Below are 84677 nucleotides of genomic sequence, written 5' to 3'. Positions count from 1 at the left end.
CTTCAAGTGGATCAAGCAACACCTGCGGTTACGGCGCTTCCTCGGTCGCAGCGAGAGAGCGGTGAAGATCCAGATCCTCACCGCCCTGGTGGCCTATCTGCTGGTGGCGCTGGCCCATCGCGCCAGCACCTCGGCCACCACGCTGTGGCTCTTTCTTGCCGAGCTCCGCGCCGGCTTGTTCCAACGCCCGGTCAGCGCGGTGCCGGGACGTAGACGCGACCGGCGACGAAAGACCGTCCACCCCGGCGAACCGTGGCAACCCGGGCTGTTCGCATGAGTCCGCTCGACATGAGACTGAACGAGTCGGGGACTAGCGAATTTATTCCGGACAGCAGTGTGCTTTAGCAGGAATGACGAGCAGAAGATCGATTGATCAGACTTTCCCTAGTTGGCGTGACCCACGCCCGAGTCGCCCTGGGTCAGCGGCGGCGGGTTGCCGGCGACCGCAAGCAGGGATTGGGCGTAGCCGTCCTCGATGCTGATGGTGGAGACCTCGTCCCAGGCGAAGTACGAGGCTTCGCGCAGCCATTCGGCGTCCGGGCTGACTTCCTGCATGGTGAAGCCGTCCTCTTCCACGCCGACCAGCCGGCCGATGTAGCAGACCTCGGCCTCTTCCTCGCTGTCCACGTGCACGCCAATCACCGGCGACAACAGGCCGGCGGCCTGCACCACGTCACGGATCGAATCGAGCGGGAAGCTGGGCGGCATGTGCGGGATCAACTGCTTCAGCCGCAGCGCCTTTTCCATGAATTCGTGGTGCTTGTCGGGTGCTTCCAGTTCGGTGATGTCGCGGTGCCGCATCACGTACATGCCGTCGTAGGTGAGGGTATCGCCCACCACCCACAGCAACAGGAATTCGCGGCCGACGCCGCCCACGTAGCCGCAGAAGCTGCCGTGTTCCAGGTCTTCGCGCCACAACCGCACCAGCTGCTGGCTTTGCTGCGCTTCACGCAGTTGCGCCCGCTGGCCGGTGGTTTTCAGTTCGATAACAGTGCCCATGGCGCCCATTTTACCAGACCGGGCCGGCCGGCTTGTTTACAGGATGTAGCGGCTCAGATCTTCGTTCTGGACCAGCGATCCGAGACTTTTGTCTACATGTTCGGCGTCGATCAAGTATTTTTCGCCGGACTTGTCTGCTGCCTCGTAGGAAATCTTCTCCAGCAGCCGTTCCATCACCGTGTGCAGGCGGCGGGCGCCGATGTTCTCGGTGCGCTCGTTCACCTGGAACGCCACCTCGGCCAGCCGGTCGACGCCGGAGTCGGTGAATTCGACGGTGACGCCTTCGGTGCCCAGCAAGGCGACGTACTGCTTGGTCAGCGCGTTGTGCGGCTCGCGCAGGATGCGCTTGAAGTCGTCCACCGACAGTGCCGACAGCTCGACGCGAATCGGCAAGCGGCCCTGCAGCTCCGGGATCAGGTCCGACGGCTTGGCCAGCGAGAACGCGCCGGAGGCGATAAACAGCATGTGGTCGGTCTTGATCGGGCCGTATTTGGTCGACACGGTGGAGCCTTCCACCAGCGGCAGCAGGTCGCGCTGCACGCCTTCGCGGCTGACCCCGGAATGGCCGTAATCGCTGCGCTGGGCCACCTTGTCGATCTCGTCGATGAAGACGATGCCGTTCTGCTCGGCCGCTTCCACCGCCTGGGCGCGGATCTCCTCGTCATTGAGCAGCTTGCCGGCTTCTTCATCGATCAGCAGCGGGCGGGCGGCCTTGATCGCCAGCTTCCGCTGCTGCGTCTTGGCGCCGCCGATGTTCTGGAACATCTGGCGCAACTGCGCGCCCATCTCCTCCATGCCCGGCGGCGAGACGATGTCCACGCCCACGTTCATGGCGAAGTCCAGCTCGATCTCGCGCTCGTCCAGCGTGCCCTCGCGCAGCTGCTTGCGCAGCTTCTGGCGGGTGTCGCTCTCGATCGACGGCGCCGGGGTGGCATCGTGGCTCCAGTCGGTCGGCTCGCTCTGCCGGCGCGGCAGCAGCGCATCGAGAATGCGGTCCTCGGCGCGGTCTTCTGCCTGGGTGCGCACGCGCTTGATGGCCTGCTCGCGGGTCAGCTTGTAGGCGCCGTCGACGAGGTCGCGGATGATCGATTCCACGTCCTTGCCCACGTAGCCCACCTCGGTGAACTTGGTGGCTTCCACCTTCACGAACGGCGCGTTGGCCAGGCTGGCCAGGCGGCGCGCGATCTCGGTCTTGCCCACGCCGGTGGGGCCGATCATCAGGATGTTCTTCGGCGTGATCTCGTTGCGCATTTCCGGCGCCAGCTGCATGCGCCGCCAGCGGCTGCGCAGCGCCACCGCCACGGCGCGCTTGGCGTCGTGCTGGCCGATGATGTAACGGTCGAGTTCGTTGACGATTTCGCGGGGAGTCAGTTCGGACATGTTTGCGTCAGTGTGGGGAAAGCTGCAACGCCAGGATGCGGCTTTTGGTAAGAAGTGCGGCCATGGATGGCCGCCCGTTTGATCTTCGCGATCAGGAACGATCGCAAAACCTGAGGAGCGCCTACAGTTCCTCGATCGACGTGTTGTGGTTGGTATAGATGCAGATGTCGCCGGCGATCTTCAGCGAACGCTCGACGATGGCACGCGCGTCCAGCTCGGTACTCTCCATCAGCGCCAGTGCGGCGGACTGCGCGTACGGGCCGCCGGAACCGATGGCGATCAGGCCGTGCTCGGGTTCCAGCACGTCGCCGTTGCCGGAGATCAGCAGCGAGGCCTCCTTGTCGGCCACCGCCAGCATGGCCTCGAGGCGGCCGAGGCGGCGATCGGTGCGCCACTCCTTGGCCATCTCCACCGCGGCGCGGGTGAGGTTGTTGCCGTACTTGTCCAGCTTCTGCTCGAACAGTTCGAACAGGGTGAAGGCGTCGGCGGTGGCGCCGGCGAAACCGGCCAGCACGTCGGCGTTCTTGCCCAGCCGGCGGATCTTGCGCGCGTTGGCCTTCGCCACGATGTTGCCCAACGTGACCTGGCCGTCGCCGCCGATCACGACCTTGCCGTTGCGGCGCACGCTGACGATGGTGGTGGCGTGGAAGGATTCCATAAAAGCTCCAAGGTTGAACGAACCAGATGGGGTCGGCTTGCCGAGGCTTCAACACGCGGGCCGGAAGCGAGTGAAGAGGAATGAGGAGTGAGAGAAAGCAGGGTCGGCTTGCTTTTCTCTCACTCCTCACTCTTCCATTTTCACTCCTTGCTCTTGGCTCTTCGCCTGGCCCGCGGATGCGCCGCGTCATACACCTTGGCCAGGTGCTGGAAATCCAGGTGGGTGTAGATCTGGGTGGTGGCAATGTCGGCGTGGCCGAGCAGCTCCTGCACGGCGCGCAGGTCGCCGGAGGATTCCAGCATGTGGCTGGCGAAGGTGTGGCGCAGCAGGTGCGGATGCACGTGCCTGGCGAAACCGTGCTGCAGCGCCAGCGTCTTCAGGCGCGCCTGCACCGTGCGCGGGCTGATCGCCGCGCCGGCACGGCCGCGGAACACCGGGCTTTCCGGCGCGCTGCCCTCGGCGGCGCCCAGCGTCCGCAATGCGGTGACGGCGTAGCGGCCCACCGGCACCAGCCGCGTCTTGCGGCCCTTGCCGAGCACGCGGACTTCGCCCTCGTCGAGGTGGAGGTCGCCCCAACGCAGGCCGGTAAGCTCGGACAAACGCAGGCCGCTGGAATAGAACAGTTCCAGCATCGCGCGATCGCGCACGGCCAGCGCACCTTCGCCGCTGCCTTCGACCAGCGCCGCAGCCTCGTCCACGTCCAGCACCTCGGGCAGCTTGCGGCGCACCTTGGGGCCGCGCACGCCGGCGGCCGGATCGTGGCCCAGCAGGCCTTCGCGGCTGAGCTGGCGGAACAGGCTGCGACAGGAAGACAACAGCCGCTGCAGGCTTTTCGGCGCCAGTCCGGCGCGGTGTTCGGCGGCGATGAAACTGCGCAGCTGGGATGGTTGCAGCGCATCGAAGCCGGGCAGGTCCTGCGCTTCCATCCAGCGCAGCAGCTTGTCCAGGTCGCGCCGGTAACCGGCCACGGTGTGCGGCGACGCCTGGCGCTCGCCGGCCAGGCGGGCGAGCCACGCCTCGACCTGCGTGCGCGGCGCGACGGTCATCTCAGGCGCCGTCTTCGGCGCGCATCAAGGCGGCGGTGACGGTGGCGGCGATCATCTTCAGGAACAGCGTGCCCATGCCGGGCTGGAAGTGGTCGGCGTTGGCGCTGCCCAGCGCCAGCATGCCCAGCTCGCCCAGTGGCATGACCGCGGCGGAGTGGATCTCGCGGGCATGTTCGCCGAACAGCAGCTGCAATCGCTCAGGGGTGAGCCGGCCGGTGATCGGCTCGTGGTGGGCCAGGAAATCGGCGAACTCCGGCAGCGCATTGCGGCCGCCGTCGATCACGCTCAGCCAGTCCGCCGGCGGCAGATCGAGATGGTTGCCGAACAGCAGCAGGCGCACCTGTTCGACGTGGAAGTCGGCGTCGAGCCGGGTGATCACGCTGCGCGCGGCCACCGCCGGCGTATTCGCGCGCAGCATGGTGACGTTGAGCTCGTGCACGCGCTGCATCAGTTTTTCGTTGTCGGCGGCGATGGCGGTGAGTTCGGCCAGGCGGCGTTCCAGCTCGGCGTTCTTCTCGCGCAGATGGTGCAGCTGGTAGCTGGCCAGCGAGGCCACCGCCCCCTGTTCGCGCGGAATGGTGAGCTGCCGGGCCAGTTCCGGGTAATGGCTGAGGAACTGCGGATGCTGCTTCAGATAGGCAGCCACATCGCTGGCTTTCAGGGTGTCGTCGAGCAGGGGGTCGGTCATGCGCGGAATCCTTGGGCAGTGGGTGGCACCGACCCGAGTGTGCGATGGACGGGCCCGCGCTTCAATCCGCCGGGGTCGATTCCAGCCATTCGCCTTCGAACACGAAGGCCGCCGGACCGGTCATCCACAAGGTATGGCCGGGGCCGGGCCAGTCGATCTGCAAGTTGCCGCCGGGCAGTGCGACCTGCACGCTCTCGTTCACTTCATCGCGCTGGCGCAGCACGGCCATCGCGGCGCAGGCACCGGTGCCGCAGGCCTGGGTCCAGCCGGCGCCGCGTTCATGCACGCGCAGGCGCAGGCGGCTGCGGTCGAGACGCTCCACGAAGCCGGCGTTGGCGCCTTCGGCGAAACGCGGATGCCGGGTGAGTGCGGGGCCCAGCCGCGCCAACGCGGGCGCATGCAGGTCGTCCACCACCACCACCGCGTGCGGGTTGCCCATCGACACGGCGCCGATCTGCAACCGGTCGCCATCCACGTCGATGGTGTAGCGGTCGGCTTCCTGCGCGGCCTCGAAAGGTACCTGGGCGGGCGCGAAGCGCGGTTCGCCCATGTCCACTGCCACGCGGTCGGCGGCCAGCAGGCGCACCGTCACCGCACCGGAAGGGCTTTCCACCCGCAGCGTTTCGCCCAGCGCCACCGCGCCAGCGCGATGCAGCCATGCGGCCACGCAGCGCACGCCGTTGCCGCACTGGCCGGAGGGCGAGCCGTCGCCGTTCCAGATGCCGTAATAGAACGCACAGGACGGGTCGCGTGGCGGTTCCACGCTCAGCAACTGGTCGAAGCCGACGCCAGTGTGGCGGTCGGCCAGGGCGCGGATCGTGGCGGTTGGCAGGTCGAGCTGGCCATCGCGGCCGTCCAGCAGCACGAAATCGTTGCCGATGCCGTGCATCTTGGTGAAGTGCAAGGTCATGGCGGTGCGGCCGGTGGTCAGTGATCGACGGGCATTGTCGTCACGCTGGCGGCGTGCGCGGGCGCCGACGTCGAGGCCGTGGGAGCGATCACTGGCGCTGCGGCTGTCGGCGCCACCGGCTTGGGCAGGTACAACGGACCCTTGTTGCCGCAACCGGCAAGGGCGACGGCGGCAAGGCAGAACGGCAGCAGCAGGATCGATCGACGCATGGCAGGAATTTCCGCGAAATACGGCCGCAGTATAGCCAAGCGTGAGCGGATCGCCGCGCCCGAGCCGGTGGCGCCGCTATCATGGCGAAAGCCTTGCGGCTGTCATCACCTGGGATGGTCCGATGGACTGGAACGAACTGCTGCGCCTGCCCACCACCTTGCTGTGGATTCTTTCCGCGCTGGCCTTGTTGCTGGCGCTGGTGCAGCTGGTTGTCGTGCGCCAGCGCATGAACGCACGGCGGCATGCGGCCGCGAGTGGCCATGCCCTGGTGGTGCTGGTGGCCTTCGTCGTCGCCCTGCTGCTGGGCAGCCTTGGCGCCACGCTGCGCGGTTATCGCTTCCTGGGCGAAGAACTGCCGGTGGTGCAGATCGATTCACGCATCCTGTCGCCCCAGCGCTGGTCGCTGCGGCTCACCTGGCCGGATGGCAGCACGCGGCAAGTGCTGCTCGATGGCGACGACTTCCGCATCGAGGCGCTGGTGTTGAAGTGGAAGCTGCCCGCCGTGCTCGCTGGCGTGCCGCCGCTGTATCGGCTTGATCGCCTGGAAGGCCGCTACGACGATGCCGCGCAGGAAGCGCACGCGCCGCGCACCGTCACCGATTTCGACGAAGCCGGCAGCTTCGACCTGCTAGCCCTGAAGAAACAGTACCCGCGCTGGCTGCCCGAGGTGGACACGCTGTACGGCAGCGGCGCCTACCTGCCGCTGGTCGACCGCGGCCACTACAACGTGAACCTGATGCGCACCGGCGCGCTGGTGGCGCGGCCGGACGATGCCACCGCGCAGCGACTCGGCGAGCCGATGGGCCACTGAGCCGGCGGCCTTCAACGACGAGTGAGGTGTCGCATGGACGCTGCAGGCGGAAACAGCCGCTTCGGCTCGTTGTGCCAGCCGTGTCAACGGCCCCTGCCTAGTCGTACAGCTCGAGGCCTTCGTACGGCTGCTGTCTGAGCGCGGCCAGCCGGCTGCGCAAATCGCCAGCATGGATTTCCAGCTTGTGCCCGTCCGGATCCAGGAAATAGAGCGAGTCGCCTTCGCTGCGGTTTTCCTTCCACAGGACGACATTGCAGGAGCGGATGGCCTCGGCACAATCATCGAACGCCGCACGATCCACGGAAAAGGCCAGGTGGGTGTATTCGGGTTGCGGGCCGTGGCGCGTTTCCGCGTCGAGCGACAGGCAGATCCAGCCCTCGCCCGCCAGAAGATAGGCGCCGCGCGCCCATTTCGCCACCGGTCTCAATCCAATCACCGCGGTGTAAAACGAAAACGACCGCTCGAGATCGCTCACGGCCAGGGTGACGTGATTTATGCCCGTGATCATGCCGGCCTCCTCGCTCTGCTCACTTGAGCTGGTCTGTATTGGAGAAGTAGTGTTCTTTCACGCGTCGGGAATCGCCTATCCCAGCGCCTTTTCATAGCGCCAGCCGTTGCCACCATCTTCGTAGAAGCCGTCGAGGAAGCGATTGCGGCGGTAGCCCAGGCGTTCGTACAGCCGGATCGCGGCCAGGTTGTCGGTGCGCACTTCCAGCCGCAAGGCATGACAGCGGCGACGGCGTGCAGCGGCTTCGGCGGCTTCCACCAGCGAGGTACCGACGCCCTTGCCGCGCGCGTCGGGCTTGCTGGCGAGGGAATACAGCCGCGCCACCTTGCTGCCCTTGCGGAAGAACACCACGGCGGTGCCGAGGAAGTGGCGATGGTTGGCGCTGGCCACCAGCACCAGGGCGCTGTCGCTGTCGAGGTGGCGACGATACTGCGCGCGGCTGAGGCGATCGCTCGCGAACGTGGCCAGTTCCAGCGCGACCAGGTCGTCGAGGTCGGACAGTTCGGCGCGGCGAACGCGCACCGCGGCGGTGGCTGGCGGTGGGGGCATCGGTTTCCTTGGGGCGACGACGGCAACAAGCGGGAGGTGTGCGCGGCACTGTAGTCGCCGTTCGCCGCAGCGGCAATCGCGGCGTGGCGCGGAGATTTAGTCCCGCTTCAGTGCCTGCCCTTGTATGCGGCCCGAGGTGCGCACAAACTGCGCGACATTGTCGTGTCCCCGCACGGCTTCCATCGCCTTATGAGGGTGACATGACCCGTCTCGTCATTGTTGTCGAGAAAGCCTCCGACTGGGGGTCGTACTATCCATCCGTCGACGTGGTGAGCGCGATGGATTACCTGCGCGAGCCGGTGGGCGCCGACGACGAACGCACCCACGTCATCAACCTGTGCCGCAGCTACAAGTACCTGGGCACCGGTTATTACGTGTCGCTGCTGGCGGAGGCGCGCGGGCACCGGGTGATGCCGTCGGTGCGCACCATCAACGACTTGCGCCGGCGTTCGCTGTACGGCCTGGACATCGACGACCTCAACCAGAAGCTCACCCACTTCCTGCCCGCCGGCGGTCGCGACACCACCGACTTCGGCACCCTGGTGTACTTCGGCGAAACCGCCTACCCCGCGTTGCAGGACCTGGCACGTCAGGTGTTCGAGATGTTCCCCTGCCCGCTGCTGCGGATCGAGTTTGAGCGCGAGCGGGTGTGGCAGGTGGCCTCGATCAAGCCGGTCGGCCTGCACACGCTGGATGATGCCCAGGAAGACGGCTTCGCCACCGCGCTGGACAGTTTCTCGCGCAAGCTGTGGCGCAAGCCGCGCGTGCGCAAGCGCTCGCGCTACGACCTGGCGATGCTGGTGGACCCGGCCGAGCAGATGCCGCCGTCCAACCGCAAGGCGTTGAAGTCGTTCGTGGCCGCGGGGCGCGAGCTGGGCATCGAGGTCGATCCGATCGGCAAGAACGATTACCAGCGCCTGGCCGAGTACGACGGCCTGTTCATCCGCGAGACCACCGCCAGCGACAACCACACCTACCGCTTCGCCCATCGCGCGGAGAAGGAAGGCATGGTGGTGATGGACGACCCCACCTCGATCCTGCGCTGTACCAACAAGATCTTCCTCAATGACCTGATGGTCTCGCGCAAGCTGGCGGTGCCGCACACCGAAATCCTCTACCGCGACGACAGCCGCGGCATGAAAGAAGTGGTCGAGCGGCTCGGCTTCCCGCTGGTGCTGAAGATTCCCGACGGTTCGTTCTCGCGCGGCGTGGTGAAGGTGGAAGACGAGGCGGCATTGGCCGCGGCAGCCAGCAGCCTGTTCCAGCACAGTGCGCTGCTGCTGGCGCAGGAATTCGTCTACACCGAGTTCGACTGGCGCATCGGCGTGCTCAACCGCGAGGCGCTGTACGCGTGCAAGTACTACATGTCGCGCGGGCATTGGCAGATCTACAACCACGGCGCCAAGGGCACGGCCAAATCCGGCGGCTTCGAGACCATTCCGGTGCGCGATGCGCCGACGGAAGTGGTGAAGCTGGCGCTGAAGGCCACCAATGCGGTGGGCGACGGCCTCTACGGCGTGGACCTGAAGAAGGTCAATGGCAAGCCGGTGGTGATCGAGGTGAACGACAACCCGTCGATCGACGCCGGCGTGGAAGACGTCTACCTGGGCGAGGATCTGTACCGCCGCATCATGCAGGAATTCCTGCGCCGGATGGAGCGCAAGCGGCTGGGTATCGGTCGCTGACCCGGCCACCTTCCATGGCAGCCGGGTCGGCAGGCGTTCCTTCGCAAGATCGCTGCGGCGACGGGGGAGACGCCGCAGCGACGGTTCCAGGCGCGATCGTCCTGATCGCGTAATCCACTGCCAGATGGAAGGGGAAAGCAGCGCGGGACGACTCCGCGCCGCGGAAAATCAATGCCAGGCGGCCCGCAGGTGCCGACCGCGGCGGCGCGACCAGGCCGCCAACAGGTGCAACGGCAACGCCGGCTCCAGTGTCAGCAGCAAGGCCAGCGGCGCGCCCAGCAGCCACAGCAGCGGCGCCCAGCCGAGCAGTGCCGTATGCGCGGGTACCAGCGTGGTGAGCAGCAACACGCCGCCGCCGAACAGCCACAGCACGGCAATGGCGAGCAGGTGGATGCGGCGATCATGATTCGTGACGGATGAACGCATGGCGGAAGCCCCGTGGAAACGTGGAACAGAGCTTGCCGCCCGCCCATCTCAAAACCTGCGATTGCCCGAGATTGAATGTCTCTCACTGCCACACCCTCACCGCCACACTCCCCTCACCGCCACGCCTCCCTCACCGTCATTCCAGCGAAAGCTGGAATCCAGTGCCTTTGGTTTCTTCCTGACGTGGCGCCGATAAAAGTCCTGGATTCCAGCTTTCGCTGGAATGACGGCGTCGAGGCGAAACGGCGCAGCGGATGTGCGGAAGGGAGAATCCGCGACCAACCCGTACAATGGCCGTCCAGACCAGGAGCGAGTCCATGAGCCAGCCTTCCCGCTACGCCGTGTTCGGCCATCCGATCGGCCACACGCAGTCGCCGCGGATTCACCAGTTGTTCGCCGCCCAGTTCGATATCGCGCTGACCTATGAAGCCATCGATGCCGCGCCGGAAGCGTTTGCCGAGGCGGTGCAGCGCTTCTTTGTCGCCGGGAACGGCCACGGCGCCAATGTCACCCTGCCGCACAAGGGCGCGGCCTTCGCGCTGGCGGACGAGCGCAGCGAGGCGGCGATGCGCGCGGGCAGCGCCAACGTGCTCACCCGGCTGGCGGATGGTCGCCTCGCCGCGCACAACACCGATGGTGCGGGCCTGGTCCGTGATCTCACCGAGCGCCACGGTGCCGACCTGCGCGACCGCGACATGCTGCTGCTCGGCGCCGGTGGCGCGGCGCGCGGGGTGGCGTGGTCGCTGCTGGATGCCGGCGTGGCCTCGCTGACCATCGTCAACCGCACGGCAGCCACGGCCGATGCGCTGGCCGATGCGATCGGCGAACCGGCCCGGGTACGCACGCGCTACTGGCAGGACCTGGCCGACATCGGCAGCTTCGACCTGATCATCAACGCCACCTCGGCCGGCGTGCTGCACCAGTCGCTGGGCCTGCCGTTCTCGCTCGTCGGTACGCGCGCCGTCTGTTACGACCTGGCCTATGGTGCGGCGGCTGTCCCGTTTCTGGCCTGGGCGCAGGCGGCCGACGCGCACCGTTCCTTCGATGGCCTTGGCATGCTGGTGGAAACCGCGGCCGATGCGTTCGAACTGTGGCACGGCCAGCGGCCCGACACGGAGCCGGTTTACCAGGTGCTGCGCCAGCCGACGGTCTGATCACGGCCGCGTCGGCAACGATTCGAAGCAGCCACGCGCAATCGTGATGCGCATCACGGTTGCGCGCCCAATCACCGCAAATTTTCACTCGCATTTGGCCGTTTAGACGGGCTTTCCCCCGGTAAACAAAATCGCGTGCTAGCGTCGCCGATGCAGGGGGATACAGCATCACGCGAGGGGAAGTCGCATGTTGTCGAAATCATGGTGGGGAAGCCTGGCCGTGGCCGGGCTTGCGTGCTTTGCCTGCGCCGCATTCGCGACCGGTTCCAGCGAGCCGTCATCGGTCGGTTCCAGCAATGTGACTACCGCCGATCCGGCGGTGCCGCGACCGCCGGGCAAGCCGTGCGTGGTGGAGCTGTTCCAGAACGACGCCTTCACGGATTTCAGCAACCACCCCTTCAGCTACACGCCGCCGAGCGGTTGCGGCACGCATTGGTCGAAGGTGGTGCTGGAGGCGGACTTCTCGGTCAGCGCCGGGCGCCAGTTCGACCGCACTGCGTCGTTGTGGCTGGGTGGCGTGAACCTGTACTTCGGCACCACCGAGGAGCCGTCCGCCACGGTGGCGCCGAGCTGGCACGTGGAACGTGACCTGACCGATTACACCGCGCTGTTCCGCCACGCCGGCCAGGGTCAGGCGGTGCTTGGCAACATTGTCAACGACACCTATACCGGCGTGATCCACGGCAGCGCGAAACTGCTGTTCTATCCGGCCTCGATCTTCGCGCCGTCCGGCCAGGTGCCCGATGCGGTGTATCCGCTGGGCAGCGATCCGGTGGGCAGCACGGTGTCGCTGAACGACCCGACCAGCCAGTTGGCGAAGACGCTCAACCTGCCGCGCAACGTGGAGCGCGCCTATCTCGACGTGTTCGCGCAAAGCCAGAATGCCGACGAGTTCTGGTACACCTGCGTGCCAGATCAGTACGCCAGCGAAGTGCAGAGTTGCGGCGGCGGCAACTTCCGCGAAGCCGAGGTCAGCATCGACGGCCAGCCGGCCGGCGTGGCGCCGATCTATCCGTGGATCTACACCGGCGGCATCGACCCCTATCTGTGGCGACCGGTCACCGGCGTGCAGACGTTGAACTTCACGCCCTACCGCGTCGACCTGACGCCGTTCGCCGGCGAGCTCAGCGACGGTGCGCCGCATACCGTGGCGGTCAGCGTGGCCGGCGCGGCCAATTACTTCTCGGCCACGGCCAGCCTGCTGGTCTATCTCGATCCGCACGCGAAGCAGGTCACCGGCACGGTGACGCGCAATACCCTGGTCGGCCAGCCGCCCGTGCCGACCGTCGACGACACCTTGAAGACCGATACCAGCGGCAACGTCAGCGGCGACATCACCACCCGGCTCTCCCGCCACTTCGTGATCGAAGGCTATGCGAATACTTCGCACGGTCGCGTCGACACCACGGTGAAGCAGACCGTGGGCTTCGCCGATACGCAGAACTTCACCCTCAACACCACCACCTATCGCCAGCAGATCGACCAGCTCACCTCGATGGACGGCACCAGCACCAGCCGCATCGGCCGCTTCGTCACCAACGAATACAGCCAGCACCGGCGCTATCCGCTGCACCTGGACTACGACCAGCAGGTGGCGTCCGACGGCAGCGCAGGCATCACCACCACGGTGCACCAGGGCTACGAACAGAAGGTTGCGCAACGCTTCGGCGGCCTCACGCTGTATTCGGCCTCCGTGCACAACACGGTGGATACCAGTGACACGCTGAACTACGACAGCGGCGGCCACTTCACCGGCCACGGCGGCCAGCAAAGTGCGCAGACCTTCGCCTTCCACGACTCGCTGGGCGGCTGCTACCGCGGCCACGTGACATCGGCCGGCGGCGTGGTCACCGGCGACAGCAGCGGCAAGGGCTGTCCCGGCGGCGACAACCATGTCGAGTGGTTCACCCATCCGGATGGTTCGCCCGGCTACGGCCGCAGCCTGCTGGGCTGGTGAAGCGGGCCCGGCGCCGTGCGCGACGCCGGGTCATCCAGCTGACATGAAGCCTGACTACCGTGCGCGTTTGTCGATGCCGTCCATGCGGAGGCCATCGCAAGCAGCCACGACCATCAGGCAGGTGTCATGTTTCGTTTTCCCTTGTTTGCCTCGCACTGGCGCGCGTATGCGCTTGCCGGCCTGTTGCTGCTCGGCGTCGGCGTGGCGGGCGCGTCCTGGTATGCGAAGGCGGTCACGCCGACCGCGCCGGCCATGAGCCAGGGCGAAGCGATCCTGCTCAAGCTGGCCACCGGCGCGTTGAACGATCATCACCTGGTCGCTCCGGTGGGCAGCAACGCCTACGAGTTCTACTTCAGCGTACTGCAGCTTGACCCGCATAACGAGATAGCGTTGCAGGCCATGCGCGACGCGTTCAAGCCCTCGTGCGACATCGTCGAGCACACGATCGATCGCGGCGAGCTGGACGAGGCGCAGCGCGAACTGAACCTGCTGCATCTGTATGCGCCGGACAACTACACGCTGTTGCTGCTCACCGGCAAGCTGGGTGCGCAACGCGCCGTGCAAGCGCGCCAGCACGAGCTGGAAGCGGCGCGGATCCGGGCACGGCTCGCGGCGCAGGCGGGCGAGGCGCCGATGGCCGAGTAGTCATCGGCGGCACGCGGCTTGTCGCCGCCGCTGCACTGGCGAGGTCGACCTCAACCGGCGTCGAGATAATCGTTCTTGACGTGCACGTAGTGCTCGGCCGAGTAGCGCAGTTGCTCGACTTGCCGGTCGCTCAGCACGCGCACGCACTTGGCCGGGTTGCCCAGCCACAGCTCGCGTTCGCCGACGATCTTGCCGGGCGGCACCACCGCGCCGGCGCCGACGAAACCGTAGTCGTGGATCACCGCGCCATCCAGCACGCTGGCGTGCATGCCGATCAGGCAGTAGTTGCCGATGCTGCAGGCGTGCACCACCGCGGCGTGGCCGACGGTGACGCCTTCGCCGATCAGGCAGGGAAAGCCCGGCCCGTACGGCCCGGCGTGGGCGACGTGCACGATGGCGCCGTCCTGGATGTTGCTCTTCGCGCCGACGCGGATGTGGTTCACGTCGCCGCGCAACACCGCGCCGGGCCAGATCGAGACGTCGTCGCCCAGCACCACGTCACCGATCACGCTGGCGGCGGGATCGACATAGACGCGTTGGCCGAGGGTGGGCGCGATGCCCTTGTAGCTGCGCAGGTTCATCCGTGCATTTTAGGAGCGTGGGCGGCAGAAATCTTCCGGGCTGCAAAAGCGTCTGCGTGGTCCATATTCCCGTCGCTTCTTGGCCCATAGAACCACTATGGGCCGGCGAATCGTCGAAGCGCTTCATAACAGCGAAGCTGGTCAAATCTGTCCTCACGCAGCCACTTTTTCGCCTCGAAAGTTTCTACCGTCCACGCTCCTGGCGGTGAAAAGCCTTGCAGCCGCCGGAGCAGAGAAGGGAGCAAGGGCACGGTAGTGCTGGCAGGCTACGCTTCGCCCGGACCCTCACCCGGCTGCCGCCACCCTCTCCCGCAGGGAGAGGGATGTACTCGTTGATGGCTCAGCCTTGTGCTTCCAGCACCTTCACGGCCGCGCGGTAACCCGCTTCCACCGCGCGGTCCCAGTCATCCCAGTCGAGCATGCCGACGTGTTCCAGCGACGGCGTGATCAGCACGTCGGCGAGGGTGCGGCAGCGTTCGCTGATTTCCTCGCTGTTGACCATCGCCGCGCGGGTCAGGGTGGAGACCAGTCCCGGCCAGCCGCGGTCGTCGCGACGATTCATCAGCAGGCGCCACCAGGGCGGCGTGGCGGTGGCTTCCAGGCGGGTGCGCAGGCGTACGTCGGCGCGGATGCTGACGGCGGTGATGTGGGCGATGCCGTCGTCGGACATCACGTCGGTGGGCAGGTTGTCGATCAGCGCGCCGTCGACGTAGACGTCGCCATGGTGAAGCACCGGCGGCAACACGCCGGGAATCGCGCTGGAAGCGCGAAGCCACAGCCACAGCGGGCCACGTCGATGCACCACGCGATCCTCGCCGGTGAGGTCGGTGGAAACGCAGAAGAACGGCCGGGCCATGTCCTCGATGTCCACCTCGCCGAATGCCGCGCGCAGCATGCGGGTGGCGCGGCGGCCACGGGTCAGCGCCACCAGCGGCAGGGTCCAGTCCGACAGCGGGCGGCCGCGTACGAAGGCGTCGTGGTAGGTCTGCATCATCGTGTCGGTGTCCCATTGCAGGGCCACGCCCGCGCCGATGATCGAACCGATGCTGGTGCCGCCCACCACGTCGAAACGCTGGCCGGCTTCACGCAAGGCCTTCAACGCGCCGAGATGGGCCAGTCCGCGCGCGCCGCCGCCGGCCAGCACCAGCCCGCGGCCGTGGCCGCTGACCAGTCGCGCCACCCGCGCGAAGTCATCCTCGTTGCATAGATGGTGGTGGGTGAGCTCGCCGCTGAACTGGGCGCGCCAGCGTCGCGCGGCACCCGGCAATACGTGCCCGGCGGGATGCAACAGCAGCAGGTGACGCGGGCGATGGCGCGCACGCGAAGGGTGGCCCGGCGCGGCTTCCGGCCAGGGTTTCGCCGTTTCCACGGCGCGTGCGGGCAACAGCAACACGTCGGCCTGGCGCAGGCAGCGGTGGCGCCACAGCGGGTCGCCATCGGTATCCAGGTAGATCACGAAACGCGTGTCCGCTTCGCGCTGAGCGAACCAGTCGCTGCTGCGTTCGGCGCCGATGCGGGCGTCGATCACCGCGCAATGGCCGAACGGTTCCAGCGCCCGCGCTAACTTCATCGCCAGCTCGCGTGCCGGCACCTCGGCATCCACCGGCAGGATCGCGAAGGTGCGCGGCTTGTCCGGCGCTTCGACATGGTGTTCGCGCCGCATCAGGCGTTCGACTGCCAGTCGCGCCACGTCGAGCATGGCGCCCGGATGGCGTTCGACCAGCGCCTCGAAGGCGCTGCGGTTCAACCGCAACAGTTCCGAATCACGCAGAGCGCGCACGGCGAGGCGGTGCGGGTTGCCGCTGAGCAGGCTCATCTCGCCCACGCATTCGCCGGCGCAAAGCTGGTGCACCAGCGTGGTCGGCCCGTCGAACACGCCCAGGCTGCCGCTGCACAGCAGGTACAGCGCGTCGGCCGGTTCGCCCGGGCGGAACAGGGTCTGGCCGCCGGGCAGGCACATCCAGTGCAATTGCCGGGCGAGCGCGGCCTGTTGCGCATCGTCCAGATGCGCGAACAACGCGGTGCGGGTGATCAGTCCGGCAAGATGCGCTGGCAGCATGCGTCGATGGTACCCCGGTCCGTGAAGGGCGCGACAGCCACCCTCACGCCGCCGTGCTTGATTTCGTCCGGGCGCGTCGCCACGCTTCGCGCTTGAAAGGAGTTTCCATGAGCCAAGACAATCCCCTGCTTGCCGACGACACCTTGCCGGCGTTTTCCCGCATCCTGCCCGAACAGGTCGAACCGGCCGTCGACGCGATCCTCGCCGACTTCCGCGCCGGCATCGATGCCCTGACCGCGCCCGGCGCGGCGCGCGATTTCGATCACGTGATGCTGACCCAGGAACGGCTGGAACAGCGCCTGGCACGCGCATGGGCGCCGGTGTCGCACCTGCATTCGGTGGCCGACAGCGCGGCACTGCGCAAGGTCTACGGGCCGGCCGAGGAAAAGCTCACCGACCACGCCATCGAACTGGGCCAGAACCGCGATCTGTACGCCGCCGTGCAGGCACTGGCCGACGCACCGGATTTCGCCACGCTGCCGCGTCCGCGCCGCGCGCTGGTGGAACACGCGCTGCGCGACTTCAAGCTGTCCGGCGTGGCACTGGAAGAGCCCGCGCGTTCGCGCTTCCGCGAGATCGGCGTGGAGCTGAGCAAGCTTTCCACCGAATTCTCCAACGCCGTGCTCGATGCCACCGACGCCTGGCACGAACACCTCACCGATGATCGCGATCTCGACGGCGTGCCCGAATCCGGTCGCGCGGTGCTGCGCCAGTACGCCAAGGAACAGGAGCTGGACGGTTATCTGGTCACGCTGAAGCAGCCCAGCGTGCAGGCCGTGCTGACCTATGCCGACAAGCGCGACCTGCGCGAGCGCGTGTACTGGGCCTACCAGACCCGCGCCTCCGACCAGGGGCCGGACGCGGGCAAGTACGACAACTCCGCGCGCATCGAGCAGATCATGGCCTTGCGCCACGAGGCCGCGCAGTTGCTCGGCTTCGCCAACGCCGCCGAGGAATCGCTGGCGACCAAGATGGCTGGCTCGCCGACCGAGGTGATGGAATTCCTGCACGACTTGGCCCAGCGCGCCCGGCCGGTGGCGCAGCGCGAACTGGTCACCCTGCGCGAGTTCGCGCAGAAGGAACTGGGGCTGGACAACCTCGAACCGTGGGACGTCGGCTACGCCTCCGAGAAGCTGCGCCAGCGCGAATACGCGCTGGACGAGGAACAGCTCAAGCCGTACTTCCCGCTGCCGGCGGTGATCGACGGGCTGTGGGCGATTACGCACAAGCTCTACGGCATCACCCTGGCGCCGCGCGACGGCGTCGACGTGTGGCATCCGGACGTGCGCTATTTCGACGTGAAGGATGCCGACGGCAAGGTGTTTGCCGGCGCCTACGTGGATCTGTACGCGCGCAACGGCAAGCGCGGCGGTGCGTGGATGGATGTCTGCCGCGCCCGCTTCGACGATGGCGAAAATAAACAGCTTCCGGTGGCCTTCCTCACCTGCAACTTCGCGCCGCCGACCGAGGGCAAACCTGCCCTGCTCACCCACGACGACGTGCTCACCCTGTTCCACGAATTCGGTCACGGCCTGCACCACCTGCTGACCGAGATCGCGTTGCCCTCGATCGGCGGCATCGACGGCGTGGAATGGGATGCGGTGGAACTGCCCAGCCAGTTCATGGAGAACTTCGGCTGGAACCGCGAAGCGCTGGATCTGTTCGCGCGCCATTGGCAGACCGGCGAAAAACTGCCGGACGAACTGTTCCAGCGCATGCTCGCCGCGCGGCATTTCCACGCCGGCCTGTTCCTGGTGCGCCAGCTCGAATTCGCGCTGTTCGATTTCACCCTGCACCTGGGCTACGACCCGGCGCAAGGCGCGCGCACGCTGGCGGTACTGGAAGACGTGCGCAAGCAGGTTGCGGTGCTGCATCCACCGGCCTGGCAGCGTTTCCCGCACGGTTTCAGCCACATTTTTGCGGGTGGCTACGCCGCCGGCTACTACAGCTACCTGTGGGCCGAACTGCTCAGCGCGGATGCCTTCGGCGCCTTCGAAGACGCGGCGAAAGATGGCGGCAGCGTGATCGACCCGGTCACCGGTGCGCGCTTCCGTCGCGAGTTCCTCGCCGTCGGCGCCAGCCGTCCCGCACTGGAAAGCTTCGTCGCCTTCCGCGGACGCAAACCCGAACCGGACGCGTTGCTGCGCAGCTACGGACTGACGGCCTGAGAGCCTGTCCATAGGCTCCGAGTATCTCCAGTGAATCGTCATCCCAGCGAGGCGCTTTTCAACAGCCGAAGGGCGATCCGCTGGCGGGCACCGGCCACCGGCGTGATGCATGCACGGAAACGATCCATGCGCCCCATGGCACGCAATCATGCATGCGACTATCGTTGGCACAGGTATCGGGGCTGGAATGGGGCGTTCGCATGAACATGGTCACGCAGTTGACGCCGGAATGGCGCGACTGGATTCGCGAGAACCTGGCACGCGGCTGCAGCGCGCAGTCGCTGGTTGCCGACATGGTGCGCAACCGCTTCGAACCGGCCTTCGCCGGCGCGGCCGTGCATGGCATGCAAACCGGCATGGCGGCACCGACGGCGACCGAACCACGTGCGGAAGGCTATGTCTACGAGACGCCGCGCCTGCCGCCGGGCAACCGCATCATCGCCGCCGACCGCGAGGTGCAGGTGGCCTTGCGGGTGGAGCAACCGGCGCTGGCCGTGCTCGACGGTGTGCTCAGCCACGAGGAATGCGACGAGCTGATCCGCCGCGCTGCCGCCAAGCTGCAGCGCTCCACCATCGTCGACCCGGCCACCGGCAAGCACGAGACCATTGCCGACCGCAGCAGCGAAGGCACCTTCTTCGAGATCAACGCCGATGACTTCATCGCGCGGCTGGATCGGCGCATCTCCGCCTTGATGAACCTGCCGGTGGATCACGGCGAAGGCCTGCAGATCCTGCATTACGGTCCCGGCGGCGAATACAAGCCGCACTTCGATTTTTTCCCGCCGGGCGACCCCGGCAGCGCCGTGCAGATGGCCACCGGCGGCCAGCGCGTGTCGACCCTAGTGATGTACCTCAACGAGGTCGAGGATGGCGGCGCCACCATCTTCCCCGAGCTCGGCCTGTCGGTGCTGCCGAAGAAAGGTTCGGCCGTCCATTTCGAATACACCAACAGCCGCGGCCAGCTTGACCCGCGCACCCTGCACGGCGGCGCACCAGTGCTGCGCGGCGAGAAGTGGATAGTCACCAAGTGGATGCGGCAGCGACGCTACGGCGCCGTATAACGCGTTCGCCGGTCCCGGTTTACGGTGACAGGGGCAAGAGCCCTCGTGTGCGCCGGAACAAGTCACGGGGTTGTCGTCGTGATATTGCGGTGGAGACGGAATGCATGCGCACGGTGCACGGCAGTCGTTTACATTCGATCGAGGGTCGCCATGTCGAGTTCATCAAGTCGCGCTGGCATGCTGCTTGGGTGGTTGTCGATCACCACACTCGGCACCTGCGCACTCCCCGCCACGGCCGGATCTGTGCATGAGTTATCCAGGGCGCCACAAATCGTCAGTGTCACCCAAGGCGGCCAGGCAACGGCCTCGATCGTGCTGGAGACCCGTGCCGTGGCGGTCAAAGAGACCGGCCCCAAGCTGACGGTGGCCAAATTCGGTGAGGTCTACGGCTTCTCGCCAACATTCTTCGTCGTGCAGGAAAACCAGCCGACCCGAATCCGCTTTTGGAATCTGCAGCCGGACGACGCGCATGATTTCGAGTTGCTCGGTCCGCATGCGCACCAGCTCGTCGCCCTCGCGCTGCCGCCGCTCTCGGACGTATCCGCCATTTTCGACTTTCACCGGCCCGGCCTCTATACGTTCAGGTGCACCCTTCATCAGCCGGAAATGAACGGGCAGATCCTGGTAGTGGCAGCGGCGCATCGCTGATGCCACCACGTGGACGCGCCGGCGCCGCTGTTGATTGACCTCTGCAGCGTTCGGCTATGGGTTGCGGTGCCGCGGCTATAAGCTGCCTTGTGAACGCCAGCGCTTCTTGAATGTGCGCTCGCCGCGATAGATCAAATGAGCATACTGCAGGATAGCGTTAGGACTCCCTGCCGGCATTGAAGCCACGCACGTCCGCTTAGGGTCGACTCTGGCCGGTCAGCAAGGAATTTGCATCATTGATCATCACCAGCGCGGTGATCATGTCCGTCCAGCACGCGCAGCTGGTCCTCATGGCGAACGTTCTGCCACGAGCAGCAGGCGATGCATGCAAGCGGACTTCAAACTTTCGCGCCCGTGCCCGGGATGGGGCGCCGCCCGGCTTCCTTCGGGATGCCTTGGGGTTTGCCAAGCAGCTCGACCAGCCGTGACTCGCATGGGGAGAGGTCATGGCCCCGTCGTTGCGAGACCATGAACGTGAGCGGGCCAAGGTGCCAGGCGCGGCGCTCGAGTTCAATCAGCTCTCCACTGGCCAGATCCTCGCCGACGAGGTGTCGCGGCATGTGTCCCCAGCCGAGGCCGGCCTTGAGCAGATCGCGCTTGGCGCCGAGGTCGTTGACCAGCCACTGGCGCTTGCCGGCCACGCCCTGTTGGGTCTTTTCCGCGTGCGGCTGGTTGTCGGTGACGACGATCTGGACATGTCGACCGAACTCGTCCGACGGGATCGGCTTCGGTGTCGAAGCGAGCGGGTGGGATGGTGCGCATACCGTCGCCATCTCCGCCTCGCACAGCCAGTGGCGTTCGATGGCATCCGGGTTCACCGCCGGCACGTTCTCGATCGTGACGGCCAGCGCGCACTCTCTTTCGAACACCAGCCTCTCGCCGCCTTGCATGGTGGTGATGCGCAGGTTGATCGCCGCGGTGGGGAACTCCACTTGCAGCGTCCGCAAACCGTCGATCAGCTGGGCGCGCGGGAAATAGACATCAACCGCCACCGAAAGCTGGGGCGCCCCGGCTCTGGCGATCGAGCCGGCGCGGGTCTTCATTTCTTCCGTGCGTGAAATCACCGCCCGTGCGTCCGGCAACAGGCTGCGCCCGGTCGCGGTGAGCTGGGCCTTGCGGGTGTTGCGCTCGAACAATTCGACATCGAACGCGCTTTCCAGCGCCTTGATCGCGTGGCTGATGGCCGATTGCGCGCGGCTGAGTTTCCGCGCCGCACCCGAGAAACTGCCCTGGTCGCATACCGCAACGAACGCACGCAGTTGGTTGATGGTGACGTTGTCGAGCACAATTCATCCAAAGAATAGATCTTATTTAGCAGTTTTTCGTCAATTGTATTGATGTGTCAACAGCCCATCTTGGTTTCTGTCTTCAACGGAAAACCCAGGTGCATGACATGAACAGACTGCTTGGAAAGACCGCCGTCATCACCGGTGGCGCAACCGGCATCGGCCACGCCGCCGCCAGGCGCTTCATCGAGGAGGGCGCCTTCGTCTTCATCTTCGGCCGTCGCCAGGAAGCGCTTGACGCCGCGGTAGCCGAGCTCGGGCCCAACGCCCGCGCAGTGAAAGGCTCGGTTTCCGACCTGGCCGACCTGGACCGACTCTACGCGGCAGTGAAGGCCGAGCGCGGAACCCTCGATATCGTCTTCGCCAATGCCGGGACGGGAAGCCTGCTTCCGCTCGGCGAGATCACCGCCGAGCAGATGGACGAAACCTTCGAGACCAATGTGAAGGGGACGACCTTCACGGTGCAGAAGGCGTTGCCGCTGATGGGCCAGGGTGGCTCGATCATCCTCACCGGATCGAGCGCCGGCACCACCGGTGCCCCGGCCTTCAGCATCTACAGCGCCAGCAAGGCGGCCGTGCGCAACCTCGCACGGAGCTGGGCGGAAGACCTGAAGGGCACCGGCATCCGGGTGAACGTGCTGTCGCCCGGGCCGACGGCGACCGAACTGGCCAAGGCGGCGGTGGGCGAGGAAGGCATGAAGGCCTTCGCCGCGATGAACCCGCTGCAACGCATGGCCGAACCGATGGAGATCGGCGCGGCGGCGGCCTTTCTCGCCTCGTCGGACAGCAGCTTCATGACCGCCAGCGAGCTCGCCGTCGACGGCGGCCTGGCGCAAATCTGACGCGCTGCGTCCTGCGGTGCTCCATTCGATGCTTCGGAGCGCCGCCAAGGCGTGGTGCCAAACCCAAGGAAAAACCATGAGCTACGCAATTATCGGTTTCGGCAAGATCGGCCAGGCCCTGGCCAGGGCGTTTGCCCGCAACGGCATCGACGTATCCGTTGCCACCACCCGCGACCCGGCCAGCTTTGCCTCCGCCGCGGCCGCGATCGGACCCACCGTCATCCCCAGGAAACTGGCGGACGCGGTCAAGGCGGACGTCGTCTTTCTGGCCGTGCGTTTCGAGTCGCACCCGGAGGTCGCCAACGCGCTGCCGAACTGGAAGGGCAAGACGATCATCGATGCGATGAACACGTTTGCCGACCCCGTCGACGAGCTCGCCGGCCTGCCGTCCTCGGCCTTCGTGGCCAAGGCCTTCCCCGGCGCCAGGCTCGTGAAGGGCTTCAATCACCTCGCCGCCGGCGTGCTTGCCGAAGATCCGCACGTCAGCGGCGGTCGCCGGGTGGTGTTTTTGTCGAGCGATGACGCCGACGCGGCGGAGACGGTGGCGGCACTCGCCGAACAACTCGGCTTCGCGCCCGTCCAGCTCGGCAAGCTCGGCGAAGGTGGCGCGCTGGTGCAGGCGCGGGGCAACAGCTGGGGGCCGCTGATCTTCCAGGATCTGTTCAAGAAAACGCCGTGAGCGAAACAAGGCGGTCACGACCAGATCGTGATCGCCCTGCCGCCTGAATCACGGCTCCGGAAACATCAACCTCTCTGCGAGGAAACATCTCATGTCCGACAAACTCGATTTCTCGAAGGAACTCATCGGCCGCCGTGCCCTGGTCACCGGAGGCACGCGTGGCATTGGCGCGGCCATCGCGCAACGCCTGCTCGATGCCGGCGCCAAGGTTGTCATCGCGGCGCGTACACCCAACGACGACATGCCCAAGGGGGCAACGTTCGTCGCCGGCGACGCCAGCACGGGCGAAGGCGTGGAGGCGATCGCGACGAAGGCGCTCGCCGCGCTCGGCGGTCTCGACATTCTGGTGAACAACGCGGGCGGTGCAAACGCGTTTCTGGCAGGGTCGTGGACGATTCCCGACCAGGCGTGGCACGACAGCATGGCGCTCAACCTGTTCGCCGCGATCCGCCTGACGAATGCCGTGCTCCCGGCGCTGCGGGCGTCGAAGGCTGCCGCCGTCGTGAACCTTTCTTCGGCTGCAGCGACGATGCCGTTCGGCCCCTTTGCGCACTACGGCGCGGCCAAGGCGGCGCTCAATTACTACTCGCGCACGCTGGCGATGGAACTGGCGCCAAGCGGCATCCGGGTGAACGTGGTCTCGCCCGGCGTCATCGCGACGCCAGGTTCCGAAGAGTTTGCCAAGGCGACGCCGGGATTCTCCGCCGACGACTGGCTGCGGAATATTCCGCTGGGTCGGATCGGTGCCACCGAAGACATCGCCGAGGTCGTCGCACTGCTGGTGTCCGACCGCGGCAAGTTCCTGACCGGCGCGAATTACCCCGCCGATGGCGGTATGACGGCGCGCTGAGACATGTGCGCCGGTGCGCGGGGTCGACTCAGCCCTGCGCTTCGTCGGCGTCCATGTGGTAACGCGTGGCCAGTTCGATTTCCTGCTTCGAGCCGAGGAATACCGGCACGCGCTGGTGCAGTGCGGTGGGCTGCACGTCCATGATGCGCTGGCGGCCGGTGGTGGCGACGCCGCCGGCCTGCTCGACGATGAAGGCCATCGGGTTGGCTTCGTACATCAGGCGCAGCTTGCCGGTGGCGCCCTTGGCGGCGATCTTGGCGTCCATCGGGTAGAAGAACACGCCGCCGCGGGTGAGGATGCGGTGCACGTCGGCGACCATCGAGGCCACCCAGCGCATGTTGAAGTCCTTGCCGCGCGGACCGTCCTTGCCGGCCAGCAGTTCGCCGATGTAACGCTGCATCGGCGCTTCCCAGTGGCGCTGGTTGGACATGTTGATGGCGAATTCGGCGGTGGCTTCCGGAATGCGCAGGTTGCGGCGGCTCAGCACGAAGCTGCCCACTTCACGGTCCAGCGTGAATTCGTGGGTGCCGTGGCCGATGGTCAGCACCAGCACGGTGGCCGGGCCGTACACCACGTAACCGGCGGCAAGCTGGGTGGTGCCCGGCTGCAGGAAATGTTCCGCCTTCGGTTCGACCGCGTTGTCGGGGCAGCGCAGCACCGAGAAGATGGTGCCGACCGAGATGTTCACGTCGATGTTGGAGCTGCCGTCCAGCGGATCGAACAGCAGCAGGTGGTGGCCCTTCGGGTAGCCGTCCGGAATCGGCTGCGGGTCTTCCATTTCTTCCGAGGCACAGGCCGCCAGGTGGCCGCCCCAGGCGTTCGCCTCCAGCAGGATCTCGTTGGAGATCACGTCGAGCTTCTTCTGCGCCTCGCCCTGCACGTTGTCGGTGCCGGCATTGCCCAGCACGTCGCCCAGTGCGCCCTTGCCGGTGGCCACGGCGATGCGCTTGCAGGCGCGCGCCACCACCTCGATCAGCAGCGAAAGCTCGGCGTTGATGTGATTGGCGCGGCGTTCCTCGATCAGGAACTGGATCAGCGAGATGGGCTTCATGTCGAGTCCGTCGAATCCTTGGCGAAAAGAACGCCCATTGTCCCGGCTCCGGCCTTCCGGCGCCAGCCGGTAGCCCCCTGCTGACAGCACGTTGGCAGCAGGGGGTGCGCATGCTGTACCTCCATCACGGAGGGAACGACATGCGCGACACGGTCTATTTCCTGGTTTTCGACGGTTTCGCCGACTGGCAGGCCGCGCTGGCACTGTGCGAGGTTCGCCGCCCCGGCGACTGGCGGGTGCGCACGGTCGGCTTCACCCTGGCCCCGGTGGTTTCGATGGGCGGTCTTGCGGTGCAGCCCGAGCTGGCCCTGGCCGAGCTGGACCTGCAGCGCGCCGCCATGCTGATCGTGCCCGGCGGCCACCTGTGGCAGCGCGGCGAGGGCGAGTCGGCGGTGGCGGCGTTGCGCCGTCTGCATGCCGCCGGTGCACCGGTGGCCGGCATCGACAGCGGCGTGCTGGCCCTGGCCCGCGCCGGCTTGCTGGATGCTTGCCGGCACACCGGCAACTGGCCGGGCCATATCGCCAGCCGCGTTCCCGACTACAGCGGGGCCGACCAGTACGACGCCAACGTGCTGGCGGTAAGCGATGGCGGCACGATCACCGCCAGCCATCTCGGCAGCGTGGAATTCGCACGCGAGGTGATCCGCACCCTGGACCTGTACAGCCCCGCCGAACGCGAGGACTGGTACCGCCTGTTCAAACACGCACTGCCGCCCTGGGTGGCGGTTGAAGCCGCCGCCTGAGGAAACCACCATGCGTCCTGCCCTGCAACGCCTGCTGATGGCGTACCGTCCGCTGTACATGAACGGCCTGCTGCGCGACGGCCAGTTCCATCTGCCCAAAGTGCCCGATTCACCCGTGCCCGCGCCCGCACGGTCATCCGCGCCGGCGCCGCGGCGCGGCTTGCGGGTGGCGCTCGCCAACCTGCTGCACCTGGATTCCCGTCATCGGAGCCAATCATGACCAAGAAGACCTATCACGGCAGTTGCCATTGCGGCGCCGTGCGCTACGAGGCCGACATCGACCTGGCCACCGGCACCGGCCGCTGCAATTGTTCGATCTGCACCAAGACGCGCTATTGGGGCGTGATCGTGAAGCCGGATGCCTTCCGTCTGCTCGGCGGCGAGGATGTACTGTCCGACTACCAGTTCAACTCGCACAGCATGCACCATCTGTTCTGCCGGCATTGCGGCGTGCGACCGTTCGGGCGCGGTCATATCGAGGAGCTTGGCGGCGATTTCATGTCGATCAACCTGGCCTGCCTGGATGACGTGGAGCCGGGCGAACTGATCGACGCGCCGCTGCGTTTTTCCGACGGTCGCCACGACAACTGGATGAATCCGCCCGCCGAGACACGGCACCTGTAAATCTGCCGAGGGAATGTCCATGACCAGCTCACGCCCCACCTTCTTCCACGCCCTGCAAAGCCGCTCGACCGGTGCCCACGCGCTGCTTGAAGAGCTGGGTGTCGATTACGACGTGCATCTGCTCGATCTGCAGGCCGGTACCCAGCGCCAGCCCGAATACCTGGCGATCAACCCGATGGGCAAGGTGCCGGCGATCCTGCATGACGGCGCGCTGGTGGCCGAGCAGCCGGCGGTGTTCATCTATCTGGCCGACCGTTTTCCCGCCGCCGGGCTGGCACCGGCGCTGGACGATCCGTTGCGCGGCCCGTATCTGCGCTGGATGGTGTTCTACGGTTCGTGCTTCGAGCCGGCGCTGATCGACCGTTCGATGAAGCGCGATCCACCGCCGTCGCGGCAATCGCCCTACGGCAGCTGGGACGACGTGTTCAACGCCTTGTCCGGCCAGCTCGCCCAGGGCCCGTGGCTGCTCGGCGAGCGCTTCACCGCCGTCGACGTGCTGTGGGGCATCGCGCTGGGCTGGACCACCCAGTTCGGGCTGGTGCCGGCGACGCCGACGATCCGCGCCTATATCGACCGCGTGGCCGCGCGCCCCGCCGTGCAGCGTGCCGCAGCCAAGGACGCCGAATTGTTGGCTGCGAAGCAGGATTGATGCGGTGAACGGCCGGCGCGTCCCTGCCATCGGTCATGCCGCGATGCATGACCGTTGTCGCAGGCGCTGCGATCCGCTTCGCGGCATGATGCGTCAATGCGCCGAGCCGACCGCCTGTTCCTCATCATCCATGCCTTGCGCGGGCGCCGTACCGCGCTGCAGGCGCGCAACCTGGCTGCCACGCTCGGGGTCTCGCTGCGCACGGTGTATCGCGACGTGGCCGACCTGCAGTTGTCCGGCGTGCCGATCGAAGGCGAGGCCGGGGTCGGTTACGTCTTGCGCAAGGGTTCGGACATCCCGCCGCTGATGTTCACCGCCGACGAGCTCGAATCGCTGGTGGTCGGCACGCGTTTCGTGCGCGCGTTTGCCGGCGACAAGCTGGCTGCTGGCGCGCAGGCGGCCTTGCTGAAGATCGAGGCCGTGCTGCCGCCGGAATTGCGCGAACGGGCCGCGCGCACACGCATTTACGCGCCGATGTGGCGCGACGAAAAAAGCATCGAATTCGCCGCGCGCATCGATCGCCTGCACGCCGCCATCGGCGCCAGCCGCGTGCTGCGGCTGGACTATCGCGACGAAACCGGCAACGCCAGCGCGCGCGAGGTCGAGCCGCTGTGCCTGGCTTTCTGGGGCGGCAAGTGGACGCTGGGCGCGTGGTGCCGCCTGCGCGAAGGCTTCCGCAATTTCCGCCCGGACCGCATCGATACCCTGGCCGAAACCGACGAGGTGTTCGCCAACGTGGCCGGCCGCGACCTGGATGCCTACCTGCTGGCGATGCGCGGCTACTACAGCGGCATGGAGTAATCGGAGACGTCTCTGCGCAGCACGGGCCTGCCTATCGGCACGGTGCCTGCCGCGCATTCGGTGCGATCATCGACGCATTTGAAGCGTGGAGATGTGCCGATGAACCGATGGCTGGGTAGTCTGCTGCTGGCAGGCCTTGTGTATGGCGCCTGCGCGCAGGCCGGAACCACGGACGATCGCTTCCGCACGATCTACCAGCACGAGTGGGCGTGGCGCACCGGCCAGGCGGGCGCCAGCGCGAAGCCGGACAACAGCCGGCTGGACAGCGTCGACGCCACCAGCCAGCAACAGCGCCTCGACTACTGGCGCAAGGTGATGCAGCAGCTCGACGCGATCGACGTGAAGCAGCTCACCCAGGTCGACCGGGTGAATTACGCGGTATACCGCGAGCAGATCCGCAACTTCATCGCCGACCAGCAGTTCAGGCAATGGCAGATGCCGTTCAACAGCGATTCCTCGTTCTGGGGCGACCTGGGCTACGAGCTGGGCGGCGACCACCTGCGCAGCACGGTGGATTACCAGAAATACCTGCGCCGGCTTGGCGAAGTGCCGCACTACTTCCAGCAGCAGATCGCCAACATGCGGCTGGGCCTCAAGCGCGGCTTCAGCGTGCCACGCGCGGTGCTGGACGGACGGGATCGCTCCATCGCCGCGGTGGCCGAACTGAAGGACCCCACCCGGAGCAGCTTCTACCAGCCGTTCCTGCACATGCCGGCCACCATGCCGGCGGCCACGGCCGCGAAGTTGCAGGCACAGGCGAAGCAGATCATCGCCAACGGCGTGATTCCCGCCTACGCGAAACTGCTGACGTTCTTCGACGACGATTACGTGCCGCATGCGCGCACCACGCTGGCCGCCGAAGCGCTGCCGGACGGCAAGGCCTATTACCGCCAGCAGATCCGCGAATACACCACGCTCGACCTCACGCCGGACCAGATCCACGCCATCGGCCTGAAGCAGGTGGCGAAGATCCACGCGCAGATGCTCGATGTGATGAAGCAGAGCGGCTTCAAGGGCAGCTTCGCCGAGTTCCTGCACTACCTGCGCACCGATCCGAAGTTCTACGCCAAGACGCCGCAGGAACTGCTCGACAAGACCGCCTGGGTGGCCAAGGAAGTGGATGGCCAGATGTCGAAATTCTTCGGCCACCTGCCGCGCGAGCGCTTCACCATCGTGCCGGTACCGGCCGATATCGCGCCGTACTACACCTCCGGCCGCGGCGGCGCCAGCGAATACCTGGTCAACACCTACGACCTGAAGTCGCGTGCGCTATTCAACATGCCGGCGCTGACCCTGCACGAATCCTATCCGGGCCATTCGCTGCAACTGGAACTGGCCGGCGAGGACCACAGCCAGCCTGCGTTCCGCCGCAATGGCTACATCTCCGCCTACGGTGAAGGCTGGGGGCTGTATTCGGAATTCCTCGGCAACGAGATGGGCATCTACAAGACGCCGTACCAGAAGTTCGGCTTCCTCACCTACCAGATGTGGCGCGCCTGCCGGCTGGTGGTCGACACCGGCATCCATCACCTGGGCTGGACGCGCCAGCAGGCGATCGATTACCTCACCGAAAACACCGCGCTGTCGACGCTGGAAATTGCCAACGAGGTGGACCGCTACATCAGCTGGCCCGGCCAGGCCGACAGCTACGAGCTGGGCTACCTGAAGATCCGCGAGCTGCGCGCCAAGGCGGAGCAGGCACTGGGCGAGAAGTTCGACATCCGCGCCTTCCACGACACCGTGCTGTCCACCGGCTCGGTGCCGTTGCCGGTGCTGGAAGCACGCATCGACCGCTTCATCGCCGCCGGCGGCCCCGAGCCGGATTACGGCAACGACCGCAAGAAAGGCAACTAGCCTTCATGCCGTGGCCCGGCGCATGGCCGGGCCACCGATACGCGGCAAGCGCCTACTTGTAGCCGCCGATGCGGACGTTGCCCAGCAACAGCTTCGCACCGTGGTCGTACTTCATCGGCGCACTGATGAAGAAATAGCGCGAAGGATTGTTCTGGAACATGCGGCTGTCGAGGATCTTGGTGCGATCCAGCCACACGCGCTCGCGATTGCCATCCACCGCGATCGATACATGCAGGATGCGATTGGCATAACCCTGCACGTTGAAATCCGGGTTGGAATTGAAGCCGCTGGCACCGCTGTACACGCTGACGTCGCTGCCTGCGTTGAAGAACAGCAGGTCGATGGCGTTGAGCGCGCCGTCATTGACGCCGTCGGACAGGTAATCGGTCGCCCGGTCATCGCCGGCGAAGCCGAACAGCGGGTTGTTCAGGTCACTTGGCGTTTCGGCCAGCGGCAGCAGGTCGAACTCGATGGTGAAGCGATCAGGCAGGCGATGTTCGCGTGACAGCTTGAAGGTGGAGCTGCCCGACAGTTCCAGCCATTTGCCCGGGAAACCCTGCACGCTGACCACCTGGCCCGAGCCATTGGTTTTCCACGGGCGTGGCATGGCGCCAATCGCGGTGGCGGCGAAATCGTCCTGGTACAGGCTGACCGGCGCCGGGCTGAAGTCGAATCCGCCGGTGATGCGCGGCATGCCACGGCGGGCCGTGGTGGAATGACCGTTCAGGGTCGCATCGGCCTGCTCGCCAGCCTTGTCCTGGATCTTCTGCTGCACCTTCTGGGTAACCGTGTCGGTGACCGAGTGCAGCAACGAGCCGATGCTTTGCGCATGGCAGGGGCTGCTGGCCGCCAATGCCAGCAGAGGCAACGCGAATACGGTGGCAGCCAGTGTGAACTTGTGCATGGAATCCTCCTTGAATGGGATGTCGCAATCGACTGGGTGTCGCGTGCATCTTGCAACATCATCGGCGGGATCGCTGCGAACGCCCGCACATCGGGCGGACTGATGCCCGATGGGGCAAGCGGGCACGGCACGCGGGCACCGATGGCGCAGCCGGCATTGGCTAAAACTTCACCAGTAGATGTAAGATGCATGAAACTCTACACATGGAGTTTCGATGAGCGCACACAATCTGTCAGTGGCAGCCCCGGTCGGAGCTACCGGCGGCCCTGCCTTGCGGGCGTTCTTCCGCCTTGCCGGGCACTGGAAGCTGCGCATCGCCGACCAGCGCAAGCTGCTTGGCGATCCGCCCGAATCCACCTTCTACAAATGGAAGCGCCAGCAGGACGGCAGCCTGGGCCGCGACACGCTGGAACGCATCAGCTATCTGCTCGGCATCTGGAAGGATCTGCAAATCCTGTTTCCCGATCCGGCACAGGCCGATGCATGGCTGCACAAGCCGAATGCGGCGCCGCTGTTTGGTGGCCATTCCGCGCTGGAGCGCATGTTGTCGGGCAACGTGGCCGACCTGTACGTGGTACGCCAGTACCTGGATGCGCAGCGCGGATGAAGCGTCACGGCGGCGAGCCGTCGCGGCGAGCGAGACAGTCAAGCCGCACGCTTTGCTCCTCCCCCTGCAAGCAGAGGGAGGTTGGGAGGGGGTGGAGCAACCCCACGCCCGACCCTCCCCTGCTTGCAGGAGAGGGGGCATATCCTGGAGCCTCCGATGCCAATAGAACTGCCACCCGTCAAACGCATTCGCTGGAACCAGGCATATCGCATCGTGCCCAGCCGCTTTCCGCCGGTGGGCCTGTTCGACCGCATCGCCGATCCGGCCGATCTCGATGCGGTGTTCGCGATCGAGGCGATGACCAACCCGCGTTTGCGCGAGGAAGCCGGCGCGCTGGCGCTGATTCCCGAAGAGCACCGCATCAGCGGCCCCGGCAGCACGCCGGTGATGGCGGCGTTCACCCATCTCAATCCCGAAGGCAGCCGCTTTTCCGACGGTAGCTGGGGCGTGTTCTATGCCGCGCACAGCGTGGCCACGGCGGTGGAGGAAACGGTCTATCACCGCGAGCGCTTTCTGGCCGCCACCGCCGAGCCGGCCTGCGACATTCCGATGCGCTGCTACCGCACCCAGGTCGATTGCCGATTGCATGACATTCGCGGCGGCTGGAAGGCCGAGCACGACCCGGATGCCTATGCGGCCAGCGTGAAGCTGGCGCGCGTGCTGCGCGACTCGGGCTCCAACGGAATCGTCTACGACAGCGCGCGGCATCGCGGCGGCGAATGCCTGGCGGCGTTCCATCCCGACGTGGTGGCGCCGTGCGTGCAGTCGCAGCACCTGATCTATCGCTGGGACGGCCAACGTGTTTCGCAGGTGCTGGAAGTCAGCGAGATTCCGCGCGCGCGTTGAGGTTCCGGCCTTCCCCATGAAGGCCTCGCGTGGCGTATCCGGCGGAATTTCCCGAGACGGCCGCGGTGTCCCGGCGTGAACCAGCGCACATCCTGCGTGGTTGGCTGGCGGGGTGCGCCCGGGTTCCGTGTCTTGTCTGGACAGGTCCACGCGAAACGGCGTGGGGCCTGCGTGTCGGCAGCCGTCCGGGGGAACGGCCCGATGACATCGGATCGGACTTTGGCACTCGGGGAGGTTTTTCATGAAGAACATGCGTTACATCGTGTTGGCGGCGGCGCTTGCGGTTGGGCCGGCGTTCGCGCAGGTTCCGGCTGCTGCGGGCGGCGCGGATTTCGTTTTGGCCGCGGCCCAGCCGTCTTCGCCGGCCCGGGTGGCCGCCATGCGCGGCCTGCACCAGTTCGCGGCACGCTTTGCCGGTGATGCCGGGCAATTGCCGAAAGGCTTCCCGCTGGATGTGCGGGACGTGGGCCAGTTGCGCCATGCGCGGCTCGGCTGGGGATTCCAGGTGTATGACGTGAGCCGCGCGGCGCTGATGTCGGGTGCGGACATGGAGGCCGATGCGCAGCCCACCGGCATCTGGCGTTACGAAGTGGTCCTGCATGGCCGGCCGGTCGGCCTGCTGACCATGGCGCGCACGGACGCGGGCTGGTCGATGGTGTCGCTGGGCGGGGCCAGGCTGGTCGGTGACATCCAGGACGTGGTCGGTGCCTACGGCAACCAGGCCGCCACCCGGTTCCGCTACGTGCGCGTACCGCAGGCCACGGCAGATTTCATCCAGGTCAAGCACGGTGCGGCGGCAGCGCAGTACGCCCCGTTGCAGGCCGCGCGCGGCGCGCTGCGGATGCAGGCGCAGGCGGCCAGTGGATCGGGCCTGCTCGAGGGCAGCGAGCTGCGGTCGCGGCTGCGCCAGGTCCTTGCACGCAACGCCTCGAATTGATCCCCGACCTGCCAGGAGAATCACGACATGAAAACCATGCACCGTCTTGCCGCGGCGATCGGCATCGCTGCGCTTTCCTCCGTTGCCGTGGCGGGCAGCGGCTACAACTATCTTGATGTCCCCCAGGTCACCCAGGAGCACAGCAACTGGTGCTGGGCGGCTTCGTCCGTGGACGTGCTGGACTGGTACGGGGCCAACCCGAGCCAGTGCAGCGTGGTGAACTGGGCGTTCGGCCGCTCCGACGCGTGCGGCAGCAACGTGTTCGACTGGAACTCCGCCGCGAACTCGCCGAACGCGCTGTACGGCCAGGCCGGCAGCGTGCAGTCCGTTCTGCAGAACAGTGGCGTGGGCAGCACGGCCTACGCCTCGGCGCTGAGCTGGAACGCCATCGTCAACGACGTGAATGCGGGCCACCCGTTCGTGATGCGCTTCGGCTGGTACAGCGGCGGTGGCCACATCCTGGTGGGCTACGGCTACGACGACGAGCCGGGCACGCGGTACGTCGGCTACATGAACCCGTGGCCGGGCGAGGGCTTCACCTGGTCGACCTACGCGTGGACGGTGTCGGCGGCGTACGACCATACCTGGACCCACTCGTTGCGTACTTCGAACTGAGGCCGGCATCCGTGCCATTGCCCCGGCCTGCAACGGCGGGGCGATGGCACGCGGGTTGGCCGGCCGGGCGACGCATGCAGCCGGCCCGGACGCATCGTGCCGGTGCCGGGGTCAGCGCAGCCGTTCGCGCGCCGCCGCGATCTGGTTGCCACGGCAGTCCGGGCGATGGCCGACGGCTTGCAGCGACTGGCGCAGCAGCGCCCTGCCAGCGGTGACGCGGCCTTCGTCGAACAGGGCAAGGCCAAGGCCGAGACGCAGCATCGACAGGCGCCGGTAGCCGTCGGGATAGGTTTTCGTGGCGGCGTCGATCGCCGTGTCGTAGCGTCGGGCGGCTTCCGCCGGGCGTCCCTGCGCCAGAGCCAGGTCGGCCTCGTTTTCCAGCAACGTCACCTGGATGTAAGGCGTGGCCGCGGCGTTCGTGCCCAGCGCCTGCCGTGCGCGCGCCAGCGCATGCGCGGCTTCATCTGCATGGTGGCCCTGGAGCAGGGCCATGCCGAGCACGCTTTCCGTCATGGCGTACCAGGGGTGCTGCGTGCCCAGGGTTTGGGCGCGACCGTCTGCCGCCCGGCGCAACCATTGCGCGCCCTGGTCCGGGTGGCCCGCGCAGGTGATCGCCAGCCCGAGATCGTGCGTCACCGTCAGCGTGGTCGGGTGCAGCGGGCCGTAGCGATGGTCGAGCCGGGTGAGCAGGTCGCGCAGCAAGATGGTGGCCTGGTCGTAGTGGCCCAGACCGATCAGTGCGGCGGCGATGGCGATATGGGTTTCCAGGGTCAACGGGTGATCGACGCCCAGCGCGTGTTCGTCGAGCGCGCGCGCCTTGCGCGCATGGGCGAGTGCCAGCGACCAGTGACCGAGGCGGGATTCGCACAGGCCCAATCCCATGTAGGCATCGGCGCGGGTCACCGGGGCGGCATCCGCCAGTCGTGGCAGCAGGGCGACATAGCGCGCTTCGCACAGGCTGAAGTCGTCGCGCAGGAAGGCGGCGCGGGCCAGCTGCGCATCGACTTCGGCGAGCAGTTCGGCATGCGGCTGCGGGCTGGCCAGTACGTCATGGCGCAGGACGCGCAGGTGCTGGTCGGCGGCTTGCAGGCTGGCTGGATCGATGGCGACCTGCTCGCGCGCGAGCCGGCTGCGCAGCACGCGCTGGTCGTGTGCGCCGTAGGCCGCGGTGAAGTGTTCGATCGCGTGGCTGAACGCGCGACGGGCAGCCTTGAAGTGGCCCAGGTTGGCCAAGGTACGACCCAGGCTCATCTCGACCCGGCCGGCGACCTCGGGCAGGTCGTGCAGGCGCGGCTCCACCCGGTCCAGCGCATGTTCGCTGAGCGCGGCCACGCTGAGGTCGCTGGAGCCGCCTTGCAGCGGATCGGCGCCGGGCAGGAAATCCCGGTTGAGGAACGCATTCACCGCCTCGGCCACGGCTTGCGCATGCTGGGCGGTATCGCGTTCGCGGGTCAGCTTGAGCATGAAGCCGGCCACCATGGCGGCGAATGCGAGCGCCGCCAGCAAGCTGCCCACGGTACCGAACGGATGGGCACGCAACAGCAGATGCAGTCGGTGCGGCAGTCGCGGAGGTCGCGCGCTGACCGGGCGATGGCGCAGCACGCGCTGCAAGTCGTCGTGCAAGGCCGAGGCGCTGGCATAACGCCGGGCCGGCAGCGGGTCGGTCGCCTTGGCGATGATCGCGGCCAGGTCGCGCGGATACGCGGGTGCCGGCTGGCCGGGTTTCTCCGCGAGCAACACGTGGTGCAACAGCCGGCCGAGTTGCCAGATGTCCGAGGTGACTTCGGTGGCGCCGCCGGCCTGTTGTTCCGGGCTGGCAAAACCGGGGGTGCAGGCGCTGGGTGCATGCGCATCGAGCAGCCATGCCGCCACGCCGAAATCGATCAGCTTGGGACGGCCGTCGCTGTCCACCAGCACGTTGTCCGGCTTGATGTCGCGATGCAGGAGCAGCCGGCCGTGGGCGAATTGCACGGCTTCGACCACGGGCAGCAGCAGGCGCACGCGGGCGCGCCAGTCCAGCCCGGCGCTGGCGGCATGCGCGTCTACCGGCAGCCCTTCCACGTGTTCCAGCGCGAACCACAGGTGACCGTCGGCGCTATGGCCACCATCAAGCAGGCGTGCGATGTTCGGATGGCGCAGCCGGGCGTGGATCTGCCGCTCGTGGCGGAATCGGTCCGCATGGCCGGCATGCAGGCGGCTGAGCGGCAGCCACTTGATGGCGACATGTTGCTCGTAGGCACCATCGGCGCGCGCGGCCAGGTAGACGATGCCCATGCCGCCGCGGCCCAGTTCGCGCTCGATGCGGAACGCGCCCAGCATCTGGCCGCAAGCCAGTTCGGTAACGCCCAGCTGCTCGCGCAGCATGCCTTCGGCCAGTGCGCCGCCGAGCAGCCGACCCGGTTCCAGCAGCCGGTCGAGCGTGTCCGGCGTGGTCATCAGCCAGGTTGCAGACAGACGCGCAGGCGCTCGCGGGCCTGCTGCCAGCGACGTTGCACCGTGCGCAGCGGAATACCCAGCGCGGAGGCCGTCTCCATTTCGGTCAGGCCGCCGAAGATTCGACAGTCGATCACCTGGCTCAGCCGCTCGTCTTCGCGCGCGAGCCGCACCAGCGCCTCGTCCAGCATCAGGACATCGTCGGCTTCCTGGTCGGCGCTGAGCTGCTGGCGTTCCAGCGTGACGTGGATGGCGCCACCGCCGCGCTTGGCCGCCACGCGATCACGCGCGTGATTGACCAGGATCTGCCGCATCGCGCGGCTGGCCAGGGCGAGAAAGTGGTGGCTGCTGGTGATCGCGTCGGCACGGCCGCCGGCCACGCGCAGATAGCATTCGTGTACCAGCGCGGTGGCATTCAGCGTGCAGGCGCCACGTCCGCGCACGGTGCGGCGCGCAAGTCGCAGCAGGTCGTCGTAAAGCAGCACGACCACGCGCTCCCATGCGTCGGGATCTCCGTTTCGCGCACTCGCCAGCAACTGCGTCGTTTCGCCCATGTCACCGCATCCCGGTGCATCCGTTCGTCCGAGTCTAGCAATCCCCATGGAGCGGACACGTCGAGGCGCGCACATCCCCGACGGCTTTGCGGCATCGGGGCGCGCAGGGAATGCAAGGCTTGCGTGAACTTGACGACACGGCGGAAGGGCTGGCGCTCGGGCTGGCACCCCGGGCGGTCAATCGTTGCGGGTGGATCGACCCGGCATGTTCCGGGCTGCGGTGCTGGAGGCGGAATCGAAGCGCGTCTTGCTCAGGTATCCGCGTTGGTGGCCCAGCCCTCGCGGTTGCCGCGGGTGAATACGCGGTCGCCGTCCAGCACGTCGCCGGCGGCGTGCGCCGGCTGTTCGCGCAGTGACGCATAGATCGGTGCGAAGTCCGGCTTCGTCGCTTCGAACAGCTGCTCGAAGCTGTCGATCACGAAATAGGTCTGCTGATAGGTATCGATGCGGTAGCGCGTGCTCATCACGCGCTCCAGGCCGAAACCGATGCGGTTCGGCGAGGCCGAGTCGAGCGAGTAGATCGATTCGCCCTTCGAGCTGACGATGCCGGCGCCGTAGATGCGCATGCCGTCGGCGGTATTGATCAGGCCGAATTCCACCGTGTACCAGTACAGGCGGGTGAGGTTCATCAGCGCTTCGGGGCCGATGCCGAAGGCCTTCATGCCACCGCGGCCGTAGGCCTGCATGTAGTCGGCGAACACCGGGTTCAGCAGCAGCGGCACGTGGCCGAACATGTCGTGGAACAGGTCCGGCTCACTGAGGTAGTCGAGCTGGTCGGGCTTGCGGATCCACCAGCTGACCGGGAAGCGGCGGTTGGCGAGGTGGTCGAAAAACACCTCGTCCGGCAAGAGGCCTTCCACCGCGACCAGTTCCCAGCCGGTGGCCTTGGCCAGCACCTGGTTCAGGTCGGCGAATTTCGGAATGCCGCCGTCGCCCAGGCCGAAACGCTCCACGCCGTCGAGGAATTCCTGGCAGGCGCGGCCGGGCAGCAGTTCGCGCTGGCGCTTGAACAGCGTGTCCCAGACCTCGTGGTCGGTCTTGCTGTAGCTGGCCCACGGCTGCTCCACCACGCCGGTGGCGTAGACCGGCACATAACCGCGATCGGTCTGCTGGTGTTCGACTTTGCGGGGTGGGTTGTGGTCCATGGCTCGGCTCCGGGGCAGAATGGCTGGGTCATCCCGCCTGCGTCAGGGTGACCCACAAGAGCATACGACGGATAAGCCGCACAAAGGTTGTGATGTTGTGCAAACAAGCGTGATGCGCGCAATATTCGTGCTCAAACAGCCCTTGTCATCGAGGTATCGTGCATGACTACGCTGGATCGTACCGACCTGCGTCTGCTCGCCGTGCTGCAATCGGAAGGCCGCATCACCAACGCCGAACTGGCCGAACGGGTCAGCCTGTCGCCCTCGGCCTGCCTGCGCCGGCTGCAGCGGCTGGAAGCGGACAAGGTCATCATCGGCTACGCCGCGCAGATCGATCCGCAGTCCGTCGGCCTGGGCCTGCAGGCGTTCGTGCGGGTGCAGCTGGCGCGGCACGAGGGCACGGCGGTGGAGCGTTTCGTCGAACAGGTCAACGGCTGGGACGAAGTGGTGGCCTGCCATGCGCTGACCGGCGAGATGGATTACCTGCTGCATGTCTATGTGGCCGACCTGCAGGACTTCTCGCGCTTCCTGCTCGACCACCTGCTGAATGCCGCCGGCGTGGCCGATCTCAATTCCAGCTTCGTGTTGCGCACGGTGAAACGTTCGCCATCGCTGCCGCTGGCGCAGATGGAGAAACACGGCGCGGTCGCCGCTTCGCGATGAGGCGCATGCCACGCCAGCCGGATCGCGCACCAGAGGCAGACGTCGCACTGAATCTAACGCTAAACTAATCCGTTCATGAGCATTGACTCCGCCACTGTCCCTGCCCGCGATTTCCTGCGCCCGTTGCGCTACCTGTGGCGCGTGCCGCTGCTGGTGCTGCATGCGTTGCTGGCAATCGCGCTGGCGATTTTCGTGATGAGCTGGAATCGCGACCGCGTGATGCAAAACGGTCGCGAGCCGTTTTCGCATCGGCTGATCCGCTGGTGGTCGATCGGCTTGATGCGCATCTTCGGCCTGCGCTCGGTGCGCTTCGGCCAGCCGAAAGCCGATCCGGTGCTGTTCGTGGCCAATCACACCTCGTGGATCGACATCGAGCTGCTGCACAGCCAGCGTGCCGCCTGCTTCGTGGCCAAGGCCGAGATCGCGCACTGGCCGCTGGTCGGCTGGCTGGCCGCCAGCGGCGGCACCATCTTCCATCGTCGCGGCAACAACCACTCGCTGTCGGCGGTGATGCAGACGATGGTCGAGCGGCTGCAGGCGGGGCGATCGGTGGCCGTGTTTCCCGAAGGCGGCACCGGCCACCACGGCGTGCTGAAGGTGTTCCACGCGCGCATTTTCCAGGCCGGGCTGGATGCCCAGGTGCCGGTGCAGCCGGTGGCGCTGCGTTTCGCGCGACATGGCCGACGCGTCATCGATGCCGGTTTCCGCGAAGAAGAAAACTTCCTGCAGAACTTCCTGCGCCTGCTCGGCAGCGCGCCGATGGACGCGGAAGTGCATTTCCTGGAGCCGGTGCCGGCCAGTGCCGACGGGCGTCGCAAAATGGCCGAGCTGGCACGCGAGCGCATCGGCGCCGCCCTGGAAGACCGCGCCGCATGAATCTGCCGAGCGGAAAGGACTTCCGTCCGTCCTGGCCGCTGACCAGCGGCCACATCCAGACCATGCTTTCCTCCAGCGGCGTGCGTCGCATGCTGCTGCCGAAAGCGGCGCGCGAAGTGCTCGAAGGGGCCGAGACCGTGGTGGTGGATGCCGGCGACGGCGTGCGCTTGAGCGGCGCCTTCACCGCGCAGAAAGTCCACGCGCAACCGCGCGGCCTGGCCGTGCTGTTCCACGGCTGGGAAGGCAGCGTCGACAGCACCTACGTGCTGCAGACCGGCAGCCGCCTGCTGCGCGAAGGCTGGGACATCTTCCGCCTCAACTTCCGCGACCATGGCGACAGCCACTCGATGAACGAGGCGCTGTTCCATTCCTGTCGCATCGACGAAGTGGTGCATGCGCTGGGCGACATCGCGCAGCGCTGGCCGGCGCGACCGATGGCGCTGGCCGGCTTCTCGCTGGGCGGCAACTTCGCGTTGCGTGCCGCGATGCAGACCTCGCGCGCAGGCATTCCGCTGAGCTACGTGCTGGCGGTGTGCCCGATCATCGATCCGGCCGAAGGCCTGTTTTCGCTGGAGAAGGCCGCGCCCTGGTTCTACCAGGCCTATTTCATGCACAAGTGGCGGCAGTCGCTGCGCGCCAAGCAGGCGGCGTTCCCGCAGCATGTGTATTTCGAGATGTCCGAGCTGAAGCAGAACCTGCGCGGCCTGACCGAAGCGCTGGTGCTGCGGCATACCGACTTCGGCTCGCTGCAGTCCTACCTGGACGGCTATTCGGTGGCCGGCGACATCATGCAGGCAATGCAGATCCCCGCCACCATCCTCACCGCGCGCGACGATCCGGTGATCCCCGTTGCCGCGTTCGAGAAGCTCCAGCTGCCGCCCAACGTGGAACTGGACATCGCCGAGCACGGCGGCCATTGCGGCTTCATCCGCGGCCGCAACATGACCAGTTTCACCGACGACTACATCGCGGCGCGGTTCAACGCGCTGTTGCCTGCTCAGGAAGGTTGAGCGAACGCCCCGCGGCGCACTGCGCGGAACCTGTCGACCAACCGCAGACGTACCTACGCGCGCCGACACCTCGTTCGTGCCCTTCCTGAGCGGGCCGCAACCGCCTTTCACCGGCCAGGGCGTTGCCTTTGGTTGCATGACGGGTCGTGGTTGCTGCTGGATGGCCTCATTCGCCGCTGCTGATGTGCCGCCTCCCGCTTCCCCGGAATGCTGCGCTGCGGTTTGACAGTTGCAATTTAGATCGATTCAAATCGGGCAATTGCCGGGTTTCGGGCCGGCGGCACTTCATGGGGATGGCAACATGCGCAAGACGGGGCTATGGGTGGGCATGCTGCTGGGCGTGTGCTCGGGCGCGGGTCTGGCGGGTACGCCGCAGGCCGGCTTTGTGCGCTCGTTCGAGGCCGGTGAGGCGCCGCCGCAGCCGACGGCGCGTGGCACAGGTTTCGCCATCGAAACCGCCGGCGGTCCACCCGCCAGCGCCGCGCTGACGGCCAAGCCCGGTGTCGGCTTCACCGGCCTGCACTCGCTGCATTACCACGGCGATGCCGGCGGTCGGCAGGAAGCCCCCATGTTCACGGTGGATCTGCCGGTGCAGGCGGATACGCAACTGTCCTACCTGATCTTCCCGCAGCGCGTGGAAGGCGATTTGCGCAACCCGGCCACCTATGTCGCGGTGGACCTGGTGTTCGACGACGGCAGCCGGCTGTCCACGCGCGGCGCGGTCGACCAGCATCGCATCGGCGCGTCGGCGCATGCGCAAGGCGCGGGGCGCACGCTGTATCCGGACCAGTGGAATTATGTCTCGATCGATCTCGGCCACGTGGCGAAGGGGCGGCGCATCCGCCAGGTCGTGCTCGACCACGATGGCCCGGCCGCCACTTTCGACGGCTACATCGACGACATCCGCATCGGCGCCGCACCGCCCGATACGCGTCACAACCCGGCGGACTTTGTCGACACGCGCCGCGGCAGCAACGCCAGCGGCCACTACTCGCGCGGCAATACCTTCCCCGCGGTGGCGCTGCCGCACGGCTTCAACTTCTGGACGCCGGTGACCGATGCCAGCGGCGACTGGCTGTACCAGTACCAGGCGCACAACGGTCCGGACAACCGGCCACGGCTGCAGGCGTTCGCGCTGTCGCACGAGCCGAGCCCGTGGATGGGCGATCGGCAGACGCTGCAACTGATGCCGGAGGCAAACGCCGACGGCAAGCCGGTGCTCGATCGCGTGGCGCGCTCGCTCAGCTTCACGCATGCGCACGAGATTGCGCGCGCCGACGAGTATCGCGTCGCGTTCGACAACGGCATCGTCACCGAAGTCACGCCGACCGATCACGCGGCGATGTTCCGCTTCACCTTCGTCGGCCCGCGCGCGCAACTGGTGTTCGACAACATCACCGACAGGCATGGCAACGACCACACCGGCATCACCATCGACCCGGCTACGCGCAGCATCAGCGGCTGGTCCGACGTGAAGAGCGGGCTGTCCGCCGGCGCCACGCGGCTGTTCTTCTACGGCACCTTCGACCAGCCGCTGCAGGCCAGCGGCCAGCTGACCAGCGAGGGTCCGGACCACGTGGCTGCGTGGGTCGGCTTCGACACCCGCACGCACAAGGTGGTGAACCTGCGCATCGCCACTTCGTTGATCAGCGTGGACCAGGCCAAACACAACCTGGCGCTGGAGATCGCGCCGGACGACAGCTTCGCCAGCGTGCAGCAGCGCGCCTACAAGGCGTGGAACACGTTGCTCGGCATCATCCACGTCAAGGGTGCCAGCCGCGGCGAGCTGACCACGCTGTACTCCAACCTGTATCGCCTGTTCCTGTATCCGAACGAAGCCTACGAAAACACCGGCAGTGCCGCGCAGCCGCACTATCGCTACGCCAGCCCGTTTTCACCGCCGGTGGGCGCCAACACCGACACACATACCGGCGCACGCATCGTCGACGGCAAGCCCTACGTCAACAACGGCTTCTGGGACACCTACCGCACCGCCTGGCCGGCCTACGTGCTGTTCACGCCGACCCAGGCCGGCAAGATGATCGACGGCTTCGTGCAGGAATACCGCGATGGCGGCTGGATCGCGCGCTGGTCCTCGCCCGGCTATGCCGATCTGATGGTCGGCACCAGCGCCGACGTGGCGTTCGCCGATGCGTGGCTGAAAGGCGTGCACAACTTCGACGTGCGCGGGTTCTACCAGGCCGCGCTGAAGGATGCTTCGGTGGTCAGTCCGTTCAAGGGCACCGGCCGCAAGGGGCTGCAACGCTCGATCTTCAATGGCTACACCGACACCGGCGTGGACGAAGGGTTGTCGTGGTCGATGGACGGCTATATCAACGACTTCGGCATCGGCAACCTGGCCGCCGCGCTGGCCGCCACGCCGGATGCGCGCGATCCCTACCAGGCCAGCTACGCCGACGACGCGCGCTACTACCGCAACCGCGCGCTCGACTACGTCAACCTGTTCGAGCCGTCGGTGGGCTTCTTCGTCGGCCGCGATGCCGCCGGTCACTGGCGTTACAACAAGGCCGATTTCGACCCGCTGCGCTGGGGCGGTGATTACACCGAGACCGATGGCTGGAACATGGCCTTCTACGCGCCGCAGGATGGTGCCGGGCTGGCCGCGCTGTACGGCGGTCGCGCCGCGCTGGGGGCAAAGCTGGACAAGTTCTTCGCCACGCCGGGCGTGTTCCATGTCGGCAGCTACGGCAGCACGATCCACGAGATGCTGGAAGCGCGCGACGTGCGCATGGGCCAGTACGGCCACAGCAACCAGCCGTCGCATCACATCATCTACATGTACGACTACGCTGGCGAGCCGTGGAAGGCCCAGGACAAGGTTCGCGATGTGCTGTCGCGGCTGTACGTCGGCAGCCATATCGGCCAGGGCTATCTCGGCGACGAGGACAACGGCGAGATGTCCGCCTGGTACATCTTCAGCGCCGCCGGCTTCTATCCGCTGCGCATGGGCACGCCCGCCTACGTGATCGGCGCGCCCTATTTCCCGCACATGGACATCCGGCTGGAAAACGGCAAGCACATCGTGATCAATGCGCCCGCGGTCAGCGACACCAACCGCTACGTGCAAAGCCTGCGCGTCAACGGCCAGCCGTGGAACAAGCTGACCTTGCCGCATGCCTTGCTGGCGGGCGGCGCCAAGCTCGATTTCGTGATGGGCCCGAAGCCGTCGCGCTGGGGCAGTGATGTGGCCGCGTTGCCGCCGTCGCTCACCACGCACGGCAAGCCGCAGCCGTTGCGCGATCTGCTCGGCCACGGCCAGGCCACCGCCAGCAGCACACCCGCGGTCCCACAGCTGGCTGCGTTGTTCGACCACGACAGCAGCACCGAGGTCGCGCTGCCGACAGGGGCCGTCAACGTGAACTGGCATTACCCGCAGCCGCAGCAGGTGGAGATGCTCACGCTCACCTCCGGCGCCCAGGCCGCGGCACCGTCCGATTGGCAGCTGCAGGCCTCCAGCGATGGTCAGCACTGGCACACGCTGGATACACGGCACGGCGAACGCTTCGCGTGGCCGCTGCAGACGCGCGCCTTCAGCGTGAAAACGCCGGGTCGCTATGCGTATTACCGCGTGAGCTTTGCTCCGTCAGCCAATGGGGTTGCACGCGCGGTAGCGGAAATCCAACTGCTCGGCTACGCCACCGCTTCGCCATAGGGAGTTACGGATAACCGCTTTACTAGCTCGTCATTCCTGCGAAAGCAGGAGGTGCTTTTCAACAGCCGAAGGGCTGGTCACCCAGTGCCTTTGCTACTCAATGCATCAAAGGCACTGGGCCCCAGCTTGACCAGCCCTTCGGCTGTTAAGAGCCGCTGGGGTGATGCAAGTTTTGCGATGTTCCCCATGGAAGTACGCAAAGCACGCCGGATGATCGGTTCGCTGCGCGATTACGATTTTTTCCGCAATGGATCGAGCAGCGACGACAGGCCGTTGTGGTCCAGCTCCAGCATCAATGCCAGCAGCTGGCCCAGCTCGCCGCGCGGAAAGCCCTTGCGCGCGAACCATGCGAGGTAGGCGCCGGGCAGGTCGGCGATCAGACGGCCCTGGTATTTGCCGTAGGGCATGCGCACATTCACCAGTTTGCGCAGGTCTTCCGCTTCCATGGCCGCCCCTACTTCGCGAACAGTTGCGTGCGATCGGCGAACGCCTTGAACTCCAGCGCGTTGCCGCTGGGGTCGAGCAGAAACATCGTGGCCTGCTCGCCAACCTGCCCCGCAAAGCGCACATGCGGCTCGATCACGAAACGCGTGCCCGCCGCCTGCAGGCGTTCGGCCAGCGCCTGCCAGGCATCCATCTCCAGCACCAGCCCGAAGTGACGCACCGGCACATTGTCGCCATCGACGTCATGCGCGGCGGCGGCGCGCACTTCCTCGGGCGCCAAGTGCGCCACGATCTGGTGGCCATGAAAATCGAAGTCGACCCAGCTCTCGCTGGAACGGCCCTCGGGACAACCCAGCAGGTCGCCATAGAACGCGCGCGCCTGCGCCAGCGAGTTAACCGGGAAGGCGAGGTGGAATGGCGGAAGATTGGGCATGGCAGGCAGGCGCAGGGGTGGGAGTGCTGATGATGCCGCATGTGCCGGTTATTGCGGCAGCGTATCGTCCCCGCCTTGAGTCGGTCCATTTGTGGCGCGGCTTATCGGGCGAGGCGATGCCGGTCAACGAGCCAGGCGACGCCCCATGCCAATGCCCCGGCGATGCTGGCCAGGAGACAGGCCCAGATGGGAACGAAGATGAAAGCCAGCGCCGACGTGGAAGAACCCGTCGCCGTGCCATGCCAGTCCAGCCACCAGGCGAGATGAAAAAGCGTCACGAAGAGCGTCGCGACGACGGCGAAGATCGCGCAACCGATCCTGTACGCCGCCAGGCGCGCATGCCGGCCAACCCACAACAGGGCGAAGCCCGCCACCGCAGGTAGTGCATTCCAGATCGCGAACGGGGTGAGCTTGCCCTCGGCGTAAACAACGAAGGCGATGGCGAGCAGGAAGGGCAGCGCGAGAAGGGTGGTCTTCATGGCAAGGCCTCAAGCAAATGGATGCCGGCGTTGGCAGCATAGTGCCTCGACGCGTTCATCCATGCTTCGGCTCGGATATGCGGCCCTCCGGGCCGGCACGACCATCGCTGCTGGATCGGGCGGCGCATCTACGCAAGGTGATTGTGGCGGTTTATACAAAGGTCCGAGTCCGCGGCATCGACTCAACAAGACCGGTTACGGAAATGCAGCCTGACACTCGTTGGATCCGCGCAGCACTGACACGCAGCATTCAACGCCTGACAACACCATCGCCGGCAGTCGCCTGAAAGCCCAAGGCAAAAGCGTCATGCGCCTGGGGTTGACGGGAAGTCTCTTACGGAGTTGTTAGGCCCGAAAAGGGCGCTACGGCAATTTGGGCACATACCAGTTGCCAGTGCTTTGCGCCTAGTGAGCAAGCCTATTGGCTTTGCGCACCCTGGACAAGACGGCGCGTGACGCTTGAAAGCGTTGCGAACAGCAAATGCCAAAGCGGTTGATATCGCGATGGACACAGGCAGCGCGATGGCCATAAACCAAAGCACATATTTGGAGTCCGACTGCAAAAGCACAAAAAACACGACGATGATGAAAATTTGCATGACCGATGCGGGCAAGCCAGCAGACCTAAGTTTGCGGTTTGCATGGATCATTGCGATATGGATTTGTTGAGCGAACGAAGTTCTGTCCATAAGGGCCTAACGTGGCTGTAGAAAAAATGGTGCGGTCAAAGAGTGCTCGAAACACGAGCTAAAATTTGCCTGCAACAGTTCAATTCTGAGTCCATTTCGACCCGCGACTCGCTATTGGACCGCGTACACGGGCATCGTAAATACAAGTTTTCAGGTTGTAGGCTTTTTCTACAGCTTCAACGCTAGAAATAAGCCGCGTGGCGAAGCCACGCGATGCAACAACAAAAAGATGCTGTTCTGACGCCTAACGCTTGAGGTAACAGGCGCAAAGACCGCGTAGCGGGATTTGCGTCCGGTTGACCGACATAGTTAGCTGCGCACCTTTCTCAGATGCATCTTGCTCAACGTAAGCCAACGGACTATGCCTATTACAAAGTACTCTAACAGTAGCCCGGCCGCACTGCCCGAAGCAACCGCGAACCATAACTTTGCACCGCTATACGGCGTGCTGAACACCTCGGATGCGAACAGTAGTGCGATTGCCGCAAACACAATGCCAATTGATACAAGTGTAGTTTGATATTCCCACCGCCGAGGGGCGTACGAAGTATTCGTGCACTCCTGGCACTTGAAGGAGCAGCGTGGCGGACGGAAGGTCCCCGACAAGCCGCAAAGTGCAAGAAATGCGATAGGGACTCGCCGGCTGCAAAATGGGCAAAATTTGTATGGGCGCGACATATCTGTTGGCAGCTAACTTAAATTGAATGACGAAGTGCAACCTATTCCTGCAGCATAAACCCGGTCGTTGGAACTCGTCTGTCGGTTGATGACTACACGAATCAACATATTGGATCGGTGTTGCAGCCTGAACCTGCCGTCTAATCATGCAGCTTTTCGCGCCAGCGTGCCGCGCCGCCGTTTATCCGTGGTGAGAGCGAGGACGATCTCGGAGGTTCGGCGAACCTGATTAGCGACAAGGTTCAGCCGATGCCTCGCCGTTCGCCCTGAGCGTAGGCCCGTAGGGCCGGAGTCGAAGGGTGATCGCGCTGTAGGCGCTTCGACTCCGCTTGCTAACGCAAGCTACGCTCAGCGCGAACGGTCTTTTTTAGCTGAGCATCGTCGCCAATCAGGTCAGCGAATGATTTGCTGCCCCCTCTGGGCCTCCCCGGATGGCTCACTTCGCGTACAAGCCGGACTTTTCCATTGCCGTCAATCGGCTGCCACGCAGCGCCCCCGAGCCCATTCACGCAGCGCCTCGACCTGCTCGGCCATCAGCACGGACAGCGGGCGGGTGCTGCCCAGGGCGGTCAGCAAGGTGGGTTGGTCGAGCCCGCCTTCGCTGGCTGCGGCGTCGTAGAGCGCGCTGACGACGGCTTGTTCGATTTCGGCGCCGGAGAAGCCTTCACTGGCCGCGGCCAGGGCGGGCAGATCAAAGCTGGTGGGATCAAGTTTTCGTTGTTTCAGGTGCAGGGCGAAGATTTGCTGGCGCACCTCGGGGCGTGGCAGGTCGACGAAGAAGATTTCGTCGAAGCGGCCCTTGCGCAGCAGTTCGGCGGGCAGTTCGTGCACGGCGTTGGCGGTGGCGACGACGAATACCTTGCTCTTGCGTTCGGCCATCCAGGTGAGCAGGTAGCCGAGCACGCGGCGCGACACGCCGCCATCCTCGCCGCCGCCGCTGGCCAGGCCTTTTTCGATCTCGTCGATCCACAGCACGCACGGCGCCAGCAGTTCGGTGCTGGCCAGGGCTTCGCGCAGGTTTTTCTCGGTTTCGCCCTGGTACTTGTCGTACAGCGTGCCGAAATCCAGCCGCACCAGCGGCACGCCGAAGCCGCCGGCGATGGCTTTGGCGGCGAGGCTTTTGCCGCAGCCCTGCACGCCGAGCAGCAACACGCCTTTGGGCGGGTCGAGTACGGGATCGGGTGTGGCAGCCAGGAATACGGCACGGCGACGCTGCACCCATTCGCGCACGTGGCTGACGCCGGCGATGTCGGCGAAGCTGGCGGTGGCGTATTCGTAGTGCAGCAGGCCGGAGCGGTTGAGCAGGTCGAACTTCGACTGCATCAGTACCGGCAGATCGGCCTGGCCGAGCGCGCCGTCGTTGTAGATCAGCTTGCGCACGATGCGCCGCGCGTCCGGCGCGGTGAGGCCGAGCAGGTTGCGCACGATGGTGCGCGCGGCCTCGTTGTCCACTTCCAGCTTGCGGCCCTGCTCGCGCTGCCAGGCCACCGCTTCGCCGCGCATGATACCGGCCAGTTCCTTCAGGTCGGGCAGCGACAGTGGCACGCGCAGCGCGAGTGCTTCCAGTTCGTCGGGCAGTTCGATCTTGGCGCCGACCAGCACGAGAGTGTGCGCCGCCGAGCGTTCCCGTTGCACGATTTCGCGCAGCAGGCGCTGGCTCATCGCGTAGCGCAGGAACGGGTGGAAGTCGAACATCAGGTAGATACCGGCCGCTTCGGCGGCGCGGATCGCATCCAGCGTGGTGGTGGCGTCGGGCGCCACCGACTCGGTTTCGGCGGCGAAGTCGAGCCGGCGCAGGCCGTCGGTCAGCGTCCAGCGCCACAGCGGGCGCAGCGACTGCGCGATGACGTGGCGGAAGCATTCCACCACCCGCTGCTCGTCCACCGTTTCGATCACCAGCAGCGGCGTGGCCGCGCGCACCAGCGTAGTCAGATCCTCAAGCTCGCCCATGCGGCCTCCCTGTGAAGTGCGCCACGTTAGCAGAGCGGATGCTGCCGTGGCGTGGCGGTCGGTATAGGCTTGGGGCTTCTCGCTACGGAGTCGCCGCCATGCGCATTGTGTCGTGCCTGCTGTCGATGGTGATGATGTCGATGCTGTTGCCAGTACCGGCGCTGGCTTCGCCGCAGCTCGACAAGCTGGTGTTGCCGAAGGGTTTCCATATCGCGGTGTATTCGGACCAGGTGCCGAATGCGCGCGAGATTGCGCTCGGTGCGAAGGGCACCGTGTTCGTGGGCTCGATGGGCGCCGGCAAGGTCTATGCGCTGACCGACACGAACCACGACGGCCGCGCCGACAAGGTGCGCGTGATCGCCAGTGGCCTGGAAATGCCGGTGGGCGTGGCGTTCCACGATGGCGATCTGTACGTCTCAGCGGTCAGCCGCATCCTGGTGTTGCGCGACATCGAGGACCACCTCGACGACCCGCCGACGCCGCAGGTGGTCTACGACAAATTGCCCACCAAGCGTCACCACGGCTGGAAATTCATCGCCTTCGGCCCGGACAGCAAGCTCTACGTGCCGATCGGCGCACCCTGCAACATCTGCAACCCGGGCAATGGCTACGCCAAGCTGCTGCGCATGAACCCGGACGGCAGCGACGTGCAGGACGTGGCCTACGGCATCCGCAACACCGTCGGCTTCGACTGGCGCCGTGGCTCGCACCAGCTGTGGTTCACCGACAACGGTCGCGACATGCTCGGCGACAACGTGCCCAGCGACGAGTTGAACAGGGTCTCGCACCTGGGCGAAAACTTCGGCTACCCGTTCTGCCACGAAGGCGACATCCTCGACCCGGAATTCGGCAAGGGCCATTCCTGCAAAAACTACACCCCGCCGGTGCTGAAACTCGGCGCCCACGTGGCCTCGCTCGGCATGCGCTTCTACAACGGCCGGCAATTCCCGGCCAGCTATCGCGGCGCCATCATCATCGCCGAACACGGCTCGTGGAATCGCACTCAAAAATCCGGTTATCGCGTGATGACGGTGCGCCTGCATGGCGACAAGGTGGTCTCCTACGAACCCCTGATCACCGGCTTCCAGCAGGATCAGAAAGCCTGGGGCCGTCCTGTGGATGTGCAGCCGCTGCCCGATGGGAGTTTGCTGGTCAGTGATGATTTGGCGGGGGCGGTGTATCGGGTGACATACACACCCTGAGAGTGGGTGTGCTGGCGCACGAGTGTTTTGTTGGATGGCCGGATGCCACTGGTGTGTGCCGTCACCTGTGGTGACGGAGGTTTCGACCGCCTGCCGGTGGCCGAGTCACTTTCTCTCGCTTGCCCGAGAGAAAGTAACCCAAGAGAGGGGCACCCTGCGTTCGCGCCCCCCGGCTCTTCGAGCCGGCGGGTCCGCGCCCGGCTACGGGGGTTCGCCGACAGGGCCTCCTGCCCTGGCGTCGAACTGGCTGGCATCCATGCCAGCCACCCTGCGGGCCTGATCCTCCGCCGCGCGCCGCTCTCGAAGGGAATGAAAAAGCCGCACACCGCAGCGCCAAGCTCGACCACACGCGTCCGCTCTTCCTACCCCTCAGTTGACGGTGACGGCGCGGTGTGGACGCCCGTGTAACAGGAAGAGCCACGCAAGTTCCAAACACCTCGATCGCCAAGGCTTGTAGGGTCGGCGGGTCCCACAGGCCATTTCTCTGGGTTACTTCTCTTTGAGCCAGCAAAGAGAAGTGACTCGGGCGCCGGCAGGCGCTCGAAAGCCCGCCGCAGGCGAGCCCGTCATCGATCACGCTGACACAAGCGAAAGAGCCCCCCGCAGGCGAGCAACCCAACATCACGCCCCACCCACTACGATAAACAAAATCCCAAAAACGGAAGCCCCTCATGCAACTGCAAAGCGACAACTTCCAACACACCCACCCCATCCCCACCCGCAACGCCTTCGGCAAGCCAGGCAAGCCGGTCGAGCTGTCCGACAACCTCAGCCCGCACCTGTTGTGGACGGACGCCCCGAACGACACCCGTTCGTTCGTGCTCACCTGCATCGACACCGACGTGCCCAGTCGTGGCGATGACGTGAACAAGGAAGGCCGCACGGTTCCTGCCGACCTGCCCCGCGTGGAGTTCGTGCACTGGCTGATGGCGAACATTCCGCCCGAGTGCGGCGAGCTGGGCGAGGGTGCCTGCTGCGATGGCATCACCCCGCGCGGCAAGCGCGAACCCTTCGGTCCGCCCGGCAGCGTGCAGGGCAAGAACGATTACACCGGCTGGTTTGCCGGCGATGCCGAGATGGCCGGCGACTACCTGGGTTACGACGGCCCGTGCCCGCCGTGGAACGACAGCATCGTGCACCACTATCACTTCCGCATCCACGCGCTGGACGTGGCCGAGCTCGACCTGCATCCGGGTTTCGATCTGGCCGAGTTGCGCGCGGCGATGGCCGGTCATGTGCTGGCCGAAGCGGAACTGCTGGGCACCTACACGATCAATCCCGCCGCGGCGTGATCGGGCCACGCCGGGGCGGCTGGCCGCCTCCGGGAGCCTGACGGGCTTGAGCTGGCCGCGCTGCTGGGTTATCGACGCGACCCGCCGCGTGATCGCGGGCACGGTTTCTGCGATCGCGTTGCCCGTCCGATGTGGGCGGCGCGTGCAGGCCGGCGCGGACGGCCTTCACGCCCAGCGCGCATGGGTTGTGGGGAAATGGCGGCGTGGAGCGCTTGGGCGGCTCCTGCACTGTCAAGAGGAACCCACCATGCTGCACTACGCCTTGGTCTTTCTGGTGATCGCCATCATCGCCGCGTTGCTGGGCTTCACCGGCATCGCCGGCACGGCGGCATGGATTGCCAAGGTCTTGTTCGTCATTTTCCTGATTCTGGCGGCGATCGCGTTTTTCCGTCGTTCTGGCTGAATGATCGGCCGAGGCGGCACGCCGACGGTGGCGCCAACCCGCTAGAGTGATCCCCTCCCCGACTCCGGAGACAACCATGAGCAAGCAAGTCCAGACGCAGGCCGCCGAGGCCGGCAGCCGCATCGACGAAGGCGCCGCACGCGTCAAGCAGGCGACATCCGACGCGGTGGCCAGCACCAAGGATGCCGTTGATCGCGCTGCCGACCACGTCGAGGAAAGCCTGCACCACGCCACCGACAAGGCTGCCGATGCCGCCAATCGCGCCACCGACAAGGCCAGCGAGCTGGGCGAGCGCGGCCGTGCGGCCTATGACCGCAGCGTGGATCGTGCCGATGAATGGCTGGACCAGGCGCGCGACTACGTGCGCGAAAAACCGGTGCAGTCGGTGGCCATCGCGCTGGGCGCGGGCTGGCTGCTTGGCCGCATCCTGCGTCGCTGACGTGGTGAACGGCACGGGCATGGCGGATGCACGATTCCGTGGCTGAGGACGCGACGGGCACGCCGCCGCCCGGTCCCTCGGCGAGCAAGCCGTCATCGAGCGAGCCGCCCGCCGAGCCAGCACCGTCCCTGCTGGCCGAAGTTGGCCAGTTGGGGCGCGCGGTGCGCAAGTTGTTCGGTGCCCAGTTGCACTTGCTGGCCACCGAACTCGGGCTGGCGCGCAGTGCGGTATCGTGGATGCTGGTGGCGGGGCTGGCGGCCACGGTGGCCGGCGTGGGCCTGGGGCTGACCTTGCTGGGCCTGGTCGGCGTCTTGCTGGCGACATGGTTCGGTTCGTGGACCTGGGCGTTGCTGGTTCTGGCGTTGCTGCAGGCGTTGTTCCTGTTCGGCGCGATCCTGCTGTTCCGGCGCTGCATGCACTGGATGAGCCTGCCCGCCACGCGCAGCGAGTGGCGCGCGATGATGCACGAGACGCTGCGCAGGGCCGATCGGGGCGTGGGTGCCGAATCGAAGCACGAGGGGGAGACGGAACGATGAAGCTGCTCGGGGAATTGACCAAGGTGCGCACCGCGCAGGCGCAGGTGGCGGCGCACCGCGCCGAGCTGGCGACGCCGGCGGCGGCCTTGCTGGCGCGCGGGCATCGCTATCCGCTGGCCACGGTGGGCGCGGCGGCCGGCGCCGGTTTCGTGCTGGGCCAATTGAACGTGCATCCGTTGCGCGTGCCGGGCCTCGGTACGCTGCTCGGTGGCGGTTTCGCCGACATCGTGGCGCATGGCGCTCGCTTGCTGGCCGAACTGGGAGCGGCGGGCGGCGATCCGCAGGCATGAACACGATCGATCCTCCTGGTGCGCCAGCCGTGGCCGCTGGCGGCGACGTGCCCGTGCACGCGGTGGTGCAGGATGTGCAGGATGTCCCGCCTGGCGTGACGCACGTGCGGCGGTTGTCGCACAGCCTGCGCAGCGGTCGTGGCGTGCGCCGCCATCTGCGCGGCATTCGCGTGGTGCTCAATGCGATGCTGCTGCTGGCGTTGCTGTATACCGCCACGATCACCCGCGCGCTGCTGATCCCGCTGGTGCTGGCCGCGTTCATCGGCCTGGCGCTCAATCCCATCGTTGCGTTCGCCGCGCGCCGGCACATTCCGCGCGCGCTGGCGGCCAGCGTGCTGGTGATCGCGCTGATCGGCGGCATCGGCACCGGCATCGGCCTGCTGGCGCAACCGGCGATGGGCTGGTTCCACAATGCCCCGCACGCGATCCGCAGTTTCATTCCCAAGCTGGAACACATCACCCGGCCGCTGGAGGCAGCCAACCGCGCCACCCAGACGCTGGTCAACGGACATCCGACGCGCGCGGTTCCGCATCCGGCCGATGTGGCGATCAGCGCGTGGGACGTGGTGTCCACCGCCCCGAAAGTACTGGCGGCGGTGTTGAGCGTGGTGCTGCTGGTGTTCTTCTTCCTGGTCTATGGCGACACGTTGCTGCGACGGCTGGTCGAGATCGGCCCGGACTTCCGCTACAAGCGCCATGCCGTGTCGATCGTGCGCAGCATCCAGGTCGAGGTGTCGCGCTACATCCTCACCACCACGGTGATCAACTTCACCCTGGGCGCGGTCACCGCAGGCATGCTGTGGCTGCTGCACGTGCCCGATCCGTTGCTGTGGGGCGCGGTGGCGATGCTGGCCAACTTCATTCCCTACGTCGGCGCCATCGTCACCACGACCGTGCTGCTGCTGGTCGGGCTGATCCATTTCGACGCGCTGGGCGGTGCCGTGCTGCCAGCGCTGTGCTTCGCCTGCATCACCGCGTTCGAGGGCAACGTGATCACGCCGATGATCCTTGGTCGGCGCATGCGCGTGAGTCCGATCGCGATCCTGCTCTGGCTGCTGATCTGGGGCTGGCTGTGGGGTGTTCCCGGCGCGCTGCTGGCGGTGCCGATGCTGACCAGCACCAAGCTGATCGCCGAGCACATGCGCGGCTGGGAATGGTTCGCGCTGATGGTGCAGCGGTAGGAGGCATGCTTCGCGACCCATGGGGGGCGCCACACCACGCTCCTGGTTGGATGCCGTGTAGGAGCGCACCCTGTGCGCGATGCTCTTCGTCACGTCGCGGAAAAGCCATCGCGCACAGGGTGCGCTCCTACAGGGGGTACGGGGTTTTCGAGCTGTACGGCAACGGGTGGTTGCTGGCTACCAGTCGATCCGTTGGCCATCGCGGAACAGCCTGCCATTGACGCCGGGTTCGGGAAGACACGCAGCCCACACGATGCCGGCGGCGCCTTGTTCGACGGGCCGTCCGCCGCTGCCGCCGAGGTCGGTGGCGACCCAGCCGGGGCAGACCGCGTTGACCAGGATGCCGCTGCCGGCCAGCTCGGTGGCGAGGGTGCGGGTGAAGGCGTTCAACGCGGCCTTGGATACGCGGTAGGCGGGATAGCCGATGGCATCCGGCGCACCGGTGGCGCAACCGCTGGTGACGTTGACGATGCGGCCGTAGCCGTGCCGGCGCATCAGCGGCAGCAGCGCGCGGCACAGGCGCCACGCGCCGAGCAGATGGGTGTCGAGCGCGGCTTGTACCGTGGCGACGTCCACGCTTTCGGCGCGGGCAGTCGCGTCCAGATGGCCGCCGGCGTTGTTCACCAGCACGTCGAGGCGGCCGTACTTGCGTTCGATCAGTGCGGCCACGGCGTCGACCTGTTCCGGCCGATCCACGTCGAGCGTCACCGGGACCACCGCGCCCGCATGGCCGGCCAGCAACTTCGCCGCCTGCTTGCCTTTGGCAGGATCGCGCGCACCGAGCAACACGGTGTAGCCGCGTTCGGCCAGCTGGCGCGTCACCTCGAAACCCAGCCCGCGGTTGGCGCCGGTGACCAGGGCCACGCGGTGCGTGGGCGAGATCGACGACGCGTCCGTGGCTTCCGCCAGCTGCGGCGTGCGCGTCGCGGTCATGGCACGCTGGCCACGGCCGGTTGCGCCACCTTGCTGCACCGTTCGTCGCCGCAGGCTTGCCAGCCGCCGCCCAGCGCCTTGTACAGCGCCACCGCGCGGGTGTCGATGGCGGCTTCGCCCTGGGCCAGCGCATCCTCGGCGGCCAGTTGCACGCGCTGGGCGTCGAGCAGTTCGAGGAAGCCGGTGGCGCCTTCCTTGTAGCGGATGCGCGCGAGGTCGGCGGCGCGGCGGCTGTGGCTGGCCTGGTCGATCAGTTTTTCCACGCTGGCGTGCTGCTGGTTGTAGCCGACCACCGCGTTGTCGACGTCCTCGATCGCTTCCAGCACGGTGCGCTGGTAGTTCGCCTGCGCCGCATCGGCGCGGGCTTCGCTGGCATGCAGGTTGGCGCGCACGCGCTGCACGTTGAGCCCGTTCCAGGTGATGCTCGGCGTGAGCGACCAGGCCCGCGTGGACGGACTGCCGAAGTCATTGCTGCGCCCGGCGAGGAAACCGAGGAAGCCACCCAGCGAGATGTGCGGGAAGAAATCCGCCTTGGCCACACCGATGCGCGCAGTGGCAGCGGCGTACTCGCGTTCGGCCGCGCGCACGTCGGGTCGGCGCGCCAGCACGTTGCCGGCATCGCCGATCGGCAGCACGGTGTCGATCGGGTGGAAGGTGCCCGGCGACACGTCCACGTCCAGTTCGCCAGGACGTTCGCCCAGCAGCACGGCCAGGCGGTACTCGCTGGCGTGCGCCTGCATGTCGAGCAGCGGCAGTTGCGCTTGCACCGCATTCAACTGGGCGCTGGCGCTGGCCAGATCCTGGTCGGAGGCAGTGCCCACGTCGACGCGGGCACGGATCACCTTCAGCGTGTCTTGCTGGTTGGCGATGTTGCGCTGGGCGATGGCTTGCCGCTGCTGGGTGCCGCGCAGTGCGAAGTAATTGCGCGCCACCTCGGCGAACAGGCTGACCTGCGCGTCTTGCAGCGCCGCTTCGCTGGCACCGAGATCGGCGCCGGCAGCCTGCACCGAACGCCGCACGCCGCCGAACAGATCCAGTTCCCACGAGGCATCGAAGCCGGCCTGGTAACTGGTGGTGGTCACGCGCTGGTCAGTGAAGCCGGGCTGCTGCTCGCGGCTGCGGCTGTAACTGATGCCGGTGTTGATGGTGGGCCACTGCTGCGACTTCGCACCGCCGAGCAGCGCGCGCGATTCGGCCAGCCGCGCCACCGCGATGCGCAGGTCGAGGTTGTTCGCCGCGGCCTTCTGGATCAGCGCGTTCAGCGTGGGATCGTTGAACTGCTTCCACCATTGCGCCTGGAACTGCGTGGCGCTTTCGCGCGCGGCGTCCGTACCTTGCACCTGGATCGGCGCGGTGTGCGGCGTCTGGTAGTTCGGCCCCACGCTGGCGCAACCGGCCAGCGCGAGTGCGGCGAACAGCACGGTGTTACGAATCAGCGATGTCATCTCAGTGGCCCTCCAGCGCCGGCAGTGCGTCGGTCTGCGCGCGCTTGCGCGCCTCGCGACGTTCCACCAGCGCGCGGATCAGTACGTAGAACAGCGGGGTGTAGATCAGTCCGAAGATGGTCACGCCGAGCATGCCGGAGAACACCGCCACGCCCATCGCGTGACGCATTTCCGCGCCGGCGCCGTGCGAGGTCACCAGCGGCACCACGCCCATGATGAAAGCGATCGAAGTCATCAGGATCGGGCGCAGTCGCAGGCGTGCCGCTTCCAGTACCGCTTCGTGGCGGCTCATGCCTTCCAGCTGCATTTCGCGGGCGAACTCGACGATCAGAATCGCGTTCTTGCACGCCAGTCCGACCAATACGATCAAGCCGATCTGGGTGAAGATGTTGTTGTCGCCGCCACTCAGCCACACGCCGGCAATCGCGGACAAGAGCACCATCGGCACGATCAGGATCACCGCCAGCGGCAGCGACCAGCTTTCGTACAGCGACGACAGCACCAGGAACACCAGCAGCACGCACAGCGGGAACACCAGGATCGCAGTGTTGCCGGCCAGGATCTGCTGGTAGGTCAGCTCGGTCCACTCGTAGCTCATGCCGTTCGGCAGGTGCTGCGCCGCCAGCGCTTCCATCGCCGCCTGCGCCTGGCCGGAACTGAAGCCCGGCGCGGGCCCGCCGTTGATCTCGGCGGTGGGGTAGCCGTTGTAGTGCTGCACGCGGTCCGGGCCGGCGCCGCGCTTGACGGTGACGAACGAACCCAGCGGCACCATGTCGCCCTTGGCGTTGCGCGTCTTCAGCTGGCCGATGTCCGCCAGGTCATGGCGGAACGCCGGCTCGGCCGACACGTTCACCTGGTAGGTGCGGCCGAAGCGGTTGAAGTCGTTGACGTACAGCGAGCCCAGGTAGGCCTGCATGGTCTGGTACACGTCGGACAGGTTCACGCCCTCGGCCTTGGCCTTCTCGCGGTCCACGTCGGCGTCCACCTGCGGCACGCTGACCTGGAAGCTGGAGAACAGCCCCGCCAGTGCCGGCGTCTTGCGGCTGGCCGCGATCAGGTTCTGGGTCTGCTTGTACAACTCGTCGAAGCCGAGCTGGCCGCGGTCCTCGATCTGGATGCGGAAGCCGCCGATCGTGCCCAGCCCCTGTACCGGCGGCGGCGGGAAGATCGCGATGTAGGCATCCTGGATGGCCGCGAACTTCTGGTTGAGCGTGGCCGCGATGGCGCCGGCCGACAGCGAGGGGTCACGCCGATCCTCGAACGGCTTCAGCGTCACGAACACGATGCCCGAGTTCGGCGAGTTGGTGAAGCCGTTGATCGACAGGCCGGGGAAGGCCACCGCGTGTTCCACGCCCGGCTGCTTCAGCGCGATTGCGCTCATCCGTTCGATCACGTCCTGCGAGCGATCGAGCGAGGAGGCATCGGGCAGTTGCGCGAAGGCCACCAGGTACTGCTTGTCCTGCGCCGGCACGAAACCGGTCGGCACGTGGGCGAAGCCGAACCAGGTCAGCGCGATCAGCCCGGCGTACAGCAACAGCGCGGCCGGGCCCTTGCCCTGCAGGCGGCGGGTACCTTCGACGTAGCGTTCCGAACCACGATGGAACATGCGGTTGAACGGATGGAACAACCAGCCCAGGCCGCGGTCGAGGATGCGCGTGAGGCGATCCTTCGGCGCGTCGTGCGGCTTCAGCAGGATCGCCGCCAGTGCCGGGCTCAAGGTCAGCGAGTTGAACGCGGAGATCACCGTGGAGATCGCGATGGTGATCGCGAACTGGCGGTAGAACTGGCCGGTCAGACCGCTGATGAAGGCGGTGGGGATGAACACCGCGCACAGCACCAGCGCGGTGGCCACGATCGGCCCGGTCACTTCGTGCATGGCCTTGCGCGTGGCTTCCTTCGGCGACTGGCCGAGCGCGATGTGCCGCTCGACGTTTTCCACCACCACGATGGCGTCATCCACCACGATGCCGATCGCCAGCACCATGCCGAACAGCGACAACGCGTTGAGCGAGAAGCCGATCAGGTACATCACCGCGAACGTGCCGACCAGCGACACCGGCACCGCGATCAGCGGAATCACCGAGGCGCGCCAGGTCTGCAGGAACAGGATCACCACCAGCACCACCAGCAGGATCGCTTCCAGCAACGTGTGCGCCACCGCCTCGATCGAACCGCGCACGAACACCGTGGGATCGTAGACGATGCGGTAGTCCACGCCCTGCGGGAAGGTCTTCTTCAACTGCGCCATGGTGGCGCGCACTTCGTTGGAGATGTCGATGGCGTTGGAGCCGGGCCGGGCAAAGATCGGCAGCGCCGCCGCCGGCTGGTTGTCGAGCAGGCTGCGCAGCGCGTACTGGTTCGAGCCCAGCTCGACCCGCGCCACGTCGCCCAGGTGCACCACGCTGCCGTCCGCGTCGGTGCGCACGATGATGTTGCGGAAGTCGTCCACGCTGCTCAGGCGGCCCTGCGTGTTGACGTTGAGCTGGAACGCGGAGTTGTTCGGCCCCGGCGGCGCATTCAGCGCACCGGCGGCGACCTGCACGTTCTGCTCGCGGATCGCGTTCACCACGTCACCGGTGGTGAGGCCGCGCTGGGCCAGCTTGTCCGGGTTCAGCCACACGCGCATCGAGTACTCGCCGGCGCCGAACACCTGCACGTCGCCCACGCCGTTCAACCGGGTCAGCACGTCCTTCACGTGCAGGCGCGCGAAGTTCGACAGGTACAGCATGTTGTAGCGATGGTCGGGCGAGACCAGATGCACCACCATGGTCAGGTCGGGCGAGCTTTTCTGCGTGGTCACGCCGAGCCGCTGCACCTCGTCGGGCAGGCGCGGCAAGGCCTGCGCCACGCGGTTCTGCACCTCGACCTGGGCGTTGTTGAGATCGGTGCCGAGGGCGAAGGTCACGGTCAGCGTCATGCTGCCGTCGCTGGTCGCTTGCGAGGACGTGTACAGCATGCCTTCGACGCCGTTGATCTGTTCCTCCAGCGGCGTGGCGACGGTTTCGGCGATCACCTTGGGGTTGGCGCCGGGGTAGCTGGCCTTCACCACCACGGTGGGCGGTACGACCTCGGGGTATTCGCTGATCGGCAGCTGGAACACCGCAATGCCGCCGGTAATCAGCAACAGCAGCGACAGCACGGCGGCCATGATCGGCCGATCGACGAAAAACTGGGCAATGTTCTTCATGGGGTTACCTTGGGGTCACGTCGTGCGGGTCCTTCCTTCTCCCGTCGGGAGAAGGTGCCCGCAGGGCGGATGAGGGTTCGGCGAAGCTTTCGAGGCGGCGCGCGGGCCGTACCCTCACCCGCCTGCCGGCACCCTCTCCCGGGGGGAGAGGGATGCAATAGGCGATGCAGCGGCGCCATGGTTGGCCTGCGCAGTGTCCGCATCGCGGGAAGCCGGCGCGGTCGCTTCCACCAACGCCTTGTCGCGTGCGTTGAGCCGATAGGTCATGGCCACCAGCTGCGGATTCACCTCGACACCGGGACGCACATGCTGCAGGCCGTTCACCACCACCTTGTCGCCGGCTTTCAGGCCGTTCTCGACCACGCGCAGCCCATCGACCAGCGGGCCGGTGCTGATGCGCCGGTATTGCACCTTGTGCTCCTTGTCGACCACGTAGACGAACTGGTTGCCGAGGTCGGTGCCGACCGCGCGGTCGTCGATCAGCAGGCGCGGTTTCGGTTGGCCGCTTTGCAGGCGCACGCGGGCGTACAGGCCGGGAGTGAACAGGCCGTCGTGGTTGTTGAACACCGCGCGCAGCCGCATCGTGCCGGAATCGACGTGCAACTGGTTGTCGACGAAATCGAGCTGGCCCGCATGCGGGTAGCCACTTTCGTCGGTCAACTCCATCGCGGCGCCGATGTGCGCGACGTGGCCGCCCTGGCGAGCCTTGGCGCGCAGGTGGTCGAGCTTCAGCCAGGTCTGTTCGTCCACGTCGAAATACACGTAGACCGGATTCACCGAGACCACGCTGGTCAGCACGTCGGCGCTGGAAACCAGGTTGCCGGGGGTGACGCGCACATTGCTGACGCGGCCGTCGATCGGCGCGCGCACCTGGGTGAAGCCGAGATTCAACTGCGCCGATGCCAGCGCCGCGTTGGCCGCCGCGAGTGCGGCCTGTGCGCTTTGCGCAGCGGTGGTCTGGCGGTCGGCCTCGGCCTTGGCGATGGCATGCTGGGCGAGCAGGCGCGTGGCGCGGCTGGCGTCGTCACGGGCCAGTTTCAGCGCGGCACGGGCCTGGTCGCGCTGGGCGGCGAGCCGGTCGACCTCGGCCTGGAATGGGCGCGGGTCGATGCGGAACAGCACGTCACCCTTGTGTACCAGGGCGCCTTCCTTGAAGGCCACCGCGTCGACGTAGCCGCCCACGCGCGGACGTACCTGCACGGTATCGACGGCCTGCACGTGGCCGGTGAATTCGGCGCTGTCGCTGACCGAACGCAGCAAGGCGGGGGCCACGGTGACGTCGGGCGGACCGCCGGCGGCCGCCTGGGCATGGCTTTCGCCGTGGCTGCCGAGCAAGGCCCAGCTGCCGGCGACGGCCACCACGACGAGGCCGGCAAGGATCAGTTTCTTCTTCATTGTCACGCTCCGGGGAGTGGGGCCGTGCGGCAACGCAGCACGGTGGGGGCGTGATAATATAAATACTGTACGGTACAGTTAACCCCTTTCGAGCGCACACCAATCGTGACTGCGAGTCACGAATGACACGACGGTGACAGGTATGGAAGACTTCTCGGCAATATCCAGCTTCGTTCGCGTGGTCGAAGCGAAGAGTTTTGCGGCCGCCGCCGCCCAGCTCGGCATGACGCCGTCCGGGGTCAGTCGGGCGGTGTCCCGGCTGGAAGAACAGATCGGCGTTCGCCTGCTGTTCCGCAGCACGCGGGCGCTGCGACTTACCGACGACGGCGAATCATTCTACCAGCGCTGCAAGGACATTCTGGCTGACCTGGGCGAGGCGGTGGAGGCGTTGAACTACGCCCGCACCAAGCCCAAGGGCAAGCTGCGCGTGGCGGTGAACGTGTCGGTGGGTCGGGCGGCGTTGATCCCCAACCTCGCCGAGTTCGAAGCGCGCTTTCCCGATATCCGGCTGGAGCTGTCGATGAGCGACCGCAACATCGGCCTGATCGAGGAAGGCATCGACTGCGCGATCCGCATGGGCGAGCTGGAAGATTCCAACCTGATCGCGCGCAAGCTCGGTTATTTCAGCAACGTGCTGTGCGCGTCACCGAGCTACCTCGAACGCCATGGCGCTCCCGTCAGCATCGACGATCTCAAGCAGCACCACTGCATCAACTACATCTATCCCACCAGCGGCCGCCCCTACCAGTGGCAGTTCGACACGCCGGACGGGCGCATCGCGCTGGATATCGACGCGCACCTGCTGATCAACGACGGCGAGTCGGTGATTCAGGCCGCCATCGCCGGGCTGGGCATCATCCAGACGCCGCACTGGCTGGCTGCCAGCGCGATCGGCTACGGCAAGCTCAAGGTGATCATGGAAGACACCATCTCCACCGGCTCGCCGGTGTGGATCGTCTACCCGCAGAAGAAGCACCTGTCGGCGCGCGTGCAGGCCTTCATCGAGTGGGTGCACGAACTGTTCCAGCGCACCAACGTGCCGGCATGCCGGATGGGCATGGTATTGCCCGGTGCCGGCGTGATGCCGGCGCCCGGAAAGGGCGTGCTGGCGGCTGGGGCCGGTCGCTGAACGGACGCGGGGCGCCGGCCATGCCGCGCGATCAAAGCCGCAGCCGTCGATACAACGTGCTGCGGCTGACCCCGAGTCGGCGCGCGGCATCGGACACGTTGCCGCTGCAGGCGTCCAGGGCGGCCTGCATGGTTTCCTGCGCCAGGGTGTCGAGCCGGGGCACCGCGTGCGGGTGGCTGATGCTTGGCGCGGTCGTGCCGGTGGGCGGCGGCTGGTGCATGAACCCGGGCAAGTCGGCGGGCGTCACCGTGGTACCCGGTTCGGCCAGGGCAAGCAGGGATTTCAGTACGCCGAGCAGTTGTCGCACATTGCCGGGCCAGGGATAGTCCGACAGCTGCGCGAGAGCCTCCGGCGCCAGCGTGACGCGCGCTGCTTCGGTGCCCGGCTGTTGCCAGAGCCAGGCGATCAGCGCGGCACGGTCGGCGCGTTCGCGCAACGGCGGCAGCATGATGCTGGACTGGGCGATGCGGTAGTAGAGATCGGCGCGGAAGCGTCCGGCGGTAACGTCGGCGTCCAGCTGCCGCAGGGTGGCGGTGATCAACGCGAAATCCACTTTCACCGGGCTGCCGCCGCCCAGCGGAGTCACTTCGCGTTCCTGCAGCACGCGCAGCAGGCGGCTCTGCAGCGGCGCCGGCATGTCGCCGATCTCGTCGAGGAACAGCACGCCGCCGTCGGCCTCGCGCAGCAGGCCCGGCGCGCCGGTGCGCCGGGCGCCGGTGAATGCGCCGGCCTGGTAACCGAACAGTTCGGACTCGATCAGGCTTTCGGGCAGGGCGGCGCAGTTGATCGCGACGAAGGGGCCATGGGCGCGGTGGCTGCGCCGGTGCAGTTCGCGCGCCCACACTTCCTTGCCGGTGCCGGTCTCGCCCTGCAGCAGCAGCGGAATGTCGGCGTCGAGCAGGCGCGCGCCGCGGACCAGCTGCGCTTCCTGCGCTGCATCGAAGAAGGTCGTCGGCGCGGCGGGCGTAGCCGGCCGGCTCGGCGGCAGCGTTCCCGTGACCGCAATACGCCTGCCGTCGCCGCCCTGGCGCCGGGCGTGGAAGATCTCGCCGCCGGGGCCACGCAGCGCGACCACCTGGTGGCACGGCGGCTTGGCTGAGTCGAACAGCTCGTCATAGCGGCGGCGGCCCAGTTCGCTCCAGTCCAGCCCCAGCATCTGGATCGCGTGCCGGTTCGCCGCCACCAGCCGCTGCTCCTCGAACACCAGCACGCCTTCGCGCGGCGTGTCGAGCAGGGCCGTGTCGAAGTGCAGGCGGATGACATCGCGGCCGGCTGTCTCGCGTTCCAGCAGGCGCCGTTCGATCTGGCCAACCGCCAGCTGCACCATGCCCAGCGCATGCGTGTGATGCACGCTCGATTCGCCCGAAATGTCGAGCAGCCCGATGGCGCGGCCCTGGCCGTCCAGGATCGGCGAGGCCGAGCAGCTCAGCAGGCGATGCGCGCCGAAGTAGTGCTCGGCGCCGCGCACTTCCACCGGCCGCCGCTCGTGCAGCGCCGTGCCGATGGCGTTGGTGCCGATGAAGTTTTCGCTCCAGCTGACGCCGGGACGCAGCGCCACCCGTGCGGCCTTGTCCAGGAACCCGGTGCTGCCGCGGGCCTCGACGATGGTGCTGTCCGGCGCGGTGAGGATGACGATGCTGTCGCAGGTATGCGCGTCCGAGTAGAGCAGTTCCAGTTCCGGCTTGCACAGGCGGATCAGCGCCTCGTTGCGGTCACGCAATTCGCACAGCGAGGGTTGTTCGGGCGGTTCCAGCTGCAGCTGCCGATCGGGAACCAGGCCCAGCGCGCGGCAGCGCCGCCACGAGGCGAGGATGGTTTCGCCCACCAGCCCTTGCGGGTTCGTGCCGGCTTCGAAGAAGCGTTGGCGGGCGGTGCTGATGGCCTGGCGCGGTGGCAGCGGCATCGGATGTGTCTCCGGTCGGTTGTCGCAAATTGCGACAGTGATCCACGAGCTGTTTCTCCACACAACAACGATTCGGGGTCGGTTTGCAAGTGACGGCCCTGCGTTGATCTGTTGCGCCGCGCAATAAAAACATCGATTCGTGATTTTGCTGTGCCGTATGGCATGCGGCAGTGCAGTAGCTGCAGGTACACATCGGCGGTTGGCACAGCCCTTGCGACGTGGATGGACGTCCAAACCAACACGGAGCACGACCCATGACCCGACTCGAGCAGCAGCACCTTCCGGTGCAGGTTCCCTTCAAGCAGCGCTACGACAACTACATCGGCGGGCGCTGGGTGCCACCGGTCAACGGCCGGTATTTCGAGAACATCACGCCGATCACCGGCAAGCCGTTCTGCGAGATCTCGCGTTCGGACAAGGAGGATGTCGAGGCGGCGCTGGATGCCGCACATGCCGCCAAGGACGCCTGGGGCAAGACTTCGGTCGCCGAGCGCGCGCGCATCCTCAACCTGATCGCCGACCGCATGGAGCAAAACCTCGAGCTGATTGCGCATGCCGAGACCTGGGACAACGGCAAGCCGATCCGCGAGACGCTGAATGCCGACATCCCGCTGGCGATCGACCACTTCCGCTACTTCGCCGGTTGCATCCGCGCGCAGGAAGGGGGCATCGGCGAGATCGACCATGACACCGTCGCCTATCATTTCCACGAGCCGCTGGGCGTGGTCGGCCAGATCATCCCGTGGAACTTCCCGCTGCTGATGGCGGCGTGGAAAATGGCCCCGGCGCTGGCAGCCGGCAACTGCGTGGTGCTGAAGCCTGCCGAGCAGACCCCGGCCAGCATCCTGGTCTGGGCCGAGCTGGTCGGCGACCTGCTGCCTCCCGGCGTGCTCAACATCGTCAACGGTTTCGGCCTGGAGGCGGGCAAGCCGCTGGCTTCCAGCAACCGCATCGCCAAGATCGCCTTCACCGGCGAAACCACCACCGGCCGGCTGATCATGCAGTACGCCAGCCAGAACCTGATCCCGGTGACGCTGGAGCTGGGCGGCAAGTCGCCGAACATCTTCTTCGACGATGTGGCCTCGCGCGACGACGATTTCTTCGACAAGGCGATCGAGGGCTTCGTGATGTTCGCGCTGAACCAGGGCGAGGTGTGCACCTGCCCCAGTCGCGCGCTGGTGCACGAGTCGATCTACGGAAAGTTCATGGAGCGTGCGCTGGAGCGCGTGGCGGCGATCAAGCAGGGCAACCCGCTCGATCCCTCGACCATGATCGGCGCGCAGGCGTCCAGCGAGCAGTTGGAGAAGATCCTGTCCTACATCGATATTGGCAGGCAGGAGGGCGCCAAGGTGCTGGCCGGCGGCACGCGCGCGGTGCTGGGCGGCGAGCTGAAGGACGGCTACTACGTCAAGCCGACGGTGTTCCAGGGTCACAACAAGATGCGCGTCTTCCAGGAAGAGATCTTCGGCCCGGTGCTGTCGGTCACCACCTTCAAGGACGAGGACGAGGCGTTGTCGATCGCCAACGACACGCTATACGGCCTCGGCGCCGGCGTGTGGAGCCGCGAGGCCAACCGCTGCTACCGCTTCGGCCGCGCCATCCAGGCCGGCCGCGTGTGGACCAACTGCTACCACGCCTACCCGGCGCATGCCGCGTTCGGCGGCTACAAGCAGTCCGGCATCGGCCGCGAGACGCACCGGATGATGCTCGACCACTACCAGCAAACCAAGAACCTGCTGGTCAGCTACTCGCCCAAGAAACTGGGTTTCTTCTAGCAAGCGTCTGCACGGCCGTCCCTCGGATGGCCGCGCGCCGATGTGCGTGGGAACGCTGTACGCCATGGATGGCACCGAGTAGCGGGGAACGGCCTGATCAGGGGACGTGCAGGCGGCGCGCTGCACGACAAGGCCGAAGTCGCCGCCAGATGTCTGTCCCGGTCCGCAAGGACCCACTTGACCATCGATATGCGACGGATCGGATGGCAGCCGGATCGTCGCGCCGAATTGGGGAGGGGATTCATGAAAAACGCAACAACATCGACGATACGAAAGCACGGCCGCGCGCCTGGGGGGCGCCGATGCGGCCTCGCCCTGGCCATCGCGCTCGCGGGATGTCCTCTCGCGGCCAGCGCGACCTCGTTCAGCGCCAATGGCTGGACCGTTGACTTCAGCGGTTTCGCCAACGGTTTCTACACGGTCACGAGCTGCTCGGGCGACACCGTGGGCGGCACCGCACTGGCCGGCAAGACGCTTGGCTGCGGCGGCCAGAAGGATCGCACCACGATCGGCAATGGCCTGTTGCCGAACGAGCTGATCACCAGGATCACCACGACCCAGGACGGCTACGACCTGGGGGCCGAGGTCGGCCTGGCGGTACCCATCGCCACCTCGAACGCGCTGTCGGCGAACAGCGGCGTCGATGTTCGCCAGGCGTATTTCACGGTGGGCACCACTGGCTTTGGCACGGTCAAGCTCGGCCGCGACTACGGCATCTTCGGGCTCAACGCCACCCTCACCGACATGACCTTGCTCGGCGCTGGTGCACCGGTCCAGGCCACCCAGCGCGGCCGGGTCGCGCTGGGCCACATCGGCGCGGGCTACACCTACGTCGGCAGCTACAGCCAGATCACCTACACCTCGCCCAGCATGTCGGGCTTCACCTTCACCGGTGGCGTATTCAGCCCGGTCGACAACACCGGCATCTACGACTCGCGCACCGACCCGCAGGTCCAGGTGCAGCTCAGCTACGCCAGTGGCGGATTCAAGGGTTGGGTGGGTGCGAAGCAGCAGAAATTCTACGCGGCCGGGGCCACGCCCGACAGTTTCAACATGACCCTGGGCGAGATCGGCGCCAGCTACACGGCCAACGGCTTCGGCCTGCTCGCCAACATACAGGCCGGTCGCGGCCTGGGCATCCTCACCGACGGCGACCAGGGCAACGTCACGGGCGTCAACTACCTGTTGCAGGGCAGTTATCAGCTCACTCCGAAACTGAAGCTCGGCCTGAGCGGTGGCATCAGCCGCAACCGCAAGGATCTCGTCAGCGCCGGGGATTTCAAGTCCAACAGCAACGTCACGGCCGGCGTCTACTACGCCCTCACCAAGAGTGTGACCCTCGACGTGGAACTGAGCCAGACCCGTTCGAAGGATTTCCTCGGCAACAACGAGCGCATGAACGGCTTCTCGGCCGGCGGCATCATTTTCTTCTGACCGCAAGCAACCCATCTGACCATGGAGACTCCGATGACTCTCTCGAAAACGCTGTGCAAGACCAGCCTGTGCCTTGCCGTCATGGCCCTCACCGGCGCGGCGTATGCCGCGACGCAGGCGGCCGCCCCCGCGTACCCGACCGTGACCAATGCAAGACTCGACAACGCCACCAGCGACAACGGCTGGCTGATGTACCGACGCGACTACAAGAGCAACGGCTATGCGCCGTTCAAGGAGATCAACACCGGCAACGTCAGTGGCCTGAAGCAGGTATGGGACTACACGAGTACCTACAAGCAGGGTCACGAAGCCCCGCCTATCGTCAATGGCGACTACATGTTCGTCACCACGCCCAAGGACGAGTTGCTGGCTTTCCAGGCGACGACCGGCAAGTTGCTGTGGAAGTACCAGCACGACCTTTCGCAGGTGGGGCTGAAGACGGTGTGCTGCGATGTCGTCAATCGTGGCGTCGCGCTGCACGGTGACGAGGTGTACATGGCGACCCTCGACAATTACGTGGTGGCGCTCGACGCGAAGACCGGCAAGGTGGAGTGGAAGAAGCAGATCATCGCGCCCGACATCGGTTACGCGATGACCCTGGCGCCGCTGGTGGTCAAGGACAAGGTGGTCGTGGGCCTGTCCGGCGGCGAGTACGGCGCTCGCGGGCGCATCGTCGCGTTGAATGCGAAGACCGGCAAAGTGGTGTGGACGAGCTACACGATTCCCGCTCCCAACCAGCCGGGTGGCGACACCTGGCCGAAAGGCGCCTACAAGACCGGTGGCGGCGGCGCGTGGCTAACCGGCACCTACGACCAGGAGACCAACACGCTGTTCTGGGGCGTCGGCAACCCCGGGCCGTGGCTGGCGACCCTGCGTCCGGGCCTGAACCTGTACACCGATTCCGTGATCGCGATGGATCCCGCGACCGGCAAGATCAAGTGGCACTACCAGTACACGCCCCATGACACCTGGGACTACGACGGCACCAACGAGACCGTGCTCACCGACATCAGCTACCAGGGCAAGTCGTACAAGGCATTGGTTTCGGCCAGCCGCAACGGCTGGTTCTACGCGATCGATCGCACCGACGGCAAGCTGATCTATGCCAAGCCATTCGTCACCGCGACCTCGGTCAACGGCATCAAGGACGGCCAGATGACCACCGACGAGGCGATGCGCCCGGCGATCGGCAAGCAGGTGTTCACCTGCCCGAGTTTCCTTGGCGGCAAGAACTGGTGGCCGATTTCGGTCGATCCGGAAACCCACATGGCTTACGTGCCGGCGATGCACACGTGCATGACCATCAGTGGTACGACGGTTTCGTACAAGGCTGGCCTGCCGTTCCTCGGCGAAACGTTCAATGTCACCGCCGACCCGAAGTTCAAGGGCCAGTGGGGGGACGTGATCGCCATCAATCTCGACACCGGTGAGCCGGCATGGCACCACCCGTCGGCGTTGCCGTGGAACGACGGCATGCTGAGCACCGCCGGTGGCCTGGTGTTCTCGGGCAGTGCGGACGGCTACCTCTATGCGTTCGATGCGAAGACCGGCAAGGTGTTGTGGAAGAGCCCGCAGATGACGTCCGGTGTCATCGGCGTACCAAGCACGTGGAAGGTCGACGGCAAGCAGTACGTGTCGCTCTGGGCGGGCTGGGGCGGTGCCACGCCGATCTGGGGCGGCGACATGGCCAAGGATCCCGCCGTCAAGCGCATCCCGCTCGGCGGCCACCTCTACGTGTTCTCACTCTGACCTGGAGCCCATGATGACCAGACAGCCATATCGCTTGCTTGTGCGTGGCGCATGGCTGGTCGCGGCTGCCACCGTACTCCTGTACGGTGGCAGTGCAGCGGCTGCCGAACTTTCCGTATGCATCGACAGCAGCAGCCCGGTCGCCGCGATCGACGCCCATCTCGCGCGCGCGATCGCCGCACACGAGCATGCGCAGTTGCGGATACATCGATTCGACAGCAGCGACGGAGACGACGCCTTCAGCCTGAAGGACTTCGGCAAGTTGACCCGCCAGGAGTGCGAACTGGTGCTGGGGTTCCCGATCGACACTGACGCGCAAGACGTGGCGCTGGGCGGCTTGCAGGCCACCTCGCCGTATGGCCACACGGGGTTCGTGTTGGTAACGCCGGGCAGCAGCAAGGTGGCGTCGCTCGGCCAGTTGCCCAAGGGCACCAGAGTGGGCGTGGCCTACCTGACCACGCCGAACATCTACTTTGCCGAACATCCCGGTCTGCAGGCGGATGTGACCCTGACGACGGATGCCGCGCTCAAGGCGCTCGCCACGCATGTTGACGGTGCGGCGATGGTGTGGAAGCCGGCCGCGACGAGATACCTGGCGGAGCAGCACCTCGACGGCCGCCTCGAAATGCACGCGTTGGACGAACCGCACGCCCGCTTCAACCTGGTGGCGCTGTACGACAAGGACCATGCCGCGGCTGCCGCCGCGTTCGAGCGTGCGATCGCGGCAATGCAGGCCTCGGGCGAGTTGCGGCGCCTGCTCGCTCCTTATGTCGAGGTCGGTGCGTTGCCCGTGTCATCGCGCGGGAGCTCGGCGATGGCGGGCCGTCCCCGCTACCACGCGCGTGCCGCCGGTGCCGGACGCCGGTGTGCGACGAAGGGCGCCGGTGCCACCGCGAAGACTTCTGCGCCCCCCGCCCTGTACACGGAGGCGCAGGCGACCGGTGGCAGGCAGAAGTTCCTCGACAACTGTGCGCAATGCCACGGCCAGGATCTCGAAGGCATGGCGGGTCCCGCGCTGAAAGGGCCGAATTTCGCCTCGGTCAAGTCCAATTTCCATGTGGGGGACATCTTCACCATCGTTACGCACAACATGCCGGCAACCCAGCCGGGAAGCCTTCCACGCCAGGATTACGTCGAAATCATGGCATTCCTGCTGCAGCAGAACGGTTATCCGGCGGGTGGCAGCACGCTGACCTACGACGAAACGATGCAGTCCAAGGTGCCGTTCATCTACCGGGGAAAATGAGCGCCAGCCTTGCTCGAGTGGAAAAAAGTACCTGAGTGCCCGCCCGCCGGCGCAATGCCGAATTGCACGGTCCCGGAATCGGATGCGATGTCCTCTTCCAATCCGCGGGACCCAGGCCGTGCTTTGCCCCGATGGCGGGATTCGGCGGGCCTGGCCGGACTCGCCAGTCTGGCTGAAGGCCCCTGCGTGAGCTTGTGAGGATCCATGTCATGTCTACGGCTGCAACCATTGCGAAAGTCTTGTCGACGCCCGCCGCCGACGCCCTGATCGAACGCCTCCGCGAAAAGCACGGCCCGGTGTTGTTCCACCAGTCCGGCGGCTGCTGCGACGGCTCCGCGCCCATGTGCTATCCGCAAGGCGATTTCATCGTCGGCGACGGGGACATGAAGCTCGGCGAGATTGCCGGGGCCTCGTTCTACATGAGCCGGGCGCAGTACGAGTACTGGAAACACACCCAGCTGATCATCGACGTGGTGGAAGGGCGCGGTGGCATGTTCTCGCTGGATAACGGCGAGGGACAGCGTTTTCTCACCCGCTCACGGCTTTTTACCGACGATGAAATCGAACGATTGCAGGAGGCGGGGCGCCTTTGAACAGGGCGCAGAAACACCGTCGCCGTCGGTCCGGCCGCCGGCTCGCATGGCTTTCGTGGACCGTCATCGGTCCGCATGAATCCGAGGAGATCCCAGCAATGAGCAAGGAATACCCCGTTCCGCCGGCATTTGCAGCCGCCGAGCAGATCAAGCCCGACACCTACGCAGGCCTTTACCGGGAATCGATCGACGACCCGGAAAAATTCTGGGCCGAAGCCGCGCGGCGGCTGGAATGGATCAAGCCGCCCACGCAGGTCAAGGACGTGTCCTTCGATCCCGCCGACCTGCATATCCGCTGGTACGCGGATGGCGTGCTCAACCCGACGGTCAGTTGCCTGGACCGGCACCTGGAGACACGCGGCGACAAGACGGCGCTGCTGTTCGAGGGCGACGACCCGGCGATCGCGCGCGCAATCACTTATCGCGAGCTGCACGCCCAGGTCTGCAAGTTCGCGAATGCCTTGCGCCAGCTTGGAGTGGGGAAAGGCGACCGCATCGCGATCTACATGCCGATGATTCCCGAAGCCTGTGTGGCCATGCTGGCTTGCGCGCGCATCGGCGCCATCCACTCGGTGGTGTTCGGCGGGTTTTCGCCGGATGCGCTGGCCGGGCGGATCGCGGACTCGAAGTGCAAGCTCGTGATCACCGCCGACGAAGGCGTGCGGGCGAACCGGAAGATTCCCCTGAAGGCCAACGTGGACGAGGCGCTGACGCGCCCGGGTACCGAAAGCATCGAAACCGTGGTGGTGGTGCGCCGTACCGGCGGCGCAGTGGCGATGCTGCCGCTGCGCGACCGCTGGTGGGATGCGCTGGTGGAAAGCCAGCCGGCGGAATGCGAGCCGGAGCCGATGAACGCCGAGGATCCACTGTTCATCCTGTACACCTCGGGTTCCACCGGCAAGCCGAAGGGCGTGCTGCACACCATCGGCGGCTACATGGTGTGGGTGTCGTACACGCATGAAGCCACCTTCGACCTGCGCGAGGACGACGTTTACTGGTGCACCGCCGATGTGGGCTGGGTCACCGGCCACAGCTACATCGTGTACGGCCCGCTGGCGAACGGCGCAACTTCCCTGGTGTTCGAGGGCGTGCCCAACTGGCCCGACGCCTCGCGCCTGTGGCAGGTCTGCGACAAGCACCAGGTGACCATCCTGTACACCGCCCCCACCGCGATCCGCGCGCTGATGCGCGAGGGCGACGGGCCGGTCAGGAAGACCTCGCGCAAGTCGCTGCGGCTGCTCGGCTCGGTTGGTGAACCGATCAACCCCGAAGCCTGGGAGTGGTACTTCAACGTGGTCGGCGAGGGCCGTTGCCCGATCGTCGACACCTGGTGGCAGACCGAAACCGGGGGCACCCTGATGTGCCCGCTACCGGGCTCGACCGTGCTGAAACCCGGTTGCGCGATGAAGCCGTTCTTCGGCATCCGGCCCGCGATCCTCGACGTCGACGGCCAGCCCATCGATGGCGAGGGTTCCGGCAACCTCGTGATCACCGATTCCTGGCCGGGGCAGATGCGCACGGTGTACGGCGACCACCAACGCTTCATCGACACCTATTTCACGATGTACCCCGGCGTCTACACCACCGGCGACGGCGCCGGGCGCGATGCCGACGGCGACTGGAAGATCACCGGACGCGTGGATGACGTCATCAACGTGTCGGGCCACCGCATCGGCACCGCCGAAATCGAAAGCGCGATGATGGCCGACGTGCGCGTGGCCGAAGCTGCCGTGGTCGGTTGCCCGCATGAGATCAAGGGCGCCACGATCTATGCCTTTGTGACGCCGAAGGAAGGTGTTGTGCCGACCGACGCGCTCAGGAAGGAGCTTGCCGCCGGCATCCGCGAGCGGATCGGTGCCTTCGCGGCACCGGAATACCTGCAATGGGCGCCCGCCTTGCCCAAGACACGCTCGGCCAAGACCATGCGCCGGATCCTGCGCAAGATCGCCGAAACCGGCAGCAACGAGGTCGACCTGGCCACGCTGGGCGACACCTCGACCCTGGCCGATCCATCCGTCGTCAAGCGCCTGTATGACGAGCGCGTGCGCTACTGACGCCGCGTCCCGGCCGCGCGGCGGGATGTCGCGATGCGGGTCGATCCACCGGTGGTGCATCGAGCGTGTCGACGCCCTGGAGGACTTTCTGCGGTTGGCCGCGGATGCCGCTTCCAGAAACGCAGGTCGATCCATCCTGGCCGAGTGGATGCGGGTGGCCATGATGGCTGTGCTGGTATCGTGCCCTGCCTTGGCGACAGCGCAGGTAAAGCAGCTTGGCGAGGTCGTGGTGATCGGCGTGACGCCACTGCCGGGCCTCAGTGTGCCGGCCTCGCAAGTCCCCCTGAACACACAGAGTGCGCAGGCCGACGACATCTCCCGGATCCACGGCCAATCACTGACGAATTTGCTGGAGGACAACTTCCAGGGCGTGAACATCACGCAGTCGCAGGGCAACCCCTGGCAGGGGAATCTGTACTTCCACGGCTTCACGTTGTCGCCGTTGCTTGGCTCGCCGTCAGGCATTTCGGTGTACGTGGACGGCGTGCGCCAGAACGAACCCTTCGCGGGAACCATGAACTGGGAGGCGATGCCGGATTTCGCGATCCGCAATGTCACGTTGATCCCCAGCTCCAACCCCCTCTACGGGCTCAATACGCTGGGTGGTGTGCTGGTCCTGCAAACCAAAAGCGGCTTCACCGATCCGGGCGGTTCGTTCGACGTGTCCGGCGGTTCGTGGGGGCGCATCCAGGTCGGTGCGGACTTCGGTGTGCATGGCGATCACTTCGCCTTCTACGCCGGAGTCGGCAGCGACTACGAGAGCGGCTGGCGCGAGTTTTCGCCGAGCCGCGTGCGCCAGGTGTTTCTGCGCGGTGACTGGCGGCCGGACGACGCAACCGACATCGCGTTGAGCTACACCGGCACGCATGCCACGTTGTACGGCACCCAGACCATCCCGGTCGAATGGGCCGGCACGCCGGAATCGGCGTTCACCTGGCCGGACTACTTCATCAACAATCTGAGCCAGCTCAATCTGCGGGGGTCGCGGCAGATCGGCTCGTCGTGGTCGCTGCAGGCCGACGCCTACCTGCGCATCTCCCAGCAGCGCGGTTTCGACAGCAATACCAACGATCATGACGACTACGACGAGGACGAAGACGGCCCGTTGAGCCATGCCGCAAACGGTCCGTTCGATACGGATTCGGTGGGCCAGTACTACAACTCGGGACTCGCGCCCGCGTACGATCCCCTCGACCCGGCCGCGACCATCAACAACGTGCCGGGCTCGAACGTGCTGAGCAATGTGCACTCGCGCGGCTACGGCGGTTCCGTCCAGGCCGTGAACCAGGGCCGGATCGGCGGGCTCGACAACCAGTTCGCACTGGGTGTGAGCCTCGATGCCAGCACCAGCCATTACGACCAGGTCGGCCAACCGGCCTACTTCCCGTACGACGTGGCGCTGCGTGGCCACACGCTGGGCCTGATCCCGTTCGGCGAAATCCCGCTCTCGACCGATGCCGCCACCGGCACGCGCAACGTCGGCGTGTATTTTCTCGATGTGCTGTCACTCGCCGATGCGGTGCAGGCGACTGTGGGCGGGCGCTACGACTACAGCCGCATCGGCATCAGTGATCTCACCGGCGAAGCTCCCGACATCAATGGCCGGAACACCTTCCATCGGTTCAATCCCAGCCTGGGATTGACCTGGGCAGTGACGCACGGCCTGGGCGCCTACATCAATTACGACGAAGGCATGCGTACGCCGACGCCGATAGAGCTTGAGTGCGCGAGTCCCGAGGCGCCATGCACGCTGCCGAACGCTTTCACCGGCGACCCGCCATTGAAGCCGGTGATTGCACATACCTTCAGCGCGGGCCTGCGCGGCGCGTTCGCCAGCGGGCATCTGCATTGGAACGTCTCGCCATACTACAGCCGGGTCAGCAACGACATCCTCACGATCTTCACCGGAGGCAGCTCGCAGGGCTATTTCGCGAACGTACCGAAGACCGTGCGCAAGGGCGTGGATGTGGGCATGGGCGGCCAGCTTGGTCGATTCGAGTGGCAAGCGAATTACGGTTTTCTCGAGGCCACCTATGGCGCGCCGTTCGAGGAGCGGAGCGGCGACAATTCGAGCGCCGACGATGACGGCGTAATACGGGTTGTCCCGGGCGACCGGTTGCCGGGCGTGCCTCGCCACACGTTCACGCTGGCGGCCAGGTACCACTTCGCGTGGAAGTGGGCTTTCGGTGGTCACGTGCGCGCGTATTCCGGCCAGTACGCGGTGGGCGACGAGAACAACCAGGACGATCACGGACAGGTGCCAGGTTACGCATTGCTGGACCTGGATATCACCTGGCAGGCGGCGCGGCACCTGTCGCTGTTCGCGAAGGTACAGAACGTGTTCGACCGGCGTTATTTCATCAGTGGGCAGTTAAGCGACAACGTGTTCGATACGCCGCAACGGCTGATCGACGCCACCGGGCCCGGCACGTCGACCCTGTTCGTCGCCCCGGGCGCGCCGCGCGGGTGTTTCGTCGGTTTGAGTTACCGGTTCGGCCTTGCGGGCGATGACGATTGACGTTGTGCGTCGGCGCGGTGGAGCGCAGATTTCGGACGGTAGGCGTCTCAGTGCAATGCGGGGAGTCAGGCGATGGACGGTGGAGCACAGGCGATGGACGGTGGAGCACAGGTGATGGATGCGGGAGCAACCGGGCATCGGCGCGATGGCGAGGTGGGCGGTGCGCAGGCGCGGCATCGTGGTGCCCCGGCGTGGCCGCGATGGCGCGGGCTGGCGCGCGCGATGGTGCTGGCGACGTGTGGCGTGGGGGGGATGGCACCGGTCGCGGCAGCCGCGCAAGTGAACAGGTCATCGCCGACGCACGAAGCCGCGAAGCCGGCAAAGCCGCGCCTGTTGCCGATCGTGGTGGTGACGGCGACGCACATCCCCGAATTGGCGTTCGACGTGCCGGCGTCGATCACCGCGGTGCAGATCGGCAGCCCGACCAGCTCCGCGCCGGGGATCAACGCCTCCGAATACCTGCGCGAGGTACCCGGCGTGCTGGCGCGCGACCGCCAGAACTACGCGCAGGACGAACAGATTTCGATCCGCGGCTTCGGTTCGCGGGCGACCTTCGGGGTGGTGGGCGTGCGCCTGTACGCCGATGGCATACCCGCGACCATGCCGGACGGGCAAGGGCAGGTTTCGAACTTCGATTTCGGTGGCGCCGAGCGCATCGAAGTGCTGCGCGGGCCGTTCTCGGCGCTGTACGGCAATTCCTCGGGCGGCGTGATCCAGATCTTCACGGCGGACGGCAGCAATCCGCCGGAAGTCCTTGGCAGCCTCGGCGGCGGCAGCTTCGGCCAATGGCACGCGGATGCCGGGGCGCGCGGCACCTACGGCGGCTTCGGCTACAACCTCGACCTTGCCGGGTTCCGTACCGAAGGCTATCGGGAGCATAGCGGCGCGAAGCGCATCAACGGCAACGTCAAGCTGGATTTCAAGGTCGGCGACGGCGGCAAGCTCACCGTGTTGCTGAATACCGTGTCGGTGCCGCTCGCGCTCGATCCGCAAGGCCTGACCTGGGCGCAGTACCAGGCGAACCCGCGCCAGGCATCGCCATCGGCGCTGCTCTACAACACGCGCAAGAGTGTCCACCAATGGCAGGGTGGCGCGCTGTACAGCCAAAAGCTCGACGCGCACCAGCGCGTGCAGGCCCTCGTCTATTACGGCCAGCGCGGCGTGCAGCAGTTCCTGTCGGTGCCGGTGGCGGCGCAGAAGAACCCGCTGAACTCGGGCGGCGTGGTGGATCTCCACACCCTCTACAAGGGCACCGATCTGCGCTGGATCTGGCAGGGCGAGCTTGCCGGCCGGCCGCTCGACTTTGCCGCGGGCGTGGCCTACGACGACGAGAACCAGCATCGCACCGGCCGCGAGAACTTCGCCGGCGACACGCTGGGCGTGGTTGGCGCACTGCGGCGCAACGAACAGGACGATGTGTACGACATCGACGAGTATGCGCAAGGCACCTGGAAATTCGCCGAGCGCTGGTCGCTGACGCTGGGAGCACGTCACAGTGTGGTGCGCTTCAGCTCCGGCGATTCCTACATCACCGGCAAGAATCCGGACGACAGCGGCCGGGTCGCGTACGGATCCACCAGCCCGGTCGCCGGCCTGCTGTTCGACGCCAGCGATGCCTGGCACCTGTATGCGTCGTTTGGCAAAGGCTTCGAGACGCCGACCTTCAGCGAGATCGGCTATCGGCCGAACGGCGAAAACGGGCTCAATTTCGGATTGCGTCCCGCCCGTTCGAGGAACGGCGAGATCGGCTCGAAGTGGAGCTTCGCCGATGGCGGCCTGCTGGACATCGCGCTGTTCGAGGCCATGACCCGCGACGAGATCGCGGTGTTGTCCAGCCTGGGCGGCCGCACCACCTACCACAACGTGGGGCGCGCCCGCCGGCGTGGTGCCGAACTGGGCCTGCGGCTCCCGTTGGGCGACGCGTGGAAGTGGAACCTCGCCTACACCCGGCTCGATGCCCACTTCCTGGACACGTTCAGCGACTGCAACACGCCTGCGACCTGCACGATACCTGCAGGCACGCGGATCCCCGGCGTTCCCCGGAACCTGCTGCATGCCTCGCTGCGCTGGGGAGGCGACAGCGGTTGGCACGCCGGGATGAGCGTGGATGCCGCGAGCGCGGTGACCGCCAATGATGCCGGCACGCTGGCGGCTCCGGGCTACGCGGTCGCCGGAATGGACGTGGGCTACGTGTGGAACAGCGCGCATTACACGATCGCGCCGTACGCACGCGTCGACAACCTGTTCAACCGCGACTACATCGGCTCGGTGATCGTCGACCAGAGGAACGGCGGCAGCTTCGAACCGGCACCCGGCCGTACGTTCTGGGTGGGCGTGAACGTGAAACTGCGCGCGGCGCGTTAGGCAGCCGACCAGTCCGCTTTGTCTACCGATACTCAGGCGCTGTCAGGGCTCGATTGATCCTTTGACGGCTCCGGCCGTTGGGTCCGCTACTGCCGGGTGGCTCGCGGCGGTATGCCCGGGATCAATACCAGCAACCGGGTTACTGGCAACCCCCCGACGACTCGGGTCCGTCACCAGCCCAACGGTTGCTGCGACGGTTCCGCGCCGATGTGTTGTCCGCAAGACGAGTTCATGACAGGCGGCCGCGACGTGCAGTTCGGCGAGATCGCCGACGCGCCGCTCGGCATGAGCTCGTCGCAGCATGAATGCTGGAAGCGTACCCAGCTCGCCATTGACACGGTGCCGGGCATGGGTGGCATGTTCCCGCTGGAGAACGGCGAGGGGGTGCTGTCCCACCGCGCTCGCGGCGGTTCGATGGCGTGGAGGTCGAGCCGGCGCTAGTTGCGGCCGGACCGGTGCCGTCCTCCATCTTCTGCTGCAGCCGGCTCAGGCGCCGGTCGGCATCAACAGCAGCAAGGCCACGCCGAGTGCGATGCGGTAAACCGCGAACGCGGTGAAACGGTGGGTGCGGATATAGCCCAGCAGCCACTTCACCGCGATGAAGGCGACGACCAGCGAAACGATGAATCCGACCGCCAGCGCGGTCCAGTCCTCGTGTACCGCACCGCCATCCTTGAACACCTTCAGCAGCTCGTAGCCGGTGGCTGCGTACATGGTGGGGATGCCGACCAGGAACGAGAATTCGGTGGCCGCTGCGCGGTTGCTGGTACCGAACAGCAGCGCGGTGAAGATGGTCGCGCCGGAACGCGAGGTGCCGGGGAAGATGCCGGCCACCATTTGCGCCACGCCGACCAGGATCGCCACCGTCCAGGTCACCTCGCTGCGATCCGGCTTCTTCGCCGCGAGCTGCTCGGCGCCGATCATCCAGAAGCCGCCGATGACCAGTGCCCACGCGATCGGGGTCACCGTCTCGGGCAGCTTGAAGCCGTAGTGGGTGACGACCAGCCCCAGCACGCAGGTAATCAGGAACGCTACCACCAGCTTGAACAGGTAGCTGCGCGTAGCCGCGTCGCGCCAGCCAGTCAGCAATTGCCAGATGCGCTTCCAGTACACCAGCGTGATCGCCAGGATCGCGCCCGCCTGGATGCCCACGTTGAACAGGTCCGAGCGCGCGCCCAGCCAGTGTTCGGCGATCAGCAGGTGGCCGGTCGAGGAAATCGGCAGGAACTCGGTGATGCCTTCGATGATGCCGAGCAGGATGACGTGGAGGATGTCGGTCACAGGGGCGCAGGTCCGTTGGAGGGTGGGCCGGCGCGATCTGACGCCGGCAAAGGGGCATAGCTTAGCGGGCCGGGGTCATCGGTGGTCAATGCGCCGAACGTTGGCGACATGGTTGGGGGCTCGTCATTCCAGCGAACGCTGGAATCCAGTGCCTTGCGCATGCCAGAGCCTTAAATGACTGGATCCCAGTGTTCGCTCACTGCTGTCAGGAATAACCCGGGCAGCGCTCCGGGACATGAAGGCGGGGTACCGTTTGCACGGGGCATGGCAAGGACACGACTCAAAATCGGCTGGCGATGACCTATCGTGGTCGTCATCCCGGCGAAGGCCGGGATCCAGTAGCGACCACGCTTGTCCGGACCATACGGCTACTGGATTCCGGCCTGCGCCGGAATGACGAGCAAGGGCGTGGTGCCGAGGCCGTCCACGATGCGGGTTTGCACCGATCCGGCGTCTTGCATTCCCCACGTTGGCGCAGGCGTCGTCGCGCTGGCCCGCGACAACCGCATCCAGGCGTGCCCGGACCGGCGGCACGCAACTTGCTGAGCCATGCATGGCGCATCGCCGATGCGCCGGACACGCTGGGCGATGGGCGGCAATCCAGCCAAATGGACGTCCATACGTCTGCTCGGCGTGTGACTTGCCTTTGCCAATGGAGACGAGCCATGCATCGATGTACAAGCGTTGCCCTTGCCCTCGCCGGCCTGCTTGCCGCGACCGCAACGCCGGTTCTGGCGATCGACACGCCGACCGGCACGCTCAGCGGCAATGTCGCCCTGACCAACGATTACCTGTTCCGCGGCATCTCGCAGACGAATCGCCATCCCGCCGTACAGGCAGGCGTCGAGTACGACCGCGCCAGTGGCTGGTATGTGGGCGCCTGGGGCAGCAACATCAGTTGGTTGTCGGACGGCTCGACGCCAGCGCAGCCGGTATCCAGCAGCGTGGAGCTGGACGCCTATGCCGGCTGGCGCGGAAATCTCGGCCGCGACTGGCATGTCGATGCCGGCCTGTACGAGTATTACTACCCGGGCAGCTACCCGCACGGTTATACCCGGCCGTACACGCTGGAAGGCTATGCCGCGCTGGGCTGGAAGACGCTGACGCTGAAATACTCGCAAACCTTCGGCAACCTGTTCGGCATCGCCGACAGCGCGCACAGTGGCTATGTGGATCTGACCTGGAGCCAGCCATTCGCACCGGGTTGGCAATTCGATGCGCATGTGGGGCACCAGGACGTGGCGCATGACGGGGCCGCGTCCTATTCCGATTGGAAGCTGGACGTGGCGCGCACGTTTGCCCACGGCTGCACGCTGACGTTGGGCTGGTACGACACCAACGCCCGCCGTCAGGTCTATAGCAATATCGCGGGTCGTTATCTGGGGCGCGGCACGTGGGTGCTGAGCCTGGCCAAGGCTTTCTGAGCCGGGTCGCGCGGGTGCAAAATGTTCAACATGGTGCAATGTGGGTGGCAAATTGCACCATGTTGGCTTAGTTTGAGCCGGCCCAGGTGCGCAATGGCCTGTTCCGGCGGACTTTTCACGTCTGGCACAGCCTTTGCTCTGTCTTGTTCCATACTGCACGTCCACCCAGCCGAGGTTTCCGCATGACTGCCCAGCAAGTACTCGACCAGATCCAGGAACACGAGGTCGAGTTCGTCGACTTCCGTTTTGCCGACATGCTCGGCAAGCATCACCACGTGACGTTCCCGGCGCACAGCATCGACGAGTCGACCTTCGAGGACGGCAAGATGTTCGACGGCTCGTCGATCACCGGCTGGAAGGGCATCAACGAGTCGGACATGATCCTGATGCCCGATCCGTCCACCGCCTATCTCGACCCGTTCAGCGCACACACCCAGCTGGTGCTGCATTGCGACGTGCTGGAGCCGAGCACCCTGCAGGCCTACGGCCGCGACCCGCGCTCGATCGCCAAGCGTGGCGAGGCTTACCTCAAGTCCACCGGCATCGCCGACACCGCCTTCTTCGGTCCGGAGCCCGAGTTCTTCATCTTCGACTCGATCCGCTGGCAGAACGACATGGGCCGCGTGTTCTACGAGATCGAATCGGAAGAGGCCTCGTGGAGCACGCGCTTCAAGTATGAAGGCGGCAACATGGGCCATCGCCCGGCGGTGAAGGGCGGTTACTTCCCGGTGTCGCCGGTGGACGTGCTGGGCGACCTGCGCGCCGACATGTGCAAGGTGCTGGAATCGCTGGGCCAGACCGTGGAAGTGCACCACCACGAAGTGGCCAACGCCGGCCAGTGCGAGATCGGCGTCAAGTTCAACACCCTGGTGCAGAAGGCCGACGAGCTGATGACGATGAAGTACGTCATCAAGAACGTGGCGCACCAGAACGGCAAGACCGTCACCTTCATGCCCAAGCCGATCGTCGGCGACAACGGCAGCGGCATGCATGTGCACCAGTCGCTGGCCAAGAACGGCGAGAATCTGTTCGCCGGCGACCTGTACGGCGGCCTCAGCCAGACCGCGCTGTGGTACATCGGCGGCATCTTCAAGCACGCCAAGGCGATCAACGCCTTCGCCAACTCCACCACCAACAGCTACAAGCGCCTGGTGCCGGGCTTCGAAGCGCCGGTGATGCTGGCCTACTCGGCGCGCAACCGCTCGGCGAGCTGCCGCATCCCGTACGTGGCCAGCCCGAAGGGCCGCCGCATCGAGGTGCGCTTCCCCGATCCGATGCAGTCCGGCTACCTCACCTTTACCGCGCTGATGATGGCCGGCCTGGACGGCATCCTGAACAAGATCGACCCGGGTGCGCCGGCCGACAAGGATCTGTACGACCTGCCGCCGGAAGAAGAGAAGAACATTCCGCAGGTCTGCGCCAGCCTCGACGCCGCACTGGAAGCGCTGGACAAGGACCGCGACTTCCTCAAGGCCGGCGACGTGTTCACCGACGACTTCATCGACGCCTACATCAGCGTGAAGATGCAGGAAGTCACCCGCTACCGCGCCAGCACGCATCCGCTGGAGTTCCAGATGTACTACGCGCTGTAAGCGCAAGCGTTGGCGTGATCATCAAGGGAAGGGCTTCGGCCCTTCCCTTTTTTGTGTGCGCCCGGCAGGGCGCACCTGCTTGGAGGTGAAAGTCCTCTACTCACCCGGCAAGGGGGAGAGTTAGCCAGAGGCAAGGGCGTTGCGGGTGACCGGACGACTGGAGGAAGCCCGAGGCAAGGCGTTGGCTTGCCATGCCAGAAGCATCGCCCGCGAGCGGGCTCCTGCAGGGAGGGCCGAATGACTCTGCCCTGACAGACCAGAGGCGCCTTGTGGCGCCCCTGGTCCATCAGACAGTAGCCGTTTGCTCAGAACTTCTTGTTGAGTCCGAAGCGGATCATCTGGCTATGGCTGTGCGGCTGCATCAGGAAGCTGTAGTCGGTGGTCAACGTGAGGCTGCGCGGCAGCTGGATATCCAGCCCCAGCCCTGCCTGCACGCTGTTGCCGTTCGCGCTGTACGGGTTGCTCAACACGTTCCACGAGCCGGCCGATGGCACGAAGGCGTAGCTGAGCGTGGTGTCGCTGGTGCCCTGGAACTCATGGCCGATCTCCAGTCGTGCCCGCGGCACCAGTACGGCGTGGGTGGTCACGATCAAGCCGCTGGTGCGCACGCCAAGCACCGCCAACGAGGTGCGTATGTTCTGGCGCCCGTAAGTCAGTGCATCGGCGACATCACCATTCTCGGCAAAGCCGTTCAGTGCCGAGTACGACCATTCCAGTCGGCCATACGGCGAGATCATCCAGCGCTGGTGGTGATATTCGTAACCCGCGGTCAGCGAGCCGAACCACTGGTTGCCGTTGCGATGACCGAGCAGATAGCTGCCATCGTTGCTGTCGCGACGGCGACTGTCGAAGCTCAGTCCGCCGCCGCCCAGCACGGCGTCGATATAGGTCTTCGCCGAAGGGGCGAAGCTGCCGTAGATCGCAGCGCTGTAGCCTCGCGCGATGCTGCGCGTGCCGTCGTTGGCCACCGTGCTCTGATCGTGGTTGTAGCCCAGGCTGATGCCGAACAGGCCTCGTTCACCCACACGCTGGTCGATGCCGGTGTTGATCGCGATGCTGTTCGCATCGAAGCCCGCGGCTTGTCGGTAACTGTCGTAGCTGCCGAAGGCGGCGGTACCGTCGATCCACGCGGCCAGCCCGTTGGGGCCACGGCTGGGCGGCGCATGTCCGCCAGAGGTGCCCGTCGAATCGGACGTCGGCATGGCGGCATCGGACATCATCATCATGTTGTCGCCGGCGCTGCCGATGCCTGGTCGCATGGTCATCGGGCCGTCCGGTTGCGTCGTGGCCGCCAGTCCGTTCGGGTGATCCGTGTCATTGCCGGGTTGCTGGCCCGGCAGACGCCCTGCTCCAGCCATCCGTGGTCCCTGCAACGGCTTGCCATTCAGGCTCATCGACAGCGTGCTGCTGAACAGTTGCTGGTTGCCGTCGTGCAGGCTTTCCAGGCGCTGGCGGATATTGTCCAGCTGGCTTTGCGCAAAGCGCTGCGCTTCCATGGCTTGCGCGTTGACCAAGCCCAGCACGTCCGGGTTCTTCGACGGGTCGGGCTGATTGCTCACCAGCACCAGCACGTCCACGGTGGCGGTGTGACCATCGGCTGCGGTCAGCAGCACCGTGATCTGGGCCAGGCCGTGGAAGCCGGCGACCGACGTGAAGGTCAACGAGGTCGGCTGGCTGATCGACACCTGCCCGGCACCGCCCGGCGAAAGGCCGAGCACGGTCGACGACACGAAGCTCCCCGGCACGATGTTGCCTAGGTTGGTCGTGACCGGCGCATTGGGCTTGGTGGTGAGGGTGACCGTGCCATCCGGTGCGCTGGCCTGGCCGGCGGCAGTCACCGTGACGGTCACCGTGGCGGCGGCCGACTGACCGAAGTGGTTGGCGATCCGGTAGGTGAAGTGATCGGTACCGGTGAAGCCTGTCGCCGGCGTATACGTGAGCTGCTCACCGCTTGCCGTGGCTTGGCCATGGGCAGGCACCTGGGCCACGCTGACCCCGGTGAACGGCGCCGGACCGGTGGCGCCCGCTGTCGCCTGGATCTGCACCGAGGCCCCGGTAGTGGTGGTGACCGACAAGGCCTGCGCCGTCGGCACGCTCAGCGGGGTCACCGTCATCGTCACCGTGGCTGGCGTCGACGTGCCGCCGGGATTGGTGGCGGTGTAGGTGAAGCTGTCCGTACCACCGTAGTAGGTCGACGACGGCGTGTAGGTTACCGTCTTGCCCGACACGCTGACCGTGCCATGTGAAGGCGCACTGGCGATGGCGACCGAGGTAATGTCGACACCGGTGATGGCACCCGAGAGATCGATGCTCGCCGGGGTGTTGTAGACAGTGGTGACATTCTTGGCCGTCACGGTCGGCGCGGCTGGCAGGCCCACCGTGATCGACACGATGGCCGGCGCTGACGTACCGCCGGGATTGGTGGCGGTGTAGGTAAAGCTATCGCTACCGCCGTAATAGCTGGACGAAGGCGTATAGGTCACCGTCTTGCCGGATACGCTGACGGTACCGTGCGTCGGTGCGGTGCCGATGGTGACGCCGGTGATATCGACGCCGGTGATGGAGCCAGTGAGGTCGATCGTGGCGGCGGTGTTGTAAGCCGTGCTGATCGACTTCGCAGCAACGGTCGGAGCTGCCGGCACACCCACGGTGATCGTCACCGTCGCCGGGCTGGACGTGCCGCCGGGATTGGTCGCGGTGTAGGTGAAGCTGTCCGTGCCACCGTAGTACGTCGCACTCGGCGTGTACGTCACCACCTTGCCCGACACACTCACCGTGCCGTGCGTCGGTGCGGTGCCGATGGTCACCGCCGTGATGTCCACGCCGGTGATCGAACCGGACAGATCGATGCTCG

Annotated in this window: 73 protein-coding genes and 1 pseudogene; 45 read left to right on the top strand and 29 right to left on the bottom strand. The window is 66.2% G+C overall.

Features of this window, described 5'->3' with window-relative positions; all coding sequences use genetic code 11:
• Window positions 1–277 (top strand): annotated as a pseudogene (locus tag BMY90_RS17580) (hypothetical protein); the annotation flags it as partial.
• 107 nt (window positions 278–384) lie between these two features.
• Here the strand turns inward: BMY90_RS17580 and BMY90_RS13920 are convergent.
• From BMY90_RS13920 to lptM, 7 genes are all read right to left on the bottom strand, one after another.
• Window positions 385–999 (bottom strand): hypothetical protein, encoded by a 615-nt coding sequence (locus tag BMY90_RS13920; protein WP_037099657.1) that lies wholly within the window; start codon window positions 997–999, stop codon window positions 385–387.
• Window positions 1000–1035: 36 nt separating this feature from the next.
• Window positions 1036–2379, bottom strand: a complete 1344-nt coding sequence (gene hslU / locus BMY90_RS13915; protein ID WP_092704789.1) for an ATP-dependent protease ATPase subunit HslU — start codon at window positions 2377–2379, stop codon at window positions 1036–1038.
• Window positions 2380–2500: 121 nt separating this feature from the next.
• Window positions 2501–3037 (bottom strand): ATP-dependent protease subunit HslV, encoded by a 537-nt coding sequence (gene hslV / locus BMY90_RS13910; protein ID WP_092704787.1) that lies wholly within the window; start codon window positions 3035–3037, stop codon window positions 2501–2503.
• A 140-nt stretch (window positions 3038–3177) separates the two neighbouring features.
• Window positions 3178–4083 carry a tyrosine recombinase XerC gene (gene xerC, locus BMY90_RS13905; protein WP_092704785.1) on the bottom strand — a complete coding sequence of 302 codons (906 nt, stop codon included), beginning with the start codon at window positions 4081–4083 and terminating at the stop codon, window positions 3178–3180.
• A gap of 1 nt (window position 4084) precedes the next feature.
• The gene (locus BMY90_RS13900; RefSeq protein WP_008209369.1) at window positions 4085–4771 is read right to left on the bottom strand and encodes a DUF484 family protein; all 687 of its coding nucleotides are present in this window, start codon (window positions 4769–4771) and stop codon (window positions 4085–4087) included.
• Window positions 4772–4832: 61 nt separating this feature from the next.
• A complete protein-coding gene (dapF, locus tag BMY90_RS13895) occupies window positions 4833–5681 on the bottom strand; it encodes a diaminopimelate epimerase (protein WP_092704783.1) in 849 nt (282 codons plus the stop codon).
• Window positions 5682–5698: 17 nt separating this feature from the next.
• The gene (gene lptM / locus BMY90_RS13890) at window positions 5699–5890 is read right to left on the bottom strand and encodes an LPS translocon maturation chaperone LptM (protein ID WP_092704781.1); all 192 of its coding nucleotides are present in this window, start codon (window positions 5888–5890) and stop codon (window positions 5699–5701) included.
• Between the two features lie 122 nt (window positions 5891–6012).
• Here lptM and BMY90_RS13885 point away from each other — a divergent pair, with 122 nt between their 5' ends.
• On the top strand, window positions 6013–6702 hold the full coding sequence (locus BMY90_RS13885) for a hypothetical protein (RefSeq protein ID WP_092704779.1): 690 nt from the start codon (window positions 6013–6015) through the stop codon (window positions 6700–6702).
• Window positions 6703–6799: 97 nt separating this feature from the next.
• Here the strand turns inward: BMY90_RS13885 and fos are convergent, their stop codons facing one another.
• Together fos and BMY90_RS13875 are read right to left on the bottom strand one after the other, a co-directional pair.
• The gene (gene fos / locus BMY90_RS13880; protein WP_092704777.1) at window positions 6800–7210 is read right to left on the bottom strand and encodes a fosfomycin resistance glutathione transferase; all 411 of its coding nucleotides are present in this window, start codon (window positions 7208–7210) and stop codon (window positions 6800–6802) included.
• 75 nt (window positions 7211–7285) lie between these two features.
• Window positions 7286–7759 (bottom strand): GNAT family N-acetyltransferase, encoded by a 474-nt coding sequence (locus BMY90_RS13875; RefSeq protein WP_008210006.1) that lies wholly within the window; start codon window positions 7757–7759, stop codon window positions 7286–7288.
• Between the two features lie 200 nt (window positions 7760–7959).
• Between BMY90_RS13875 and BMY90_RS13870 the strand changes: the two genes are divergently transcribed.
• Complete coding sequence (locus BMY90_RS13870) at window positions 7960–9444, top strand: RimK family protein (protein ID WP_092704775.1); 1485 nt, start codon at window positions 7960–7962, stop codon at window positions 9442–9444.
• Window positions 9445–9612: 168 nt separating this feature from the next.
• On the opposite strand, the gene BMY90_RS13865 is transcribed toward BMY90_RS13870, so the two are convergent.
• A complete protein-coding gene (locus BMY90_RS13865) occupies window positions 9613–9870 on the bottom strand; it encodes a hypothetical protein (RefSeq protein WP_092704773.1) in 258 nt (85 codons plus the stop codon).
• A 317-nt stretch (window positions 9871–10187) separates the two neighbouring features.
• Between BMY90_RS13865 and aroE the strand changes: the two genes are divergently transcribed.
• From aroE to BMY90_RS13850, 3 genes are all read left to right on the top strand, one after another.
• Window positions 10188–11024 carry a shikimate dehydrogenase gene (gene aroE, locus BMY90_RS13860; RefSeq protein ID WP_092704771.1) on the top strand — a complete coding sequence of 279 codons (837 nt, stop codon included), beginning with the start codon at window positions 10188–10190 and terminating at the stop codon, window positions 11022–11024.
• Between the two features lie 187 nt (window positions 11025–11211).
• Complete coding sequence (locus BMY90_RS13855; protein WP_092704769.1) at window positions 11212–12981, top strand: peptide-N4-asparagine amidase; 1770 nt, start codon at window positions 11212–11214, stop codon at window positions 12979–12981.
• Between the two features lie 126 nt (window positions 12982–13107).
• Window positions 13108–13626: a hypothetical protein gene (locus tag BMY90_RS13850; protein ID WP_092704767.1), complete on the top strand. Its 519-nt coding sequence runs from the start codon at window positions 13108–13110 to the stop codon at window positions 13624–13626.
• 50 nt (window positions 13627–13676) lie between these two features.
• Here BMY90_RS13850 and BMY90_RS13845 read toward each other — a convergent pair whose 3' ends face one another.
• Both BMY90_RS13845 and BMY90_RS13840 read right to left on the bottom strand, forming a co-directional pair.
• A complete protein-coding gene (locus BMY90_RS13845) occupies window positions 13677–14207 on the bottom strand; it encodes a gamma carbonic anhydrase family protein (RefSeq protein WP_092704765.1) in 531 nt (176 codons plus the stop codon).
• Between the two features lie 340 nt (window positions 14208–14547).
• The gene (locus tag BMY90_RS13840) at window positions 14548–16266 is read right to left on the bottom strand and encodes a patatin-like phospholipase family protein (protein WP_092704763.1); all 1719 of its coding nucleotides are present in this window, start codon (window positions 16264–16266) and stop codon (window positions 14548–14550) included.
• A gap of 107 nt (window positions 16267–16373) precedes the next feature.
• Here BMY90_RS13840 and BMY90_RS13835 point away from each other — a divergent pair, with 107 nt between their 5' ends.
• From BMY90_RS13835 to BMY90_RS13825, 3 genes are all read left to right on the top strand, one after another.
• Window positions 16374–18434 (top strand): M3 family metallopeptidase, encoded by a 2061-nt coding sequence (locus BMY90_RS13835; protein ID WP_092704761.1) that lies wholly within the window; start codon window positions 16374–16376, stop codon window positions 18432–18434.
• 200 nt (window positions 18435–18634) lie between these two features.
• Window positions 18635–19495, top strand: coding sequence for a 2OG-Fe(II) oxygenase (locus tag BMY90_RS13830; RefSeq protein ID WP_092704759.1), 861 nt, complete (start codon window positions 18635–18637; stop codon window positions 19493–19495).
• Window positions 19496–19645: 150 nt separating this feature from the next.
• Entirely contained in the window at window positions 19646–20143 is a 498-nt protein-coding gene (locus tag BMY90_RS13825) for a cupredoxin domain-containing protein (protein ID WP_139201754.1), read from the top strand.
• Window positions 20144–20481: 338 nt separating this feature from the next.
• Here the strand turns inward: BMY90_RS13825 and BMY90_RS13820 are convergent, their stop codons facing one another.
• Complete coding sequence (locus BMY90_RS13820; RefSeq protein ID WP_092704755.1) at window positions 20482–21429, bottom strand: LysR family transcriptional regulator; 948 nt, start codon at window positions 21427–21429, stop codon at window positions 20482–20484.
• 107 nt (window positions 21430–21536) lie between these two features.
• Between BMY90_RS13820 and BMY90_RS13815 the strand changes: the two genes are divergently transcribed.
• From BMY90_RS13815 to BMY90_RS13805, 3 genes are all read left to right on the top strand, one after another.
• The gene (locus BMY90_RS13815) at window positions 21537–22271 is read left to right on the top strand and encodes an SDR family NAD(P)-dependent oxidoreductase (RefSeq protein WP_092704753.1); all 735 of its coding nucleotides are present in this window, start codon (window positions 21537–21539) and stop codon (window positions 22269–22271) included.
• 16 nt (window positions 22272–22287) lie between these two features.
• Window positions 22288–22950, top strand: a complete 663-nt coding sequence (locus BMY90_RS13810) for an NADPH-dependent F420 reductase (protein ID WP_245735048.1) — start codon at window positions 22288–22290, stop codon at window positions 22948–22950.
• Between the two features lie 91 nt (window positions 22951–23041).
• The gene (locus BMY90_RS13805; protein WP_092704749.1) at window positions 23042–23800 is read left to right on the top strand and encodes an oxidoreductase; all 759 of its coding nucleotides are present in this window, start codon (window positions 23042–23044) and stop codon (window positions 23798–23800) included.
• A gap of 28 nt (window positions 23801–23828) precedes the next feature.
• On the opposite strand, the gene BMY90_RS13800 is transcribed toward BMY90_RS13805, so the two are convergent.
• Window positions 23829–24851, bottom strand: coding sequence for a class 1 fructose-bisphosphatase (locus BMY90_RS13800; protein ID WP_092704747.1), 1023 nt, complete (start codon window positions 24849–24851; stop codon window positions 23829–23831).
• A gap of 140 nt (window positions 24852–24991) precedes the next feature.
• On the opposite strand from BMY90_RS13800, the gene BMY90_RS13795 reads away from it, so the two are divergent.
• The 6 genes from BMY90_RS13795 to BMY90_RS13770 all read left to right on the top strand — a co-directional run bounded on the left by BMY90_RS13795 (window position 24992) and on the right by BMY90_RS13770 (window position 29522).
• Window positions 24992–25594 (top strand): DJ-1/PfpI family protein, encoded by a 603-nt coding sequence (locus tag BMY90_RS13795; RefSeq protein ID WP_092704745.1) that lies wholly within the window; start codon window positions 24992–24994, stop codon window positions 25592–25594.
• A gap of 10 nt (window positions 25595–25604) precedes the next feature.
• The gene (locus tag BMY90_RS13790) at window positions 25605–25814 is read left to right on the top strand and encodes a hypothetical protein (protein ID WP_092704796.1); all 210 of its coding nucleotides are present in this window, start codon (window positions 25605–25607) and stop codon (window positions 25812–25814) included.
• The gene (locus BMY90_RS13785; RefSeq protein WP_092704743.1) at window positions 25811–26218 is read left to right on the top strand and encodes a GFA family protein; all 408 of its coding nucleotides are present in this window, start codon (window positions 25811–25813) and stop codon (window positions 26216–26218) included. Before BMY90_RS13790 ends, BMY90_RS13785 begins: the two co-directional genes overlap by 4 nt.
• Window positions 26219–26237: 19 nt before the next feature.
• Window positions 26238–26867, top strand: a complete 630-nt coding sequence (locus BMY90_RS13780) for a glutathione S-transferase family protein (RefSeq protein WP_092704741.1) — start codon at window positions 26238–26240, stop codon at window positions 26865–26867.
• Between the two features lie 96 nt (window positions 26868–26963).
• Entirely contained in the window at window positions 26964–27668 is a 705-nt protein-coding gene (locus BMY90_RS13775; protein ID WP_092704739.1) for a helix-turn-helix transcriptional regulator, read from the top strand.
• 99 nt (window positions 27669–27767) lie between these two features.
• On the top strand, window positions 27768–29522 hold the full coding sequence (locus BMY90_RS13770; RefSeq protein WP_092704737.1) for a DUF885 domain-containing protein: 1755 nt from the start codon (window positions 27768–27770) through the stop codon (window positions 29520–29522).
• A gap of 52 nt (window positions 29523–29574) precedes the next feature.
• On the opposite strand, the gene BMY90_RS13765 is transcribed toward BMY90_RS13770, so the two are convergent.
• A complete protein-coding gene (locus BMY90_RS13765; protein WP_092704735.1) occupies window positions 29575–30426 on the bottom strand; it encodes a hypothetical protein in 852 nt (283 codons plus the stop codon).
• Window positions 30427–30640: 214 nt separating this feature from the next.
• Between BMY90_RS13765 and BMY90_RS13760 the strand changes: the two genes are divergently transcribed.
• The 4 genes from BMY90_RS13760 (at window position 30641) to BMY90_RS13745 (ending at window position 33431) form a co-directional block, all read left to right on the top strand.
• Window positions 30641–31033, top strand: a complete 393-nt coding sequence (locus BMY90_RS13760; RefSeq protein ID WP_092704733.1) for an MbcA/ParS/Xre antitoxin family protein — start codon at window positions 30641–30643, stop codon at window positions 31031–31033.
• Between the two features lie 156 nt (window positions 31034–31189).
• On the top strand, window positions 31190–31879 hold the full coding sequence (locus tag BMY90_RS13755) for an RES family NAD+ phosphorylase (protein ID WP_092704731.1): 690 nt from the start codon (window positions 31190–31192) through the stop codon (window positions 31877–31879).
• A 241-nt stretch (window positions 31880–32120) separates the two neighbouring features.
• Window positions 32121–32816, top strand: a complete 696-nt coding sequence (locus BMY90_RS13750; RefSeq protein WP_092704729.1) for a hypothetical protein — start codon at window positions 32121–32123, stop codon at window positions 32814–32816.
• Window positions 32817–32843: 27 nt separating this feature from the next.
• Window positions 32844–33431, top strand: coding sequence for a C39 family peptidase (locus tag BMY90_RS13745; protein ID WP_092704727.1), 588 nt, complete (start codon window positions 32844–32846; stop codon window positions 33429–33431).
• 111 nt (window positions 33432–33542) lie between these two features.
• On the opposite strand, the gene BMY90_RS13740 is transcribed toward BMY90_RS13745, so the two are convergent.
• From BMY90_RS13740 to phhA, 3 genes are all read right to left on the bottom strand, one after another.
• Entirely contained in the window at window positions 33543–35867 is a 2325-nt protein-coding gene (locus tag BMY90_RS13740; protein WP_092704725.1) for a serine/threonine-protein kinase, read from the bottom strand.
• On the bottom strand, window positions 35867–36418 hold the full coding sequence (locus BMY90_RS13735; RefSeq protein WP_008215542.1) for an ECF-type sigma factor: 552 nt from the start codon (window positions 36416–36418) through the stop codon (window positions 35867–35869). The genes BMY90_RS13740 and BMY90_RS13735 overlap by 1 nt, the downstream gene beginning before the upstream one ends.
• A 251-nt stretch (window positions 36419–36669) precedes the next feature.
• A complete protein-coding gene (gene phhA / locus BMY90_RS13730) occupies window positions 36670–37563 on the bottom strand; it encodes a phenylalanine 4-monooxygenase (protein WP_008215540.1) in 894 nt (297 codons plus the stop codon).
• Window positions 37564–37725: 162 nt separating this feature from the next.
• Between phhA and BMY90_RS13725 the strand changes: the two genes are divergently transcribed.
• The 4 genes from BMY90_RS13725 to BMY90_RS13710 all read left to right on the top strand — a co-directional run bounded on the left by BMY90_RS13725 (window position 37726) and on the right by BMY90_RS13710 (window position 43785).
• Window positions 37726–38226 carry an Lrp/AsnC family transcriptional regulator gene (locus BMY90_RS13725; protein ID WP_092704721.1) on the top strand — a complete coding sequence of 167 codons (501 nt, stop codon included), beginning with the start codon at window positions 37726–37728 and terminating at the stop codon, window positions 38224–38226.
• Window positions 38227–38301: 75 nt separating this feature from the next.
• The gene (locus BMY90_RS13720; RefSeq protein WP_092704719.1) at window positions 38302–39102 is read left to right on the top strand and encodes a lysophospholipid acyltransferase family protein; all 801 of its coding nucleotides are present in this window, start codon (window positions 38302–38304) and stop codon (window positions 39100–39102) included.
• A complete protein-coding gene (locus BMY90_RS13715; protein ID WP_092704717.1) occupies window positions 39099–40112 on the top strand; it encodes a YheT family hydrolase in 1014 nt (337 codons plus the stop codon). The genes BMY90_RS13720 and BMY90_RS13715 overlap by 4 nt, the downstream gene beginning before the upstream one ends.
• Window positions 40113–40413: 301 nt before the next feature.
• A complete protein-coding gene (locus tag BMY90_RS13710; RefSeq protein ID WP_092704715.1) occupies window positions 40414–43785 on the top strand; it encodes a GH92 family glycosyl hydrolase in 3372 nt (1123 codons plus the stop codon).
• 230 nt (window positions 43786–44015) lie between these two features.
• On the opposite strand, the gene BMY90_RS13705 is transcribed toward BMY90_RS13710, so the two are convergent.
• The 4 genes from BMY90_RS13705 to BMY90_RS13690 form a co-directional block, all read right to left on the bottom strand.
• Window positions 44016–44231 (bottom strand): DUF3820 family protein, encoded by a 216-nt coding sequence (locus BMY90_RS13705; protein WP_008215511.1) that lies wholly within the window; start codon window positions 44229–44231, stop codon window positions 44016–44018.
• A gap of 8 nt (window positions 44232–44239) precedes the next feature.
• Window positions 44240–44662 (bottom strand): VOC family protein, encoded by a 423-nt coding sequence (locus BMY90_RS13700; protein WP_175481581.1) that lies wholly within the window; start codon window positions 44660–44662, stop codon window positions 44240–44242.
• Between the two features lie 101 nt (window positions 44663–44763).
• Window positions 44764–45141: a hypothetical protein gene (locus tag BMY90_RS13695; protein WP_092704711.1), complete on the bottom strand. Its 378-nt coding sequence runs from the start codon at window positions 45139–45141 to the stop codon at window positions 44764–44766.
• A 1838-nt stretch (window positions 45142–46979) separates the two neighbouring features.
• Entirely contained in the window at window positions 46980–48458 is a 1479-nt protein-coding gene (locus BMY90_RS13690; protein WP_092704709.1) for an AAA family ATPase, read from the bottom strand.
• Window positions 48459–48556: 98 nt separating this feature from the next.
• Between BMY90_RS13690 and BMY90_RS13685 the strand changes: the two genes are divergently transcribed.
• From BMY90_RS13685 to BMY90_RS13655, 7 genes are all read left to right on the top strand, one after another.
• Window positions 48557–49660: a PQQ-dependent sugar dehydrogenase gene (locus tag BMY90_RS13685; protein ID WP_092704708.1), complete on the top strand. Its 1104-nt coding sequence runs from the start codon at window positions 48557–48559 to the stop codon at window positions 49658–49660.
• Window positions 49661–50331: 671 nt separating this feature from the next.
• The gene (locus BMY90_RS13680; protein ID WP_092704706.1) at window positions 50332–50952 is read left to right on the top strand and encodes a YbhB/YbcL family Raf kinase inhibitor-like protein; all 621 of its coding nucleotides are present in this window, start codon (window positions 50332–50334) and stop codon (window positions 50950–50952) included.
• 247 nt (window positions 50953–51199) lie between these two features.
• On the top strand, window positions 51200–51355 hold the full coding sequence (locus BMY90_RS13675; protein WP_008216284.1) for a DUF1328 domain-containing protein: 156 nt from the start codon (window positions 51200–51202) through the stop codon (window positions 51353–51355).
• A gap of 76 nt (window positions 51356–51431) precedes the next feature.
• Window positions 51432–51794 (top strand): ElaB/YgaM/YqjD family protein, encoded by a 363-nt coding sequence (locus BMY90_RS13670; RefSeq protein ID WP_008216274.1) that lies wholly within the window; start codon window positions 51432–51434, stop codon window positions 51792–51794.
• 26 nt (window positions 51795–51820) lie between these two features.
• Complete coding sequence (locus tag BMY90_RS13665) at window positions 51821–52330, top strand: hypothetical protein (RefSeq protein ID WP_092704704.1); 510 nt, start codon at window positions 51821–51823, stop codon at window positions 52328–52330.
• The gene (locus tag BMY90_RS13660; RefSeq protein ID WP_092704702.1) at window positions 52327–52620 is read left to right on the top strand and encodes a hypothetical protein; all 294 of its coding nucleotides are present in this window, start codon (window positions 52327–52329) and stop codon (window positions 52618–52620) included. The genes BMY90_RS13665 and BMY90_RS13660 overlap by 4 nt, the downstream gene beginning before the upstream one ends.
• Window positions 52617–53801 (top strand): AI-2E family transporter, encoded by a 1185-nt coding sequence (locus BMY90_RS13655; RefSeq protein WP_092704700.1) that lies wholly within the window; start codon window positions 52617–52619, stop codon window positions 53799–53801. The genes BMY90_RS13660 and BMY90_RS13655 overlap by 4 nt, the downstream gene beginning before the upstream one ends.
• Window positions 53802–53978: 177 nt before the next feature.
• On the opposite strand, the gene BMY90_RS13650 is transcribed toward BMY90_RS13655, so the two are convergent.
• From BMY90_RS13650 to BMY90_RS13635, 4 genes are all read right to left on the bottom strand, one after another.
• Entirely contained in the window at window positions 53979–54734 is a 756-nt protein-coding gene (locus BMY90_RS13650; RefSeq protein ID WP_092704794.1) for an SDR family NAD(P)-dependent oxidoreductase, read from the bottom strand.
• The gene (locus BMY90_RS13645; RefSeq protein ID WP_092704698.1) at window positions 54731–56179 is read right to left on the bottom strand and encodes an efflux transporter outer membrane subunit; all 1449 of its coding nucleotides are present in this window, start codon (window positions 56177–56179) and stop codon (window positions 54731–54733) included. The genes BMY90_RS13650 and BMY90_RS13645 overlap by 4 nt, the downstream gene beginning before the upstream one ends.
• A gap of 1 nt (window position 56180) precedes the next feature.
• A complete protein-coding gene (locus BMY90_RS13640; RefSeq protein ID WP_092704696.1) occupies window positions 56181–59366 on the bottom strand; it encodes an efflux RND transporter permease subunit in 3186 nt (1061 codons plus the stop codon).
• 114 nt (window positions 59367–59480) lie between these two features.
• Complete coding sequence (locus tag BMY90_RS13635) at window positions 59481–60761, bottom strand: efflux RND transporter periplasmic adaptor subunit (RefSeq protein ID WP_092704694.1); 1281 nt, start codon at window positions 60759–60761, stop codon at window positions 59481–59483.
• A 142-nt stretch (window positions 60762–60903) separates the two neighbouring features.
• Between BMY90_RS13635 and BMY90_RS13630 the strand changes: the two genes are divergently transcribed.
• On the top strand, window positions 60904–61890 hold the full coding sequence (locus BMY90_RS13630) for a LysR family transcriptional regulator (RefSeq protein WP_245735047.1): 987 nt from the start codon (window positions 60904–60906) through the stop codon (window positions 61888–61890).
• Window positions 61891–61921: 31 nt separating this feature from the next.
• Here the strand turns inward: BMY90_RS13630 and BMY90_RS13625 are convergent, their stop codons facing one another.
• Window positions 61922–63793 (bottom strand): sigma-54-dependent Fis family transcriptional regulator, encoded by a 1872-nt coding sequence (locus tag BMY90_RS13625; RefSeq protein WP_092704692.1) that lies wholly within the window; start codon window positions 63791–63793, stop codon window positions 61922–61924.
• Between the two features lie 254 nt (window positions 63794–64047).
• Here BMY90_RS13625 and adh point away from each other — a divergent pair, with 254 nt between their 5' ends.
• The 9 genes from adh to BMY90_RS13580 all read left to right on the top strand — a co-directional run bounded on the left by adh (window position 64048) and on the right by BMY90_RS13580 (window position 77967).
• The gene (adh, locus tag BMY90_RS13620) at window positions 64048–65568 is read left to right on the top strand and encodes an aldehyde dehydrogenase (RefSeq protein ID WP_092704690.1); all 1521 of its coding nucleotides are present in this window, start codon (window positions 64048–64050) and stop codon (window positions 65566–65568) included.
• Between the two features lie 243 nt (window positions 65569–65811).
• The gene (locus BMY90_RS13615) at window positions 65812–67002 is read left to right on the top strand and encodes a porin (RefSeq protein WP_092704688.1); all 1191 of its coding nucleotides are present in this window, start codon (window positions 65812–65814) and stop codon (window positions 67000–67002) included.
• Between the two features lie 33 nt (window positions 67003–67035).
• Complete coding sequence (locus tag BMY90_RS13610) at window positions 67036–68751, top strand: methanol/ethanol family PQQ-dependent dehydrogenase (protein WP_175481580.1); 1716 nt, start codon at window positions 67036–67038, stop codon at window positions 68749–68751.
• A 13-nt stretch (window positions 68752–68764) separates the two neighbouring features.
• The gene (locus BMY90_RS13605; protein ID WP_092704792.1) at window positions 68765–69997 is read left to right on the top strand and encodes a c-type cytochrome; all 1233 of its coding nucleotides are present in this window, start codon (window positions 68765–68767) and stop codon (window positions 69995–69997) included.
• A gap of 209 nt (window positions 69998–70206) precedes the next feature.
• A complete protein-coding gene (locus BMY90_RS13600; RefSeq protein ID WP_092704684.1) occupies window positions 70207–70590 on the top strand; it encodes a DUF779 domain-containing protein in 384 nt (127 codons plus the stop codon).
• A 98-nt stretch (window positions 70591–70688) separates the two neighbouring features.
• Complete coding sequence (gene acs / locus BMY90_RS13595; RefSeq protein WP_092704682.1) at window positions 70689–72644, top strand: acetate--CoA ligase; 1956 nt, start codon at window positions 70689–70691, stop codon at window positions 72642–72644.
• Window positions 72645–72804: 160 nt separating this feature from the next.
• Complete coding sequence (locus BMY90_RS13590; RefSeq protein WP_175481579.1) at window positions 72805–75162, top strand: TonB-dependent receptor; 2358 nt, start codon at window positions 72805–72807, stop codon at window positions 75160–75162.
• A 210-nt stretch (window positions 75163–75372) separates the two neighbouring features.
• On the top strand, window positions 75373–77526 hold the full coding sequence (locus BMY90_RS13585) for a TonB-dependent receptor domain-containing protein (RefSeq protein ID WP_175481582.1): 2154 nt from the start codon (window positions 75373–75375) through the stop codon (window positions 77524–77526).
• Window positions 77527–77637: 111 nt separating this feature from the next.
• Entirely contained in the window at window positions 77638–77967 is a 330-nt protein-coding gene (locus BMY90_RS13580) for a DUF779 domain-containing protein (protein ID WP_175481578.1), read from the top strand.
• 45 nt (window positions 77968–78012) lie between these two features.
• On the opposite strand, the gene BMY90_RS13575 is transcribed toward BMY90_RS13580, so the two are convergent.
• A complete protein-coding gene (locus BMY90_RS13575) occupies window positions 78013–78807 on the bottom strand; it encodes an undecaprenyl-diphosphate phosphatase (RefSeq protein WP_092704678.1) in 795 nt (264 codons plus the stop codon).
• 665 nt (window positions 78808–79472) lie between these two features.
• Here BMY90_RS13575 and BMY90_RS13565 point away from each other — a divergent pair.
• Together BMY90_RS13565 and glnA are read left to right on the top strand one after the other, a co-directional pair.
• Window positions 79473–80231, top strand: a complete 759-nt coding sequence (locus BMY90_RS13565; protein ID WP_092704674.1) for a TorF family putative porin — start codon at window positions 79473–79475, stop codon at window positions 80229–80231.
• 182 nt (window positions 80232–80413) lie between these two features.
• Window positions 80414–81823: a type I glutamate--ammonia ligase gene (gene glnA, locus BMY90_RS13560; RefSeq protein ID WP_092704672.1), complete on the top strand. Its 1410-nt coding sequence runs from the start codon at window positions 80414–80416 to the stop codon at window positions 81821–81823.
• Window positions 81824–82128: 305 nt separating this feature from the next.
• Here glnA and BMY90_RS13555 read toward each other — a convergent pair.
• Window positions 82129–84677, bottom strand: a 2549-nt coding sequence (locus tag BMY90_RS13555) for an Ig-like domain-containing protein (protein WP_139201752.1), incomplete at its 5' end; no start/stop codon positions are given.

Source organism: Rhodanobacter glycinis, assembly GCF_900114325.1.
Taxonomy (GTDB): domain Bacteria; phylum Pseudomonadota; class Gammaproteobacteria; order Xanthomonadales; family Rhodanobacteraceae; genus Rhodanobacter_A; species Rhodanobacter_A glycinis.
Note: the sequence above shows the minus strand (reverse complement) of the source record. Positions and strands in the feature narration are given on the sequence as shown.

Excerpts from the sequence above, each read along its gene's own strand:
- BMY90_RS13885 (WP_092704779.1), top strand. The coding sequence starts at position 6,013 with ATGGACTGGAACGAACTGCTGCGCCTGCCCACCACCTTGCTGTGGATT.
- BMY90_RS13655 (WP_092704700.1), top strand. The coding sequence starts at position 52,617 with ATGAACACGATCGATCCTCCTGGTGCGCCAGCCGTGGCCGCTGGCGGC.
- adh (WP_092704690.1), top strand. The coding sequence starts at position 64,048 with ATGACCCGACTCGAGCAGCAGCACCTTCCGGTGCAGGTTCCCTTCAAG.
- BMY90_RS13710 (WP_092704715.1), top strand. The coding sequence starts at position 40,414 with ATGCGCAAGACGGGGCTATGGGTGGGCATGCTGCTGGGCGTGTGCTCG.
- BMY90_RS13785 (WP_092704743.1), top strand. The coding sequence starts at position 25,811 with ATGACCAAGAAGACCTATCACGGCAGTTGCCATTGCGGCGCCGTGCGC.
- BMY90_RS13900 (WP_008209369.1), bottom strand. The coding sequence starts at position 4,771 with ATGACCGACCCCCTGCTCGACGACACCCTGAAAGCCAGCGATGTGGCT.
- xerC (WP_092704785.1), bottom strand. The coding sequence starts at position 4,083 with ATGACCGTCGCGCCGCGCACGCAGGTCGAGGCGTGGCTCGCCCGCCTG.
- BMY90_RS13805 (WP_092704749.1), top strand. The coding sequence starts at position 23,042 with ATGTCCGACAAACTCGATTTCTCGAAGGAACTCATCGGCCGCCGTGCC.
- BMY90_RS13755 (WP_092704731.1), top strand. The coding sequence starts at position 31,190 with ATGCCAATAGAACTGCCACCCGTCAAACGCATTCGCTGGAACCAGGCA.
- BMY90_RS13800 (WP_092704747.1), bottom strand. The coding sequence starts at position 24,851 with ATGAAGCCCATCTCGCTGATCCAGTTCCTGATCGAGGAACGCCGCGCC.
- hslV (WP_092704787.1), bottom strand. The coding sequence starts at position 3,037 with ATGGAATCCTTCCACGCCACCACCATCGTCAGCGTGCGCCGCAACGGC.
- BMY90_RS13675 (WP_008216284.1), top strand. The coding sequence starts at position 51,200 with ATGCTGCACTACGCCTTGGTCTTTCTGGTGATCGCCATCATCGCCGCG.
- BMY90_RS13580 (WP_175481578.1), top strand. The coding sequence starts at position 77,638 with ATGCCCGGGATCAATACCAGCAACCGGGTTACTGGCAACCCCCCGACG.
- BMY90_RS13700 (WP_175481581.1), bottom strand. The coding sequence starts at position 44,662 with ATGCCCAATCTTCCGCCATTCCACCTCGCCTTCCCGGTTAACTCGCTG.
- BMY90_RS13745 (WP_092704727.1), top strand. The coding sequence starts at position 32,844 with ATGAAAACCATGCACCGTCTTGCCGCGGCGATCGGCATCGCTGCGCTT.
- hslU (WP_092704789.1), bottom strand. The coding sequence starts at position 2,379 with ATGTCCGAACTGACTCCCCGCGAAATCGTCAACGAACTCGACCGTTAC.
- BMY90_RS13625 (WP_092704692.1), bottom strand. The coding sequence starts at position 63,793 with ATGCCGCTGCCACCGCGCCAGGCCATCAGCACCGCCCGCCAACGCTTC.
- glnA (WP_092704672.1), top strand. The coding sequence starts at position 80,414 with ATGACTGCCCAGCAAGTACTCGACCAGATCCAGGAACACGAGGTCGAG.
- BMY90_RS13605 (WP_092704792.1), top strand. The coding sequence starts at position 68,765 with ATGACCAGACAGCCATATCGCTTGCTTGTGCGTGGCGCATGGCTGGTC.
- BMY90_RS13685 (WP_092704708.1), top strand. The coding sequence starts at position 48,557 with ATGCGCATTGTGTCGTGCCTGCTGTCGATGGTGATGATGTCGATGCTG.
- BMY90_RS13795 (WP_092704745.1), top strand. The coding sequence starts at position 24,992 with ATGCGCGACACGGTCTATTTCCTGGTTTTCGACGGTTTCGCCGACTGG.
- BMY90_RS13845 (WP_092704765.1), bottom strand. The coding sequence starts at position 14,207 with ATGAACCTGCGCAGCTACAAGGGCATCGCGCCCACCCTCGGCCAACGC.
- BMY90_RS13760 (WP_092704733.1), top strand. The coding sequence starts at position 30,641 with ATGAGCGCACACAATCTGTCAGTGGCAGCCCCGGTCGGAGCTACCGGC.
- BMY90_RS13840 (WP_092704763.1), bottom strand. The coding sequence starts at position 16,266 with ATGCTGCCAGCGCATCTTGCCGGACTGATCACCCGCACCGCGTTGTTC.
- BMY90_RS13830 (WP_092704759.1), top strand. The coding sequence starts at position 18,635 with ATGAACATGGTCACGCAGTTGACGCCGGAATGGCGCGACTGGATTCGC.
- BMY90_RS13705 (WP_008215511.1), bottom strand. The coding sequence starts at position 44,231 with ATGGAAGCGGAAGACCTGCGCAAACTGGTGAATGTGCGCATGCCCTAC.
- BMY90_RS13790 (WP_092704796.1), top strand. The coding sequence starts at position 25,605 with ATGCGTCCTGCCCTGCAACGCCTGCTGATGGCGTACCGTCCGCTGTAC.
- BMY90_RS13680 (WP_092704706.1), top strand. The coding sequence starts at position 50,332 with ATGCAACTGCAAAGCGACAACTTCCAACACACCCACCCCATCCCCACC.
- BMY90_RS13815 (WP_092704753.1), top strand. The coding sequence starts at position 21,537 with ATGAACAGACTGCTTGGAAAGACCGCCGTCATCACCGGTGGCGCAACC.
- BMY90_RS13740 (WP_092704725.1), bottom strand. The coding sequence starts at position 35,867 with ATGACCACGCCGGACACGCTCGACCGGCTGCTGGAACCGGGTCGGCTG.
- BMY90_RS13850 (WP_092704767.1), top strand. The coding sequence starts at position 13,108 with ATGTTTCGTTTTCCCTTGTTTGCCTCGCACTGGCGCGCGTATGCGCTT.
- BMY90_RS13765 (WP_092704735.1), bottom strand. The coding sequence starts at position 30,426 with ATGCACAAGTTCACACTGGCTGCCACCGTATTCGCGTTGCCTCTGCTG.
- BMY90_RS13615 (WP_092704688.1), top strand. The coding sequence starts at position 65,812 with ATGAAAAACGCAACAACATCGACGATACGAAAGCACGGCCGCGCGCCT.
- aroE (WP_092704771.1), top strand. The coding sequence starts at position 10,188 with ATGAGCCAGCCTTCCCGCTACGCCGTGTTCGGCCATCCGATCGGCCAC.
- BMY90_RS13835 (WP_092704761.1), top strand. The coding sequence starts at position 16,374 with ATGAGCCAAGACAATCCCCTGCTTGCCGACGACACCTTGCCGGCGTTT.
- lptM (WP_092704781.1), bottom strand. The coding sequence starts at position 5,890 with ATGCGTCGATCGATCCTGCTGCTGCCGTTCTGCCTTGCCGCCGTCGCC.
- BMY90_RS13630 (WP_245735047.1), top strand. The coding sequence starts at position 60,904 with ATGGAAGACTTCTCGGCAATATCCAGCTTCGTTCGCGTGGTCGAAGCG.
- BMY90_RS13775 (WP_092704739.1), top strand. The coding sequence starts at position 26,964 with ATGCGCCGAGCCGACCGCCTGTTCCTCATCATCCATGCCTTGCGCGGG.
- BMY90_RS13735 (WP_008215542.1), bottom strand. The coding sequence starts at position 36,418 with ATGGGCGAAACGACGCAGTTGCTGGCGAGTGCGCGAAACGGAGATCCC.
- BMY90_RS13695 (WP_092704711.1), bottom strand. The coding sequence starts at position 45,141 with ATGAAGACCACCCTTCTCGCGCTGCCCTTCCTGCTCGCCATCGCCTTC.
- BMY90_RS13565 (WP_092704674.1), top strand. The coding sequence starts at position 79,473 with ATGCATCGATGTACAAGCGTTGCCCTTGCCCTCGCCGGCCTGCTTGCC.
- BMY90_RS13870 (WP_092704775.1), top strand. The coding sequence starts at position 7,960 with ATGACCCGTCTCGTCATTGTTGTCGAGAAAGCCTCCGACTGGGGGTCG.
- BMY90_RS13640 (WP_092704696.1), bottom strand. The coding sequence starts at position 59,366 with ATGAAGAACATTGCCCAGTTTTTCGTCGATCGGCCGATCATGGCCGCC.
- BMY90_RS13645 (WP_092704698.1), bottom strand. The coding sequence starts at position 56,179 with ATGACATCGCTGATTCGTAACACCGTGCTGTTCGCCGCACTCGCGCTG.
- fos (WP_092704777.1), bottom strand. The coding sequence starts at position 7,210 with ATGATCACGGGCATAAATCACGTCACCCTGGCCGTGAGCGATCTCGAG.
- BMY90_RS13670 (WP_008216274.1), top strand. The coding sequence starts at position 51,432 with ATGAGCAAGCAAGTCCAGACGCAGGCCGCCGAGGCCGGCAGCCGCATC.
- BMY90_RS13875 (WP_008210006.1), bottom strand. The coding sequence starts at position 7,759 with ATGCCCCCACCGCCAGCCACCGCCGCGGTGCGCGTTCGCCGCGCCGAA.
- BMY90_RS13650 (WP_092704794.1), bottom strand. The coding sequence starts at position 54,734 with ATGACCGCGACGCGCACGCCGCAGCTGGCGGAAGCCACGGACGCGTCG.
- phhA (WP_008215540.1), bottom strand. The coding sequence starts at position 37,563 with ATGGACCACAACCCACCCCGCAAAGTCGAACACCAGCAGACCGATCGC.
- BMY90_RS13855 (WP_092704769.1), top strand. The coding sequence starts at position 11,212 with ATGTTGTCGAAATCATGGTGGGGAAGCCTGGCCGTGGCCGGGCTTGCG.
- BMY90_RS13610 (WP_175481580.1), top strand. The coding sequence starts at position 67,036 with ATGACTCTCTCGAAAACGCTGTGCAAGACCAGCCTGTGCCTTGCCGTC.
- BMY90_RS13690 (WP_092704709.1), bottom strand. The coding sequence starts at position 48,458 with ATGGGCGAGCTTGAGGATCTGACTACGCTGGTGCGCGCGGCCACGCCG.
- BMY90_RS13780 (WP_092704741.1), top strand. The coding sequence starts at position 26,238 with ATGACCAGCTCACGCCCCACCTTCTTCCACGCCCTGCAAAGCCGCTCG.
- BMY90_RS13825 (WP_139201754.1), top strand. The coding sequence starts at position 19,646 with ATGTCGAGTTCATCAAGTCGCGCTGGCATGCTGCTTGGGTGGTTGTCG.
- acs (WP_092704682.1), top strand. The coding sequence starts at position 70,689 with ATGAGCAAGGAATACCCCGTTCCGCCGGCATTTGCAGCCGCCGAGCAG.
- BMY90_RS13600 (WP_092704684.1), top strand. The coding sequence starts at position 70,207 with ATGTCTACGGCTGCAACCATTGCGAAAGTCTTGTCGACGCCCGCCGCC.
- BMY90_RS13720 (WP_092704719.1), top strand. The coding sequence starts at position 38,302 with ATGAGCATTGACTCCGCCACTGTCCCTGCCCGCGATTTCCTGCGCCCG.
- BMY90_RS13920 (WP_037099657.1), bottom strand. The coding sequence starts at position 999 with ATGGGCACTGTTATCGAACTGAAAACCACCGGCCAGCGGGCGCAACTG.
- BMY90_RS13750 (WP_092704729.1), top strand. The coding sequence starts at position 32,121 with ATGAAGAACATGCGTTACATCGTGTTGGCGGCGGCGCTTGCGGTTGGG.
- BMY90_RS13725 (WP_092704721.1), top strand. The coding sequence starts at position 37,726 with ATGACTACGCTGGATCGTACCGACCTGCGTCTGCTCGCCGTGCTGCAA.
- BMY90_RS13635 (WP_092704694.1), bottom strand. The coding sequence starts at position 60,761 with ATGAAGAAGAAACTGATCCTTGCCGGCCTCGTCGTGGTGGCCGTCGCC.
- dapF (WP_092704783.1), bottom strand. The coding sequence starts at position 5,681 with ATGACCTTGCACTTCACCAAGATGCACGGCATCGGCAACGATTTCGTG.
- BMY90_RS13665 (WP_092704704.1), top strand. The coding sequence starts at position 51,821 with ATGCACGATTCCGTGGCTGAGGACGCGACGGGCACGCCGCCGCCCGGT.
- BMY90_RS13770 (WP_092704737.1), top strand. The coding sequence starts at position 27,768 with ATGAACCGATGGCTGGGTAGTCTGCTGCTGGCAGGCCTTGTGTATGGC.
- BMY90_RS13865 (WP_092704773.1), bottom strand. The coding sequence starts at position 9,870 with ATGCGTTCATCCGTCACGAATCATGATCGCCGCATCCACCTGCTCGCC.
- BMY90_RS13715 (WP_092704717.1), top strand. The coding sequence starts at position 39,099 with ATGAATCTGCCGAGCGGAAAGGACTTCCGTCCGTCCTGGCCGCTGACC.
- BMY90_RS13660 (WP_092704702.1), top strand. The coding sequence starts at position 52,327 with ATGAAGCTGCTCGGGGAATTGACCAAGGTGCGCACCGCGCAGGCGCAG.
- BMY90_RS13590 (WP_175481579.1), top strand. The coding sequence starts at position 72,805 with ATGATGGCTGTGCTGGTATCGTGCCCTGCCTTGGCGACAGCGCAGGTA.